The organism is Acinetobacter rudis (assembly GCF_031157835.1).
In the GTDB taxonomy this organism is placed as follows: domain Bacteria; phylum Pseudomonadota; class Gammaproteobacteria; order Pseudomonadales; family Moraxellaceae; genus Acinetobacter; species Acinetobacter rudis_A.
Genome location: NZ_JAVIDR010000001.1, coordinates 173,015 through 288,357 on the forward strand (window position 1 = coordinate 173,015; position 115,343 = coordinate 288,357).

Genomic DNA, 115,343 nt, shown 5'->3' on the forward strand with positions numbered 1-115,343 from the left:
GAACAGCTACAATGATGTTTCCTGCATCAATGTGGATGTCGCATGTAGGTCGACGAAATGGTTTTCTTTGCGGTGCACTCTTAGGGGTATTAGGGGGTATCATTGCTTCTATTGGTATTTTTTATAACTCCTTATATTTATTAGCATTCGGAACATTTTGTGTAGGAGCTTATCAGTCTTTTGCTCAATTTTATCGATTTGCAGCTAGTGAAGTTGCTGATGAAGGATTTCGATCCAAAGCAATCTCTTTTGTTATGGCGGGAGGTGTTGTAGCGGCATTAATTGGTCCTTCTCTAGCTCGTATAGGAGGCCCAATATTTAATAATCTTGAATATGTTGGATCCTTTTTAATTATTACAATTGTTTCGTTGCTTGCGATAGGTATCTTATCAAGCCTAAAAATCCCCGATCAGATTGAAGTAAAAACTAACTTTAGTGCAGGCAGACCATGGTATGAAATTGTAATACAGCCTACATATTTAGTTGCTTTGTTTGGTTCCGTTACAGGTTACGGCATCATGATTTTAGGTATGACAGCAACTCCAATTGCTATGCGTCATGCTCACCATGAATTAGGGACTATTACAACTGTTATTCAACTACATGTTTTGGGCATGTTTTTGCCCTCATTTCTTACAGGTAACTTGATTGCTCGTTTTGGAGTGTTAAAAATCATGTTTTCAGGGATACTATTATTTGTCTGCTATATCGCTTTTGCTTTATCAGGTTTGCAATTCCATTCATTTGCCATTTCCTTAATTCTACTGGGCGTAGGGTGGAATTTTCTATTTATTGGTAGTACTTCATTACTTACTGGCACTTATACCCAAGAAGAAAAGGCAAAGGCTCAGGCTATTAATGACATGACCGTTTTCATCGTTGGATTAATCTGTTCATTTAGTGCAGGTGCATTGCTGGATATGATTGGCTGGAAAACAATGAATATTGCTCTCTTCCCATGGCTATGCTTATCAACATTCTCACTGTTCTGGCTGAAATCTAAAACCCAAAAGAAAGAAATTCTCACCTAGTCTAAAATTTCTGAAAATATTTTTCAGATTGCTAATATGCAAGTTAAAAATCATCTTTTATAACAGGTTATATTTATAAATGAAAAAACTCAATTTCTTCCATCCTCTTATCTTAATCTTTTGTTTCAACCAAACTGCAATGGCAGCTGGGAAAATCGTAGAAGGCCAAGACTATATTGTTTTAGCTCATCAAGGGAAAACTGATTATCCATCTAAGATAGAAGTTCGAGAGTTCTTTTCTTATGGTTGCTCTCATTGTTTTGCTTTAGAAAAACAATTACAACCATGGTTAAAAAAGGGTCTACCAAAGCATGTCTATTTTATTCGCACACCTGCCGCAATGAATCCAACTTGGGAACAAAGTGCTCGTGGTTATTATACTGCGGAATCTTTAGGAATACGGCAAAAAACTCATATAGCGCTTTTCAATGAAATTCAACTTCAGCATAAGCCATTATTTGATCAAAAATCTCTAGCTAAATTTTATGTTCAATACGGAGCAAACTTGAATCAATTTAATCAATTATTTAATTCACCAGCCATATCTAAAAAAATTGAACAGTCAAACCAATTAGCAAAGCTATATCAATTAACAGGTGTACCTAGCATTGTTATAAATGGTAAATACTTAATTCAGGGATCTAAAGTGAATACGACTGAAATTATGGACTATCTTATTGAGAAAGAAAGGCAATAATATGCTGTATAAATAAATTGGTTTAAACATTAGACGAAGTGGTTTACTTTTTATAAACCACTTCGAGTAAATAATATTAAAGATTTAATAAGCCAGATGTAATAAAGCTCTAAAAACTCCAGCAATGAAAAATAAAATTAAAAAACCGAGTAAATACAATAGAAAAAACCATTTCAACTGAGAAAGTTTACTGTCTTTTTTCGTATATATCTCTTTCATTTTTAATGATACCCCTCATCACCAACACGTACTTTGTCTCTAAATACCCAATATGATAGACCTGTATAAACAAGAATAATCGGGATGAGAATTAGCGCTCCAATTAAGGCAAATAATTGACTACTTTCAGGAGCAGCAGCATCCCAAATACTTATTGATGGAGGAATGACATTTGGCCATAAGCTGATAATGAACCCTGTATAAGCTAAAAATACCAATGCGAGACTGTAAATAAATGGAGCAAGCTCATAACGTTTTTTGCAAGCACGTAATATTAGTCCCGTTAGCACAACAACCAAAACTGGAACAGGGCTAAAATAAAGCAGTTGGGGTTGGCTAAACCATCGAATTGCTATCTCTGGTTGAGTTAATGGTGTATAAATACTAACCGCCCCAAAAATCAAAAACAGAACAGAAATTAATTTTGGCATGAGACCATACATTTTAGCCTGTAGATCTAATTCCGTTTTAAAAATTAACCATCCACAACCTAGTGCCGCATAAAGAACAACAACACCTATGCCTGTAAAAATTGAAAAAGCTGTTAGCCAATCTAAACCACCTCCAGCATAAATATGATTTTCTACCTTAATACCTTGTATATACGCACCTAAAATGACACCTTGAAAAAAGCTTGCCAACACTGAACCATAAATGAAAGCTTTATCCCATAATTTCTTGGTTTTATTCGCCTTAAAGCGAAATTCGAACGCAACGCCACGGAAAATTAAAGCGATCAGCATTAAAATAATTGGCATATATAAAGCCGATAAAACTACAGAATACACAACTGGGAATGCAGCATAGAGTGCAGCTCCTCCTAAAACCATCCAAGTCTCATTGCCATCCCATACAGGTGCGACGGTGTTCATCATGACATCTCGTTCTTCTTTCGAGGTTATGAAAGGAAATAAAATTCCAATGCCTAAATCAAAACCATCTAAAACCACATAAACAAAAACACCAATGGCAATTATCACAATCCAAATTAAAGACAAATCAATCATTATGTTTATCTCCTCGCTGCTTATTCTCTATTCCTGTTTGCTCTATCGCATCATCTATACTACTTAATGGTCTTTTTGAAGCTTGCAGAACTGCAATATCAGTATGATCTTGATTAGAATAGATAAACTCAGGACCTTTATGCATGAGCTTCAACATGTAATAGATTCCGATGCCAAAAACGATAAAATAAACAAAGACAAAGAGAACAAGGGAGAGGCCAACCTGTTCAGCGGAAACAGGCGATAATGCATCTTTGGTTCGCAAAATCCCATAAACAACCCAAGGCTGTCTGCCAACTTCTGTGGTAAACCAACCTGCTAACAAAGCTATAAATCCAGTTGGTCCCATTAAAAGAGCAAATCGTTGTAATAACTTATGCTCATAAAGTTTTCCGCCTTTACGCAATATAAGCGTTGCGAGAGCAAGTAAAACCATCAATACACCTAATCCCACCATGATTCTGAAACTCCAAAAAATCACGAGTGAATTCGGGCGATCTTCAGGTGCGAACTCTTTTAGACCTTTAACTTGTCCATCTAGACTATGTGTCATGATCAAACTGCCAAGATTTGGAATTCCAATTGCATATTTTGTTCGCTCTTCCTGCATATCTGGTATTCCAAACAAATATAAAGGCATGCCCTCATCTATATTTGTTTCCCAATGTCCTTCAATTGCAGCTAATTTAGCAGGCTGATGATGCAAGGTATTCAGACCATGCATATCACCAATTAAAATTTGAGCAGGTGCAAGGAATAAAAGCATCCACAATGCCATTGAAAAAGACTTTTTCACCAAATCATCTCGTCGGCCTTTTAATAGGTGAAATGCTGCTACTGCTGCAACCAAAAGTGACGTAACAAGAAAGGCCGCTACAGCCATATGAAACAATCGATAAATAAATGAAGGATTAAAAACAATCGCTAACCAATCTTGTGGAATAATGATTCCATTCTCAATCGTAAAACCAGTAGGCGTCTGCATCCAACTATTTGAAGACAGAATCCAGAACATTGAAATACACGTTCCTATTGCAACCATTAACGTGGCAAAAAAATGTGCTCTTGGTCCAACTCTCCCCCAACCAAATAACATAATTCCAAGAAAACCAGCCTCTAAGAAAAATGCTGATAAAACTTCATAGGTTAATAATGGCCCCGTGATACTTCCTGCAATTCTAGAGAATTCACTCCAATTGGTCCCAAATTGGTAGCTCATCACCACGCCAGAGACGACCCCCATTCCAAAGGCCACTGCAAAGATTTTAATCCAAAACTTAAATAAATCTTTATAGACAGGATTTTGTGTACGTAGCCAGCGCCATTCGAGAACAGCTAAAAAACTAGCTAATCCAATTGAAATAGCAGGGAAAATGATATGAAAAGATACAGTAAATGCAAACTGAATACGCGCCAGTTCTAACGCAGTCAAACCTAAATTCATACTACCTCCCAGTGATAGATTGAACATTGGGAATACGGTAGAAATGCTATTTTAACTGGATAGACGAAACTGCCGAGCCAGATATTTTCCGCCTTGCACAAAGATAAATTGTAGACCTTAGATACTCTATCTACATTTTTAAATACGAACGAATACATTACACTGTTAATAAACAGTGAAAGCTGAATTTTCATGATTAAAACTCTTTAAAATATTGTGTAGTACAAACAGATCAACTATTTGTCATGACCAATCGTGTTCTAAAGAGTCAAAGGAGGTGCTCTGCCTTGTGGCTGCAAATACAGCTTCTGTAAACTAAAATAGACATGTTTGAAGAAAGACTGATAAAACTTTAGTTTCACCTGAATGCGATCTAAAACATGATCAACTCTCAAGTCAAATGGGAGTACTAAATCCCCATATACAGTGCAGTACTGACATTGATGATGGTGTTCATTGTGATCGTGAGAATGCTGAGGTACAAAATCTTGTAGCAGTTCAAGATAAACTGAATGCACATGTTTATGATTAGCTGCTGAAAGAAGATTATGAGTAATGGACATGCATACCGGAGCAATATGAAATTTTTCCGGTAAAAGAGGTTGTAAATATACTGCTATTTGCAAAAGTATTGCAGCAAATGCAATAAATAGTCCACTTCTCTTCAGCAATTTTTCTCTCGACTAGAATTGCACAACAAGGGGGAGATACAAAATAAAAAACATTAAGAAATTTACAGATAAATCCTTAGTTATTTACTCAGATTTTCATTATACAAATATATAATATATTCCCAGTTTTGAAAAGCAGTAATTCCTGTCAACTTCGCTATGTACTTTATCTAAAGATAAGTAAATTAAAATTGATAATCTACATTTATCTCTTCTAACCAACAACTTACATCATATTTTATTTTTAAAATTATATGTTTTAATATATTATAAAAATTCAATTTCTATTGAAGAGTATTTACGTGCTCGTCAAATTGGGAAGATTGCTAGGTTTAATAGCAATTTTATTACAGATTATAGTGTTTCTACAGCCTTTATTACCCGAAAAATACTCTGTTTTTCGGGTGTGTAATACTGTTGTCAATGCACTGTACTTAAAAGGTGCTCATACTACTCAACAATCTCCATTAACCAAACTAGGTTTGTATGAAGATCATGCTAATGGGATGAGACAAACTCATACGCATCATTTTATTAATTTACAAAATCACCATCAGCAGAATAAAGATTCACAGATTGATGACTATTGTCAATTTTGTTTAGTACATAGCTTTACTCTGCCTCTAGTTGATACAAAACATAGAACAGTATTGATTAGAATACGAACTCTACTTCTGCTATCTAAGACAACAATTTTTTATAAACCTGCCCTAAATGCTCTTGAATTTCTGATTCCTGAAAGCCGTGCTCCCCCTCCACCTGCTTAGCAGTTACACAATAAATTAGAAATGTATTGTTTCTGTGTTGTGTACTTGGTTCACCACATAATGACATAAGCTATATTAGAGTTAGCTTTGCAGACCAAGCACACAGCTCAATATCTACATCTCTAGTCACGATAACCCGAATAGGAGTGGATAATTATGAGGCTTAGTATAACCAAACTAGTTTTGTTCTCTCCAACACCTCCAATCAGTTTCGGAATATTTTAAAGAGTTATTACTATTTTCCGATATATCGATACGGAAGAGACCATAATGAATCTATTTAAAAATGATCATACTCAACCTGATCAAAATGAATTTATTAGCGGCTATTATCTGGATTTAGCACAGCAAATCGTCCAGATCCGACAGGAACTAAACATCTCCCAGACAGAACTGGCCGCTAAATTATGCATTTCAGCTCGCACATTAGAAAGTTGGGAAAGAGGTGTCCGGCATCCTTCAAGTTCGGCGCAGGCTTTAATCAAACTGTTTATAAAGTCACCTCAGTTTGTATTGGAAAATCTTGCTTAAAACAATTAGCTAGATTTGTGAATAGCTTTTATTAGCAACTTATAAATAGTTAAGAACTGGTACGAACCTGCAATGCAAAAAGGTAACCGCATCAGTTTGGAGAAATTTTCATGTTTATTGTGATCACATCTCAGAACCGGCGTCATATTACTCCCCATGCGGGAAAATGTCGGAAATTCTGGAAATATGAATTAAAAGATGGAGAAGTGACTGACAAACAACTTATCGAAGTTGAAAAGGAGCAATCCTTTTCCCAGTCTGGTGAAGTACTCGAAAAACTGCTACCTATGGATATATTCGTAACTACGGGAATGGGCGATCGATTACGAGAAAAACTCAGAAATATTGGTGTTCATGTTATGGTAACAGCAGAAATTGAACCAGAACAATTTATCTGCAGTTTAATTTCAACCAAATAAAAGTCTTGATAGAAGCTGTAATTTATCATGAACAAAATAAGAAAACCCTGCATCTGCAGGGTTTTCTTATTTCATTTATTATTGTGAAGTATAAGAACCATCAACAGTATATTGACTGCCGGTCACAAATGAAGCCTCATCAGATAATAGAAAAGCCACTACTTGCGCAACTTCTTCTGGTTTACCCAATCGACCCACTGGATGAAGTTTCACTAATTCTGATTCCTCAAATTCTCCAATTAATGGGGTTTGGATATAACCTGGGTGAACAGAATTTATGCGTATACCTTGATCAGCGTACTCCAATGATGCAGTCTTTGTCAGACCAGTCACACCATGCTTCGCTGCAACATATCCTGAAATATTCTTTGTCCCGACTAAACCTAAGATTGATGCGGTATTAACAATTGCTCCACCACCTGACTTAAGTAATGCTGGAATCTGATAATGCAGCCCATAGAAAACAGCATTCAAATTAATATCGATGACTCTACGCCAAGCGTCAATACTCAACTCAGCAATCGGATTGACTTCACCTAAAATACCCGCATTATTAAATGCTAAATGCAGAGCCCCAAAGCTTTCCACGGCAAACTCAACAGCTTGCTTCATTTCCTCAGAATGAGATGTATCTGTTTTATTCGCAACAGCATGACCGCCAGCAGCTATAATTTCAGCTACAACTTTCTCAGCCGCATCAAGATTAATATCTGAAACAACAACTTTTGCCCCTTGTTGAGCAAGAAGCAATGCTGTGCTTCGCCCAATACCCGAACCTGCACCTGTAACTAAAGCCACTTTATTATTAAAACGTGTTGACATCATAAACCTCTCTTTTTTATAAAATGAGCATGTGAGCCATACTCGTGCTTGAAACTTTTTAGACCCTATTTCTTCACTTGAATTGCAAATTGAACTACATGACATTTTCCGTTATGTAACTTGCCTTCATGACGTTCTTGTTCTCCCACATAAAAATGATAAAGATGATCATTTTTAAATACTGAAAGAAACGACATTGGATCGTACAAATAGTTAATATCTTTCGGACCACCGGTTTGATAATCGATCTGCTCTTTAGAATAAAGCTCTCCAATAAACCAGCCATTGTTTGTCAATGCTTGACGTATCCCAGTGAGAACATTGAATTGAGTATTTTCGTCAAAATGCCCATACACACACATCACATTTTGATAACACTCTCTTGGCCATTCGACATCATTGAGATCAATATTTCTAAGTGTGAAGTCAAAACCAGCTTGCTGGGCTTTTGCAGATAAGTGTTGCAAAGCAACTTTTGAGTAATCCCATATTTCTGCTGAAAATGAATCATTTTGCTGTTTCGCTTTATTAGCCAAATAAAGGATATTCCTCCCCTCACCCTCTGCTATAGCAAGAGTTTTTCCCAAAATTGGAATCTGATCTGCTATCTGTTGAATAAAATGATTGGGCGAAATGCCATACAGATCCTGTGTTTGCGAATAAAGATTATCCCAATGCTGATTCATATCTTTTCCCAATGATTGAAAAAATTAAGCTGTGAATTCTTTAAATGCTTCCAATGCATTAGCGGCATACATCAATGAAGGACCGCCCCCCATATAAACTGCAACACCAAGCACTTCCTCTAATTCTTGCAATGTCATTCCCATTTTGACTAGGGTTCTGACATGAAAACCGATACATCCATCACATCGTGCTGCAACACCAATCGCTAAGGCAATCAGTTCTTTTATTTTAGGATCAATAACACCATCTCGCATTGCAACTTGTGACAATTGATTAAAACTTTTCATTAAATCAGGAGAATCCTGCGCTAATGTTTTTAAACTGCCTGAAATATTTTGAGTTAATTCTTTGTACTTCATGATTTTCTCACTTGAATGTCCATAAACTTAAGTTAGACTTAAAATAGAAATCTAGTTATTTCTCTACTGGATAACCCTGCTCTAGCCATGCTTGGAATCCACCCTGAACAGATTTCACCTGAGTAAATCCCATATTCTGTAAAGTATCTGTAGCCAGAGCTGATCGACCACCCGTCCCACAAATCAAATAAATCGGCTGATCTTTAAGATGTTCTAGTGCTTGCAAGGTATCGCAATGATGGCTCGCCACAGGATGCTGGTGAATTCTCATTTCTAAAACACCACGAGGATAATTCACGGCTCGGTCTATCGCTGCCGCCTGAAATTCATCTGGTTCCCGAACATCAATCAAAATGGTTTTATGGTTTTTCATGGCTTCAAGTAAGTCTGCGACCGTCACTTCTTGAATTCGGTTTTTTGCCATTGAAATTAATTGTTCTGCTGTTTTCATTACTCTTTACCTCTTCCGATCTTTAGAAATCTGGTCTCTGATTAAATATTCATGTCTTTAAAATACAGTTTTTAAATTTGGCTCTAATCTCTTGCTTGTATTAAGTTATGATGACTGTAGAAATTAAATAAAATGCTACGCTTATGACAGTTATGGCAAAAACCTTTTGGATTTGACTATTCTTAACTAAAGGCATCAAACTTCGACCAATCAACATCCCAGCCATGCAAGCTAAAACGAAAGTCAGCGTGACCGAAACGGGGTATTGAAAACCATCTAAAATATGAGCTGAAATGCTGACACCACCTATCAGGAAAATAATCATCAACGAGGTCGCAACAATACTGCGCATATCAAGATCAGTTACTTTACTCAGTGCTGGAACAATCACGAATCCCCCACCTACCCCAAGCAAACCAGTCAATAAACCTGCCACGACACCAATGGCGCCGAGAGACAATGCAGTTTTCATGTTCCAAATCAGACGACCAGTTGTTTGGTTAACTTTACACAGCACACCTGTATGGTCATTCACTTTTTTAAAAAAAATCCGGTAAGCAACCACGAGCATGACTAAACTGAATGCCAAGGTAAGCCATACAGGAGAAATTATTCCTCCCAGATGCACACCATAACGTGCTGAAGGAATGCTAATCAGTGCAATCCAAAGTGCAGCCCGATAGCGTACTATCTTCTTAAATAAGCCTTCAAATGTTCCAACCAAGGCAGATAGAGTGACTGCAAGCAAGCCAACAGGTGCAGCTTGTGCGACCGTCCATCCTTGACTTGCCATCAGTGCGGGTACAGCCAGAATGCCGCCACCAGCACCGGTTAACCCAAGCAAACCACCGATGGCCAGTCCTTCAAGTATTAGCATCCACATCGCTACTGCCCCCTCTATTACCAAACCAATTAAACAAAATTTGTTGTTTAATCTTAAAATTTGCCTATTTGAAGTAATTCAGTGGAAGTTTTAAATAAGAAACACCATTCTCTTCGGGTTCAGGGAATTGTCCTGCTTTCATATTGATCTGTATCGAAGGTAAAATCAGTTTGGGCATACTTAAACCCGCATCGCGCTTATTACGCATTTCAACAAAATCATCTTTGGTCGTGCCATCGTGAATATGGATATTCTGATTTTTTTGAGTATGAATATCCGTTTCACACATATAGGTATCGCGCTTTTCTGGCAAATAATCATGGCAGAGAAATACACGTGTTTTCTCAGACAATTGATATAAGCTTTGTATTGAATCAAAAAGAATTGATGCGCTTCCCTTCGGGAAATCACAGCGTGCCGTACCATAATCTGGCATAAACAAAGTATCGCCCACAAACACGGCATCACCGATGACATAACTTAAGCAGGCTGGAGTATGTCCAGGAGTCGGGATGTTATATGCTTCGATTGAACCAATTAGAAATTGCTCATGATCATCAAACAAATAATCAAATAATTGTTGGGTATTCCACTGTTTGATATCCAAATGATAGATAGCAGCAAAGGTCTCTTGTACCGCAGCAATTCTCTGGCTCATGGCGATTTTTCCGCCTAATTGGGTTTTGAGATATTGTGCAGCAGTTAAATGATCGGCATGAACATGGGTTTCTAAGACCCACCCGACTGTTAAACCCTGCGCTTTGACATAGGTAATGATCTGATCGGCATGTGTGGTAGAAGTTGCGGCTGATGCAGCATCATAGTCCAGTACACTGTCAATAATTGCACATGACTTAGTGGCTGGATCACTCACCACATAACTGAACGTATTAGTATCTTCATGAAAAAAATCTTTTACAACAGGTGAATTTGACATGATTAAGCTCCTGTCCACTTACGGTGAAGCAAGACGCCTGCAAACATCGAGACAATAAAATACAGAACTTGATAATGCCCAAGACCAATCAAGGTAAAACTGGGTGCAGGACATATCCCAGCAAACCCCCAACCAATACCAAATAAAAGGCTGCCCGAGATCAGTTTAAAATCAATTTTATGATTGCTAGGTAATTCAATTGGTTCATTAAATACGGTTTTAGGTGCCTGACTGCGTACCACCTTTTGAAAAGGAATAATTGCAATCATAATCGCCCCAATCATTACAAAAGCTAGGCTTGCATCCCAATCACCAAACAAATCTAAGAAGTTTAGAACTTTTTCTTGATTAGACATCCCTGAAAGCATCAAACCTGTAGAAAATAAACCGCCGAAAATGAAAGCCAGAAAATTCTTCATTTAGAAAGCTCCTGTGACATGGCGAATCATGTAAACCGTAACAAATCCAGCGAACATAAAAATCATGGTGGCTAGGATCGAACGTTTAGATAAGCGGCTGATTCCACAAATGCCATGACCACTGGTACAGCCTGAACCTAGGCGTGTCCCAAAACCCACCAATAGCCCAGCAATGATCATCATCAACGGACTGGCATTCAATTCAATTTCTGGCTGAACAAATCGCCCATAAATGAAGGGTATAATGATCAAACCTGACATAAACCAAAGAGCAGGTGTCTTAAATATCGTTTGAGGGTTTAGAATTTGTGCAACTAATCCACTAATTCCGGCAATACGACCATGTACATATAGGTAGCCAACTACAGCTGCACCTAGCAATAATCCACCCATAAAGGAAATCAAATAGTCATACATACAATTCAAATCGCGCCAAACAATATACTTATTAATATTATATAATTAAATAATATACAAGTATTACTTTATTTTTTTGTATAATAATAAGATGATTTTTAGGATGCGTTTATGAATACCAATCAATTAAAAATGAAAATAGATCTTTCAAAAGTCGATCTTGTCACTGACTGCCTAAAGGTCTTATCGAATCCTGATCGTCTTAAAATTTTATGTGTCTTAGTCGATGGTGAACTGAATGTTCAACAAATTGAAAAAACCGCTCAAGTATACCAACCAACATTGTCCCAACAACTTACGATACTTAGAAAAAGTAAAATGGTATCGACACGCCGTGAAGGTAAACAAATTTTTTATCAATTTAGCGATATGCGAATATTACAAATCATGCAAACCTTATACGGCTTATATTGTATGAATGACATGGACTCGGACTAAAAATGTTAACTCCCTAAAAATATTTCACATTTGGAATAACAGACTCTTCTGCTCACTTTTCAAGCAAAAAAATTCTGTTACTTTTTTCAAATCAATTATCTAAAGACTGGTATAAGTTTGGCTCGGTGCTGTTCACTCAACCATTGTCTTTATTTTTGATTTGACTGGTAATGGTGAATTGATCATCCTTTTCAGGAATGCGCTTACCACTCTTTTCGACAACCTTGCCAATACTGAATTGCCCTAGAATGAGTAGTATAGTAATCCCCCTAAAAAGACGGATCTCCAAGTTAGCTTGGTTATTGGTTTTCCCTTGGTTATTATTGGTATTGTGAACGATAATATTGGTAAGCCTAATGTAGCAATATACACGATGAAAAAAACAAAATAAGAATAATAAAATGCTTAGAGGTTAACTAATTATTGTTTCATGCTGTTTGGAAATTGCACTACACCCCTGAATACTCCATGAGGTCATACACCGGCAATAAATTTTATTGATTAATCAATTCTAGCTAAATCTGTCTGTATTATGAATTATCAACACATAAAAAATTAATATGCAGACAACTGTCTTTTTCAGCCAAGTTACTTAAATACAAAACACCAAAAAATTTGCTTTTGAATGATTCAAAATGAGTATTTACTGACTATCAAGTTCCCGTTTAATAAAATTAAAACCTTACGACACATATTGTCGTAGTTTAAATAACACCCCATTCTTTCACTTATTTCCCTCAAGCATAATAAGCTCCATAAAGACATCCTTAAGGAATAAGTAATTTTGACTCCCCCAAACACAGTAGATGAATTGAATAAGCAAGCAGAAAATTTTTCAAGATACCTATCTCTCTTGTTTAAGCTAGGCACATTTTTAGGCGCACTTTGCTTCACACTCTATTGTCATAACTTGAATTATTTCCCAATGGGAGTAACCATCAGCGACAGCTTGCTTTTTATTATTTTTGCTGGAAGCTTTTGTTTAATCTATGGTTTCATGATCATGTGCTTATTGTCACTTGGTGTATGTGTTACTTATGTTTTGAAACCACTGTTTAAAATTATCCACAAATATTATAAACAGTATAAATTGAACAAAGGAGTCTTAGTGGTTTCTGATCCTATTGAGTTTGTTAAACCTGACATGATTCATATTCTGTTAGCCGCCTTAGGTGTCCTGTTTATTTATATCATGCATAAAACTGACTCTGATCCGACTGTTCTATTGAGCTTATTAGCAACTACATTTTTTCTTTCGGTTATATGGGCGGGTTATCATGATAATCGCTTGAAACAAAACAATATTACTCAAGAAGAGAATGCTCCCGCCATTACCCAACAACATGAAAATGCTAAAAAAAACAAATGGACATTATTGGTACTTATTTTGATTATCCCGCTACTTTTCAGTGGTGTATCAGGTAGAGTTTTGGATGCAGGAATGCGGTTTTCTAATCTAAATATTGGAATTTCATCGGTATTAGTTAAACCACCTTATGACAAAGCTATACCTGAAAAATATAAAGATCAGCATCCTCTATACACTGAAGAGGGATTCATAGCGTTTAAAGATATTGATGTAAAGCTATCAGGGATAGGGCAAAAAACTGTTATTCAATTTATGCCCCTAACTGCAACAAAGCCCCAAAACTTAGCAATCCCAAATGATAGAATTATCGTTCTTCCGCCAACACCGCAATAAGTATGATTCAATGGAGACACTAAGCCTCCATTGAAATTCTAATTCAAAGCTTGAACAGACCTCTGTAGACCTTGCTGAATATCCTGTACAAAATCCTCTCCATGATTAGATTTAGGTCGATTTTTTCCTTTCGAATTAGGCTGTATTTGTTCAAATTCAGAATTCTCACTCACATAAAATTCCTCCACCAAATCTAATCCCTCCTCAGCATTCACCTCAAACCGTGCATTGCCATAGCCTTGCCGTGCTACCTGATCCAAAGCAGCCTGATTAAAACCACACAATTTACTTTTCTGATCAATCTCCTTGGCAGTTTGAATCGCCTCTTGTAAATGAATGCCTTCACGTAAAGTCAGATCCACGTAATAGACTGGGATTCGATAGCTTTGTGTCGTAGACTTACCTCTAAGCATGAGTTGAAGCGGTAAACAGGACAACAAACCATTCGATGCCGCATGGTAATAACTTAAACGTGCAGCCAAAGTGCGGATACTGTTGTAGCCTGTGGTTCTAAAGATAAATGTACCGAGTTCATCACTGTCATCCAGATTGACATGCAAACGACCATAGGGCTTACATTGTCCACCCTGTGCCAATAGGCAGATATCAGGCGATGGACAGGGTAATTGTTCTACACCCTGTTGGGTAAGCCGTTGGCAGGTCTCACCATTACCCACACAGACAGGTCTACCCGTTTGTCGGTCAAATAAGCTGTACTCAGCACGTAAGTTCAGTTCAGGATCATTGAAGATCATGCGGACTGGTATGGTTCTGAGTTTTTGATTCGGTGCTTTGGTACGTAATTGTTCATCGAGTGGATGTTTGATCCAACCATCTTTTCCTTGAATTTGACTGGTAATGGTGAACTGGTCATCCTTTTCAGGCAGTCTCTTGCCATTCTTTTCGACCACTTTACCAATGCTGATTCGTCCGAGTATCGGTGGTGTAATGGCTAAACCTTTAATCATGGTGATTTCCTCTGTTCATGTTTGAATTAAAATAAAGTTTGCATAAAAAAATCCCATGCGCTGAGGCATGGGATGTTTATGTTGGTTTGATGTTTTAATGTTGAGTGGTTAAATGTTCTGCTTAGGCTAAACTTGTTTCAATCGTCATTGCTATAGATGTTGAAACGCCGTGAACCTATTTTGCTTTGTGGAAATTGATTCAGATATTCAGGGTGTTGTTTCAGTAAAGCCTTACTGTCTAAGATGATCGAGTCTTTGGACTTTTTCCACGTGACGGAGCCTGCTTTAAAGGTTGCCCGTTCAGCATCCTGCATCTTGGCTTGCAGCTGGTGCTTCAGCAGATCGAATTGCTCCTGATGCTTTTCAATATGATTGCGCGCTTGAATCAATTGTTCAAACTGTTGATTGGCTTGCATATCTTCGGATAAGTCTGTAGTACTGAGTGGCACATGTTCTGGATATAAAAGCTGTAAGGCTTTGGCTGCTGATTCACTGGCATCGGCTTCAGGTGGCATATCCTTTTCCACACATTCCCAGAAGTAACGCTCGGCATTGACGATATGTTGAATCACGGATTCAGAACGCGTCACTTTAAAAATGCGCATTTCATGCCCACAGATCAGCACACAAATATGTGCGGCTTGTTTTCCTGTGACTGCCAATTGGTGTTGCACTTGGCAAAGCACGTATAACGGCACACCATCTCGCCAAAGCTTGGCCCCATATTCCCCTGCGGTTTTGCATTCCAGAATTTGCACCTCTGCGTTGCCCACCACGGAATAGTCTAAGTTAGCCAACATGAAATGTTTGTCTGGATCAGGATGTTGCAGCACTGCATTCACACGTCGGACTTTATGCTGAGTGTGCATGCTGTAATATTCAGCAACCAAGGGTTCTAATTGCTTGCCCCAATACAGAGGTGCATGGCCTTCGCTTTCATCCTCAATATTTTGTTGAATCCGTCCTGTTTTGATCATCCATAGTTCTAGCATCGACATATAGGGATTAAGTCCACAAGCTGCTGCACAGTCACTACTTCCAATGCCCTTGCGTCTGACTTCTAACCATTCAGCTTGGGTCATATGTTTGGTTTCTGCTAAGCGTTTTGGCTGGATCAGTTTAGTGCGATGGACATGAATATTTGTTCTAGCTGGATTAGGTTGAATTAATGCTGAGTTCATAGAAATTTCCTCTGATTATTAAATTTTAGGCATAAAAAAAGCCACATCTGGAGATGTGGCAAAGAGGTATTTGGATTCAAGGAGATTTTCAGGATCGTATTGATCTCATGGGATCATCTTAGTTCCCAAACCTGAATCTAAACTTAAACAATCAATCGTAATGCTTGTTCGAGTCCACGTTGCTTAAGCCCTGCGCCTGCACCGAACCAAGCGGAATCAAGACGGTGATCCTGACTCATGGCACGACGTTCGTGATCCGCAAACTCAGTGATTGAGCACAGCAAACCATAAGCCGTGTCTTTAGCTGAGCTGAGTTCTGCCCCACGACCATGCCCATTAAACATGGTCATGACTTTGGACATGGCACGTCCATTCGGTTCAGTCTTGTTTTCAGCTTTCGTGGCTGAGTTGGCTTGTGTGGCGACATTACGATAGAACTGAATAATGCCTTCGTCCTGCTCAATTGGACTTAAGCTGGTATTGTTAAACACGGCATCAAAATACGCTACCGCTTCGGTTTGTGTCACTTTACGTTGACTGAGTTGCTTCATTTCATACATGTGTTCCTCCCACGCACGGACTGAAATCCCCAGTTGCTGTTTGATCTTCTGCGCATCAAACTTAGTGCTGTGTGGGACTTTGACCACACCTGCACTTGCGTTCTGACCTTTTAAGGCAATAGCTAGAGTGTTGTTACACACCACGCGGATTGAGGTGAATTGTGCAGTGGTTGCCAATGTACCATCGCAAGCAGTGGCTAAGAGAATATAGCCATTACTGACATCTTTACCCTTTAAAGCAGAAGTCTGCCCTGTTTTGGCTAAAGCCCAGAATTTCTTCCCTCCTTTCAGTACCCCAGCGGTTTCTAATTCAAAGCCCGATTGTTCAGTCAGGTCTTTGTAGAAATGTAGAATTTCTTTAGGTTGAACTTCCTGATAACGTTGACTCACTACCGATAATGGCGCATGGGTATCAGATCGATAAAGAACACGCTGTTCTTCATAAGGCATGATGATGCTTTGTCCACGTTCATTTTGAGCCATATAGCTGACATCTGAAGATTCAATTCGCCAATCCATGCCTGCCTGCTGTGCCCAGACTTCAATCGGTTGGTTTTGGCTGAGTTGGTTGCCTAAGCCATGCCAAGGGGTTTGACCGACATAAGCCATTTTTTCAATTTGATGTGCCATAGTTCTTTTTCCTATTCAATGTAAATTTTGGGTTTTGTAAGTTTTAACGTTTGTAGGGTTGTCTGTGATGCTTTTGTACAACTAAGCTCGATCTGCAAAGTGATGACCACATTCCAGACATTCATACAGAATTTGGGCTTGTGCGGTTTCTTTCAGCATAGGGTTCGGTTGCTGTTCTTGGACATAATTGAGAAAACATGCAGCACATCCGACTGCTCCGCCAATCACAGCACCGACCACATAGACCATCGGACGTTGCCCTTTGATCAGGCGTGCACCTGAAATACCCATTGCGGCATAGTTCACGATATATTGCATCAGGCTCTGCATCGGCGGTTTAAGCAGGGTTTGACCCAATGAAGGATTGGGATTGGATAGATGCGGTTCAGCGATTTCAATCTCATCGCTGGCACACATCGGACAATAAATTCGAGGCATATCGATAACTCCATAAAATTTCAGGCATAAAAAAAACCATGCCCTTAAAGGGCATGGTTTTTGATGAGCTTATCTTTGATTCAGCACTTAGAAACTGAGATACAGTTCAAGCTTCAGCATTAATTGAACTGATAACTTACACTACCTTTGGTAGTTTCTATATCCACTTGTACGACGTTAGAGAAACTACATTTATCCAGTCGAAATCGAGCTATTTGCCCCATCTGAAAATGTAGTGGGAAATTAAATCTTTTATCAGATCCCATATAGGTACATTGTCCGTTGTTCACAGTGACATTGGTCACTTCTATCGGTTCTGCTGTATTTGAACGGATCGTAATCACTGCAGGACGGTTCCATGTCCCATAAACCATTTCATTCAATTCGACCGAAAAAGTATCTGGTTCCAGCCCTGAACTGCATCCTTGTAAAGCCAATGCAGATAACGAGAGTAATGCGGTAAAGCCCAAAGTTTTCATTAAGTTGTTCATTCTGGATTGCTCCTAAATATTGTATTCAGATGTAGAGATATGAATGCTTTCCCTCAATTAGCGTTGAGGAGAGAATGCTCTTACATCGTGGTAATATGTATTTGAAATTTCTTTATTTTTAAAAAGTACTCAACAGCAGATTTGGTCACTGTCATCCATCCCCCAGATAATCAAATTTTTCAGGTTCTACAGGGACGACTTTCTTGGGATATTTCTGCAAGAGGGTTTCTGGGGAAAGATAATTTTCTAGACCAAATTTGAAATTCCATACAGGCGCATGTGAGACATCTTTAAATGGCATGGTTTTCAGTTGTTCTATTGCGTTATCAACAAAGTGCCATTCCAGTTCAACTGCTGATCTTTGCTTAAAGCTTAGTGGTTTGAATACAGGCGAAACATACATCACGTCTATAATATTGTTGCGACGCCGATCTAGATTGCCCGGTTTATTGAAATAGAAAAAGATGCCATTTGGGCTCAGTTGATTATTTTTGAAATTGAATACATACCCTAATTTGATTTGTCCAAAATATTCAGCGATTTGTTTGGCTAATTCAGGTTGAACTTTTATCAGTACTTCTGATTCCAGAAAAACTCTAGACCCAATATCTTGTCCATATCGAACCGTCATCTGTTCATGATCTGCATCATAAGTATAGGACGCATAAGAGGAGTTCAACCTAATACCTCGAACACTTCGGTTTAACGCTTGTTCCAGTAATGTCAGATCATAGTCCTTAACCTTGCTTTCCGCATTTTGCTTTTCCCGTTGCACTCGTGCTTCATAGTCCTGTGTTTTTTCAAATTCCTGCTTCGGCTCAATGTGAGGGGCTTTCATATAACGGATATGATTGATCGCCAAATTATTGCTATATTTGAAATATTCATCGTTGGTCAAATCAATCAACAAATAATTGTCTTGAGGATCATGATTTTGATTACCGATCACAAAAATTTGATCTGGACCTAGATTGAGCTGTGGGTGAATCAGATCATAATTTTCATAAAGTGAAGAATCTCCGATCCGCTCTATTTCCCAACTGGTTGGGTATCGAATTTTTTGATGTTCGGGAATATCCGAAAGTTCTAATTCTTGCAGACTTTGATCAGGGCTGATCTGCGCCTTCGGCACAATTACGGTTGGTTTTTCGGTGATATTCTGCAAAGCTTCACTGCTTTCTGTGGTTTGACCTTCTACAGCGGGATCACTTTTAGGCTGATCTTTACTGGAACAGGCATTCAGTCCCATCAATAAAATACATAAAGACAGACACTTTAATTTAGTTGTCATCGTGCATCATTCTCTTTCATTGTCCATAAGCACTTCTCAGCAATCGCCAAGCTGGACTTATGGTGATTTGATGTTCTTCTTGGAGTTCTGCCTTTTCTTCTGATGTGACTGTTCCGTAGAATGAGTAGATCTACAAATCAGCGATAAAATGATTCAGATGTGCAGGCCAACAAAGGAACAAGCGCCTTCATTGAGCGTTCCCCAAATGCTAAATTTTTAAAATATCGGTTTATCTGACGTCGACAACGCCATAGAGAGTACTGGGGTAAAAAAGAGAATGTGTATTTAAGAATGTAGTACGCATGGCGGACTCCTTGTGTGTATTAAAGAGCTCTACCAAATTACTGTCAAATAATGGTGGCAGAACGAGAGAGGGTTGACAGACTGACACACAAGAATCAGCACGCACAAGGCGTCCCTCCCTCGCCCTACCGCAACGGAGGAGGAACGAACGAGTTCGCCACCAAAAAATTACTCTTTTGATGTGCTTGTGTGTAAATGGTCTGTCAAAACCAACTGACAATGTAGGTCAGCAAGTCAAGGATAATTGGCAGGATTTAAAGTGTCAACGTTGTATTTTTACTGGAACAATCAATTGAGTGTTTTCGCTATGCTTCTGATTCAGAATGACTATTGAATAATCAACATCATCTAAACTTCAACTGAAGCTATAATTTCAACCTGAATTAAACAGCACACTCAATTATAATGGTGCTTAGTGTTATTAAAGGAATCTGTGCATGCAGCGATTGAAGTGTATTGGAGGCCCACTGTATGGGCTCGAATATTCACATTCGCAGGATAAGTTTAAATTCTTTGATAAACAAAAAGGCAAAGATACCCTTTATTACAAACAAGTCTTAGACTTTACCCCACCTCAGTCATTCTTCATTGCAGAATCAATTTCTCCTGATTTTGCTTATGCACTGGCATTACAACTGATGGGGCAAAAATCTCATTTATAGCTTTGAATTTTATCTCAATTTGTGATCATTCTACGTTCACTGATCTTTTGAGCAATCCATGCATTGACCTCATGTGCAATCCAACCGACTCGATTGCTGGTTAAATTGATCTGCTGAGGAAAACTGGCATCATAATACTTGGATTTAGGATCTAGCAGTGAATAAATGGTGGCACGACTCAATCCGGTGATTTCAACCAATTGCTTGATGTTTAAGATTTGGTTGATCTGAAATGTTTGTGAATTTAGCGCATTCATCTGATGAACTCCGATGTGGTATGAAGGCGTGCGTTCTGCACATATCATGTCCATCACCGTAAAAAAATAGGTACGCCTCGAAAGCCCACCGTATCCATTGGATTGGATACAGGAGACGCTCTATTTCGATTTACTTTAATGGGATTAGAATCACCATTTCTTGCCATTAAAGATTTTAAAGCCACGTGTTGCGATGCAAATCTTATTCATCTGCTCATTTACACTCGTCACCGTATCTGGCAAGTCACCAAGATCATCCAATGGGTTTTTAGGCTCAGGAAAGTTAAAAAGCCCATCTGGGTCAAATCCGAATGGATTGCCATTTGAGTGCTGTGTTTCTTCATCTGGAATTTGCAATAAAATACCCATGCCATAAGTGGCATCCTGCCACAGTCTTAATAGGTCAACTGAATAGTCAATATCATTGCAATAAAAGACTTTTTGAAAGGTCAGGTAGAATCTAATCACGTAACAGTTTCGGGTACTGTCACGAATTAAGTGATAATAGCTAAATATAACTTGTGCACGGAACCAAGGTAAGGATGTTAGCTTCTTTTCAAATACCCGAAATGATTGAATCACTTGATCGACTGATTGCAACAGTTCAGTACCCACTGGATAACTCAGATAGAATTTTAAATCAGGCGCATCTACACTCAATTTGCTGACTTCTGAATAAAGCTCACGCAAATGATCAACTCTCTTCTCGTATTGCTCATTACTTTGATGTAAAGCCTCATGAAAACCCGTCGTTGCAAATAACTGTTTCAGTTTATTTAATACATGCTCCGCCAGCCATTTTGCAGTATGTTTGGCAGTTGGATTAAAATAATGCTGACGTGAGTCGAATTGCTGTAAGACGGTAAAATAGGCGTTTCTGAATTGTGTCACCCAGAAGCTGCAATCTGAATCTCGATGATGAAACATTAGCTCATTCCACTCTCGAAAATACACCAGCAAAACTTGAGCCGTTTGTTCAATGATTTTCTGAATATGTTCATCATGAGTCATGGGCGGGATGGGTGAACCAAATCGCACTTGAGTAAAGAAGTTGTGTATATCTTGCTCTAAACGTGGTGCAGTCTGATGTTCAATGTGTGTAATGTCCATGGAAAGTCCTATGAAGTGAAATTTTTCATAGAACTGTCCACTCCATATTTTTTTACAGTTAATTGACGATTTGCTCATCCAATAAGTCATCTACATCTTGTTCAGACCAAATTCCTGCTTCTGCTGATATTGGGTGATTGATCTTATACTTACGCCCATGCTCGTGGTAAATTCCTTTAAAGAAAGTTCTTTTACCCAATGGCTTAATCAACATCCGCTGTAAATACTTTTCAGGCTGAGTCAGATAACTGGCTACATTCAAAGCATTCTGCATTTCTAAGGGCTGATTGCGATGGATCATGCCTATCCCCAATAAACCTCGATCAGCGTATTGTTTTTTCTTTTCAGGGGTATTGTTATTGAGTCCGTAACCTAAATCCTGAGTTATCTCATGCCACTTCTGAATCACTTCATTAGCTAAGTACCAGTCCTGACAACGCTCAGAACCGTTGTAGATCAGCATCAGATGCGCATGGTAGCCTTTTGTTGCACCCTGCTCTAATGCTAACCCATAACCTAATAAATGCTTAAAACAGCCATTCTTGTCTTTCAATAGATGACGAATTGATTCAATATGGTTATAGAAATCCTGCACCGTAATATTCGGCATAAGCTCTTTCAAATACCCCAAATCAACACGCACAACCAAAATCTTATAATGATCGTTAAGAATCCTCTGCACATATTCTAAAAAGCGGTCTTGATTCTCTTCCTCTTGCTGTTTAAACAAACGAATTTCAGCCAAGTGCTGTGACCTATGACTTCGTAATAGATTTCGAAGATTGGATATTTCTATAGATGATAACTGTGTCAGATATTCTTCAATCCCTAAATCACCTCGATGAGCTTCAACTAATTGCACCACGTCTTTAAACGTAGCAAGCAAAGTACAGTATTCAATACCCTCTTGGTCAAAAACCTGAAATGCAGGAATCAATACACAAAGGTGAGTAATAAAGTCTGTCTGGTTAAAACCATCATTTAGTTGGTAATCAACAAAGTTATTCACTGCGGTCATTACAGCAGCTTGATGAGAGAGATCGTATTGCAACATGTCGATATTCCTTAGTTATGTTTGATGCATAACTAAGGAGGAAGAGTTATTTATTATGTATACGTGATCTACTTTGTAGATATCTATGATCTGTATGAGTGAATAGATTTATAATTAGTTAATTAATAATATTATTTACCGACTTAGTCTGCAGGCTAAGGGTAACAAAACTGACCTGTATATAAGATAGTCTACTTTTCGCTCTCACTGCATTCATGCATTTTTACTCAAATATCCATTTACGAGAGTTAAGGCAGAAATTAGCTTTTATTGTTATTTTTAAGATTGAACAGCTCATACCGCTTCTGATCCTCTAAGCTTAAATTCAACTCTTTGCAGTTAAGCGCATACTCTACAGGATCAACTGATATTTGCTCAAACTCAAGCATATGAAAGGCATCTTGTTCTTTTTTCTGCTTTATCTCTTCAGCATCATAACGACAAAAATAAACTCGGTCACAGAGGTCCGAATTTTGTAATGGTAATACTGCATGATCAAAGTAAACTTTTGAATTCTCCAACTTGCGTACCTCTTTAATGAAAGGCTTCATTTCACTACGGAATAATGCTTGGCAAATGGCAAATAAGATTTTTGCTCTTGATTCTTCAACGAGCTGCTTTTTCAAAGACATTTGGGTTTTCTGGCTATTTCCTTTATTAGATTTAACATTTGTATTGACTTCAGGTAATTTAATTTTAGTTAAATACTGATCAAACCGTCCTATCAAAGACATTGGCATTGGCGAGCTTAGCCATATTTCTGCCTGGCCTAAATTGGAAATCATTAACTGAATAGAATAGTTGAGTAAAAAATCAATTCGTGCAACATTCGCTTGATCCGTATTCAATAATGATTTCCCCATACGAAAGCGGGGTATCACAAGTTGTATATACTGACCAAAATTCTCTTCAGATTTGCTCACAAAATTGAATTCCTCTCGAATCGCATTACCCAGTTTACTTTGAATAGTTTGATCAATAACTTCATCGAATACTTTGGCAAGTTCATACACAATACTATTGCAAGAAGATGATGCTTTTTTTGCTTGATCCAGTGCAGCCAGATATTGAATAAAATTAAATGCTTGTTCTACGATAGATGTATATTCATTGGGGAATTTCAAAAAGTAATAATGTCCAAATATCCGCTTTTCACCCCAAATGGCAGCTGAAAGATTTAAGCAATACACAGGAGCAACTGAATTAAGTAAATTATTGTTCAATGTTCCATCTAGTTTGGAGCGAAGAATTCCCATATCAAATAAGTCAGCAATTGCTCGTTGCAATGCATTACGGCTCATTCCAGTCCATTTAGATAATTCATACGTTCCAACATCAAAAACGATTCCATTAGCGTCACTAGACAGCACCATGTTCACTAAAACAAGCCACTGCTTATAATTGAGTTCCATCAACTCGTCAGCATTTTTTTGCTTATGGCTAATTTTGACATCAAACATTAAGCCAAATAAAATTTCCAAAAAATCATATCGTGGATAACTAGCGACAAGCTCAGAAGCAGTTTTTTTAAACCTTATTTTTTTTATACTTTGTTTAGCTGATTTATTCTCTTTTAACCCTACTGCGGGTTGATTGCCCTCTTTTGCTTTATCCAAAGCAATAATCAACTGATCAGATGGTTTCCAGCTCCATCGATAATCTACTTGTCTCGGTAGTAGTAGTACTTTATTCAACTTTATAACTTTTTCTTCTAGCTGCTCGCATAATCCTTTTTCAACCAATACATCTAATGATTTTTTTAATGTTAACCAATTCACCTTCACTTCTTTAGCCAAAGCTTTTAGGTCCGATATTGAAATTCTACGACCTCCATAACAGATCAATAATCTTAGAAAAATAATTCGATCAATCGGCGATAAAGTAATTTCCATATGCCTTAGCATAAGTATAGATATTGCCCTTAGTTCCCATTGTCTATTTAGCAATTTTTCGGAATTTTTCATAAAAACAACTATTATTGATTAATAACCATTATTTTAATTTAATATATAATGTTTATTAACATAAATAATTTAATATCGATTTAACCATCATTTTTATGATTTAAAATCGTTTAATTAGATATAACAATTGGAGCTAAAAATGGGACGCCCTCAAATTTACTTAAAAGATTGGTGTTTAGAAGACAGCCTACTTAAAGCTGAATTTCTGAAAAAGGAATCGGAAAATCCGAGAGGTCTTGTTGTTATAACATCCCATCAAGGCTACTTACCTAATATCAATATCTATCCTCATTTTCAGTCAGGCAATTTTGACATCGGAAGATTGAGTAATGGTTTATCAATCCAAGTCACTCCCAGCTGTTATGAAAAATTAAAAGCCAAATTCCGCACTTTTAAGAAAAATGACAACGACAAAAATAAAGTTAAAAAGCAGTATCATTTTGAGAAAGAACTATCAGCTCGAATTCAATATCTCAAAAATGAGAATGGCTGGGCAAAAGAAGAAATAGTCATTGAACATGTAATTAATGCATATACTAATTCCATGGCTTACAACAAATCTAAAGCAAAAGTAGATACAAAAATAATCAAACTTCAAGTTCTTAATGAAGAAATCAATAAAAATCTTTTAGAAATCCAACAGCTCAAAACTGAAGTTTTTGAATTAAAACAAAAACTTTTAAAAGAATCATCCGCAAAAGAACATTATGAAAATCTTTGCAAAGAACATGGTATTGATGGAGAAAACTTTCAACTCACAGAAAACTCTCCATCTTAACTAATCTCTTTGTTAATGATCTCTAGGAGTAGATCTGGGAGTTTCCTACATGGTTAATGATCATTTGAATTGAAGGCAAATTTCTTATGTAAAACATCCGTAACATTTTAAGCCTTAAGACCCAAATCATCGAATAGCTTGAATTGAAAAAGATTAAAGTAGCATAAGAAACAGCCTGTCATAGACAGGTTGTTTCTTTCATATTAAATTAGCGCATGGCATTTCACATAAAATGTTTTTTGTTAATTTCAGAAACATGAAATAGTCTAGAGTAATACAAAAAGTAGCAACCTAAAAATTTAGGTTAGGAGAGTTACTTTTTTCATAACATGGAGTTGTTGTGATGTTGCAAGACAGTTTAATTCAAGATTGTCGTGGAGAAATTATTCCTCAGGCACATAAAAATATCTCAATGGATTGGGATGAAATTAAGAATTGGTCTGATCAAGTCTATATGCCCTACAATGCACAACCTGTAGGTAAGGGACTATTGCCAAATTCAAGTATGCACTCTGTATCTGTGGCAGATATGATTGTGACTCGTTTTAAATATGGCATCCCCGTTTATCTTGATCAATGGAATCAAGATAAAGGTCATATTATTCTTCTGACTACTATAGAGGGGCATGGAAAACATGCAATTACTCCCAACAACTGGCAGACAACCAGCGTCGGTGAATCTTTTATTGTAGATTGTAGCCAAACAGATGATTATGCTGTGCACTTCGATCCACAGCATTTACAGTTGAATTTGACGATCCCACATGATGTCTTAGCCCGTCTGGTACTTGCAAATTTTGGACATGAAGCCCCTATTCACATGTGGCAGTTTAAAACTTTTTTCGGGGGAAGTGATTCAAGCTGGCTATCCTTGCTGAACTATCTAAGTAAAAGTATTTCGGAAATCCCATTAGCACAATTAAAAAAGAAAGCAGGTGAACATTTACAACAAATGATTGGTCTGCATATTCTCAATGAATGGTCAATTCGTGCAAATATAGATTTAAATCAAAAAATATGGATCACACCTAAATTTATCGAACGCGCCGAGCAATATATGCGTGAAAATTTACGTGATAGTCCTACGATTGCTGAAATTGCACAAGCGATTGGAATCAGTATTCGAAGCTTGTCCAGTGGTTTTAAAAAATATCGACAGTCTAGCCCAGCTCAAGTTATGCGAAATATGCGTATGACTTTAGTAAGACAAGAATTATTAGAAGCATCACCAGAACAGACAGTAACTGAAATTGCTTTGGCTTGTGGTTATCTCAATTTGGGTGATTTTGCACGTAACTATTATCAGATATACAATGAATTACCCTCACAGACATTAAAAAATAGATATTAATTATCAAATAATTGCCGTTTTTCGATAAAGCTTGCCTATTTGCGGTAGAACCGCTGAAACATTCCTTTTTAGACTAAAGATGTTGTCATATGACATCAATTAAGTAATAACTCAAATGGAATGGAGTGTTTCTTCATGAAACAGCAATTACAGCAAATTCTCGATCCTATCTTAGATCAGGTTGTTAACAGCATTCATCCTGTTGCAGGAGTTGTAGCAGGGGTTACAAATAGAGATGAAACCCTGTATTTAAATCATGCAGGTGAGCGGGATATTTCAACACATACGGCAATGACGGATGACAGTGTATTCGCAATTTTTTCAACAACGAAAGCAATTACAACGACTGTGGCTTTGCAACAATACGAAAAAGGACTACTTGATTTAGACGCCCCTGCTAAAGAGTATATTCCTGAAATCGGTCAACTTCAGGTTCTTCATGGCTTTGATACTCAAGGAAAACCAATTCTTCAAGCCCCGAAAATAGATGTAACTACTCGAATGCTGTTATTACATACAGCTGGTATGGGTTATGATTTTTTTAATCCTGAGTATCAGAAGCTAACTTCTGAACATGGTTATCCAAGTGTCATCACTTCATCAAAAGCATCTTTAAAAACGCCTTTATTGTTTGAACCAGGAACACAATGGGAATACGGTTCAAACATCGATTGGGCTGGATTAGTCACAGAAAAAGTTGGGGGCAAACGCCTTGGTCAACTCATGCAGGAACAAATTTTTAACCCTTTAGAAATGAATGACACTGCATTTACCTTAACATCCTCTATGCTTGAACGTCGTGCGAGTATGCACCATCGTCAAGCAGATGGCAGCCTAATTGCCGACCCTGATTTCATATTGCCACAAGAGCCAGAAGTACATATGGGTGGGCATGGTCTTTATTCTACTGTCTGTGATTATTTAAAATTTATTCGTCTTTGGCTAAATCGTGGCGAAGTCAACGGTCACCGTTTACTACAAGAAAGCACTCTTGAACTGGCTCTTAATAATGGCTTGGCAGATATTGCCATGAAAAATTTACCAGGCTCGATTCCTACTTTGTCCAATGACGTCAATATCTATCCTGAAGCTGAAAAAGGCTGGACACTTGGTTTTATGGTCAATGAACAAGTGACTGACTCAGGACGTCCAGCAGGTACTATCGGCTGGTGTGGTTTAGCAAATCTCTATTATTGGATTGATATCAAAAATAACATCGGCGGGTATTGGGCAACTCAGACACTCCCATTTGTTGATCCTACAGCCTATAACGGATTCCTTTCTTTTGAGAAAGCGGTCAATTCTCTAACCCATTAAAAATTCAAATTATTCCTAAGCCAAAATCTGGCTTAGGTCATCATGCTAATTGAATTTACTCAGTCAATAACATCATAATTTTGGTGTCCGACAAGGAACTGTTATGAAAAAAATACACACGTTGGCAACCGGCTTTCTTGGATTATTATTTCTACAAAATGTATATGCTGTCGATCTAGATGCTGGTGATTATGACTATGCACCTAGTGGTACAAATTTAGCTATGCTCTACTACCAACATGCTTCCAGAGATTCGCTTTATAATGGAAATAATCGAGTATCAGATAACGTTGAACTTAAATCCGATATTGGTATTGCACGTTATGTACACTATATGGATGTTGCTGGGCTTCACATCGCACCTCAAATTCTAGTGCCATTTGGACGTCTAGATGCTGGAAAAGATATCGCTTCTTTAGGAAGTAGCAGTGGTTTAGGCGATATTATTTTAGCAAATACTTTCTTTATTTATCATGATAAAGATACAAAATCGACATTTGGTATTACCCCCTATCTCTATTTGCCAACAGGAAAATATTCAAAATATGATGATTTGAATCTCGGTGAGAATAGAGTCAAACTAACTGTTCAAGGGGCTTATACAACCCAGCTTATAGATCGTCTAAACTGGGATATCGCTGGAGATTTTACAATTTATCGTAAGAATGATGATGTTATAAATGGAAGCTTAAAACAAGATTTAGGCTTTCAAGTTCAAACTAATGCCAGATATCGTTTAACTGATATTGCTGATTTGCGTGCTGGATTCTCATACAGTGATGCTGGAGATACAAAACAAGATGGTGTAACGACAGATTCAAATAAACAAACTAAATTTTGGATTGGTACTGGAATTTCACCCACAGCAACAACACAGGTTATTTTAAATTATGGTCGTGATCTCAAGGTGGAAAATGGTTTTAAAGAGGACAATCGTATCAACCTTAGACTTATGAAAGTATTTTAATATCAAAAATGATACTAGCTTTTTGCTAGTATCAACCATTCAATTTAACTTAAGTTTACCTGAAGTCTGAATTAAAAGAATCCAAAGGATTAAACTATTTTTTATTGTGTCTGTCAGTTTATTTTCAGCCCTTCTTATTAGAAACTCATTAGACTCCCCCACAATCTTTATCCAATAAAGTCTATTTCGGTATATTCCAATCCAAAATTTTATGTGGGTTTTTATGTGGGACAAAAGCATAGGTAAGAAAAAAGCCCTTGCGAAAACAAGGGCTTAATTCAAAATTTGGCGGAAGCGGTGAGATTCGAACTCACGGAGGACTCGCGCCCTCGTCGGTTTTCAAGACCGGTGCATTAAACCACTCTGCCACGCTTCCAATGGCGGCTATCATATAAATAAAAATTAATCTTGGCAAATGTTTTTTTAAATATTCTCACTCGACCGATCAAAATAAAATCAAAACACACATAATTGCTGTATTTTCAATCATTTCAAGAAAAATTCCCCAACATAAATCTGTAAATATACAAATTGGTTTGAATATCTACACCCGATTTGACATGATTCTTATTGTTTCATACACACTCAACCCATTCACATTTCTCTGTATAGATGCATATGATATGCTGAATGCACTTTTCGGATTGAAAGCCGAGTCATCTGTGTATTATCACTGTTATAAATGAATGTATTGGAGTATTTCACTTGAATCGCAAATTACTAACTGCTGAGGGCTATCAACGCTTGCAAGATGAGCTCAATGACTTGGTTAGGAAAGAACGTCCTGAAATTACTAAAATTGTCTCATGGGCGGCAAGCCTTGGTGATCGTTCAGAGAACGCTGATTATCATTACAATAAAAGAAAGCTACGTGAAATAGACCGAAGAATTAGATACTTAACCAAACTTTTTGAGGTAGCACACAAAGTAGAATATAGTCCTGAACAAGATGGCAAGGCCTATTTTGGTGCTTGGGTTGAACTTGAAAATGATGATGGTGAAACCATTAAGTTTCGTATTGTAGGTGACGAAGAAATTTATGGCCGAAACGACTATATTTCACTTAAGTCACCTATAGCAAAAGCCTGTTTGGGTAAATCTATAGATGATGAGATTCAAGTACAGACACCGAATGGTTTAAAAAACTGGTATATCATAAAAATAAGCTACATTAACTCTGATCATTAATTCAAATTTAACAGTTAAGTTTAAATTTTCATGATCATAAAATACACCACCAAGCCATTTAAGTTGTTTTTTTTCAGCTTAAAACAGCAAACCACATTGTTTAATTTTTATAAAAAATACTCAATCAAACAGTATTAATCATTTGATTAAATCCAAAATTTAACAAAAATATAAATTAAGACTAAATAATATATTATAAATACATATTTCCAATTAAAATTCAAATAGAAAAAAGAGGAGGTTTTTCCATCTTCAATAAGAGCTATCTTAGTATCAATTCTCATAATATATATTACAATTCAATCCTTTTATATTTCTTAAAAACATATAAGAGACTTTCTAAATTATTCATTTTTAAAAATGTCGGAATGGTCGGTCTTACGAGGCCTATTCAAATTTTAAAGTGATGAGCCCAAGTGTATTTGTAATTAATTCATTATATTTATCTTCCCTCTATTCCAAGCAATTTAGTCAGTTTTTTCTCTCCTTGATTTGCTCATTATTTCAATTTTACAAAAGAAAATATATTTGCATTATTTTCATATAATCAAAAATTAAATTCAAAAAAACAAAATAATAAGTAATATTTTACCGCTTTTTTCACATAAAATTGCAATTTATCAATTTGACAAAAATATCTTAGCTCATTATGATTTGCTCAATTTTTAACACCTGAGCTTATTTTCTCTTCCACCACCACCCTAGTTTGTCATTTTTATGGCGTTCATTACTTTCCCAATTAATTCTACAAACTCAACAATAGAGCTCATTTTTAGTTGAACTCGTTTTGATTATTTGGCAGACATTATTTTCAAGTAGCGGAGACGACATGCAAAGTAATTCTAAGTCTGGGTCGAGGCGTAGCCTTAACTCATTAGTGTCTTTTTATTCCTCAAAAATATTGCTAATTAGCACACTGTTTATTCCATTTCACAGTATTAGTGCATCTAAATCTAATCAACAATCAATGCCAAATAGCCAAAAGCTAACGGTTGTTGCTGTAGATAATCCAAGTGCTGTTTTTAGCAATGACCAATTCCAATATGGCTTTGGATACGATCTCGTAAAAACATATGCTCAAAATCTAAATGTTGAGCTTGATTTTAAGACTGTTCCAGATAATGCCACAGCATTGAAATTAGTCGCACAAGGTAAAGTCGACTTTGCTATGACAACAGCAAAGCAAACAATGGTTGAAGAAAAGAAGTTAACCGCTTTCTCAGTGGGTTGTGGTAATTTCAATGCATTAAGTAACAATGCACTCGATACAGATTTAAATTGGGTTTTTAAAAATGCTGAGGATCCAAAAACCTCACGAGCAAGCGGTTTTATTTGTGAAAGTAAAAATAATGGACGCTTGAATCAATTATCCTCATTTTATAATCGTAACATGGTAGATGAAAATGAGTGGGATCGCGTACAAGACAACCTAACTCAACGTATGCCTATCTATAAAGCCAACTTCAAGCAGTCAGCAAAGCGCTATGACATTGATTGGCATTTATTGGCAGCGATTGGTTACCAAGAGTCTTACTTAAAACCTGACTCTGTTTCACCTACAGGTGTTCGTGGCCTCATGATGCTCACCAGTGATACTGCGCAAGCAATGGGTGTAAATAACCGAACAGACCCAGCACAAAGCATTCAAGGTGGGGCTAAATATTTTGACATGATGTTAAAAAAATATGAAAAAATCCCACAGCCTGATCGTCATTGGTTTGCCCTTGCCGCCTATAACATGGGTCCTGGTGCATTAGATAGTATTCAAAACAAAGTTAAAAAGTCAGGGAAAAACCCCAATCAATGGCTTAATGTTTTTGATTATTTAAGAAACCACCAAAGCAGTAATTCACGTTATAAACAAACTGTGACTTATGTAACACGTATTAGAGCTTATTTGGAACATATTAAAACTACACCACAGTTGCTCAATATTTAAAGCTGGTCAAATAAACATTGTACTTTATGCGTGTTTATTTAATTTTTCGTTCTTTAAAACAAAGGCCCAATACGATATTGGGCCTTTGTTGATTCATTTAATGTCACTTAGAATTTTTTAAATCTAGACTAAGATGTATGTTCTAAAATTTGTTTAAACAATGATTTTTGCTCTTGACTCGGTTTGGCTGTTTGAAGAGCCATCAATTGAGACATATCACCTTGCACTTTAATTTTACCTGTCATGAATGCTTGCATTGCAGCAGCCATATCAAACTCTAGGAATACTTTACGTAAAGTCTCGGCATCCAAGTTTAAAGTTGTTTTCGCATTTGATGAAAGACCTTTAACAATTTTGCCTCCATCTAAAGCCAATTCTGTATCACCAGATTGATCTGATACCACAATATTAATGGCCAAATTTGCAAGTGCTGGAGCTAAGTTTAAATCACCAGCTGCTGAAGTTAGTTTTTCTACAGTTGCAAACCAATCATCCGTTAAAAATGCAGGCATAGTTTTTCCTCAGTGTTATCATTTGTTTCTGTGATCATTCACACCCAAAGTAGGATGGGCTATCAAAGTATGGTCCATGTTATAGCATGAAGTTTTCCATACCAGTTAAATTTTTTTGACGAAACAGTTCACGTTTTTGCCTATTGGCGCTTTTTGTAATAAAAAAAGCATCCAGTACAGACTGAATGCTTAAAATATATATTAAATTATTCTGCCATAAAACCTAAGTTAACAACATCTAAACGTTTTTTCATTTCTTCACTATCACACTTCAAATCAAACTCTCGCTGTTCGTCAAGTGCTTCAAAGTCAAATAAATCACGATCTGCTAACTGTGATGGCGAAACATTTTGCAAGGCACCGAAAATGCTATGTAGACGTTTTGGATATTGCTTATCCCACTCACGTAACATGTCATTTAACATTGCACGTTGTAAGTTTTCTTGAGAGCCACATAAATTACATGGAATAATCGGAAACTTACGTAAGTCCGCATATTTGATAATATCTTTTTCTTCAACATAAGCTAAAGGACGAATCAAAATATTCTTTTTATCAGTTGATAATAATTTAGGAGGCATTGCCTTTAAACTACCACCATGAAATAAGTTCAAGAAAAACGTTGCCAAAATATCATCACGGTGATGACCTAAAGCCACTTTAGTTGCACCAATTTCTTGTGCAAAACCATACAATGAGCCACGGCGTAATCGTGAACAAACTGCACAATAAGTTTTGCCTTCTGGTGTTAAACGCTTAGTAATACTGTAGGTATCTTTTTCTAAGATATAATATGGAATATTATTTTCTTCCATATAACGTGGTAACACATCTTCTGGGAAGCCGGGTTGCTTTTGGTCTAAATTTACTGCAACCACATCAAAATTGATTGGTGCAATACGTTTAAACTGCAAGAGAATATCCAGCAAGGTATAACTGTCCTTACCACCAGACACACATACCATTACTTTGTCGCCATCCTCAATCATTTTAAAATCACGGATAGCATGCCCAACTTGACGACGTAATTTCTTCAATAGGCGATAATAGGCTGAACTGGTTGGTAACTCTGGCTTAAAATTAAACCCTTGTTCGGACTCAACTGGCAAATACATAGACGATGATAACCCAAAAAAAATACCGCATAATTTTAGCCGATTCGGCTGGCCCACGCACCTAATGTTTTTTTATTTTTAAAAATTCATCAAGACATCACAATGTATTGCTTTAATAAAGTTTAGATTAACTTTTCTTGCCAAGTGTTAATTATTTGTTCGAAATGATCAGAGAATGGACTTTTCCACAGTTTTCCACAAATGCTGTGGATAAAATTGTGGATTCTTGAGGGCTTGACAATCAAATCTACCGATACACTGGGGGCTTTGTTTAAATTGATCACTTTTTAACCAATTAAAATTATCATTATTTTTCATGCGGTTACATATGTCAAGGCACATGGTTGAAAAAAAAAATTATATTTTTTTTGACTACTATGCCAACAATTTAGGCTTGCAATTTTCTATGCGACTTGATAAAAACATATGCGTATATCAGCAAAGCTCGCTACATTTATAACGCCATCAGGTGTACAACAGTTGAAAACCAATTACTAAAATGAATACCTTATTAAAGATTTTTAGCTTGACTTTCTTGGGTGTTAGTTATTTTTCTACCTCAACGTCTATTCACGCAGGTCAAATGTATGTTTACCAAGACAAAGATGGTGGAACTTTATTAACCAATCGCAGGGATCAATCTTTAAGAAGTATCAAAGTAACTTATTATCCAGATAGCAACATACATAATTATAGTAATTGGGGTACAAATGAAGCTGCTGTACTACCGAGTTACAGTAAAGGCCGTAATAGTTATGATCAGATTATTCAACGCGCTGCACAAACACACCGCGTATCTGCCGGCCTAATTAAAGCAGTCATGCACACTGAATCGGGCTTTAATCCTAGCGCACGCTCCCCTGTTGGTGCTCAAGGTCTCATGCAACTTATGCCTGCAACAGCAAAACGATTTAATGTAAGTAATGCTTATGATCCAGAACAAAATATTTTAGCGGGTACTAAATATTTAAGCATCTTACTTAACCGCTTTCAGGGTAACACCCATCTTGCTTTAGCTGCCTATAATGCTGGTGAAGGAAATGTAAACAAATACGGTGGTATTCCACCATTTAAAGAAACCCGAGATTATGTACAAAGAGTAACGAGCCGCTATCAAAATCTTTATTCTCAAGATAGCTTACAATCTAATATAACAACTCAATATATTTCAGATCGATCTACAGATACAGGAAGCACTAATCAGCTCTCCAATAATAATTACTCAGCTACCCCCATTCGTGCTGTAGCTGAAGGAAGTTTTTCTAACCAGGGACGTTCGTTTTCAACTACGAATGCGACTGCCACAGCAAAAATTTCCATAAGTCATTAATTTTTTCATATTTATTCATCTTAATGCTTGAGTTTTGCTTGATTTTTGTCAAGTGCAACTCAATATAGAGACGATATGGTTTATCCTTGATAAATCACCTTTATTTATTGTTTACAAGAGGATTTAACATCATGATGCGGATTGGTTTGTTTTTGCTTACCAACCTCGCTGTACTTGTTGTAGCTGGCATTATCCTATCTTTATTAGGAGTTGGAAGTTACCGCAGCGCTGGCGGTCTCAATTTAGGTAACCTGATGGTGATCTGTTTGGTATTTGGTATGGCGGGATCGTTGATTTCGTTATTTCTATCCAAATGGATGGCGCTGAAGACCACTGGGACTGAGCTTATTGATCCAAATGCACCACGTAGTCAGGCTGAAGTTTGGTTACTGCAAGAGGTTGCCCAACTTTCGCAAAGAGCTGGAATTAAAATGCCTGATGTAGGTATTTTCCCCTCTTACCAATCCAATGCCTTTGCAACAGGTTGGAATAAAAATGATGCGCTTGTATCCGTATCTAGTGGTTTATTAGAAAATATGAACCAAGATGAATTGCGTGCAGTACTTGCGCATGAAATTGGCCACGTTGCAAATGGCGATATGGTGACATTGTCATTAATTCAAGGTGTAGTGAACGCCTTCGTTATGTTCTTTGCACGTGTTGTTGGCGATTTCATTGACCGTAATGTGTTTGGCCGTGAAGATGGTGAAGCACCTGGACTTGCATTCTTTGCAATAACTATCGTACTTGATATTGTCTTTGGTATTTTAGCGTCAGCAATTGTTATGTGGTTCTCTCGTTATCGTGAGTTCCGTGCAGATGAAGCTGGTGCACGACTTGCTGGTAAAGATGCAATGATCAGTGCCTTACTTCGCCTACAAGCTGAATCAGAATTACCTGATCAAATGCCAAAAGAAATGAAAGCATTTGCTATTACAGAAGGCAAATCTGAAGGATTTAGCTTAGCAGCACTATTTCAAACTCATCCAACGATTGAACAACGTGTTGCTGCACTACAACAGCTTAACCTACATTAATTATATTCCCTAAATTTACATTTTCGCCCCAGTACATACTGGGGCGATTTTTTTAATTGTATTTTCTAACACTAAATAGGCAAAAACTGTGCTGCTATAAATAAGTAAACTAATACTCCTGTTGCATCACAAATAGAGGTGACCAAAGGTGCTGAAGCACTGGCTGGATCAAGTCCCATGCGATTTAATATAAATGGCAAACTCATACCGATCAAACAACCAATCAATACAATACCAAGCATACTTAAGGCTAATACCAGCGATACCATTTCATCTCCACGGAAATAACCCAACAGAGACACCGCAATGGCCATAGTACCCCCCAAACATAAGGCAACCAAAAGTTCACGACCAAGCAAATAAAACCAATCTTTAAACTGCACATCCCCAGTTGCCAATGCTCGAACCATTAATGTTGCTGATTGAGAACCTGCATTACCTCCACTTCCTACTAAGAGTGGTAAAAAGAAAACAAGTACAATATGTGCGGCAATAATATCCTCAAAATGAGCAATACCTATACCTGATAACAGACTGCCAAAAACGAGGAATACCAACCAAAATACACGCTTACGGTATAACAGCATAATGGGTGCAGATTTTAAACTAAATTTAGAGTCTGCATGTACAGCCCCTGATTTTAAAAAATCTTCTGTTGCTTCTTCACTGGCAACATCCATCGCATCATCATAAGTGACAATCCCTACCATTTCCCCACTTTCTGTAACGATGGGCAATGCCAGTAGATCATAACGGGCAATATTTTTAACGACTTTAACTTGATCATCTGTGACTTTTGCAGAAATAACGTCCTTAGTCATTATGTTTTCAATGCGTTGTTCTTCTTGCGCCAAAATTAACTCACGTAATGACACCACGCCAATTAATCTTCGAGTATCGTCTACGACATAGGACAAATAAATTGTTTCTGTATCAGGAGCTTCTAACCGAATTGCTCTGAATGCTTCTGCGACTGTCATTTCTGGTTTTAAGGTCGCATATTCGGAACTCATGATTGCCCCAGCAGTTCCCTCTGTATAAGCTGCCAGTTGTCGAATATCTTCACGTTCCGCCTGTGCTAAAGCTGGTAATAGCGCATTTTGATGTTGCTCATCCAAATGTTTATATAAATCTACACGTTTGTCTGAAGGCATTTCCCCAATAATTTCAGCCAAAGTAGATCGTGGTAAAGCATTTGCAAAACTAATCTGTTGTTCTGCTGTCAGATATGAAAATACATAAGCACGCTCTGGCAATGCCAGCAATAAGGTTAGACTATTATTCATTGGTAATTGTGCTAGCACATCAGCTAAGTCTGCCGCTTGAAAAGTTGCTACAGCTTCCAGTGCACGTTGCATATAACCATTTTGAATAGAGTCGTTCAATAAAAAAATAAAATTGTTATAACGCATAACACCTCCCTTATTGTTGACTCAATTGAACTCACAGCTTAGAACAAGGCACATTAAAGCCTTTAAAAAGAGATCTGTTCGAACAGCCGAAGTATTTTATTTTTTAACCGGTTCATTACTATTGTCTCATGATCTGATGCGATATTTAAATAACTAAAGTTATCGTAACTACCTTAAACCCTAAATTCATTCAGAAATTTAGGGTTAATCACCAAAAGTCATATTCAGTTTGGCAGTTTAGTTTTAAATAATGACCGAATAAGGACATACATAAAAGGAATAAAGATCAAAACTAGAACCGTAGCAAAAATTACCCCACCTAATACACTCACACCAATCTCTTGACGACTTGCAGAACCTGCACCTGTAGCAAAAACCAGAGGTACAACTCCTGCCCCAAAAGCAAGCGATGTCATAAGAATTGGGCGTAAACGTAATTGTGCCCCCTCTCTTGCGGCAGCTATAATCGTAGCTCCTTTCTCTTGAGCTAATGCAGCGAACTCCACAATTAAAATCGCATTTTTACAAGACAAACCAATGGTTGTGAGTAATGCAATTTGAAAATAAATATCGTTAGGAAACCCTGATACATAACTAAAGATTATATTGCCACCAATTCCCAATGGAATTGCAGCCATCACGGCGCTTGGAATACTCCAACTTTCATATAATGCTGCCAAGCAAAGAAATATAAATCCAATTGAAACCAAATACAGCCAAATAGCTTGACTACTCGACTTTTGTTCCTGATAGGATAAACCACTCCAAGCTACGCCTATACCTGGAGATTTCTGAACCATCTTCGCCACATCTTGCATAGCCTGACCCGTACTATAATTTGCAGCGGAGTTCGCTTCCATTTGAATCGCACTATACCCTTGGAAACGATTAACGACATCGGGGCCACCAGCCCAATTAATTGTGGCAAAATTACTGTAGGGGATCATTTGATTATTTTCATTACGTACTGACCAACGATATAAATCTTCAGGTTTACTTCGATATTCAGCATCACCTTGCATAATAACGCGCTTAACCTTTCCTCGATCGATAAAGTCATTAATATACGTTCCAGCCCAAGCAGCGGATAATGTGCTATTAATGGCTGTTTGATTCAGATTATTTGCAGCCACCAAGTTTTGATCAATTTGGATATTAAGTTTTGATTTATCTGGATTAGAACGTTTATCAAACTTATTAAATGATTGAAAATTTAATGCTTCCCCTTGTAGCTCGGTAAACTGTTTTTCTAAAAACTGACGTCCCTGCCCATTAATATCTTGTAGCCAAAACTCCAATGCATCTGAGTCACCTAGACCACTCACAGAAGACGGTAAACTCACAGTGATACGTGCATTAGGATTATTCTTAAAAAATTGATCAGCACGATCACGAATGGCTTGGGCTGTTTGATCTTTTGCCTGACGTTGATTCCAATTTTTTAAAGCAATAAAACCCGTTCCTAAATTTTGTCCTGTAGAGCTAAAATTTCGACCATAACGAATCATAGCCAACTCTACGTTTTGTTTCTCATTTTGTAAAAAATAACGGCGAATTTCTTCGCCAACTTCAATCCCTTTACTAATTGGGGCACCATCAACCAAGCGGAACTGCACGCTAATCATGCCTTGGTCTTCACTCGGAATAAAGCTCGTTGGTAACTGATGATAAATTAAGGCAAATACTGATAATAACCCAACAAAACATACCAATATGGTACGACGCAAGTGAATTGTTTTATCAACAAGTTTTAAATAAATATGCTTCAATTTTTCGAGTTGTTGATTGAAATAATTTGCCCATTTCGCAGGTTTAACATTTGGTTTTAAAATAATGGCACATAAAGCAGGTGTTAAAATCAAAGCGGCAAGTAAAGATAATGCCATCGCTGCAACTAATGTGACTGAGAACTGACGATAGATTACGCCTGTAGAACCTGTGAAAAACGCCATGGGAATAAACACAGCAGTTAAAACCAATGTAATCCCAATCAACGCCCCACCTAAATCTTGCATAGATTCAATTGAAGCTTGTTTAGCTGTTAATTTCTTTTCATGCATCAAACGCTCAACATTCTCTACAACGACAATAGCATCATCAACCAATAGGCCAATTGCCAATACCATTGCAAACAAAGTCAATGTATTAATGCTCATACCTAAAGCATAAAGAATGGCAAAGGTGCCCATGATTACAACGGGTACTGTAAGTGCGGGAATAAGTGTTGCACGCCAGCTTTGTAAAAAAATAAACATAACAACGATAACCAGCAATATGGCCTCGAATAATGTTTCCACCACCCCTTTTATTGATTCTTGCACAAAAGGTGTATTATCCCGTGGATAGACTATTTTATATCCTGCTGGTAATTGGGAAGATATATTCTTAATTACTTCTTTAATACGTGCAGATGTAGCTAAAGCATTTGCACCTGATGATAATGAAATCGCTAATCCTGCTGATGGATGACCATTAATCGTGTTAAAACTTTGATAATTTTCCGCACCAAGTTCAATGCGTGCCACATCTTTTAAATATACAATTCGACCGTCTGGGTGAGACTTCACAATGATCTTTTCAAATTCTGGTACAGTTTTAAGTTTCGAACCTGCTGTAACTTTTGCATTTAAATATTGCTGATCAACAGTTGGTAAATCCCCAATCCCTCCCGCAGCAACTTGTGTATTTTGTGCTTCAACTGCAGCACGAATATCACTGGGTATTAAGTTATATTGTTTAAGTGCATCAGCATTTAGCCAAATCCTCATCGCATATTGCGAACCGAAAACATCTACCTCTCCCACTCCCTCTATACGAGATAATTCAGCTTCAATATGTGTGCTCAGATAATCTGATAGTTCTATATTACTTACTTGACCACTTTCATCATATAAACCTAATACCATAAAGGTATCGCCTAAAGATTTATAAACATTCACTCCCTGACGTTTAACGTCATCAGGCAATCTGTTAATTGCACTATTAATACTATTTTGTACTTGGACTTGTGCAGTATCAGGGTTAGTTCCAGTATCGAAACTCATGCTAATTCGACTACGACCAGAAGAGTCACTACTCGAATTAAAATATAAAAGATGATCAATTCCTTTAATTTGTTGTTCTAATACTTGCGTAACACTCTGCTCAACAGTTTCAGCATCAGCCCCAGTATAGCTCGCAGATACAGTAATACGAGGAGGTGCAATATCAGGATAGCGCTCAACCGATAGATTAAATAATGCAAACAAACCTAAAGCAAGCACTATGATTGCTAACACACCTGCAAAAATAGGTCTATGAATAAAAAACTTAGAGAGCATTGGGAATTCTTTAAAATAAATTGTTATCAAGGACGAGTGGATTAGACTATCTTAGCAAGATTACTTTATGATGCTGTTAAATATATGGAGAAGTTCAGGTTTTTTTGTATAAAACCTGCTATCAACACAAACCATAAACGTTATAAATTACGATATAAAATATGAATGTGAAAATGTAATATTCACAAAGTAAGACATTATTCACAAACATAAGTTAAGTATTATTTGATTAAAAAGTTAGCGAATAATGAAAATGTTAAAAAAGACTCTACTAATAGCAGGTATATTCACAATGACTGGATGTAATGAACAAGACAATAACACCACACCATTAAGTGAAACGATCATTATTGCGCATCGTGGTGCAAGCGCTTTACGCCCAGAGCATACTTTAGCTGCTTATCAAAAAGCGATAGATGATGGTGCTGATTTTATAGAGCCTGATTTAGTTTCAACTAAAGATGGTGTATTAATTGCCAGACATGAAAATGAGATTAGCACAACCACCAATATTGCCACTTTGCCACAATTCGCTCAGCGTAAAACGAATAAAGTCATTGATAATGAAAACATGACAGGTTGGTTTACTGAAGACTTTAGTTTTGCTGAAATTAACCAATTAAAAGCAAGAGAGCGCATTCCTGATATTCGGCCAGAAAATGTCAAATACAATGACCAAGAAGATATTCCTAGCTTAGAACAAATCATCGAACTCGCAGAAAAGCATTATAAAAAAACAGGTAGAATTATCGGGCTATATATTGAAACCAAGCATCCAAGTTATTTTCAAAATATTAATTTAAACCTTGAAGATCCCCTATTAAAAACACTAGCCAAATACCAATATACCCGTGAAATCGCCCCTATCTATTTACAATCATTTGAGGTGAATAATCTCAAATACATGAAAGATCAGCTAAAGCTCCATAAATCGCTGAAAAATGCCTATATTATCCAGCTCTACGCAGAGAAACAAAGTCAACCTATGGATTATATTTTGTCTGGTGACAAGACAACTTATGCCGATATGGCAACTAAAGTCGGACTAAAAAATGTTGCCAGATATGCTGATGGAGTTGGTCCTAGCAAAGATTATATTGTGGAATACAAACCAAATGCGACCATCACTCGATTTGTCTATAATGCACATATTGCAGGTCTTAAAGTACATCCCTATACCTTTCGTCCAGAAAATAATTTTCTAGCAAAACAATTTCAATGCCGTGGTGACTTAAAACAGCGTTGCAAAACAGGTCTAAAACAAGAACTTGAATTATTCTTCAAAGCCGGCGTAGATGGTGTTTTTATTGATGATCCCTTCATTGGCCGTGAAGCATTAAACGAATATGATCCAGCAAAAACCAAGCTCAAGTAATATATCACCACGAATTCAAACGGCTATTCTCTAAGTGGTTACACATATAAAACAAATGCTCCAATACATTGGAGCATTTTACTCATTATGCAATATACATTGACTATCACTTTGCTGTAAATTAATAGCATCTTAAGTTTACTATGCTATCTACTCATATTAATTTAGCCCTCTTATTTTGAACACTATGAATGAAGATCCGATTTACAATAAAGGCGCTAGCCCTAAAAAAGGCTTGAAGCGTATCGTCTATGCAGCAGGCTACTCAATTTCAGGTTTTAAAGCTGCAATTCAACATGAAGCTGCTTTTAGGCAAATTCTATGTTTAAACCTCATCCTCATTCCCATCACCTTTTTTCTTGATGTATCAGCAGTTGAGCAAGCATTAATGATTGTAGTGTGTTTATTAGCTATTATCGTTGAGCTCTTTAACTCTGCAATTGAAGCAGTGGTCGATAGAGTATCTTTGGAGCGTCATCAACTCTCAAAAAATGCAAAGGATATGGGAAGTGCTGCTCAATTTGTTGCTATGACCATTATTGCTGCAACATGGTTAATTATTTTAGTCCGTTAGATTTACGCTATTTCCCCCTAGCTTCCTCTCATTTTCAAAAATAATCTCTACACAAGGTTGTTGTTCATACCTTCAACCTTGTGCTTTTTCTAGGTATTCTCAAATAACCTAATCTAAGACAATACAAATATCCAATAACACTTCAATTCGGCTGTTGACTGCCCATTCTTGTATTTTCAGTTTGCTCTAACAACCATTCTATAAACAGACGAATTTCCTCCCGTTGCTGAGTCTTTGCATGAGTCACAATATAATAAGCAAAACGTGCAGGCCAAGGTATATCTAATACTTGCACTAAACGCCCAGCTTTAATTTCGGTTTGTGCATATTCAAGAGGCACCAAAGCTAAACCCTGTCCAGCCTCGGCAGCGCGAATTAATAAGAAATCATCTTCAAAACATGACCCACGCTGTAGCTGTAAATTTGGTTCTACACCATGTGCAGACAACCATAAAGACCAATCACTACGATCAATATCATGTAACAATGGGAAGTTTAGACAATCTTCTACACAATTCAGTCTTTTCCCTGTTGCGAATAACTGTGGGCTTGCAACAGGAACCAAAACGGGTGTCATAAGAAGAATACTCTTTAAATGAGCATAATGACCAAGCCCATGGCGAATTGCAATATCAACACGGTCACGCCCCAGGTCGACCAATTGTGATGTTGCCTCAACGCGAATTTCAATCTCAGGATATCGTTGATTAAATGCTCCCAATCTAGGGACTAACCAAGATGCTGCAAAAGTAGCCATCGTAATAATCGTAATAATCGTAATAATCGTAATAATCGTAATAATTAGACAGCGTTGTTTGTTGGCAAACCAGTTATCGTGTTGATAGACAACTCGCGATACATTTAATTATACAACGGTATATTATGGCCTCAAGATATCATAGTGCATTCGCTTGCTCAGTATAATGCTTAGGATGCTTTTATAGATTCTTACTAAAGAAAATCACATCCATATTTAAAAAATTAGAAGCAAAGGTTTTAACAAATCCCAACTTATTCAAAAGGTTATGAGCAGGCTCATTTTGTTCTTCAGAAAAGGCTATTACTTTTTTAAATTCTCTACTTTTCATATCTTCCAGCAATCTTGTAGCAGCCTCAATAACATACCCTTGTCCCCGTTCGCTTTTAATTAATCTAAAACCCAATTCTGCTTCATCCACTCCATCTAAGGTACATATTTCAAAACCACAATAACCAATAATCTTATTGTTATTTTTCAAGATAATCGCTAATTTTCCAAACCCGTATCTTTCATAATGTCCTACAATTTCATAAAAACGATTCGTTGCATCTTCAACATTTAATGTTCCGTTGGGTGAAAAAGCCATAAAGTCTTTATCTTGGAATAGGCAGATGGCCTCATTTAGGTTTTCTTGAGCAAATGGTTTTAATAATAAGTTTTTCGTTTCAAATACAGTCATTTTTCAAATTACCTAAAATTAAAGCGCTCATGTGTATCACAAATACTGTTAATAATACTCAAGCCAATGGTCAGCATAAAGTGCAAATAAAAAGGCCACATTAAAAAATGTGGCCCTTTTTACAGTCGAAACAAAACGAGTAAGACTGTAGTAAATATCAAGTTAATTTAAATATAGTTTATATATTTTAACTACTTAAATATTCAATGGTTGGCTTACATCATGCCGCCCATACCACCCATACCACCCATATCAGGCATTGCTGGTTTTTCTTCTGGAATATCAGTGATCATACATTCAGTTGTCAACATTAAACCTGCAACAGATGCTGCGTGTTCAAGTGCAGAACGTGTTACTTTCGCTGGATCAAGAATACCCATTTCAAGCATATCGCCATATACGCCAGTTGCTGCGTTATAACCGTAGTTACCTTGACCTTGTTTAACAGCATTAATTACAACTGAAGGCTCATCACCTGCGTTTGCAACGATTTGACGAAGTGGAGCTTCAATCGCACGACGAAGAATATTTACCCCAGCTGTTTGATCATCATTTGCACCTGTTAGGCCGTCAATTGATTGTACAGCACGTACAAGAGCAACACCGCCACCAGCAACAACACCTTCTTCAACTGCTGCACGAGTTGCATGAAGTGCATCGTCAACACGATCTTTCTTCTCTTTCATTTCAACTTCAGTTGCAGCACCAATTTTGATAACAGCAACACCGCCAGCAAGTTTAGCAACACGTTCTTGAAGTTTTTCTTTGTCGTATTCAGAAGTTGATTCTTCAATTTGAGCACGGATTTGTTGAACACGCTCAGCGATCTGATTTGCATCACCAGCACCATCAACAATCACTGTATTTTCTTTAGATACAGTTACTTTATGCGCAGTACCAAGATCTTGCAAAGTTGCTTGCTCTAAAGACATACCAATTTCTTCAGAGATTACAGTTGCACCTGTTAAGATTGCGATATCTTGCAACATTGCTTTACGGCGGTCACCAAAACCAGGTGCTTTAACAGCACATACTTTAATAATACCGCGCATGTTGTTAACAACAAGTGTAGCCAAAGCTTCACCTTCAACATCTTCAGCAATAATTAATAATGGTTTGCCTGTTTTAGCCACAGCTTCAAGCGTAGTGATTAATTCACGGATATTACCAATTTTCTTGTCAACCAATAAAATGAACGGGTTTTCAAGTTCAGCAGTTAATGTATCTTGTTTGTTTGCGAAATATGGTGAAATATAACCACGATCAAACTGCATACCTTCAACAACGTCTAGTGCATCTTCGAAGCCAGAACCTTCTTCTACAGTGATTACACCTTCTTTACCCACTTTTTCCATTGCTTGAGCAATCAATTTACCTACAGTCTCATCAGAGTTTGCAGAAATTGATCCAACTTGCTCAATTGCTTTAGTATCAGATGCAGGTTTTGCAGTAGCTTTAATGCTTTCAACAACTGCTTTAACAGCAAGGTCGATACCGCGCTTAAGATCCATTGGGTTCATACCTGCAGTTACAGATTTGATCCCTTCATTTAGGATTGCTTGAGCCAATACAGTTGCAGTTGTTGTACCATCACCAGCGATGTCATTGGTTTTAGAAGAAACTTCACGTACCAATTGTGCGCCCATGTTTTCGAATTTGTCTGCAAGAGAAATTTCTTTTGCAACAGTTACGCCGTCTTTAGTAATGTGCGGAGCACCAAAAGAACGATCAATAACAACGTTACGGCCTTTAGGACCTAAAGTTACTTTTACTGCATCTGCAAGAACGTTTACGCCTGCAATCATTTTAGAACGTGCAGAATCACCAAATTTTACGTCTTTAGCTGACATGCTTTACTCCGAATATCTTAATTTTGATGTACTTAAATTTTTTTGAGAAGCTAGATTATTAAAATCTATTAACCTTCGAGTACAGCGAGGATGTCTGATTCTTTCATAATAAGTAATTCTTCAGCATTTACTTTTACTGTAGTACCAGCGTAAGTACCAAATAACACTTTGTCACCAACTTTAACGTCAAGCGCACGTACGCCTTGTTCAGTAATTTGACCATTCCCCACAGCGATCACTTCACCTTGAGCTGGTTTTTCAGCAGCTGAACCAGGCAATAAAATACCACCAGCAGTTTTAGTTTCTTCTTCAACACGACGGATAACTACGCGATCATGTAGTGGACGAATATTGCTCATAAATAACTCCATCAGACTTAGTCTATTTAGTGCTTTAATAATGGCTTCTTTTATCCAATGACCATTATCAAAATATTTTCATGACACAGTTGTGGGGGTTGAAAAGACAGCTTCAAGGGCTAATCAATTTTTTTTTGCATCTTTTGCACTTTTTTTACACACTTATTCTATTTGTATGAAAATCCATGTCTTAACCAATCGATGTCCGTAATATAAATTCCTGCTCTTGATCAGAAAAGTCATAATGCTCAACGGTAGCGTCTGGATAAATAACGTTAAAAGAATTAGTTAATTGTTTATAAAGACGATTTGAACAACCTGTACCAGCATGAACCTCATATACTCCATGCGTTAAGCCTAATTGGTAGTGCTGATTAAAATCATAAACTGCACTTAAATGGAAATGGCCATGTAATAAAACCTTAAGGCCATGATGTCCCCACTGCTTTATGGCTTGCTCAGCCAAAGCTGGGCAATCCGAACGATGGTGATGCTCATGTTCTGCTGTGTAAAATGGTTGATGACTAACCAAAGTCAATAGTTTATTCGCAGGTGCTTGTTGCAATTGCACTTCAACCTGCCCTATTTGTTGCTTTGAAATCACAGCCTTCGTATGAAAATAAGGCCGTACGGTATTCACGCCGACTAAATAGTAATGCTCTGTTTCTAGTTGTTGCTCTAAGTCACCAAAAAATAATTCATAATAATGAAATGGACGAAAGGCACGATTAAGCAAATGATAGAGTGGAATATCATGATTTCCAGGCACCACAAAATATGGAATACCCAATAATTGCAGAAACTGCTTACACTGATAAAACTCATGAAAACGTGCACGCTGAGTTAAATCGCCACTGATTACAATTACTTCAGGTTGATACTGCTGACAAAAGCGTTGTATAGCATCCAAACATTCTTGACGCTGAGTACCAAAATGTAAGTCAGATAAATGAAGCAGCATAGACCACCGTAGTTTACGAGCGTTTTTCAACACCACAGTTAAAAAGAAGAGTAGTAATACTTAACAGCGCGTATCACTAAAATAATATGTGAATTATTACATTATCATTTTAACAGGACTGATAATGCCGCTTACTTATACAGAAAAAAATCATAGTTATACAATTATTCTATCCAGACATTACGTTTTTTAACATGCAAGCAGGCCAGATCATAACTTTGCTACATTCGAATCATTTACCCATCAATAATGATATATATAAGCCAAGGGATTTTTACAACTTTCGTATACCCTATCTATATAATTTTTTGTGTCACAGTAGAATGAATGTATCCTATTATTTTTATTTAAGTAAATTTAACAAACAAAGGAGCGACATTCAGCATTAAGAATTAAACAAAGTTATCATAAAAATAAATAGTAAACATTTACCATAACATATAAACATTAGGTGGATTACTCTACAGGACGTTTATTAAACAAAATTAGGGTGTTTATTCGTCGTCAAGCCTTATTTTTTTTTAATATATATGCTTTAATAACGCCACTTTTTTTTCATACTTGAATCTAAACTTACTACCCTAAGTTTATGATTGTTATTTGTGCATAAACTGCACACCTTTAAGATAGGCCTCACCATGACTCAAGTGAACGCACCAGCATTCGTTCGTCATCCCAAACTCATTGCATGGGTTGAAGAAATTGCAAAATTAACGAAACCAGCAAAAATTGAATGGTGTGACGGTAGCCCAGAAGAATATCAACGTCTTATTGACTTGATGATCGCTAACGGCACCATGCAAGCACTCAATCAAGAAAAACACCCTGGTTCTTACTTAGCAAATTCTGACCCATCTGACGTTGCCCGCGTTGAAGGTCGTACTTTCATCTGTTCAGAACACAAAGAAGATGCCGGTGCAACCAATAACTGGGAAGCTCCAGCAGAAATGCGTGCTCGCCTCAACGGTTTATTTGATGGCGCAATGAAAGGTCGTACAATGTACGTTGTTCCTTTCTCTATGGGCCCACTCGGCAGCCACATTGCACAAATCGGTATCGAAATTACTGACTCACCTTACGTTGCAGTTAGCATGGCTAAAATGGCACGTATGGGCAAAGCTGTTTATGACGTATTAGGTACTGATGGCGAATTCGTTCCTTGCGTACACACCGTTGGCGCTCCGCTTGAACAAGGTGCTAAAGATGTTGCTTGGCCTTGCAACGCTGAAAAATACATCGTTCACTATCCAGAGACTCGTGAAATCTGGTCATTCGGTTCTGGTTACGGCGGTAATGCATTGTTAGGTAAAAAATGCTTAGCATTACGTATCGCATCTTCAATGGGTCGTGCACAAGGCTGGTTAGCAGAGCACATGCTCATTTTAGGTGTAACTAATCCTCAAGGTGAGAAGCACTATATTGCTGCAGCATTCCCTTCTGCATGTGGTAAAACAAACTTTGCAATGCTCATCCCACCAGCAGCTTATGCTGATGCAGGTTGGAAAATCGAAACTGTAGGTGACGATATTGCATGGATCAAACCAGGTGAAGATGGTCGTTTATACGCAATCAACCCTGAAGCTGGCTTCTTTGGTGTTGCTCCTGGTACAAACACAAAAACTAACCCGAACTGTATGGCGACTTTAGCTAAAGATGTAATCTTTACAAACGTTGCAGTAACAGACAATGGCGAAGTTTGGTGGGAAGGTCTTACAAAAGAAGCTCCTGCAAACCTAACAAACTGGAAAGGTCAGCCTCATACTGGTGCTGAAAAAGCAGCGCATCCTAATGCTCGCTTTACAGTAGCTGCTGGTCAATGCCCTTCTATTGATGCTGACTGGGAAAATCCAGCTGGTGTACCAATCTCTGCATTCATCTTTGGTGGTCGTCGCGCAGATACAGTACCTTTAGTATCAGAAGCATTTGACTGGGTAGATGGTGTTTATAAAGCAGCAACTATGGGTTCTGAAACAACTGCTGCTGCAGTTGGTCAACAAGGTATTGTACGCCGTGACCCATTCGCAATGCTTCCATTTACTGGCTACAACATGGCTGACTACTTTGACCATTGGTTACAAATGGGTGAAAAAGTAGGTGCTAAAGCTGAAGCAGCTGGCAACAAACTACCAAAAATCTTTAATGTAAACTGGTTCCGTCGTGATGCTGAAGGCAACTTCGTATGGCCTGGTTTTGGTCAAAACATGCGTGTTCTTGAGTGGATTATTGATCGTTGTGAAGGCCGCGCTAGCGCAGTTGAAACACCAATCGGTCTTGTTCCAACTTATGAACAACTCAATTGGACTGGCTTAGATTTTAGCAAAGAACAATTTGACACTGTAACTCGTCAAGACAAAGCACAGTGGATCAAAGAAATTGAAAGCCACACTGAGCTATTTAATAAGCTTGGTGAGCGCTTACCTGCAGCACTTAAAGCACGCCAAGCAGAATTACTTGCAGCAGTTCAAAACGCAGAATAATCTATTTGAACTCATGTAAGTCATTTAAAAGACCGCTTCGGCGGTCTTTTTTTACTCAATATACTCAGCAGTAAGCTAGTTTTGCTCTGTTTCACTACTCAAGCTTGCCAAATAATGATCCAAACGCGCAATTTCTACAGGACCAAATTGCAAGCCTAGTTTAGTCCGTCGCCATAGAATATCTTCGCTGTTTTTTGCCCATTCATAGGCAACCAAATAATCAACTTCTGCCGCATATAAATCAGGTGCCAGCATAGCACCCAACTCTATACTATTACTCGCACCATGTAGAATCTGCCAAATACGCGTACCGTAAGACAACGCCCAACGTTTGGCTAATTGAGGTGAAATTTGCGGTAATTGTTGACAAATTTGATAGACAAGATCTTCAACACCATTCCACTGTTCTGCACCTGGCAAGACTTGATGCTCAGTCCAACTAGGGCCCATTTGAGGGAAGAACTCCCCTAATTGAGTCAGTACTTGTTCCGATAATTTACGATAAGTCGTTAATTTACCGCCAAATACAGAAAATAAAGGTAATTGCCTGTCCTGATCAATTGATAATGTAATTTTATAATCACGTGTAATTGTTGAAGGCTGAAGGTGTGCATCATCAGCCAATGCACGAAGACCCGAAAAACTATGAATGACTTGATCAGCCTCATGTTGCTTTCTAAAATACCTATTACTTACATCAAGTAAGTAAAGTGTCTCATCTTTATGAATCTCAACATGATCAGGGTCAGCAAAATATTCTCGGTCAGTAGTACCAATGAGGGTATATTTATTCAGATAAGGAATAGCAAAAATTACACGTTGGTCAATATTTTGAAAAATAAAAGCATGATTTTCTGTGTATATTTGAGGCAATATGATATGACTTCCCTGAACCAACCGTAACGAATATGGGCTATTCTCCTTAATTTGGTCTTCAATGACTTTTGCCACCCACGGCCCAGCAGCATTGATTAACGCCTTACATTTAACTTCAACAATCTGTTTTTTATTATTTTCCAAACGTACCAACCAGTACCCTGCTTTGCGCTCCGCTGCAATACATTTTGTTGCTGTGAGGATATCTGCACCATTTTCTCGTGCTTGAACTGCATTCAATATCACCAATCGTGCATCATCTACACAACAATCCGCATATTCAAAACCTTGTACAATTTCAGCTTTCAGTGGATTAGTTTTAGGATCAAAACGAATAAACCTCGATTTAGCTAACGTCTTTCTTCTTGATAAATAATCATAACAAAATAAACCAATCCTAATCAGCCAAGCTGGTCTCAAATGCGGTTGGTGTGGTAAAACAAAGCGCATAGGATGCACAAGATGAGGCGCTTTCATGAGTAAAACCTCTCTCTCAGCTAAACTCTCATGAACCAGCCGAAATGCCCCCTGCTCTAAGTACCGTAACCCACCATGAATTAACTTACTACTGGATGAGGAAGTGTGTTGAGCCAAATCATCTTTTTCACACAATAAGACCCGCAGACCACGCCCAGAGGCATCAGTTGCAATCCCAACACCATTAATTCCACCACCAATTACAACAACATCATATTTTTCTACAACCCCATGTTCTTCAAGCATATCTTCATCGCTTCTTATCTAATTCATTTTACATTTTTTATTTTAAGACGCAGTGAAATGACATCATCCCACTTTAGTCACTTAAGCCCTTCATGATATTAATCATAAAAGCGAATAAAACTCAAACAAACAATCCAAGTGAAACGCTATCATTTTGTCTTGATTGCCCACAGAATAATCCCACTTTTTTAAGTGCTTAACATCGTTTATTTACGATTGCTATGGCATACTTTAACCAGCACTTTACAGGAACTTTCAATAATGAAAAATTTGGGTTTATTAAGCTTGAGCTTTATCACACTTGCGCTCGCAGCCTGCCAATCTGTACCACAACAATATAATGGTGCCACAGGTTATCAAGTCGAAACAAAGAACGCCGATAGTGCAATTTTAGCTTATACATTAGCAGGACGCGCAGACCGTAAACTTGATGAAAACAAGCTACAACGTGCTTGTCAAAAGGTACTTGCTAGCAATAAGACTTATAAACTACAAGTATTAAGTATTAATGAAATCCCAAACCCTGCTGTAAACTCTAAAAATGCACAAAGTATCCAACTTGGACACTCAAGAACATCGTTTAGCCTTTCTGAGACACCAAGTCTGAATAATGGGGAAAATTATGCGACACGCCAAGCACTTGACACACGTCCAAGTACATTACGTGTAGTACGCTATAGTTGTTCTTAAATATTACGACATACCGCGAATTGACCGATCAACTATCGGTCAATTTTTTACAGAGGACTTACGACTGTATTTTTTGTTGCGTAAAAACTAACATTTCTAAACTCTTGAGACTCATCCAGATCAGGCCAAGTTGTTGCACTTCGCTCATCTATTTTACAGTATTGAGGATGACTAAAATTTTTGACACGACTGTCTGCCACCCAGACATGTGGTGAAAACTTTAAAAACTCATCTAAGAAAAAGCGGTTTTCAAGATCATAAAGTACATCCGCCGCCAACAGCACATCGACTTGTTCTGCCTGATATAAATCTTCTAAGTATTCTAAATCCACTTGATTCAAGCGTGCATTTTCACGACAAGCCTGCAAACTTATTGGGTCAATATCACAACAAATCACGCGTTTTGCACCTGCAAGTTTCGCAGCAATCGCAACTACGCCCGATCCAGACCCAAAATCTAATACAACCTTATCTTTAACATGAATAGGTTCAGACAAAATCCATTGAGCCATAGCCAGTCCCGATGCCCAGCAAAAAATCCAGTACGGCGTATCCTGCCAAATTCGACAAACAACCTCATCATCTAGCCTCTCGGTAGGTAAAACAGGGGGAATTAACCACAACCGTATAGGTGTATCGGGTAACAGTTGTGCTTGTAATTCACAGCCTGGAATAATGGCTTGTAATGCATCAGATAAATGCTGAGGTACTGAACTTGATAAATCAGACATAAAATAATCCGTTTAGGCAAATAAACAACAAGCGTTTAAATCACTTTAAACGCTTGTAATTTTCAGTTTATTACAGTTAAAACGCAATTATGCCAAAGCTTTTTCAGCAGCTTCCACAGTTTGACGAATTAATGTTGTAATGGTCATAGGACCTACACCACCAGGTACAGGTGTATATGCCGATGCAATATCTTCAATTCCTTGTAATTGAATATCACCCACTCCACCACCATCACGTGGATGGAAGCCAGCATCAACAACTACAGCACCAGCCTTAATCCAATCTTTTTGAATAAGCTCTGCTTTACCAACTGCACCAACAATAATATCTGCCTGTTTCACTAAGTCAGCTAAATTCTGTGTACGAGAATGACAAATTGTCACTGTTGCATTGGCTTGCAACAACATCATTGCCATTGGTTTACCCAAAATAGCAGAGCGACCAACAACAACAGCATGTTTACCAGCAATATCAATATTATTTTCTTGTAATATTGTCATAATTCCTGCAGGAGTCGCAGAACCATAAGCCGCTTCACCCATCGCCATACGACCAAAACCTAAACAAGTCACCCCATCTACATCTTTATCTAATGCAATCGCATCGAAACAAGCACGTTCATCAATTTGAGCAGGAACAGGATGTTGAAGCAAAATACCGTGTACATCAGGGTTTGCATTAAGCTTTTCAATTTCAGCAAGCAATTCCGCAGTTGTCGTTGTTGCTGGTAATTCTACTTTTAATGAATCCATGCCCACACGTCGACAAGCATTACCTTTCATACGAACATAAGTTGCAGAAGCACCATCATCACCAACAAGGATGGTCGCTAAAATTGGGGTACGACCAGATTTGGTTTTTAAAACTTCAACTCGTTGTAATAAGTCAGCTTCAATTTTTTTCGCTAATGCACGACCATCTAAAAGCAACGCCACGGGACATCTCCAGCATAGATACCAAGTAATTTTGCAAATCATACATGATAATTACCGCTTTTTTTATTTAGATGTTGCTTTTCTGTCCATCTTCACTGAATTATCTATTGTTTTTTTTTCAAAGGTTGCTAATATGTGCATCACCAAGAGATGGCGGGGTGGCAGAGTGGTCATGCAGCGGACTGCAACTCCGTGTACGCCGGTTCGATTCCGACCTCCGCCTCCAATCTTGGTTTAACGCCCGGGTGGTGAAATAGGTAGACACAGGGGATTTAAAATCCCCCGCCCACAAAGCGTGCCGGTTCGAGTCCGGCCCCGGGCACCATTTTAATACTATTAAAATGGTGCACTAAAAGACCCAGCTTAGGCTGGTTTTTTTATGTCTAAAATTTGCTTTTGTAAAGCTTTGGCATCCCTGCCACTCATCAAATTTAAAATCTGATTACACTTAACCTATCTCATCCGTGTATAGGCAATTTATTTAAACTTTGAGTTCTTCTAATGTAGGTGTAAGACTCAGTTTTGCTGCTTGTTTTAAATCTACTTGATATTGCTTATTTTTGATGCTATCCACATATATCCATTGATTCTCTAGACTTTGCTGTGTAATACGCATCAACATATAACCACGTAAACTTAAATTACAATATTTTAAATCATCTACCAAAATACTAAATGCCTGCTGTAGTGCTTGAATACTCTCCCCCTGTAAAGCAAGATAACTCTCAATCCCTGGAGAAGAAACAGAACTTACAGCCAGCTCCACTGCAACTTCTTCTTGCTGCTGTGTTTTAATACGAGCAGACCAAGCATTATGCGTGTCACCTGCAAGTATTACTGCTTTTTTACTTAAAGATTTGAGACTCTGTAATACGCGCTCTCTTTCCGCTTCGTAGCCATCCCACGCATCTAAATTATATGGTGCTACCACGCTTACACGTGCTTTCTCAGCCTCAGTTAATGTTGGATCACCTTTTAATAGTCGAACTTTAATCTCAACCAAAGCCTGTACTTGTGCAAAGATTGCATTCAAATCAGATGGCTGTGCACTACCAGACATAACTTTTTCCAAAGAAATCAGCAATTCGACTGGTACCCACATTCTAGCCATTAATACTTGCTGAGCAATGACTTGCCATGTAGCTTTAGATGCGGCTAATCGCCCTTTTAACCAATCATATTGGGTCTCCCCAATCATCTTACGTGTCGGACGAGTTAAATCTTTCTGAAAGCGCATAAAATCAATTCCCTGCGCTGTAAAATAATCCTTATATTCAAGCTGCTGATCTCGATCCAAAATTCGCGTATCTAGCATTAACAAATTGACTAAATTTCCAAATTCAAATTGGCGGTAGATATTAAAATGAGAATTGTTAGTGCCTGGTCGAATTGGCATCCATTCAAAATAGGCTTGTAAAGCAGCTAATTTACGTGCAAGAAAATCCCCTTCATCCTCTTGATGATTTTCAGCACCTTCACGCCAAGCATCATTTGCTAATTCATGATCATCCCAAATCACTATAAATGGATGACGCTGATGAGCTTGTTGTAAATCTAAATCGGTTCGATACAACGCATAACGTTTACGATAATCATCTAATCGAATAATTTCTTTATTATTATCAGCTGGTAATACTCGGCCTAGTTTCACAGCATCTTCAGTTGCATAACCGTCAGCACCATATTCATAAATATAGTCTCCTAAATGGATCACTGCATCCACGTCTTGCTGTGCAATTTCTCTATAAACATAGAAATAGCCTGCTGGATAATTTGAACAAGAACATACTGCAAATTTTACTTCATTACATTCCTTTGCAAGTGTTTTCGTCATTCCCACTACGGAAGTTTGATCACCATAGCGAAAACGATAGAAATATCGCTGACCAGCCTGCAAATGATCTGCATCCACCTTGACACAAAAATCCTGTGCTTGATTCGTACGCACACGTCCACTATTTACAAGCTGCTTAAACTGTTGATCAAGTGAAACTTCCCAGACCACCTCCAGCTGCGCAGTCCGATCATCTGTAGTCAATCTAGTCCAAAGAATAACCCGATCCTGAAGCGGATCTCCGCTAGCTACTCCATGTTTAAATTGAGCGTTAATGGTTGAAGATTCATCATCGCTTCCACAGGCCGTTAATCCTACAGGTACTGACAACAAACCAAAGCTCGCGATTGTTTTTTGAATGAGCTCACGACGTGATAATTTTACAGACATCTAATTCGCCTAATGTGATTAAATTTTCAACCTATAATTTAGAATTCTATTATTAAACCCACATATCAAATTGATGAAACTATGATGAAAATAAATACAAAAATTAATTCATGCACAATATATAGCAATAAAATCCATTTTCTTTGTCTTTTTTGATTGAAAAGAGAGCAAACCAACAGTCTAGATATTGCGTCATTGAAAACACTGCTTTATCATTGCGCTCATGCCCGGGTGGTGAAATAGGTAGACACAGGGGATTTAAAATCCCCCGCCCACAAAGCGTGCCGGTTCGAGTCCGGCCCCGGGCACCATTTTAATTTTGTTAAAATGGTGTAATTAAAAAAACCAGCTTAAGCTGGTTTTTTTGTGTCTATTGCTTTTATCTTTGAACAGATTGCACTTGCATTGCTTGCCAAACTTTTAATGCATCTGCCGTAGCCTTAACATCATGCACACGTAACATACATGCACCTTGTTGCACACAAATTAAATGAGCCACAACAGAACTTACCACACGCTGATCCGCAGCAAGCTCACCAATCACCTCACCTAAAAAACGTTTGCGAGATAGTGCAGACATTACGGGATAACCCAATTGATGCAGTTGATCAAATTCATTTAATAACTGTAAATTTTGTTCTGTGTTTTTTGCAAAACCAAATCCAGGATCAACAATAATATGCTCAGCCTTTACACCAGCTGCCAAAGCCTCTGTAATGCGTAATTTGAGCTCTTGAATCACCTCTGCTGTGACATTCTCATAATGTGCAAGGCTATTCATTGTATCGGGCTCACCTCGCATATGCATTAGAATCACAGGAATATCCAGCTCAACAGCAGTTTCCAAAGCCCCTGCCCGTGTTAAACCTCTAACATCGTTCCAAATATGCGCTCCAGCAGCAACTGCTGCACGCATAACAGAGGGGGTAGAAGTATCAATAGAAATAACAACATCATGCTGAGCCAATGCCTCTACAACTGGGATTACTCGACGCATTTCCTCAATCTCACTAACCACAGCAGCACCAGGTCGTGTAGATTCTCCACCAATATCAATTACGGTTGCCCCATCAGACATCATTTGTAGAGCATGTGCTAACGCTTGCTCAGTTGCCAAATACTTACCACCATCACTAAATGAATCTGGTGTAACATTTAAAATCCCCATAATATGAGGTACTGATAAATCAAGCTCTAAGCGACCACATTGCAGTTGATGTTCAGTTAAAGGCATTAACCGCATAATAAATTCTCTTTAAATCAAAATTATGTTCATAAGTTTAGCAAGTACATCTAACAGTGGCTAAATTAATTTACTGCCAGATATGCAAAAAAAAAGAGCCCTAAACTTAGGACTCCTTTTCATCTCAATTCAATTAACTTGCTGGTAACGGTGGTGGAGTAGATGGACCTTCGCTAGCAACTAAGTCAGCCACTGGGTTCTCAGCAACATATACTTTAGGTGGGCGAGGTTCACGACCTTCCATAATGTCACGAATTTGCTCACGATCAATAGTTTCCCATTCCATCAAAGCTTTCACCATCACATGAGCGATCTCTTTGTTATTTTCCAAAAGATCCCACGCAACTTTATATTGCTCATCTAGAATGCGGCGTACCTCAGCATCAACTTGCTGTTGAGTAGCTTCAGAAATAGTACGGCTACCAATACTACCTAAGAATGATTGCTGCGAATCTTCTTCGTAAACCATCACACCTAGTTTTTCAGACATACCGTATTTCGTTACCATTGCACGCGCCATTTTCGTTGCACGTTCAAAGTCATTCGATGCGCCTGTAGATTGTTGATTAACAAAAATCTCTTCTGCAATACGACCACCAAATAAAATTGAAATTTCTTTCAACATTTTATCTTTATAGTGACTTGTTTGATCATGTTCTGGAAGCTGCCAAGTAACACCCAATGCCCAACCACGAGGCATAATAGTTACTTTATGCACAGGATCAGTACCAGGAAGTAATTCCGCAACAATAGCATGACCTGATTCATGATAAGCAGTTGCACGACGCTCTTCTTCACGGATAACCATAGACTTACGCTCTGGCCCCATGTAGATCTTGTCTTTTGCATCTTCAAAGTCATGCATATCAACAGTATTTTTATTACGACGAGCAGCAAACAAAGCAGCTTCATTCACCAAGTTAGCCAATTGTGCACCAGAAAAACCAGGTGTACCTCGTGCTAGCACCTGCACATCTACGCCAGTTACCGAAGGCAACTTCTTCAAATGCACATTTAATATCTGCTCACGACCTTTAATATCTGGCAAACCAACCATCACTTGACGATCGAAACGTCCTGGACGTAATAAAGCTTTATCTAGCACATCTGCACGGTTCGTAGCAGCAATAACGATAATACCTTCGTTACCCTCAAAACCATCCATCTCAACTAACATTTGGTTTAGTGTTTGTTCACGCTCATCATGACCACCGCCCGTACCTGAACCACGGTGACGACCAACAGCATCAATCTCATCAATAAAGATAATACATGGCGCATGACGTTTAGCTTGTTCGAACATATCTCGGACACGAGATGCACCAACACCAACAAACATTTCAACAAAGTCAGAACCTGAAATACTAAAGAAAGGAACTTTTGCCTCACCTGCAATAGCTTTTGCAAGTAAAGTTTTACCTGTACCAGGAGGACCCACCATTAAAACACCTTTAGGAATTGTTGCCCCTAAACGTTTAAATTTTGATGGATCTTTCAAAAAGTCAACAATTTCTACTACTTCTTGTTTTGCTTCATCACAACCAGCAACATCAGTAAATGTTACTTTAATTTGGTCTTCAGAAAGCATTTTCGCTTTTGACTTACCAAAGCTCATTGGGCCATTTTTGCCGCCTGCACCACCACCCATGTTACGCATAAAGAACATGAACAATAGAATAATCAACAATACAGGGAAGCTCGCAATAAGTAATTGCATCAACAAACCCTGACGTTGAGGAGCGGTACCTTCAACAACGACATTATTTTTCGTTAAATTCGGCATAAGCTGAGGGTCTTCAATCTGAGGACGCACACTCTCAAACTTTGACCCATTGGTTTTTTCACCGCTGATTTGCAAACCATCAATAGTCACTTGTTTGACTTGACCAGCATTCACCGCGGCAACGAATTGAGAATAATTCATTTCATCTGGTTTATTGCGGTCACTGATGTTGCTGAAAATTAAAATCAGCACACCGAGTATAATGAGCCACAACACGGCATTTTTGAAGAGATCGCTCAAAGCTTTATTCCCATATCAATCTAATTCTGATCATGCCGAATTTGGATGACCTTTAACAAAAAAGCAATTATCACGTTTCGCAATAAATCACAAAAACCTACAAAATGCACGTTATTGAGCCTTTTGGCAAGTATTGTTTATTGCGATAACTTTTTACGCCCCTGCCCTATTAAGAACACCTCTTTAGAGCGAGCCCGAGAAGCTGCAGGTTTGGCTGTTTTTAACACAGTAAAACTATCTACAACTTGTTTTCTAAATTCGTCAAAACCAACACCTTGGAATACTTTTACCACAAATTGCCCTTTAGGGTCTAACACCTTATTGGCAAAATCTAATGCAAGCTCACACAAATAAATTTGTCGGGGTTGATCAACGGCCTTATTACCTGATGTATTGGGGGCCATATCCGAAATTACAACGTCTACTCGACGCCCATTTAAGATTTTTAACAATTCTTCAAAGACAGCTTCTTCTCGAAAGTCACCTTGTAAGAAGGTTACGTCAGGTAATGCATCCATTTCTAAAATGTCAGATGCAATCACCAATCCCTTATCACCCACTAACTTTCCAGCGATCTGAGACCAACTCCCAGGCGCTGCACCAAGATCTACCACAGTCATACCTGGTTTAATAAGTTTATATTTTTCCTGTATTTCAAGTAATTTGTACGCAGCGCGAGCACGATAGCCCTCTTTCTGTGCTTTTTTTACAAAAGGATCATCTAGATGCTCTCGCATCCACGCACGACTACTCTTTGACAACTTTTGATTGGTGATGCGTGTAGCCATAACTCTCTATATTAACTAAAATGTACTCTTTTCCGATTGTACGTGAAAATATAATGCATTGCAGCATCGTTCTGTATTTGTCCACTATGCTTGAATGAATATCATCTGCTTTAACTTATTTAGTTTTTTTATAGCAATATAGCAGCGTTTAAAGTCTTGCTTTGTTATAATAGGTCGTTTTTCTTTTCAGGTTATTTTTTATGGCAGCTTTATCTATTCACGAACGTAAACGCTTACGCCAAATCGGACACGCACTAAACCCAGTAGTTATGATTGGTGGTCAAGGTTTAACTGAAGCTGTTATTGAAGAAACCAATCGCGCTTTAAACGACCACGAACTCATTAAAGTGAAAATTGCTGGCGAAGATCGTGAGGCACGCCAAGCAGCTATTGCAGAAATTAGTCAAGCAACAGAATCTGAAGTAGTTCAAACCATTGGTAAAATTGCTCTTTTGTACAAAAAAGCTAAATCGCAAAATGCGAAACTTTCCAACTTGGTTCGTCACGCTCATCTTTCAAAATAAAAAGCTGGTAACTATATTATGGCTAGCTATGAACTCGTTGCTTTTGATCGTACATTTCGCGCTGTCAGTATTGTTACTGCACTAGAACAACAAGCAAACAATGTTCTTAACCTCGGGTTTTGGTTGAATGATCCTGAACAACGAGTTGTTTGGCCACCACTTGTAACAGCCCATCCTCGCCAAGACTCTCTCTGGGAAAATACTTGTTTTGAAGTTTTCTTGGGTGTTCAAGGTCGCGACGAATATAGAGAAGTAAACTTATCTGCTTCTCAGGCTTGGCAAGCCTATCAGTTTGAGGAGTATCGTTTTCCAGAACAGTCTCCTCCACCTGTTGCATATGACATTGATCTATTAAGCCTGAATAAAACGCATTATGGTCTTAATGCTAAAATTGACCTCAGTGCATGGTTAAATGCTGAAAATATTCGTTGGGATGAACTATATGTAGGTTTAAGTGCAGTAATTGTTACCCAACAACAACTACATTACTTTGCAATGCAACACAGTGCTAAACAAGCTGATTTCCATAACAAACATGATTGGTTACACCAATTTTAAATCAAGCTTGGGTTTAAAAAACAAAGCCACCATTCAATGGTGGCTTTGTACGTTATACATATTAGTTTAGACTGGGACGATAAATATATTTATTGTTTTACTCTATTCCATGCTTCCAATCCATTCTCTTTTGACCGCCTTAAGGTTTCAGCTAAATGCTCTTTATGTTTGTTCGAAACTTGAGAAACGTCTTCTTTCAACTCATTAACTAACTTTGTTAACTCTTGCATTAAGCCATTCACCTCTTTTTTTGCAAAACTGCCTAACTCGGTCAACCCTTTCTGTGAATTTACTATTTGTAATTTAATTGAAGCCATACTCTGCATTAAGTCTTGCTTTAATTGACGCAATTGTTCAACCATACCTGTTGCAAGCTCAGATTCAACAACCGGGGTTGATTCCTGCGTTGCACTAAGAGGTTGATCGACCTGCTCAATAACTGCATCTGATTGTTTTTTTTGTACATCAGATTTTAAGGTTCGGGCAGCTACCGCTTTTTTTTCTTGTTCAGCCATTTTTCCACCTCTAGTTATAATAAAAATGAACGTTTAGCCTAACCGATTTCATGTTAAATAAAAGGATTCTAATCATAAATAAATATAGTTTTACACTTTGACTACACGCCAACATGATCACACTGCAAATCCATTGACATGACTTACTCAACATCTCTTTTAGCATTTACTTGGCAATTTATTCTTAATAAACAAGCATAAATAGCCATTACCTATTTCGTCGTTGAACAGAATATAATCTTGAAAAAGATATCTTTAATATTATTTGAACTAATACTTAAATCAGCATGGACTTTGTATACTTTAGTGCGTATAATGCGCTGTTAAGTTCAAGCGAGCAGACATAGGGAGGGTAGGTTTAAAACATAACCTTCCTTTTTTTTCGTCTACTCGCTTTTTTACAGCCTAAATTTGTGGTTTTAGTTCAGGAGCTTTGGTTTGAGCACCCCCGCCATTTTAGCCCTCGCAGATGGAACAATCTTTAAAGGTACATCCATCGGTGTTTCGGGTAGTACGACTGGTGAAGTCGTTTTTAATACAGCCATGACTGGCTATCAAGAAATTTTGACTGATCCAAGTTATGCACAACAGCTTGTCACGTTAACCTATCCACATATCGGCAACACGGGTTGCAATGAAGAAGATGTTGAGTCAGGTCGAATTCACAAAGTTTGGGCCAATGGCTTAATCATTCGTGATCTACCTTTATTACACAGCAACTTCCGTTCAACTCAATCTCTTTCTGACTATCTTACTCAGCATCAAGTTGTTGCAATTGCTGATATTGATACACGTAAATTAACACGTATCCTACGTGATAAAGGTGCTCAGAATGCGTGCATTCTTGCTGGTGATAATATTACTGAACAAGAAGCATTAGAAAAAGCACGTGCATTCGGTGGCCTAAATGGACTAGATCTTGCGAAAGTTTGCTGTGATCCTCAAGGTTTTGAATGGACTGAAGGCTCTTGGCAGCTTGGGCAAGGCTTTACTCAACCTGAATTAAAATTTCATGTTGTAGCATATGATTACGGTGTCAAAACCAACATCCTTCGTATGCTTGCAGATCGCGGATGTAAACTTACAGTTGTGCCTGCAGAAACCCCAGCGGCGAAAGTATTAGAACTTAATCCAGATGGTATTTTCCTTTCAAATGGTCCTGGCGATCCAGCTGCTTGTGACTATGCGATTGAAGCGGTTAAAACTATTGTCGACACCACAGATATTCCAGTATTTGGTATTTGCCTTGGTCATCAAATCTTAGCATTAGCTTCTGGTGCTAAAACAATCAAAATGAATCATGGTCACCATGGTGCAAACCATCCAGTACAAGATATCGAAGCGGGTACAGTGATGATTACATCTCAGAACCATGGTTTCGCTGTTGATGCAGATAGTTTACCAAACAACCTAAAAGCAACACATAAGTCATTGTTTGATAACACCTTACAAGGTATTCATCGCACTGATAAAGCTGCATTTAGTTTCCAAGGTCACCCTGAAGCAAGCCCAGGCCCTCATGACTGTGCGCCTTTATTTGATCATTTCATTGAGCTTATTGAAGCCTCTCAACACAATAAAGGAGCCAAATAATGCCTAAACGTACGGATATTAAAAGCATCCTTATTATTGGTGCTGGCCCAATTGTGATTGGACAAGCATGTGAGTTTGACTACTCAGGTGCTCAAGCATGTAAAGCGCTTCGCGAAGAAGGTTTTCGTGTAATTTTGGTGAACTCTAACCCAGCCACCATTATGACCGACCCAACAATGGCTGATGCAACTTATATCGAGCCAATTACTTGGCAAACTGTTGCACAAATCATTGAAAAAGAACGTCCAGATGCAATCCTCCCTACAATGGGTGGTCAAACTGCATTGAACTGTGCTTTAGCTTTAGATGAACATGGTATTTTAGAAAAATATAATGTTGAACTAATTGGTGCATCTAAAGAAGCAATTAACAAAGCAGAAGACCGTAAGCTTTTTGATGAAGCAATGCGTAAAATTGGTCTTGAATGCCCACGTGCCGCTGTTGCAGAAACAATGGAAGAAGCATTACAGATCCAAGCAGGCTTTGGCTTCCCTGTTATTATTCGCCCATCATTTACAATGGGTGGTTCAGGTGGTGGTATTGCTTATAACCGCGAAGAGTTCCTTGAAATCTGTGAACGTGGTTTTGACTTATCACCTACTCACCAACTACTCATTGATGAATCATTGATTGGTTGGAAAGAATATGAAATGGAAGTTGTTCGTGACAAAAACGACAACTGTATCATTGTCTGTTCAATTGAAAACTTTGACCCGATGGGTGTACACACTGGTGACTCAATCACTGTTGCTCCAGCACAAACCTTAACGGACAAAGAATACCAATTGATGCGTAATGCTTCTTTAGCAGTACTTCGTGAAATTGGTGTGGAAACAGGTGGTTCAAACGTACAGTTTGGTATTTGCCCAAATACTGGCCGTATGGTTGTGATTGAGATGAACCCACGTGTATCACGTTCATCTGCACTTGCATCAAAAGCTACAGGTTTCCCTATTGCTAAAGTTGCAGCAAAACTTGCTGTAGGTTATACCCTTGATGAGTTGAAAAATGATATTACTGGTGGTGTAACACCTGCTTCATTTGAACCATCAATTGACTATGTTGTTACTAAGATCCCTCGCTTTAACTTTGAGAAATTCCCACAAGCAGAAACTGTCCTCACAACACAGATGAAATCTGTAGGTGAAGTAATGGCCATTGGTCGTAACTTCCAAGAGTCAGTACAGAAAGCACTACGTGGTTTAGAAGTTGGTGTATGTGGTTTTGATGAACAACTTGATGCTCATGAAACTAAAGCTAAAGAGAAAATTTTAGTTGAACTTAAAGTTCCAGGCCCAGAGCGTATTTGGTATGTTGCAGATGCATTCCGCCATGGTATGAGCCTAGATGAAGTCTTTGAAGCAACTAAAATTGACCGTTGGTTCTTGATTCAAATTCAAGACATCATCAAAACTGAAGAGCAAATCAAAACTTTAGGTTTTGGTGATCTTACTGCTGAAAATATCCGTTCATTTAAACGCAAAGGTTTATCTGACTTACGCATTAGTAACTTGATGGGTATTTCACAAAAACAATTCCGCAAGCATCGTTGGAATTTAGGTGTTTATCCTGTTTATAAACGCGTAGATACTTGTGCAGCTGAATTTGAGTCAGATACAGCTTATATGTATTCGACTTATGATGACGAATGTGAATCTAATCCTTCAAGCAAAGATAAGATCATGGTCATTGGCGGCGGTCCAAACCGTATTGGTCAAGGGATCGAGTTTGACTATTGCTGTGTACATGCAGCTTTAGCAATGCGTGAAGATGGTTACGAAACAATCATGGTTAACTGTAACCCTGAAACTGTTTCTACAGACTATGACACTTCTGATCGTTTGTATTTTGAACCAATTACGCTTGAAGATGTGCTTGAAATTGTGCGCAATGAAAAGCCAAAAGGCATCATTGTTCAATATGGTGGCCAAACACCATTAAAATTAGCACGTGCGCTTGAAGAAGCTGGTGCACCAATTATTGGTACATCACCAGACGCTATTGACCGTGCAGAAGACCGTGAACGTTTCCAACAAATGATTCAACGTCTTAACCTACGTCAGCCAAACAACAGTATTGTGAAATCGGCTGATGAAGGTATACGTGAAGCAGAAAAAGTTGGCTTCCCTCTCGTTGTTCGCCCATCTTATGTATTAGGTGGTCGTGCAATGGAAATCGTGTATAACGAAGAAGAGCTAAAGCGTTACCTACGTGATGCGGTACAAGCTTCTAATGAAGCCCCTGTACTTCTTGACCGATTCTTAGATGACGCAATTGAAGTTGACGTTGACTGTGTTTCAGACGGTAAAGACGTTGTCATTGGCGGTATCATGCAACACATTGAACAAGCTGGTATTCACTCAGGTGACTCTGCATGTTCAATTCCACCATATTCATTGTCTGATGACATCCAAAATGAAATGCGTCGTCAAACTGTTGCGATGGCAAAAGAACTTGGTGTTGTTGGCTTAATGAACGTACAGTTTGCAGTGAAAGGCAATGATGTTTACATTCTTGAAGTAAACCCACGTGCATCACGTACTGTACCATTTGTTTCTAAATGTATTGGTGAGTCTTTGGCCAAAGTTGCAGCACGTTGTATGGCTGGACAATCTCTAGCTTCTCAAGGCTTTACAAAAGAAATCATTCCAGCACACTACTCTGTTAAAGAAGCAGTCTTCCCTTTCAACAAGTTCCCTGGTGTAGACCCTATCCTTGGACCTGAAATGAAATCTACAGGTGAAGTCATGGGTGTTGGTAAATCATTTGGCGAGGCTTTCTACAAAGCTGTACTCGGTTCAAATGATCGACTTCCTGGTAAACCGACAGAAGGTGAAGTGAAACATGCCTTTATCTCAGTACGTGACTCTGACAAACAACGTGTTGTTGGTGTAGCATCGCAACTTGTTGATTTAGGCTTTAAAGTTATCGCTACTGGCGGTACATATGATGTTATTCAAGCTGCTGGTATTGCTTGTGAGCGTGTAAACAAAGTTACAGAAGGCCGTCCAAATATTGTGGACCGCTTGAAAAATGGCGAAATTCACCTCATTATCAATACAACTGAAGGTAAACAAGCGCAACAGGATTCATGCTATATCCGCCGCTCAGCATTACAAGCCAAAGTGTATTACACGACTACGCTTAATGGTGCAGAAGCAGTTTGCCAAGCACTTGCAATTCAATTGCCAATGGATGTATATCGTTTGCAAGACTTACAAGTTGTAGGTTAATTCTCTACCGATCAATCCCGCCACTTGATCGGTGGCGGGATTTTTTATTTTTGAGTTATCAATTTTTCTTACTAACAGAGGGACAACATGCAACGTTATCCTATGACTCCCGAAGGCAAAGAAGCCCTAGAGAAAGAGTTACATCAATTAAAATCAGTAGACCGTCCACGTATTACCGCTGCAATCGCAGAGGCGCGTGAACATGGAGACCTCAAGGAAAATGCTGAGTATCATGCTGCTCGTGAACAGCAAGGCTTCTGTGAGGGACGCATTCAAGATATTGAAGGCAAATTAGGTGCAGCACAAGTTATCGATATTAAAGAACTTGAGCACAATGGTCGTGTTGTTTTTGGTGTAACAGTAACGATTGAAAACTTAGACACTGAAGAAAGAAAAACATATAAAATCGTTGGTGATGATGAGGCTGATTTTAAAATTAATAAAATTTCAGTCAATTCACCAATTGCTCGCGGTCTATTGGGTAAGCATGAAGGTGATGATGCTAAAATCGTAACCCCTCAAGGTGAAGTTGAATACGAAGTCGTTTCTGTAGAATATATTTAATCGGTTCCAATATACTTTTTTAAATAAGCCAGCCCGTTTGCTGGCTTTTTATATTTTAAACATGTCCCGTCCTGAAATAAATTAATCTTCGCTTTTCGCATATCTATTTTTTTATTCATACAAATCAATCTCAATCATACAATTATTACCAACAGTAATTTATTATCCATAGGAATTTAATAGGTTTTATATTAGACAAATACCAGTTATGATCTAGATAGATGGTCAGATTCAATCATCATCAAAAAGCATACCAACGGTTTATTTTTACGACTTGCAACAACAATAAGGAGAGACCCTAATGACTTACCAAAATATTCTCGTTCCTGTAGACGGCTCAGAAACAGCAATGACTGTGGTAAAACATGCAGCAGAATTAGCGAAAAAGTTTAACAGTAAAGTGACTGTTGTTCAGGTCATGACTTTAGATCCATATATTGCTTCAGAATATTTTGCTTATGGTCAATCAAATCAACTGATTGAACGTGCCCGTAACTTTATTAAGGAAAATATTGAAAAAGCACAACAGGCTTTTGCTGCAGAAGGCATTGAAGTTGAAACTCTTTTACTAGAAGGTGAAAATATTCATCAAACTATTTCAAAAGCAGTAGCTGATAATAATATTGATCTTGTTGTATTAAGTTCTCATGGTCGTACAGGAATCAAAAAACTTTTCTTAGGTAGTGTTGCTCAAAGCCTCATTACTGAATTAAATATTCCTGTGTTAGTTGTTAAAAACTAATCCGACTATATCTGCAAACGGCATTACAAATAATTAAGCCCTATACTATAGGGCTTAATTATATTTAAGATTTATATTTGCAAGCTAACTTTCATAGTGTATCAGTGTGATTAGGGCTGCCATAGAAAAGTTTTCATATTCACTCTTCCATTCACCACAGTTACACCCTCTTGCATTAGTTTTAAGCACTGAATATTCTCACCTTGGGTATTACATTTTTCCACACGAATCACCCCCTGACTATTCAGCACTCTATACCAAGGCAACTCGCTTTTAGCGTCTAGTCTAGACAAAACTCGACCAACTAAACGTGCATGTTTTGGCAACCCGGCAAGTTTAGCAATTTGCCCATAACTTGCCACCTTACCTTTAGGTACTAACTGTACTACTGCAAGAATTAAACATGCCAATTCATCGCCTTCTGTGCTCATATTTAATTAACGTCAATCTTTTCAAGCTACACAACTAAAAATTACCTGGTTGTTCTAGACGTTTTAACTCCTCTGCTTTATCAGGGCGGTGTAAAGTTGCTACACCATCTTCTGTTTTTTCATCCACAAAAGACTCTGGTTTATAAATCGTAATTGTTTCATTACCATGCTTATCTTCACCGACAATGTATTTATAGCCCTTACGATTAAGCTTATTACACATTCTCTGATACCAGCCTTTAAAACCGCTCTGGTTTTCATTTGGATTGTAATAGAAAGCATTCATTACGGCAGGCAAACCTAAACCACAAACCACCCCAGAAAGCAAAACGCTAATAAACGTATAACCAATTAAAATACTGCTGTACTGACGTAATTCTGGAATATTTGCAACCGCCAAAATTAAGGCAAGTGAAATACCACCACGCACACCTCCCCAAGATAAAATAACTAAACTACCGTTATAACTTTTTTGTCTAAAACTTGGGAAAAAAGCAAACGATAAAAAGTTTGCAGCAAAACGTGATAAATGTAATAAAACAAATGCAACAATACCACCAAAGATTAGGCTCGAATTTAAATCTAAAATGAATATTTCAAGACCAATTAAAGTGAACAGGAAGGAATTAATAATCCCCTCAACCGTGTGCCAAAAATGATTGACCTCCCTTACTTCACGCTCAGCAATAATTTCTCCCCACTTATTACCTACAATCAATCCCCCAATTACACAAGCAATCGGAGCAGAAGCATGAGCAAATAAAGCAACCAAATAGGAACCACATGCGAGTAATGCAGTCGTCAAAATAAGCGACTCCATTTCATGTTTACCCTTCAGTAATCTTAAAATACCCAAACCAAAAGCCCAACCAATTACCACTGCCACAACAATCTCATATAGCAGTGTTTGTAAGGTCGCAAGTAAACTAAAATGTTCACCTTCAAGCACATTCAGCAACGTCATAAAAATAGCAATACACATCGCATCATTAAATAATGATTCACCCTCAAGCTTAATCATTAAATGATGTGGTGCACGTACAGAGCTTAGTACGCCTTTGATGCCAATAGGATCCGTCGCAACCAAAGCAGAACCCAATAGAAAAAGAACTAAAATTGGAACAGGTTCACCAATCAAATATTGAAAGGCATATAAAAGACCACCGTAAAAGACTGCACACAAAACAAGTGCTATAGTTGCCAATATACCAATGGGCTTCCAAAAAGTTCTTAAGTCAGAAACTTTAAACTTAAGTGCTGAAGACGTTAAAATAAAGCAAATAACACCGTTCACCAAAAAATCATAAAAATCAATTTTACGTACAGCGTCTTCAATACTATGAATATTAATGGAAATAAATTGATTACCGTTAAGTAGGCTTGCCCCCCACTGCAACAAAAAGACTAAAATTGCAGAAACAATGGGTACACCAATTGCTTGAGGGAAACCTAAAATACGTTTATTAAATATAGTGGTCACGATAGATAACGCAAAAATTACCGTAAAAAACTGTAGTAGAAAATAATTACCCATGTGACTCCTATCCGCTATTTTTTATTCAAAATCTGCTTATCAACACATGTTGATGGACGTTACATTGTAGCTTGATAAAACCTGCAAAAAAATAAAAGTGTTCTTATCATTATTTTTTTTGACAAAATTTCAACCAAATCTTTAAATAATCTCTTCAATAGAGAAATTCAATTACATGTTCCATTTTTATATATTGCAAAACATCTCTATGCTCATGAATCTGCATATTTCACTTATTTTTTTACTTTAGTTTTTAAATGAATTGATTTTTCTTACTGACATAAAAAAAAATATTCCCGTACAATGTAGCGATTCAACAAAGCACAAGTATTAATCAATGTGCATCACACAGAAAGATTGGAATAGTTAATGAGTAATCTAGATTCACGTCCTATTATTTTGACTGGAGACCGTCCTACAGGACAGTTACACTTAGGCCACTTCGTAGGTTCACTTCGTTCACGTGTTGGTCTACAAGACTCTCATCATCAACACTTACTATTAGCTGATGCACAAGCATTTACTGATAATGCTGACAACTTTGAGAAAGTACGTCGTAACATCTTAGAAGTTGCAACAGATTATTTAGCAGTAGGTATTGATCCAACTAAGACAACTATTTGTGTGCAATCTAGTTTACCTGCACTCAATGAGCTCACCATGCTTTACCTCAACTTCGTTAGTGTGGCACGTCTAGAACGCAATCCAACAATCAAAGCTGAAATTCAATTACGTGGTTTTGAACGTGACATTCCTGCCGGTTTCTTATGTTATCCAATTGCTCAAGCGGCAGATATTACTGCATTTAAAGCAACTGTCATCCCTGTTGGTGAAGATCAAATTCCAATGATTGAGCAAACCAATGAAGTTGTACGTCGTGTTAACCGTCAAATTGGTCATGACTTACTTCCTGAGTGCAAAGCTTTACTTTCAAATATGAGCCGTTTACCTGGTTTTGATGGCAAAGCAAAAATGTCAAAATCTTTAGGCAATACTATTGTTCTTGATGCGACAGATAAAGACATTAAAAAAGCAGTAAACGCGATGTATACTGACCCGAATCATCTTCGTATTGAAGATCCTGGTCAGGTTGAAGGTAATATCGTATTTACTTATCTAGATGCATTTGATCCAAATAAAGAAGAAGTAGAAGAACTAAAAGCACATTATCGCCGTGGTGGTCTTGGTGATGGTACAGTTAAAAAACGCCTTGAAACAGTACTTAAAGAGCTTATTGGACCTATTCGTGAGCGCCGTATGGAACTTGCAAAAGACCCAGATTACATCATGGATATTTTACGTACGGGCACAAATACCTGTCGTGATATTACCCAACAAACTTTGGATGAAGTAAAAGCAGGTTTAGGTGTTTTCCATTTTTAATTAGATTTTTATATTAAATATCAATCTAGTTATTTATATCAGCCATATAAAGAAACGATGCTCTTTTGCGAAAACCTCATATAAATTAACGTGATATTACACTTAATTACGTGAATACCAATGAGTGAATCGCTAAAGTTAACTATTATTCTTACATGGCATGGATTCATACGACTCCATATCCTCCAACTTAACCGAAGCTGTGAAAGCAGATTCGTTGTTCTACGCAATGATCACCCCAATCATTGCGTATTTTTTTATCCAAATTTTAAGGTTGATATCATTTAACCTATTTCGTTATTACTAATACAAAAAGATATCCAAAATTAAACGCCATATGCATTGCTGCTCCTTATTTTACTGAACAGCATTCTTGAGCATACACAGAAGCCCTATTTCAACTCATCGCAAACATGGTACAAAGCCTTATTCATTACAAGGCATAAAATAAAAAAGAGTCATAAATTTAAAAACGAAAGCATTTTATTCATATTTATAGCAGCAATGACGAAGCCCTGCTTCGTCTAGATTTATTCGGTTTTAAAGTTCTATTTTATAATTTGAGCGATAAAACATAATAATAATTTTAATTTCTAATGATGAAGAATAGTAAAAATATAAAGGAGATAAATATGACCATAACAAATGAGACTGTAACAGCTGAGGCCAAAGTTAAAAAAATTTTTGATGCGCAACTCAACACCTCACTCATGCTAAGAAAGGGCAGCATCGAAAAACGAATTCAAAAATTAAAACAATTACAAAATGAATTAATTAATCGCAGAGAGGAGTTTTACAAAGCCTTTAAGACCGATTTTAACAAACCAAAGCTAGAAGTCGAATATACTGAAATTTTCACTGTTATTGATGAAATTAAGTATACAACCTCTCATCTCAAACAATGGACCACACCAACTCAGGTTTCCTCATCAATTACTGCAATTGGGACATCAAGCTATATCAAATTTGAGCCTAGAGGACGCTGTCTCATTTTAGGACCTTGGAACTACCCTTTAAATACGATTCTATGTCCCCTTGTTTCTGCAATAGCAGCAGGAAATACAGTCATTATAAAACCTTCGGAACATGTTCCAACTGTAAATAAGGTACTGATAGATTTAATTCATTCTGTCTTTGACAAAACCGAGGTTGCCGTTGTGCTTGGTGATGAATCGATTGCAAAAGAATTGTTATCATTACCCTTTAATCATGTTTATTTTACTGGCTCTCCGATTGTGGGCAAAAAAATCATGGCTGCAGCATCGCACCATCTCAGCTCAATCACACTAGAATTAGGAGGTAAATCACCCGTCATAGTAGATGAAAGTGCAGATATGGCCAATGTAGTCTCAACGATATGGTGGGGAAAACTCATTAATGCAGGCCAGTCTTGTGTTGCGCCAGATTACTGTTTTGTTCATCAAAGTGTTTATGACAAATTCTTACAAGAAAGTGTAAAGATAATTAAAAAACGATATGGCGATGATGCTGAAGCCCGACAAAAAAGTCATGATCTTGCACGTATTATTACAGACCAGCACTTTTCTAGAGTCAATAATTTAATCAAAGATGCAGTAGATCAAGGTGCTCAATTAATTATTGGTGGAGATAACCGAGCAGAAGATCGCTTTGTTGATACCACACTACTTGTGAATATTCCAACTGATGCAAAGATTCTACAAGAAGAAATTTTTGGTCCAGTGCTACCTGTCATTTCATATAACCATATTGAACAAGTCATTGAGTATATTAATCAAAGAGATAAACCATTGGCTTTATATGTATTTAGTACAAAACAGACTGTTATTGACAATATTATTCAAAATACAAGCTCTGGGAGCATCTGTGTGAATGAGTGCATGACTCAATACTCTAATAGCAATCTTCCATTTGGAGGTGTCAATAATTCAGGTATAGGCAATGCACACGGTTTCTTTGGTTTTAGAGCCTTTTCACATGAACGAGCAGTTTTAACAAGTAAAATAAAATTAGCTCAATCGTTTGTTGTGCCCCCTTATCACCCAGTAAAACTAAAAACAGCGCGATTACTTTCTAGTTCAGTGAATCGTTTAACATCATTCTATTCATAAAACATATTGCAATAGCAGCTTTTAATATTTATCTATTAAAGCTGCTATTTTGAATAAGCCACAAAAGTAAACAAAGTTCTTAGACTCACCATATACCCTCATCAAAATAAAATTAACCACTCATCTATCAATTAAAGAAATGAAATAATCCCAGTATGCTCATTAGTATGTAAAATATTTTTAAAAAAGATGTCTTTCTTTTTCTTGCCAGCAAAAACTATAGCTTATAAAATAAACTGCCCCATTCTCATATAAATTTAACTTGTTCAATTATCAAGTAATTATATTAAAAATCACGATATTTAACGTATCTAAAAAGGTAGTTTATATTTTATGTTATGGCAATTATTTATAGAGCCTGCCAACTTACTTTTTAGCATCAGTTTGTGTTTGATGTTATTTCTTGGAGTAACAGAAACCTTTTTGCTGCTACTCGGTTCAAGTAGCCAAGGTCTATTAGAACAATTTCTACCAGATCAACTTGGTCATCAACAAACTCAATTCCAAACTGTAGAAAACAGTTCAGCCTTTATTAGCCTATTAGAATGGCTCTATTTAGGTAAAATACCATTACTGATTTGGCTAATAATTTTCCTCACGGTTTATGCCTTAGTTGGCTATATCTGCCAATCCTTATTTTATCAATTTATTCATCACTACCTGTCCATATGGCTTGCAGCACCTGTAAGTTTTATTTTATGTATGCCACTGGTTCGTTTTAATGCAGCAATTATTTCAAAAATTTTACCTCAAGATCAAAGCTCAGCCATCCGTAGTGAAGAACTCATCGGAAGAACAGCAACAATCATACTAGGTGATGCAACACAAAACTCACCAGCACAAGCTAAAGTTAAAGATCAACACGGACTAACACATTATGTTTTAGTTGAACCTGAAATAGACACGATCTACAAACAAGGTCAACAAGTCGTTCTGAGTCAAAAAACAGCAATTGGGTTTAAAGCAACTACAGATTTAACTTAAAAGAGAAAAGAAATGTTTAATTCAACTTTTTATCAAATTATCACTATTGCTGGAATAATCTTAGCAGCGTTAATTTTTATTGGGATTATAATCGCACGTTTATACAAACGCTCGAGCAAAGAGGTTTCTTTCGTTCGAACAGGTTTAGGCGGTGAAAAAGTCATTTTAGATGGTGGTGCAATCGTACTACCCGTATTACATGAAGTTATTCCTGTAAATATGAATACATTACGTTTAGAAGTGAAACGTGCTGCTGATCAAGCACTGATTACTCGTGACCGTATGCGCGTTGATGTTATGGCTGAGTTTTATGTTCGTGTAAAGCCAACGGCTGAATCAATTGCAACTGCTGCACAAACTCTCGGTAAAAAAACAATGTCACCTCAAGAACTTAAAGATCTAGTTGAGGGCAAGTTTGTCGACTCTTTACGTGCTGTTGCTGCTGAAATGGCAATGGAAGAATTACATGAAAAACGAGTGGACTTTGTACAAAAAGTACAACAAGTTGTCTCTGAAGATTTATTCAAAAATGGCTTGGAACTTGAAACTGTCTCATTGACAGGTTTAGACCAAACCAGCTTTGAGTATTTTAATCCTCAAAACGCCTTTGATGCTGAAGGTCTCACTAAATTAACAGAAACTATCGAAGATCGTCGTAAAAAACGTAATGATATTGAACAAGATGCAGATTTAGCAATCAAAGCAAAGAATTTGGAAACAGAGCAAGCTCGCTTACAAATTTTACGCGAAGAAGAATATGCCAAGCTCCAACAAGAACGAGAAATCGCTATACGTCGAGCTGAACAATTAGCTGAAATTTCAAGTCAAGAAGCAGCAAAAAAACGTGAAGCTGAAGAAGCTCAAATTGCTGCAAATCGTGAAGTTGAATTGAAACGCATTGCATCAGCACGTGATGTTGAAAATGAAAATATTATTAAAGCACAGCAAATTCAGAAGGCACAGGTTGAACAAAAGAAAACCATTGAACTGGCTGAACAAGATCGTGCTATCGCAATTGCAGAAAAATCTCGTGCAGAATCCGAAGCTAAAGCACAAGCAGATTTAGCGCGTGCCCAAGCAGTAAAAGCTGAAGAAGAGGTACTTACAGTACGTGAAACCCAACGCGCAGAACGTGCCAAAGCTGTAGACTTGGTAGCAGCAAAACAAGAAGCTGAAAAAGATGCAATTGCGATTACTGTTGCAGCCGAAGCTGGGAAGAAAGCAGCAGTTGATGAAGCAGAAGCAATTCGTATTAGTGCTGAAGCTGATGCTGAAAAACAACGTCTTAAAGCTAAAGGTGAATCTGATGCAAAAATTTTACTTGCATTAGCACAAGAGAAACAATATCAGGTTGATGCCGAAGGTACACGTGCTGTCAATGAAGCAAATAATATCTTGTCAACAGAACAAGTAGAAATGCAAGTACGTCTAGCACTTATCAAATATTTACCTGAGATTATTCGTGAAAGTGTTAAGCCTATGGAAAACATTGATGATATTAAAATTCTTCAAGTAAATGGCTTAGGTGGAAATACAATGGTTACAGCGCAGAGTGAGAATGATTCTGGGCAAGTTGCATTGTCTGACCAAGTCGTAAATAGTGCGTTACGATACCGTTCTCAAGCTCCATTAATTGATAGCCTTATGAATGAACTTGGCATTCAAGGTGGTGACATTAATGGTTTAACTCAAAGTTTAAAAAAGAATATTGCACCATAAATCAGACTCCCCCCCTGCAGCTTTTTTCTCGTTGTAGGGGGCTGCCTCATGATTACAAAGCATGTAAAACTTTTCCAAAAATCACAAAAAATTGTTATTAAGCATTAAGTTACAACACAATAAAACTACGAAACATGACATAAAATACAATCTATAATAATATATATTTGTAGCAATATTTGAAAAAACCTTTGTTTTTTATAATATTACTTAAACGATTCACTGTAGCATCATGAAACAATCTAACTCAATTGCTATGCTCACTTTATTTATATTAAACAGGAAATAATATGAAAAAAACGTTACTTGTTCTATCACTCAGCGCACTTGCCTTAGCAGCATGTTCAAAAACAAAACAAAATACTGCAGATGCAAACAGCGTATCACAAACAGCTGAAGTAACTGCAAGTCAAGCAGCAACCGTTGAAACAGTTGCAAGTCAAGCACATGATGTAAATGCAACAAGTGAAACTCCAGCAACTTCACCTGTTGAAGGTAATGCCCAGTTGAGTTTAGATTGGAATGGCAACTACAAGGGTGTTTTACCTTGTGCAAGCTGTGAAGGTATTGAAACTAAACTTACTTTAAATAATGACAAAACTTATGAATTATCTGAAACTTACCTTGGTAAAGGTGATGGTAAACCGCAAGTAACCAAAGGTAAATTTAGCTTTAACAAAGCCGGTGACACTGTTGTACTTGATGCTGCTGCAGATAAACGTCAGTATTTTGTAGGTGAAAATCATATTGTTGCACTTGACCAAGAAGGCAAGAAAATTACAGGTGCACTTGCTAAAAATTACGAACTGCAAAAACAAAATCCGTAATTAAATTTAAGATATAAAAAAACCTGCAGTTCACACTGCAGGTTTTTTATTTACCAGTCTTTGCTTAGTGAGCAGAGAATTGGTTCATAGTGTTTTTAGCATCGTCATGAGCTTTCAATGCGTTATCACCAGAGAAGATTTCTTTGTGATCATCACCGATGTCAGAACCAGCCATTGCTTGGTGTTTAACACAAGCGATACTACCACGGATTTCTTTACGTTGTACGCCAGCAACATAAGCCAACATACCTTCAGTACCGAAGTAACCTTGCGCAAGTTCATGCGTAGAAAGTGCAGCAGTGTGATAAGTCGGTAGAGTAATCAAGTGATGGAATACACCCGCTTCACGAGAAGCATCAGCTTGGAATGTACGAACTTTTTCATCAGCATCAGCAGCTAACTCAGTGTTGTCGTAGTCAGCACTCATCAACTTAGCACGGTCGTATGCAGAAACATCTTTACCTTCTGCAACCCAACGGTCATACGCTTGTTGACGGAAGTTAAGAGTCCAGTTGAATGATGGGCTGTTGTTATAAACAAGCTTAGCATTTGGAACAACTTCTTTAACACGGTTAACCATGTGAGCAATTTCTTCTACGTTTGGAGTTGCAGTTTCGATCCAAAGTAAATCAGCACCATTTTGAAGGCTAGTTACGCAGTCAAGTACAACACGGTCAATTTGAGTGTTTTCACGGAACTGATATAGACCAGAAGCTAAACGTTTAGGACGGTGTAATTTACCATCACGTTTGATCAAGATTTCATCTTCTTGAGCGTCAGCAATGTCAACTTCAGTTGTGTCTAAGTAGCTGATATATTGAGATGCAATATCACCTGGCTCTTTCACTACTGGGATCTTTTGAGTTAAATCTGCGCCTTCAGAGTCAGTACGTGCAACGATAACACCATCATCAAGACCCATTTCTAAGAATGCATAACGTAATGCATGGATTTTAGCAATGAAATCTTCGTGTGGAACAGTTACTTTACCAGCTTGGTGACCACATTGTTTCGCATCAGAAACTTGGTTTTCAATTTGTAGCGCACAAGCACCAGCTTCGATCATTTTCTTAGCAAGTAAATAAGTCGCTTCTTCGTTACCGAAACCAGCATCGATATCTGCAATAATTGGCACAACATGAGTTTCAAAGTTGTCGATTTGCGCAGTAATTTCAGCAGCTTTAGCAGAATCACCAGCATCTTGAGCTTTTTTAAGTGCGCGGAATAAATCGTTTAATTCTTTAGCGTCAGCTTGACGTAGGAATGTATAGATTTCTTCGATTAATGCAGGAACAGAAGTTTTTTCGTGCATTGATTGGTCAGGAAGTGGACCGAATTCTGAACGAAGTGCAGCAACCATCCAACCAGAAAGGTAGATATAACGTTTATTTGTAGTGCCAAAATATTTTTTGTTGGCAATCATTTTTTGTTGAGCAATAAAACCGTGCCAGCATCCTAGAGACTGAGTGTATTTGCTTGAGTCAGCATCATATTCAGCCATATCACGACGCATAATTGCTGCAGTATATTTAGCAATATCTAAACCAGTTTTGAAACGGTTTTGTAGTTGCATACGTGCTGCATCTTCAGGACTGATGTCCGCCCAAGTACTTCCAAATTTCGCTTTTAATTCACGAATCGCATCAATCGCTGTTTGATATGTTGTCATGATATTTTCCTGTATTAATTTTAGGATTTCATCAGTCGAAGTACTAAACCTAGTGTATTAAATACTGTTTAGATTTAGACCACTCCATTGCTATGAACACAGCTTAGTTTGAGTGGCATAATTAATCCAATATTCTAGGCTAATTCTCATTATTTATTTAAAAAATATATAGATCAAAGTCGTAATATAATTATGATGACTTTTATAATTTATTGTTTTTTATTATTTTTATTTATAGCTACTCAAGGAATTTAGTTTAATTTCCAACCAATTCACTTTACTTTAATATTTTTATGCTCTGTTTACGCATATTAAAAACACGACTTTTGGATAATATAAATGGTCAAAATAATCTTTTTTATTTGATTAAAAAAAGAGCAAATAAATTAAATCCACAATCGGCTTCACTTTTTATAAAGCCTTCACACAAAAGGTTTTAGTTATGGCATAATGCTAAACGATTTCAAAAGTTTATTTCCGGTATTTATTTTATGAATCTAGAGCGGGTCGATCTCAACCTATTAATTTATCTAGACATACTTTTGCGTGAAAAAAACGTAACTCGTGCAGCTGAACAGTTAGGGGTAACCCAACCTGCTATGAGTAATATTTTGCGTCGTTTACGCAACCTATTTAACGACCCTCTTCTGATTCGATCTTCTGAAGGTATGACCCCAACAGAACGTGCTTTAGAATTACAACCACGTATTCGAGATGCACTTTCTGATCTTTCTATGATCTTAGAACCACGAACTGAGTTTAGACCTTATACCAGTAATCGTGTTTTTCGTATCATGACTTCTGATTACGCAGAAGCAACTTTAGTTCCTCGACTCATCAAAGCATTACGTTCTGAGGCACCGAATGTCGTACTCGATTTTCTCACCCCAAGTGATGTCTCATACCGTGATATGGAGCAAGGCAAAGTTGACCTCGCAATTAACCGCTTTAATGAAATACCACAAAGTTTCCACCAAGTTTTAGTATGGCGTGATAGTTTTTCTTGTCTACTAAATACCAAACACCCTGCTGCAAACAACTTAAACTTAAAAAGCTACTTAGATGCACAGCATATTTGGGTATCTAAAACAGGTATGGGCGTTGGTTTTGGTGTTAATCCAGAGAAACAAGCTGGTCTAGGCTGGATTGACCAAGCACTTGATCGTATCGGACAAAAACGTAAAATCTCAGTATTTACACGTCACTATCAAATGCCAGCTTTACTTGCAGCGAATGTCGATTTAATTGCCACTTTACCTTCACGTATTGCTCGCCTACAAGCACAAAGCCAAACTTTAAACATTAAAGATCCACCTTTTTATATCCCTGAGTTTGAACTCAAGATGGCTTGGTGCCCATTGCTTCACCATCACCCTGCTCATCGCTGGTTACGTCAACTGATTTTGTATGTTGCGCGACAAATTATTGAAGAGGAAAATAGAGAATATTTACTCAACAATAATAACTCACAGTTGCCAAATACATTTTTCTAAGCGACAGAATATGCTAAGATGCCAGTCCTAATTAAGCTTTAAGACTGGTGTCATCAAAGCGTATCTTGTTTGAAATTATAAATATAAATATGTTTAGCTTGATAAATACCTTATAGTTTCAGTCAAGATAACTATAGCGTGCTATACAAGTTATTTTGTAATTCATCACATACTATTTGATAGTTGCAACAACTTAGTTTAATTTTTATCTACTGCATTAAAATCTTTACAGATTTAAGCTTAAGCCATTTCAATATAGCGAATCCTTATAACTACAGGTGGGGTATGGATATTTTTCAAAGCATGATAATACTGATCATTTTAGTATCGTGCTCATTTTTTTTATCTCTATCTGAAATTGCGATCGCTGGCTCACGTAAAATTAAGTTAAGACTTCTCGCAGAGACAGATGAACGAGCAAATAAAGTTATATTATTACAAGAAAATTCAGCAGATTTTTTTGCATCTACTCAAATTGGCGTCAATGCTGTAGCAATTTTGGGTGGTATTGTAGGCGAATCCTCATTACGTCCTTATTTTTATCAACTAGTAAATGAGTTCTATCAAGGCAAATGGGCTGAAACTATTGGCTTTAGTTTATCATTCATAACAGTAACCACGCTTTTCATTTTATTTGCAGACTTAATGCCAAAACGTTTAGCAATGATTTTCCCAGAAAAGCTTTCTATTATGGTGGTTAACCCCATAAATATCTTTATTAAAATCTGTAAGCCTTTGGCTTGGATTATTAATATTATTGCCAACTCTATTTTTAGAATTTTTAAAGTCACCACCAAACGTGATGACAGCTTAACTTTTGATGATATTTCAGCAACAGTAAATGCTGGTGCCCAAGCAGGTGTATTACAAAAACAAGAACATCATTTCATTGAAAATGTATTTGAATTGGAGGAACGTAATGTACCTTCAAGTATGACTACACGAGAAAACGTTGTCTATTTTACCCTCAATGAATCTGAAGACAGTATTCGTTCAAAACTCGCCGAATTCCCATTTTCTAAGTTTTTAGTTTGTAATGAAACTATTGATCAAGTGATTGGCTATGTAGATGCTAAAGATATTTTGGTTCGTATTTTAAACAATCAAAAAATTAATCAGCTAAATGAATCCACTATTCGTAATGTATTAACTATTCCTGATACTTTAACCCTCTCAGAATCACTAGATCGTTTCCGTTCTAGCAAAGAAAAGTTTGCAGTAGTCATTAATGAATATGCCTTAGTGGTCGGCGTGATTACTTTATCTGACATTATGAGTACAGTCATGGGTGACTGGGGTACACCAATAGAAGAAGAGCAGCAAATTATTCAACGTGATCCAGATTCGTGGTTAATTGAGGGAAGTACACCTATTGAAGATCTAATGCATGCCCTTGCGATCGATAGCATGCCTGATAATGAAAATTATGAAACGCTTGCAGGCTTCATGATGTACCAACTACGTAAAATTCCACGCCCTGCAGATGTAGTGATTTATGGTGATTATAAGTTTGAAGTTGTAGATGTTGACAACTATAAAATTGATCAACTCTTAGTAACCCGTTTACTTAAACAAGCAAGTCTACTTCCAACGGAAGAAGAAAAAGATCATCTAAAAGATTAATTCAAAGTAGCTTTGACCCAAAATGATGATTTTTTAGAACAAGCAGTTAATTATTTAACTGCTTTTTTTATAAAAAGCACCGAATACATCCACTCTAACTCATTATATTTTAATAATTATTCACAATATAAATGTAATTAAACTTCACATTAAAAATATACTATGTAGTTTTTATAAATCAAGATTTATCATGAAGCCTTAAGGTGTTATTCATTATGATTGTTAAAGCAATCATATATTGACACTTAGCTACTTAATATCATTTTAAAAAGACAAAACAAAGGACTGTATTATGCTTGCTTTTGTAGGGATCGCAATGATCCTCTGCTTTATGTACCTTATTATGACGAAAAAATTAAATGCAGTAGTTGCTCTTATTTTTATACCAGTAGTTTTCGCCCTTATGGCTTATTTCCTCGGATTTTACTTTGATAGTTTAAGCCATATTGAAATGAGTGAACTTGGTGAAATGATGCTTAATGGCATTAAGAAATTAGCACCAACTGGCATTATGCTTTTATTCGCCATTTTATATTTTGCCATTATGATTGATACAGGATTATTCGACCCTTCTGTCAAATGGATCTTAAAAAAAGTAAAAGGTGATCCACTTCGAGTTACCTTAGGAACAGTATTTTTAACTTTAATCGTATCTCTAGATGGGGATGGCTCAACAACTTATATGATTTGTGTTGCAGCAATGCTTCCACTCTATCGTCGTTTGGGAATGAGCCCTCTTATCATGGCTGGTCTAATGATGATGGCCAGCGGTATTATGAATCTCACTCCTTGGGGTGGCCCAACAGCACGTGCAGCAAGTGCACTCAAAGTTGATCCAAGTGCAATTTTTGTACCTATGATTCTGCCAATGCTCGTTTCAATTATATGGCTATTTTTCGTTGCCTATATGTATGGTCGCTTCGAACGCAAACGTTTAGGTGTGATTGAACTTGATATTAGCCATGCAGATCATATTCAAATATCACAAGATCCAAGTGCCAATCGGGCTAATTTACGCTGGTTTAATGGTCTATTAACATTCATATTAATGGTAAGTTTGATCTTAGGTATATTGCCTTTACCCATTTTATTTATGCTAGCACTCTGTATTGCACTCATCGTAAATTATCGTGATCTAGAACTACAAAAAAGTTTAATTGCCAAGCATTCTGGTAGTGCCCTAGCCGTTGTAAGTATTATTTTTGCTGCTGGTATCTTTACCGGTATTTTATCAGGCACTGGCATGGTTACAGCAATGTCAGAACAACTTATAAATATTATTCCAAAGAGCATGGGGCCTTATTTAGCACCCATAACAGCAATCTTGAGTATGCCACTCACCTTCTTTATGTCTAATGATGCCTTTTACTATGGTGTATTACCCATTTTATCTGAAGCTGCAACTCAATATGGTATTACACCCGTTGAAATGGCACGTGCCTCTATTGTTGGGCAACCTGTGCATTTACTCTCGCCTTTGGTTCCGTCAACTTACTTGCTTTGCGGACTCGCTGCAATTGAATTTGCAGACCACCAAAAGTTTACTTTAAAGTGGGCAACGCTAACCTGTCTGGTCATGTTGTGTTCTGCACTCATCCTCGGTGTGTTTCCATTTTATTCAACACTTTAAAATTTGTATTAACAAACAGCAAAGGCCATAGATCACTATGGCCTTTGCTACATTTACAACAGAAAGTAAGATCTATTTTTCAAACAGTTCTTATGCATACATCTCGATTAAGCGATCAAGGGTTGCCTGATAATGAATATGGATATCATCATTTAATAACTTATATGCATTATCTAGCTGTACCATTGGCCAACCCTCTTTCCAAAATGGAAAAATGTTGTGTAAATCGTGAGTAACAATCGCATCTTCCATCTCAATAGCTTGAGCAATCTGAGCAAGTACTTGTGCGGTTTCAGCACCATCAATTGCAAGATAGTCGATACCTTTCGCACGCAAAATACGAACGCGATCTTTCTTATAACGAATTTTTTTTGCTTGGCTGCTGTTTAAGTGTAATGCTAAAACTACCGCTTCATTGAATTTGTTCTCAAAACTCTGATGCAGAGACAATAAACCCTTTTTAAACGCCTCTTGACGATCAGCTTTGCCTCCCTGACGAATAAGATTCTCTGCTTCACTGTTGAGTACATCATCTTTCATCGCTTGTAGGACATCTAAAATTTCAATATCACTTAAAGATGAGGGAGTTTGATCTTGCATGATCGACCTAATTGAAAATAAAAACATGATTGTCGCATAAAATGGACTGAAATACTGCGCTTAAGCAGATCAATTCAGCACACTTAATGATGCGTTGAATTGCAATGAACAAGACAACGCAATCTTACTACAGTGTGATTAAGCGGCTATGACTTCAACCACAATTTTACCCACATGGTCACCTTGATCCATGGCAATATGTGCTTGTTGAATTTCATTAAACTTAAATGTCTTAAAAATCATAGGCAAACACTTAGCTTGTTGCCAAAGTGGTAAAACATGTTCAATTAACCCTTGAGTAATTTCAGCTTTTTCAGCTGTATTACGCGCACGCATCGTTGAACCTGTAATAGTTAAACGTTTCATCATTATTTGGCCAAGTTTGACTTCTTTGGCTTTAGCACCACCTAAAAATGCGATATACACTAAACGTCCATCACGGCGCAGTAGATTTAAATTACGCTCTAGATAAGGTGCACCAACAATATCTAAAATAACATCAACGCCTGCATCTTCTGTTTGTTCACGTATTACCGTCTCAAAATCTGCACTATTGTAGTTGATTGCATGTGTTAGATGCTTAATCGCTGCTACTTTTTCATCAGAGCCTACTGTAGCAAAACTTTTTATTCCCAATGCCTGACAAAGCATTAAAGCTGTCGTACCAATACCACTACTACCACCATGTACTAATACTGTCTCGCCCGCTTTAGCTCGCCCCATTTGGAAAACATTGGCCCATACAGTAAAAAATGTTTCAGGGATTGCAGCAGCTTGTACATAACTTACCCCATCAGGTATAGGTAAAACTTGCGTTGCTGGTACAACACAATACTCTGCATAGCCACCACCATTGGTTAAGCCACAAACAGCATCCCTAAGTTTAAATTGTTTTACATCTTCCCCAATTGCAACGATTTCCCCTGCAACCTCCAAACCAGGCACCGGTGTTACCCCTTTAGGCATCGGATAAAGCCCCTGACGCTGTAAAATATCAGGACGATTCAAACCAAAAGCATGTACTTTAACCAAAACTTCGTTCGCAGCAGGTGTGGGTATTTGCGTATTTTCTATGGCTAATTTTTCTGGTCCACCCGCTTCAGTAATAATGACTTGTTGCATTTGGTTTGACATATGATTTCCCTAAATAATGTTTAATCACCATTTCAACACAAAGTTTGCTTAGAGAGAAGTAAAACACATCTTTAGCTTATGCTCATCAACTCAAGCCTATTACTTAAATTGAGCCAAAGCTAAGCTTTAATCGTATACTACTTGATATACCCATGAGTGCTGCCCTAAACGATATGAATACCATTACCGAATATAACCAAGATAATTTTCATGAATTTGAATATTATGCTGGTCTGGCAATTATTCGCTTTTATGCAGACTGGTGCGCACCATGCGTACAAAGCAAACCTGTTTTCCAACATTTAGCAGCACAATGCTCAAAACAGATTAAATTTGGCCAAGTTAATATTGATCAATCCCCAATTTTAACTTTACGTTATCAAGTATTTGGCTTACCCAGTATCTTGATTTTCGATCATGGAAAAATTATTAAACGTATGACTGGACTGCTAAGCTTAAAACAATACTCTACGCTTATTGATGAACTTCAACCAACAAACGTTGAGTCTGACTCAGACTAAAATATCTAAGCAGACAAAAGCCGACACAATGACTGCATCGGCTTTAATATTTTTGCTTAAATCTGACTAGAAACAATTCTAGTAATATTCAAATCACTATAGCTGTACCAACTCAACCAATTGAGCGACAACTTCATCCAAGCCATCAACAGTCACTGTATGATCAGGTGTCTGAGCGGCATTAGTGACTATTAAGATACCTGTTTCACGTAAAAGTGCTTGTTGATCTGCGGTTAAATCGCTACGAACTAAAGCAACCACGCCTTGCTGTAATAAGGCACTTTCCACGACCTCAGCTTGGGCCAAGACATTATTAGGAACATTAATAATTGCTGGTCTTTGACCTAAACGAGAAGCACGATCTTGAGCAGTTACAACTTTATGATGAGCCTGCCAATCTTCACTGTCTTTAATCATGCCTGCCGCAATGGTCACATTACTCAGACGATCAATAAAGATAAATGAACCTGTAGCACGACTTTCTAAATATCGATCAAAAACAACAGCCTTATCAAACTCAATTACAACCTCAGCAATTGCATTCAGTTCTAATTGTTCAACTTTACTCTGCTCAAGTGTGTTGACGTCTATACGGTAATTAATCTCAACCACTTTGGCTGGAACGGTCTGCGTTCCTAACTTAATATTATAAAGTTTGCCAATAGACAGAACTTGTTCATTCATCCACACCAATGTTGCACGTGCACGGCGTGAAATCAAAGGTTGCTCGCCCACTTTCACCAGCATATTGCCACGTGAAATATCAATCTCATCGTTGAGTGTTAAAGTAACGGCTTGGCCAGCAAATGCATGTGTAAGAGGGCCATCAAAAGTAACAATCTCTTTAACTGTAGAGCGTTTACCAGAAGGCAAAGCAACAATTTCATCACCCACTGCCACTTCACCCAAAGCCACAGTACCAGCAAAACCACGAAAATCTAAATTTGGGCGGTTGACATATTGCACAGGAAAACGGAATTCATGCTTATGAGCTTGACGACGTACATCAACCGTTTCGAGCATTTGCATGAGGGTTGCACCCTCGTACCATGGTGTATGTGTAGAGGCATGTACGACGTTATCACCATTGAGCGCTGAGATAGGTACAAATTGAATATTACTTGGTTTACGTTCCGCCAATTGCTCAACAAACTGGTGATACTCTGCTTGAATTTCATTAAAACGATCTTGCGAATAACCCACTAGATCCATTTTATTAATCGCAACAAAGATGTTTTGAATACCCAAAAGGCTTGCAATAAAACTATGACGGCGTGTTTGGGTTTGAACACCATAACGTGCATCAATCAGAATAATGGCTAAATCTGCTGTTGATGCACCTGTTGCCATATTACGTGTGTATTGTTCATGCCCTGGTGTATCGGCAATGATAAACTTGCGTTTCTCTGTTGAGAAGTAACGATACGCTACATCAATGGTAATGCCTTGTTCACGTTCAGCCTGTAAACCATCTACTAATAAAGCAAGGTCAGGAGCATCCCCTGTTGTACCCACCTTTTTACTGTCTTGAGTGACCGCTTGTAATTGATCTTCATAAATCAATTTTGAATCATACAATAAGCGTCCAATCAGTGTGCTTTTACCATCATCCACATTACCGCAAGTCAAAAAGCGTAATAAATCTTTTTGTTCATGTTGTTTTAAATAAGTCAAAATATCTTGACCGATAAGATCCGATTGATGAGACATTGCTCAAACTCCAAAAATACTGAAATAGAAAAATGAAAATGACGTTGCTTAGAAATAACCTTCCTGTTTTTTCTTTTCCATCGAGCCAGCTTCATCATGATCAATCATACGACCTTGCCGTTCAGAGCTAGTCGCTAACAGCATTTCTTGAATAATTTCTGGTAAGTTTTCAGCTTCGGACTGCACTGCCCCTGTTAATGGGTAACAACCTAAAGTACGAAAACGTACTGACTTGATTGCTGGAACTTCACCTTCTTTTAACGGCATACGTTCATCATCTACCATAATCAATGTGCCATTACGTTCAACTACAGGACGAGGTGCAGCAAAATACAGCGGTACAATCGGAATCTGTTCTAAATAGATATATTGCCAAATATCAAGCTCAGTCCAGTTTGAAAGTGGAAATACACGAATACTTTCACCTTGATTTACTTTACCGTTATACAAATTCCAAAGTTCTGGTCGCTGGTTTTTAGGATCCCAACGATGTTTGCTATCACGGAACGAATAAACACGCTCTTTAGCACGTGATTTTTCTTCATCACGGCGAGCACCACCAAAAGCAGCATCAAAACCATATTTATCTAAGGCCTGTTTTAAACCTTGAGTTTTCATAATATCGGTATATTTAGAGCTACCGTGATCAAATGGATTAATACCAGCATCTCGGCCTTCTTGGTTTTGATGCACAATTAAATCAAAACCATGTGTTTTCGCCATGTGATCACGAAAGGTGATCATTTCTTTAAATTTCCATCCAGTATCAACATGAAGTAATGGAAATGGCAATTTTGCAGGATAAAATGCCTTCAATGCTAGATGAAGCATAACCGCTGAATCTTTACCGATCGAATACAACATAACTGGATTTTCAAATTCAGCAGCAACTTCACGAATAATATGAATACTCTCAGCTTCTAACTGTTTTAAGTGAGTAAATCTTTCCTGATCAATAGACATCGGCAGCACCAAACAATACGCTCTAAACAACGTAGATAATAAAATTTGTTTTTATTATAGAGAGTTAGTCCGTCTGGCAATTGCTTGTTTTAAGATATGAATATTACTTTTGATCATATGATCGAGATTGCGAGTAAAGTGCTAATACATTATTAAATATCGACCTGCGGCATTTATTCCAACTGTTGATAGATAACTTAGTAATGTGAAAGTTAATACAATGCCCTGTTATTTATAAGAAATTACATACTCTTTCAGTTAAAAAATCGATAAATAAGCGAACACGTTTAGGCAAATGTTCTTGCTGATAATAAACAATATGAATTTTTTGTTCATGCATTTCTAGATATTCCTCAAACAACGCAACGAGCTTATTTTGCTGGATGTCTTGTTTAACTAAAAAGGCAGATAAGCAAGCAATTCCCAAGCCCTGCAATGCCAACTGCCGTACAGTTTCCCCATTTGAGGCTTTGAGATGAGCCTTACATTGTAAACGCTCTCCATCAATATAAAGAGGCCATTCATTCAACTTTGCGACCTTACTAAATCCGATATGGCTATGCGCTAGGATTTCTTCAGGCGTATTCGGATGACCATATTGTTGTAAATAATCTGGGCTCGCGACCAAATATAAACGACTAGTACAGAGCAATTTAGCATGCAAACTTGAATCATTCAGTTCGCCAAATCGAATTGCAATATCCGTTTTATGCTCAAGTAAATCAATCACTTGATCATTGGTATTTAATTCAATCTCAATATTTGGATATAACTGGGTAAACTCTGTTAACAGAGGGGTGATCACATGCAGGACAAAAGGTGTTGCCGAATCTATACGAATCAAACCCGCGGTATCACGATCAGACTTGAGCAAGGCATCTTCTGCATCATTGAGATCATGAACAATTTTGCGTGCACGTTGTAAAAATAACTGCCCTTCTTGAGTCAATTTAATTTTTCTTGTGGTTCGCTCAAGCAGTGTAACTTGCAATTTACTTTCTAAACGCTGTAAAGAACGACTCACACCTGAGGTGGTAAGTGCTAATTGTTCAGCTGCTGCCACAATTGAACCACTGTCAACAATACTGATAAATGCGACCAGCTCATCAAGAGTTGATTTCACTGTTACTCCCTCAATAATGAATTCTTGATTTTTAATCAACAATATTTTGATTATTTCCCTATTTTTAAGCAAGCTAAATCATAAGAAAATAAACGCAACTTCATATTACAGAGTAAATAACATGTCACGTATTGTTCCTCAATTTGGTCTAGGTACTTTTCGTCTTTCTGGCCAACCATTAATTGACTCAATTAAAACAGCATTAGAGTTAGGATATCGTGCAGTAGATACTGCGCAAATATATGGTAATGAGGCTGAAGTTGGACAAGCCATCTCAGAAAGTAAGGTTAATCGAGATGAATTATTTTTAACGACTAAAATTTGGACTGAGAATCTAACTGCAGATAAAATGATTCCGAGCCTCAAGCAAAGTCTGCAAAAACTACGTACCGATGCTGTTGATCTCACGCTAATTCATTGGCCTGCACCGCAGCTTGGCATTAGTGTATCTGAAATGATGCAAAATCTATTAGAAGCAAAACAACAAGGTTTAACCCATCATATTGGTATCTCTAACTTTAATATTGATTTAACACAGCAAGCTATTGATGCTATTGGTCTTGAACATATTGCCACCAATCAAATTGAACTGAGTCCCTATTTACAAAACCAAAAATTGGTCGATTTTCTCAATAGCCAACATATTGATGTAACTTCATATATGACCCTCGCCTATGGCAAAGTCCTACAAGATCCTATCTTGAAACAAATCGCAGAACAGCACCAAGCCAGTACTGCACAGGTTGCCTTAGCTTGGGCGCTACAATTGGGATATAGCGTGATTCCATCTTCAACCAAAGCACCACACTTGCTACAAAACCTACAAGCGCAACAAATTAAACTGAGTGCAGAAGATATGTCTCTTATTGCAGGGCTTGAACGTCAAAGTCGTGAAGTGAATCCAGCTGAGCTTGCGCCAGTTTGGGATTTTTAAGGTCTATTATTGACATGATCAAAATCAATCCACCATTATTGGCATTGGCAATTGGTGCCTTTGCCATTGGCACTACTGAATTTTCTCCAATGGGTTTTCTGCCCCAGATTGCACAAAGTTTAGATATTTCTATAGCAACTGCTGGGATGCTCATTAGTGCTTATGCACTGGGTGTTATGCTGGCTGCACCTTTTATGACATTATTATTGGGGCATCTGCCACGTAGAAAAACACTTGTGCTACTCATGGCAATATTTACGATTGGTAATATACTGGCCGCAATTGCACCGACTTATTGGGGTCTCATGGGTGCCCGTGTCATTACCAGTCTAAATCATGGTGCATTTTTCGGTATTGGTTCGGTCGTAGCAACCTGTGTAGTACCCAAAGAGCAACAAAGTAGTGCCGTAGCCGCAATGTTTATGGGACTAACTCTTGCCAACATTGGAGGTGTACCGCTCGCTACTTGGGTAGGACAAAATATTGGTTGGCGCACATCATTTATGGCAATTGCTTTGCTTGGTCTAGTAACAATGTTTGCCCTTTACAAAGCTATTCCTTTAGATTTAGTTGGACAACGACCACATGTCAAAGATGAACTTAAAGTTCTTATCCGCCCAACTGTGATTATCGCTTTACTCACCACTGTTTTTAGTGCTGGTGCAATGTTTAGCCTTTATACCTATATAGCACCCAGTCTACAAAATCTGACCCATGCAAGCCCAATGTTCATCACATATATGCTTGTGGTCATTGGTATTGGTTTTTCCGTAGGTAACCATTTAGGTGGAAAATTTGCTGACCAATCTTTGTATAAAACACTCATTGGTTTTCTTCTCTTATTAATAGTGACCATGTTAGTGTTCCCAATACTTGCACAAACAGCACTAGGGGCAAGCATTGCATTATTCATTTGGGGAGTTGCAGCGTTTGCCATTGTTCCACCAATACAAATTGCAGTGATGTCCGTTGCCTATGAAGCACCTGGTCTTGCAGCATCGGTTAATATTGGTGCTTTTAACTTGGGTAATGCTTTAGGTGCTGCGGCAGGTAGTGCTGTTCTCAGCTTAGGGATGGGCTATGCAGAAATTTCTATTTTAGGTGCAATACTTGCTGCCCTGAGTTTAGCTTTGGTCGGATATCAAATGAAAGTGACTGAACGCTCAGCTGAAGTATTAAAAAGCTAGTACTGCTCACCTAAACACACTATACAAGAAAGGGTTTCAAGGCAATTGAGACCCTTTCTTTTTACTGTACTAACTCCGTGTTATTTTGATTAACCGCTTTAACCTTTTAAAAAATTAATAAACTGTTTATAAAAAACAAAGCAGAACCGAAAGATAATTTTAATTGCTTAATGGCACTACAAATAAAAAAAGCTGCTCAATTGAGCAGCTTTTTCAAAAACTATTTATTGGAGAATTAAACTTCTTTACGACGCATATGTGGGAATAAAATCACATCACGAATACTTGCAGCATCAGCAAAAAGCATTACCAAACGGTCAATACCAATCCCTTGACCCGCTGTAGGAGGTAAACCATATTCAAGTGCTTCAATGAAATCAGCATCATAATGCATTGCTTCATCATCACCTGCGTCTTTTTCAGCAACTTGAGCTTGGAAACGTTCAGCTTGGTCAATTGGGTCATTTAATTCTGAGAAACCATTTGCCAATTCACGACCACCAATAAAGAACTCAAAGCGGTCAGTGATATGCGGATTATCATCATTACGACGTGCCAACGGAGATGTTTCAGCTGGGTACTCAGTAATAAATGTTGGTTGGCGTAGCTCAGTTTCAACTGTTTCTTCAAATACGATTGTTTGTAGCTTACCTAGGCCGAAACCTGGTTTAATTTCCTGTTTTAATTCTTCTTTTGCAAATTTTGCTAAGAACTCACGGTCCGCAACATTTTCAGCTGTGAAGCTTGGATTATGTTCCAAGATCGCATCAAACATTGAAATTTTCTTAAATGGACCTTTGAAGCTAAACACTTCACCTTGATAAGGTACATCAGTGCTACCTAAAATATCGATAGCCAGTTTTTCCAACATATTCTCAGTCAAAGCCATGAGATCTTTATAATCTGCATAAGCTTGATAGAACTCAATCATGGTAAATTCTGGGTTATGACGTGTAGAAACACCTTCGTTACGGAAGTTACGGTTAATTTCAAATACGCGTTCGAAACCACCAACAACCAAACGTTTTAAATAAAGCTCTGGTGCAATACGTAAATATAGAGACATATCCAAAGCATTATGATGCGTTTCAAATGGACGTGCAGACGCACCACCAGGAATCACATGCATCATTGGAGTTTCAACTTCCATAAAACGCTCATTGGTCAAGTATTCACGAATACCTGCAACCACTTTAGCGCGAATTTCAAATGCTTTACGTGTGTCTTCGTTAACGATTAAATCTAAATAACGTTTACGATATTTAACTTCAGTATCATTTAAACCATGAAACTTGTCTGGGAGTGGGCGTAAAGATTTAGTTAAAAGTTCAAATTCTTCAATATGAACATAAAGATCACCTTTACCCGAACGACCGATATAACCTTGTACTGCAATAATATCACCAAGGTCTAGCGCTTTAATTGTAGCTAACACCTCTGGATCTAAAGCTTTACGGTCAACATAAAGTTGAATACGGCCAGTCATATCTTGAATAACAATAAACGAACCACGGTTCAACATCACGCGACCAGCAACAGCAACATGAACATGTTCAGCTGCTTCAATCTGAGCTTTGTCTTGATCTGCAAATTGATCTTGTAAATCTTGAGCGTAATCTTTACGTTTAAAAGTGTTTGGCCAAGGGCTTACACCCTTCTCAGCAGCAGTCTCTTTGATCTGTTTAAGCTTGGCATGACGCTGTGCGATTAAATCGTTTTCGGAAATAGTGGGTTCAGAAGTCGATTGAACGTTTTGTTGCGTCATGTCTGCCTCGATAAGATAAAAAAGTAAGTTGCGTAGCATAGCAGATTAACACAATAATGCGTACAACTTTAGTGGCTTTATCAATACAACCGTATGATTAAAATCAAAAACTTATTCAATACTAAGATAAAAAAAATAGTTTTTGCCTTATTTATTACCCTTATTACTCATCAAATTTCGGCTCAATCGATAATGGCTCAAACCGAAATACTCACGTTAACAACCAAAATTGAATCCACTAATATTCAAACCCAAAACTATTTGTGGCTATTTGAACTTCAAGCCACCCCCTCTACAAAAACAGTTTCAACTCATTTGACCAATCCACATCCAAAATTAAACCAGTTAAATAATCGAGCAATTGAATTAGCCAAAGAAGTCAGTTTCGAACAATTAGAACAGCGCTATCGCACTCAAAAAATACAGTCTAATGATGTTGTACCTCCAGCACCTCTCACAGCTCAGAATCGTTTTAGCTTAAAAGTTAAATTCATTCCCTACATTAGGTACAAATATCAGCCTACAAAAACTTGGAACATAAATTTTGTACGAGAAATTTGTCAACTCGATCCCACACAAGCACAATATCAGCACATCTATGATACTAAAACTCGTAAGTTTCATATTGAATTACAGTTTAATGTCTCTAAAACCGGTCAAATTAACACATACAAAATTCTCAATGCCCCACATCATGGAGAAAACTTTTTAGGACTCGATAAGTTAGTTAATCAATATGAATTTTATAGTGTAAATCTAGATGGACATCCCGTGAATTTTGTTACTGTACAACCCTTTGATTTTAACTGCTCGTCTTTACCCGAAGTGCAAAAATATGAGAACAAATACATATAACGTTAACCTACAGCGCATTACAATCCTATGAAAATGCGCTGAATTAGCCCAATCACCCTATATTTTGACCTATTCAGCCATTCAGCTTTTGCTAACAACAGTTAAACTCCAGTTTTTCTTTACATTTGTATAAGAACTGCGTAACAATTTCATTGCATATGTACATCAACAAGTCATAGCAATATCATGCGGTAAAAGGTATATATCCGACGAGGAAAAATGATCCTCTTTAGGTTTTGGAGAAATAGATGAAAAAGTATCAGTGCATCGTTTGTGGATGGATCTATGATGAAGCTGAAGGTTGGCCTGCAGATGGCATTACAGCAGGAACAAAATGGGAAGATATTCCAGATGATTGGACTTGCCCAGACTGTGGTGTTTCTAAAGTAGATTTTGAAATGATCGAAATCTGATCCTCTATAAGACCATGATCACATGGTCTTTTTTTATGTACACTTCGCTTAAATCATCATGGAGAACAGCATGCATCCCATCGTCATCATTGGTTCTGGTATGGCAGGTTACACCCTTGCTCGTGAATTTCGTAAACTCAATCCAGATCAAGCGCTAATCATGATCAGTGCAGATGATGCAGCGAACTACGCAAAACCAACATTATCAAATGCACTCGCAGCCAACAAACATCCTGATCAAATTGCATTAGCAGATGCGCAGAAAATGAGCCAACAACTCAATATGCAAATCATGACGCATACGACGGTTACTCAGATTGATGCTGCTAATCACCAAATTCAGTTGATTAAAGATGGCCAACAATCAAATCTAGACTATGCAAAACTTGTGTTAGCTTTAGGTGCCAGCCCAATTCGTTTAGCCTTTGCGGGTATAAATCAAGATGAAGTTCCTGTGGTTAACTCACTGCATGACTATAGAGAGTTTCGTCAACGTATTGAACAAAGTCAAAATAAAAATATCGTAATCTTAGGTGCAGGATTAATTGGCTGTGAATTTGCCAATGACTTACAACATACAGGTCATCAAGTGGACATCGTTGACCTTGCTCCACATGCGCTTGGACGTTTAATGCCAAGTCATGTTGCTGAAGCATTTCAAGAAAAACTTGAACAAACTGGCATTCGCTTTCACTTTAAAACCACTGTTGAAAAAATGAATAAAGTAGAAAATGGCTATCAAGTCCATTTGTCTAATGGCCAGATACTTCAATCTGACCTTGTTCTCTCAGCAATTGGACTACAACCGAATACTCAATTGGCACAAAATGCACAAATTAAATGTAATCGCGGTATTCTGACTAATCCAATGCTTGAAACCAATCAACAAGATATTTATGCACTTGGTGACTGTGTTGAGGTTGCAGATTTGGTTCTGCCTTATGTCATGCCACTCATGCAACAAGCACGTGCATTGGCTAAAACACTGAACCATCAAAATACTGCTATTCACTATCCAGCTATGCCTGTCGCAGTGAAAACACCTGCTGCCCCACTTACTGTACTCCCTGCCCCACTCAATATTGAATTAGATTGGCAAACTGAATCTTTTGAAGATGGTATGCTCTCTAAAGCAATTGATACTGCTGGTACACTCAGAGCCTTTGTATTGTTGGGTGCTACAGCAGCAAAACAACGTTTGGCATTAACCAAATTAGTGCCCGATTTAGTACCCGTTGCTGAATGATCAAACTCAGGGCATGTTGAGTTTCAATATGCCCGAATTGTAGGACTTATATCATGAACAGTACATTACGTTTTGATGTGTCACCCTATACGCCTTACATGCAAGAAGCTAAAGTAGACTTGGGAAATGGTGTACAGCTCCATGTTGAGATTGGTGGTAAAGCTGAAGATCCCGCAATCGTTCTTATTATGGGTCTAGGCGCTCAACTTTTATTTTGGCCTAACTTCTTTTGCAAACTACTTATTGATCGAGGCTTCCGCGTAATTCGTTTTGATAATCGTGATATTGGTCTTTCAACTAAAATTTCCCACTCCCATAAGCCACGTATTCGCTTACAACAAATGGGACGATTTGCACTTGGCCTTAAAAACCACGGCGCACCCTACAATTTGCATGATATGGCCAATGATGTCGTGCTATTAATTGATCGGTTAAATTTAGAACGCCCTCACTTAATTGGAGCTTCTATGGGGGGAATGATCGCGCAAATTGTTGCAGCTCAGCATCCAGACAAAATTAGTAAATTAGGCATTCTATTTAGTAGTAATAACCAAACAATGTTGCCTCCTCCTTTTCCGAAGCAACTCGCTTCCTTATTGGCAAAGCCAAAATCACGTGATGAAAATGTTATTATTAATCACTCGTTGAAGGTTTTTCAGACGATTGGGTCACCAGGTTATATTCATCAAATTGATACATTACAAACTTCGCGTAAGCTTTACCAACGAAGTTATTATCCAACGGGTGTACTTCAACAGTTTTTAGCAATATTATGTACTGGTTCTTTATTACATTTGGACAAGAAAATCAGTACTGCCACATTGGTAGTGCATGGCTCTCGCGACCGCTTACTGCCACCGAGTCACGGTAAGGCGATTGCTAAAGCAATTTCGGGTGCTAAGTTTACGTTAATTGAGGGAATGGGACACGATATCCCACCGCACTTTATCCCTAAACTTAGCAGTTTATTTGCGGATCACTTTCAATCTTAGACTAGGATATTATGGCTGCATTACCCTCTCTTAGACAGCTGTCATACTTGGTGACATTGTCTGAAACCTTACATTTCACCCAAGCTGCACGTCGATCTTTTGTTACCCAATCGACTTTGTCTGGCGGCATCATGGAACTCGAACGTTTACTTGGTGGTGTACTTGTTGAACGCGACCGACAAAATGTACGTTTAACTCCGTTAGGAGAACAGGTTGTCGCTCGAGCCCGTGTATTATTGGCAGATGCTCAAGATTTAATGCGTCTAAGTCGTGAAATGAGTGAACCACTCACAGGTGATTTACATTTAGGTATTATTCCTACTATTGCGCCATTTGTTTTATCTCGCTTACTTGAAGAAGTGCATACTCATCTGCCTAAAATTCAACTTCATCTACATGAAGCTCAAAGTGAAAAAATTATTGAACGCTTAGAGCATGGTCATTTAGACATGGTATTTTTGGCATTGCCTTTTGATACCCGAGGTCTAAAAGTTGCAGAGGTTGCAAAAGAAAGTCTTCATCTCGTTTGTAATGTTGATGATACTGAGTCTGCAAATGCAACAAGCTTAAATGATTTGAATTTAGCGCATTTAATGTTACTTGAAGAAGGACATTGTTTACGCGATCACGCACTCAGCGCCTGTCCAATCGATGAACGTAAAAGTGAACATCATCTAAAAGCCAGCTCATTGCCAACGTTAGTTGAAATGGTCAATGCCAATCTTGGTTTTACTCTCATGCCACAGATTGCGACTCGTGCTTCAATGCTAACAAACAATGAACATCTATTAGTCAAATCAATTAGTGATGCACCTTCTCGTTCTTTAGCACTTGTTACACGTAAGAGCACGCCCTTACATAATGAGTTTGAGGTGTTATTGGAAATCCTTCAAAAAATCTGTAAAGAAATCTGCTAATTTTTATAGCAGACTAAAAAGCCTCAACAATGACATTGTTGAGGCTTTTAATTTAATGCAATACACGAAAAGTGTGATTTTAACTTTTTCGTGATAATAAAAACTGAGCAATTGCGCTAAGCTCTTTAGCATCATCACCCCAATAAGTTAAAGTTTCCATCGCCTGTTGATGCAATTGTTGTAAATATTGCTGTGCTTGCGGCAAACCAAGTAATGCAGGATATGTAGACTTTTCTACCTGCTCATCTTTTCCTGCTGTTTTACCTAACATTTCAGTATCAGCAGTGACATCTAAAATATCATCTTGTACCTGAAAGGCGAGACCAATTGCTTGTCCAAACTGTCTTAATCGTGGCAAGGCTTCATCTGAAAAGGGATAAATGGTTACAGCTGCCATCATAATTGCAGCCTGAATTAATGCACCTGTTTTATTGCGATGAATTTCTTCAAGATGAGCCTGATCAACTTTTTTAGACTCAGCCTGTAAATCAAGCACTTGCCCACAGACCATTTTTGAACTTGCTGTAGCCAATATTTGCATTTGCTTTAATACGATTGATGCGTCAACAGTCGTATGGGCACCATCAAATAAACGACTACCTAAGACCTCAAATGCCATAGATTGTAAGATATCACCTGCCAGTAGAGCACTATCCTCACCAAATGCAACATGACACGTAGGTTGTCCACGGCGCAATTGATCATCATCCATACAAGGTAGATCATCATGCACCAATGAATAACAATGGATCAATTCTACTGCAACGGCTGCACGACGTACTGCTGCGTAATTCGGGTTATTGGCAAACAAATGAGATGTTGCATAACTCAGTGCAGGACGTACGCGTTTTCCACCCAACATCACAGCGTGGTACACCGCAGACTTTAAGGGTTCAGGAATTGAAAATGCGGCAAGCGTTGTTTGTAAATCCGCTTGAATCTGTTGCTGTGCTTGATCAAGCACTTCTGCATTAAGCTTAAGAGGGGTCGTCACATTAGCCTCGAATTTTTACTATGCCGAACATTGAATTGAAGCTCAATCCGTACACGGTCAAGGAGATTTTCAAGTTAAATCACTTTAATCATGACAATTCATGACAGCTGCGAGTGTATACCAAAAGCATTCACATTATCGAATAATTTAGTACAAGCGCATTGAAATAATTGATTTTAATTTAAGAATATTAAATACAATGCAAAAAGCAGGTCGTTAATGACCTGCTTTTTTAAAATTACAACTGAGAGAAATAAATATAAAAACACTCAATTAAAAACAATCAGCAGGAATACGCACCCAACCTTCCATGAGTACTCGTGCACTTCGGCTCATAATGGCCTTTTTCACTTGCCATTGCCCCGCTTCAAGTTGTGCTTCGGCACCTACTCGTAATGTACCTGATGGATGACCAAAACGTACAGCCTGTTTTTCACCACCACCAGCTGCAAGATTTACCAAAGTACCCGGAATTGCTGCTGCTGCACCAATTGCAACTGCGGCTGTACCCATCATCGCATGATGTAGTTTACCCATTGATAATGCACGAACTAATACATCAATATTTTGTTGCTCAATCTGTTTGCCACTCGATGCAGTATATGTTTTAGGTGCTGCAACAAAAGCGACTTTAGGGGTATGTTGGCGTTTTTCAGCTTCTGCTACATCCTGAATTAATCCCATTTTTAATGCACCATATGCACGGATTTTTTCAAACCGTGCCAAAGCAACTGGATCTGAATTAATATCATCTTGTAATTCAGTACCCGTGTAACCCAAGGCTTCAGCTTGAATAAAAATAGTGGGAATACCAGCATTTATTAGTGTCGCTTGAAAAGTTCCAACTTCAGGTACTTCTAAAGTATCAACCAATTGTCCTGTAGGGAACATTGCTCCCCCATCTTCACCTTCATCGGCAGGATCAAGAAACTCAATTTGAACTTCTGCAGCAGGGAATGTAACACCATCAAGTTCGAAATCACCTGTTTCCTGCACTTCACCACCTGTAATAGGTACATGGGCAATAATTGTTTTACCAATATTAACCTGCCAAATACGTACCGTACAAAAACCGTTTTCAGGGATGCGATCCGCAGCCACTAATCCTTGACTAATTGCAAATGATCCCACAGCAGCAGTTAGATTGCCGCAGTTACCACTCCAATCTACAAATGCCTTATCAATTGAAACTTGACCAAACAAATAATCAACATCATGATCAGCACGAGTACTTTTACTCAACAACACAGTCTTACTCGTACTAGATGTTGCTCCCCCCATACCATCTATTTGTTTACCATATGGATCAGGGCTTCCAATTACACGCAATAACACCTGATCACGTGCTGCACCTGCCTGCTGCGCAGCTAAAGGCAAATCCTCAACTTTAAAAAAAACCCCTTTACTTGTGCCCCCACGCATATAAGTGGCTGGTATTTTTATTTGCGCTGCATAACTCATGATCTAACATTCCTTTATATTGTTGTGATGTATAAAACGACGTTGTCGACTGTATCATATCCTTTTTTTTCATCAATCTTGAAGCACATGACTTAAGTATTAAAAATATTTGCTTATGGCAAAATAAATTCATTAATAAAATTAAAATATAAGTAAAGTTCTTTTCAGTGTTGTGATCGCTTAATCTAGGTTTATCACTAGGCTTACTGTGACCAATCTATTACAATCTGCCATTATTTCTCCATAATGAGCGAAGATAAGTGAGCGAAACATCAGGACAATTAAAAAGGGGACTTAAAAACCGTCACGTACAATTAATCGCCATGGGTGGTGCTGTAGGTACAGGTTTATTTTTAGGTTCAGGACAATTAATAGAACAAGCTGGACCTTCAGTCATTTTAGGTTATGCCATTGGCGGTCTTATTGTTTTTCTCATCATGCGACATTTAGGTGAAATGATTGTACATGAGCCTGTTGCAGGTTCTTTCAGTCATTTTGCCAATAAATATTGGGGCAGCTTTCCTGGCATGCTTGCAGGCTGGAACTACTGGATTTTATTTATTCTAGTCGCCATGACAGAGCTAACAGCCGTTGCCAAGTTTATTAGCTACTGGTGGCCCGATATTCCTGCTTGGAGCAGTAGCTTATTCTTTTTTATCTGTATCACTTTAATTAACTTTGCCAATGTAAAAGTTTATGGTGAATCAGAATTTTGGCTCTCTTTAATTAAAGTTGTTTCAATTATTGCAATGATTTTATTTGGGCTTTATTTAATTTTAGTCCCTGGTGTAAGTAGCACAGCAAGTTTTAGTCATTTATGGAGTCACGGTGGCTTTTTCCCTAATGGCTATGAATCTTTATTTTGGATGATGGCGTTTTTAATGTTTGCCTTTGGTGGTATGGAACTCATTGGCATGACAGCTGCAGAAGTTGAAGATCCTGAAAAAAATATTCCTAAAGCAATCAACCAAGTTGTTTGGCGTATTTTGGTATTTTACATAGGCTCAATCACTATCATTCTCTCACTTATTCCTTGGAATAGTTTAGAACTAGGAACACTAGATAAAAGTCCATTTGTTTATATTTTTAATCAACTGGGGATTAACTGGGCTGCAAACCTACTTAACTTTATTATTTTGACTGCTGCACTCTCTGTTTATAACAGTGCGATGTATGTCACTAGCCGTATGTTGTTTGGTCTTGCACAACAAGGAAATGCACCTAAAGCTTTTGGTAAATTAAATAAACACGGTACACCTACAACAGCTGTTATCTTTTCATCTGTACTTATTTTTGGTTGTGTCTTACTTAACTACGTAGTTCCTGAAGAAGCATTAAGTCACTTAATTTACGTTACGGTAGCAGCATTGGTATTGAACTGGGCAATGATCAGTATCACGCATTGGATCTTTATACGTAAACAAAAACAGTTAGGTATTCCATCTAAATTTAAAGCGATTGCCTCTCCATTTAGTAATATTGTTGTATTGATCTTTATTGCAACAGTACTCGGTATTATGTGGAAAGTTGGCTTTAAAGAATCTGTCATCATGATTCCTATCTGGATCATCTTAATGTGGATTCTCTTTAAAGCATTAAAACCAAAGAATCAATCCACTTCTTAAAACTACATCGGGCAGTAGATCTACTGCCCGATGCTGCCTATACACAAACATGTACAGGCAAAATGCGAGTTGAAGCATTTCCCTTTTATTTTTAAATCAATGGACGACAACCTTGAGCACAACAGATTCAGGACTAAAAAGAGGTCTTAAAAATCGACATATACAGCTCATTGCCATGGGCGGTGCAATTGGTACTGGACTTTTTCTAGGCTCTGCACATGTCATTCAATCTGCTGGCCCTGCAACGATTTTAGGCTATGCCATTTGCGGATTTATTGCTTATCTCATCATGCGTCAACTTGGCGATATGATTGTACATGAGCCAGTCGCAGGATCTCTTAGTTATTTCTCCAACAAATACTGGGGACCTTTTGCAGGATTCTTGGCTGGTTGGAACTATTGGATTCTATACGTACTCGTCGCCATGACTGAGCTCACAGCAATTGCAACCTTTATTCAATACTGGTGGCCTGATCTTCCCGCTTGGATCATTGTGTTGGTATTTTTCTGTATCGTCACTTTTATTAATTTAGCCAATGTACGTTTTTATGGTGAATCAGAGTTTTGGTTAGCCATTATTAAGGTCTTTGCTGTTATTTCAATGATCTTATTTGGTCTATATTTATTAATTTCTGCTGGACCTGAATCAACCGCAAGCATTAGTAATCTTTGGACTCATGGCGGCTTTTTTCCTCATGGCTTTAGTGGTATGTTTTTTATGCTCGCTTTCATGCTGTTCGCCTTTGGTGGAATTGAACTTATTGGTATGACTGCTGCTGAAGCAGAAAACCCAAGTAAGAATATTCCTACTGCAATTAACCAAGTTGTTTGGCGTATTTTAGTATTTTATATTGCCTCTCTTACCATCATTTTATCGCTTGTACCTTGGAACCAACTACAATTAGGTAGCTTAGATCAAAGCCCCTTCGTGATGATCTTTAGTCAACTTGGAATTGGTTGGGCTGCACATCTACTTAATTTTATTATCTTAACTGCAGCCATTTCAGTCTATAACAGTGGCATGTATGGTAATAGTCGTATGCTTTATGGCTTAGCGACTCAAGGTAATGCCCCTAAAATTTTTGCAAAAGTGAATGCTCAAGGTGTGCCAACTCCAGCTGTCATTTTTTCTTCAATCCTGATTTTTGGATGTGTAATTTTAAACTACTTTGTACCTGAACAAGCTTTAAAAAATCTGATGTATGTTGCAGTAACAGGTTTAGTTCTTAACTGGGCATTGATTGCATTAACTCATCTCAACTTTATGAAACAGTTAAAAGCAGAGAATATTACTCGTCGTTACCCTGCACTTTGGGCACCCTTGAGTAATATTTTGGTTCTGATCTTTATTGCCATTATTTTATTTATTATGTGGCAAGAAGGATTAAAACTTTCAGTTATTCTCATTCCTGTTTGGATAACAATTGTTTATGTTTTATTCCGTTTACTCAAAAACAAGAAAAATTAAGTTAAATTAAAATTTTAAAAGTTATTGTTAAGCAATAACTTTTTTTTTGCTTCAATTTCCGTTAAATTAGCGTCATTGTGCGCCCTTAGCTTAACTGGATAGAGCAGTTGCCTCCTAAGCGACCGACGTGGGTTCGAGTCCCGCAGGGCGCAATAAGATATTATGTATACATACAATAATGTACGCTACGACCGTCATTTTTCAGTGAGTTATTTAGAAAAATAAATGTGTATGTCTGACCAAGTCTAAACGAATACATTTAAATTAATTGAGGATAATGTAACTGCTTAACCTTTACTTTTAACTTTGGTTATTATGGAAGAATTACCCGCCAATCTAGATTAAAAATATTTAACTTGGTGAGTAGTTAGATGGTCTTAGTTATAAGGTTCAATAGATGTATCCCATATTAAAGTCTTAGTTATAAGGTTCAATAGATGTATCCCATATTAAAGTCTTCTCTATTTCATTCCATTGCTTTGAATCAATTACAAGATTGTCTAAATCATCATAGATTGAGTAAAAACTCCAATAAATATCATGTGTAATTAATCTTATATAAAATAGTGCCTTCTGAACCGATTCAATATCATTTGATTTTATACCCTCTGTCAACATACATGCATAATAGCCAAAATTTGTCAGGCTTTTTAACATGTCTTCACTATACTGTTGATAATCTAAGTCAAGGGTCCAGTCGTTATTATCTAACCTTTTTCCTGAAAAATTTTGAATAATTACATTAATACCATCTATTGTATCCGCTAAATTTTTTGCCAAATCTTCTGTAATAATATTCATCTACCTTTTGCAGCCTTTGTTTTACTCACGTTAATGACACCATTTGGACATGATCATTTTAAAGTTTCAATACAGTTTTTAGATTATCTTCAGATATTTTCCAATTTGATATACCTTCTATTCTATCGGATAGATATAGATAAAATTTAGACATAGATGATTCATCGAAATAATATATTGGGAAATACTCGCCAAAAGCATCATAGATTTTCTTAAATTCGATATCATTTTTCAAATTATTCACATCATTTGTAATAAAAATAAAACTCTCCGTAATATAAAATGATTTCGGAGCATCTAATCTGAAAATATATTCTCTAGGATTTGTCATCTCCTCTGGGATAATAGTATAAATATCTATTTTTTTCACATTGCCCACTGGTCTTTCATAGTTTTTGATAAGAGCTGAAACACATCTATAATCTAAAGAATGTTTAGCAGCACTTTTCCATTGATTAATATAGTCAGACTGACTCCAGCTATTTAAATTAAGCTCAAATGTTTCATAAACATCATCTAAGAATATCATCCCCTTTTGACTCGTTTCTGTGGTCTTAATTTTCATCAAATTTTTCATTATTACATTACCTTTTAACAATATTTAAACCACATCTAGACCTTTAAATAATCTATGATCCACTCAAACCATTAAGAAACTTATAAAAAACCTGCAATGAACTGAACCTCATAAGCTGTGTCCAACTTATGAGGTTCAGTTCAATTCATTAAGATCTAAGGCCTATTTACATTAAAGTAGACTACTCTTTACTTTTTTGTTCCCATTGATTTAAAAAAGTTTTCATTTGTTCAATAATTTGTGGAAAACGTTCTATCCTAATAAAGCTACTACTCACTAGACCTGAAATATTAAGCCCTCTATCGAAATAATCCATTTCGAAATTACACACTTCATAATCATCCATCAGTAAAGTTTCACCCTCGGCAATTACATCATTACTGTATCAACATACTACCCTATCCTGTGATTCTAATACCTATCATTATCAAATAGATTTTATAATCTCCATTTTTCAAATTGATTAGCAATGAATTCATAAGCATCTCTTTCTATTTTTGATGAAAATAAAAGTTCAGGCTTATTTCTTTCCGTGTAATAAACATGCCACTCTTCTTTTTGTTTTAAGACACTAATACATTCAGAATTTCTGATTCGATCTAAAGAGTAACTACTTTGATGAATTCCCATCTGTATTAATAAGCTCATTTCTATTCATTGTCATGCACTTAACTCTAAAATTAACACACTATATCTTATGCAGAACCCAGTCACTTAATAGGCATTCATTACTCAGACCACCCATCAATCAATCACCCAACATCAACTGCATGCCCATCATTCAAGCGCTTTCACAATAGCACCATGTTTCGCCTGACACTCATTGTATTTAATTACTGTTTCAAGTGACGATAAAATTAAAACACTACCTTGCCCCGATTCCAATCGTTGTAGATCGGGATATGGGATGCGTTGATTAGCTGGTATTTTTCAATATGACTCTCTGAATGTAATAGCAGATCAGTTTTACATAATACTAAATAGTTTTTTTAGCCATTGATTTAAATGTTGCAAAAACTCATTAAATGCTTCTTCAACTGAGATAGGAATAACTTTACTGTAAGCTAAATCAACTTGAGCGTTATGTATATTTACCAGCCAAGTCAAATCTTCATCGTTGATATGCCAAGAAATTAACACAATATTTTTTATATACTCATCCAAATCTACATTAGTAAGTTTGATATTTTTTTCTATATATTCTTTTAGAATATTTATAGAAATCAGTGATTCATCGTATACATCTAGATAAGACCATATTAATTTATTGAAATAATCTTCAACCTCAGCTTTAGATCCTAAAAAACAAATATCCAGAGCGAGTTCATCTTCACTATCTTCCAGTATTTTTTTATTTGCCCAAACTTGAATTTCTTCAGGAGTGATCAATCCTGTTTTTAACTTTAATTTAAGGCAAAACTTAATATCATCACTCATTGAAATTAATTAGCTTTACTAAAATCAACATAGTATATCTTATGCAAAATCCAGTCACTAGACTGTGATTTCATCATTAAACCCTTAACTTCAATCGTGGTTAGAACTCCAGCTAAAGTAAATTATCTGATAGTCCAAATAAGCTAATCCTAACGCTGAAAGCACCAAAAACAAAAACCAGATTTAATATTTACTGCTACCACAATTTATTTAGAAGACAATTATTTAGCAAATCTCATCCCACAAAATATTATGAGAATTAATAAAATAAGATAAGAATTCTTCCCTATAAAAGTATCTTTCAGTCCATTTGCAAGGATAATGTACTTATAAATAAGCCAGTAAGCCATAACAAATAATATAAAGAAAAATAATAATTTTAATGCCTTAGTAAGAGATTGCTTCAGATTTCTGTTCGATGGTTCACCAACTAAAATCTCTATAAGTACACTACTAATAAAATATCCTGATATTAAATAAACTAAAAATTCAGGTATTACACCAAAGATAAGATGACCAGTAGTGGTATTTGTATACACGATATAACCCACACTGTATAAAGTTACTAAACTTAGGATAAGGATAATCCATCTAGATTTTTCACTCATTCTCAATCTTCTGCTCACAAAGAAATTGTTTATATTTTAGGTAAAACTTTAGAATTGAAATAAATAACCCGATTAAACAATATCCTATAAAAACTCCAAAAGTGATTAATGGCTTATTCAAAAAATAGTTTGAAATCACCACTGCAAAAGTGATTACCCCTATAAATTCAAAAAATGAAAAATCTTTTATTTTAGAGTTAAGTATTTTTCTCATTTGAGTACAACGCCTAAAGCTAAATCATAATAAATAAGGTAAATCCAACATATTATAATGTCAGAATAAATACACCTATAAAGTCATTAGAGATTGTTCAACAATAGCTTTCTGACAATAACTTTTACTGTTAACCCCTCATAAACCAATACAAAAATAATAATCATTATCAATAATAAAATCAAATTTTATAAATGATTAATATTTAAAAATTCCTAAAATTAACAGGATAAAACTTATCTAAATAAAGTTAATTTTCTTCTAATCCATCAAGTAAGTTATACCTAAGGCCCAACACCTAAATCAATTGTGTGTCTTTCTATACTTCTGACACTACCCTATCTACTATGACCAGCTCATCAAGTGCCTGAACTGATATTTAGGTGTTTAACCATGGTCTCGCAGAGCGCAAGAACCCTAAATTTCATGGTGGTAGATTTTCCAATGAAATTGAATAAATTCAACTTTAAATCTTAGAACAAAAAGTCGGTGGACTTTGATATTAGCCAATGCATCTCTACATAAAATGCAATACCACTTAATTTAATCAGGGCAATGCAAAAAATCATATGCAGTATTCCCCAAAACCAAGCCGTTGAAAAAATGCTAGTAGATTTTTAAGCTATAGCCGCATAAAATTGTCTCTGTTTGAGTCCTTATGATGATTAACCTTTCACACCGTTTTCATCATCCAAATGACATCAGTCAACTCACATTTAAGCCTTTTCTGATTCAAGCCTTGGATCACACTTCTATTTTAATTCCTTATGTTCATTTTAAGCATAAGAAAAGCTAGGTACCCGCATGGAAATCAAAGTCAACTTTCTCGATAACCTTCGACTTGAAGCCAAGTTCGATGACTTTACAGTGATTGCTGACCAGCCTATTCGCTACAAAGGTGATGGTTCTGCACCAGGTCCATTCGATTATTTCCTTGCATCATCTGCAATGTGTGCGGCCTATTTTGTTAAAGTTTATTGTGCTGCACGTGACATCCCTACCGATAACATTCGTTTATCACAAAATAATATTGTTGATCCTGAAAACCGTTATAAACAGATTTTTAAAATCCAGGTTGAACTTCCAGCAGATATTTCAGAAAAAGATCGTCAAGGAATTTTAAGATCAATTGATCGTTGTACTGTAAAAAAGGTTGTACAAACAGGTCCCGAATTCGTAATTGAAGAAGTTGAAAGTATTGATGCAGATGCACAAGCATTGCTCATGCCTAATTTAGCATCTGAAAATAATACATTTATTGCAGGTAAAGACTTACCTTTAGAACAAACCATTGCCAATATGTCTTCAATTTTGGCTGGCTTGGGAATGAAAATCGAAATTGCATCTTGGCGCAATATCGTGCCAAACGTTTGGTCTTTACATATTCGTGATGCACAGTCACCAATGTGTTTTACCAATGGTAAAGGTGCAACCAAAGAAAGTGCTTTAGCCTCTGCTCTCGGTGAGTTTATTGAACGACTTAACTGTAACTTTTTCTATAATGACCAATTCTGGGGTGAAGAAATTGCTCATGCTGATTTTGTACATTACCCAGAAGAAAAATGGTTTAAACCAGGCCCTGATGATGCACTACCCAACGAAATTTTGGATGATTATTGCTTAGAAATATATAATCCTGACGATGAACTATTAGGCTCTCACTTATACGATACCAACTCTGGCAATACTGCACGTGGTATTTGCTCTTTACCTTTTATTCGCCAATCTGATAAAGAGCTCGTCTACTTCCCTTCTAACTTAATTGAAAACTTATATCTAAGTAATGGTATGAGTGCGGGTAATACACTCGCTGAAGCACAAGTACAGTGTCTATCTGAAATCTTTGAGCGTGCTGTAAAACGCGAAATTATTGAAGGTGAAATTACGCTTCCAGATGTTCCTCAAGAGGTCTTAGCTAAGTACCCAAGTATTCAAGCAGGGATTGAAGCACTAGAGCAACAGGGTTTCCCTGTACTAGTTAAAGATGCTTCACTCGGTGGCCAATATCCTGTTATGTGTGTCACCCTCATGAATCCACGTACTGGCGGTGTATTTGCCTCTTTTGGCGCGCATCCAAATTTTCAGGTTGCATTAGAACGTAGTCTTACCGAATTATTACAAGGTCGTAGTTTCGAAGGTCTTAATGACTTGCCACAACCAACTTTCAGCACCAATGCGGTTACTGAACCGAACAACTACGTTGAACACTTTATTGATTCAAGTGGTGTTGTCTCTTGGCATTTCTTTAGTGCCAAATCAGACTATGATTTTGTGGAGTGGGACTTTACCAATCAAGGCCAAAATAGCAACGTTGAGGAAGCTGCTGCACTCTTTGCAATTTTGGAAGAGATGGGTAAAGAAGTCTACATGGCAGTATATCAACACTTAGGTGCTACAGCTTGTCGTATCCTCGTTCCTGATTATTCTGAAGTCTACTTAATTGAAGACCTTATTTGGGACAATACTAATAAGGCTTTGAATTTCCGCGAAGATATTTTAAATCTGCATCGTCTTGATCATGACCAACTTGAGGCTTTAGTTGAACGCCTTGAAGAATGTGAGTTAGATGACTATACCGAAATTAAAACGCTTATTGGTATAGAGTTTGATGACAATACTGAGTGGGGTCAACTCACGATTTTAGAATTAAAATTGCTTATCTATCTCGCTCTACAACAGTTAGAAGAAGCAAAAGATCTAGTCGAAGCATTTTTACAATACAACACCAACACAGTAGAACGAGGTCTATTTTACCAGTGCCTCAATGTTGTTCTTGAGGTGGTAATTGATGACGAATTAGAACTTGATGATTATGCTCATAATTTCCGTCGCATGTTTGGCGATGAACGTATGGATGCTGCAGTTGCTTCAGTTCAAGGCCAAATCCGTTTCCACGGTTTAACACCAACCAGCATGAAATTGGAAGGTCTTGATCGTCATTTACGTCTGATTGAAAGCTATAAAAAGCTCCATGCCGCACGTGCAAAAATAGGTCGTTTAAATATCGCGCCCTAATTCATTCTCTATTTCAAATAAAACGGCTGAGTAAAAACTCAGCCGTTTTGCTTTATTTAATCCAAGATCAGTAATTAACAACGACCTTTTTTCTCTTGTCCAGGTGGGCAGAAATAACCGCGGCCACGGTGATCATCACGATTATCATAATCACCACGGCGTTCATAACGATCATATCTGCGTTGATCATACTTACGTTGTTCATAATTTCCACGGTGATCATGTCGATCATAATTTCCACGGTGTTCGTATCGATCTGAGTAATCGTAACCATCTGGATATACAGCACATGCAGTTAATACGCTAAAAGGCAAAAGGGCCATAGCAATTAAAATTTTTTTCATCATATTATCCTATGCCTAGATTTACTCTTCATTATAGGCAGTTAAAACACCATGTCATGGTTTATTGTGCTCCTATGACAAGAAAGCATCACGCTCTCCATAAGTGTGATTAATCCCACACAAAATCTTCTTAATTCGAGCAATAAAGCTTTACCCTTTTTTTTGAATTGGTTATGTTGTGTTATTGCTTCAACATTGTTTCTACTCAACCATGACTTCACTTTCGGTATTACGTAAACAGCTTCGTATCCAACGTCGTCAACTCAATCGTTTCCAACAACGCCAAGCAGAACAACGCTGTCTACAACATTTAAGAACACTACCTGAGTTTCAATCGGCCCAACGTATTGGTTTATATTTACATGCTTTTGGTGAGGTATCGACAAAAGCCATAATCTGGACATGTTTAAAACAAGGAAAAAAAGTCTATTTACCAGTCATTTGCAATATGAACCAACAACTACGTTGGGTAAAAATTAGTGCGGGGCAATATCGTCAGCAACGTTTTAGCCGTCATCACTTAGGCATGCAACAACCCATGAGCAACCAGTCTTGGCCAGTTTCACATCTAGACCTGTTAATTATGCCACTATTGGCATGTGATTCTCAGGGAATGCGATTAGGAATGGGCGGTGGTTTCTATGATCGCACTTTAGCACAAGCTGCGTATCAGCCCTTTCGACTAGGTTTAGCACATGAGTTTCAATACTTAAATCAACAACTCCCTGTTCGTGTTTGGGACCAAGCCCTGAACGCATTAATTACTCCCAAAGCTCTACGTCGTTTTAAGATAAATTAACTCTTTCTAGTCGCTTCTATCGTTTTAATAGTTAAAACAACAATATTTTATAAAATAAATTTGGTCATGCCCTTGTAATTTTATAAATACACATCACTATTAAAAAATGGCAACACAGTTGTTACTCATTTGGAGTGCCCATGTCTGAAATCAATATGAATGAAAAAGTCTTGGAATCAGAAATTCCGAGCATCTTACCTCTCTTAGCTCTGCGTGATGTTGTGGTTTATCCACATATGCAAATCGCGCTATTCGTTGGTCGTGAAAAATCGATTAATGCAGTCAATGTGGCCCGTAACAGTGACAATTTGGTATTTGTTGTTGCTCAAAAAGATTCTCTTACTGAGGAAATTGATCACGATAATTTATACCAATACGGTACTGTCGCTAAAATTGTACAAGTGGTAAATCATGAAAATGATGAAAACTGTATTAAAGTTTTAATCGAAGGCCTATATCGTGCCAAATTGGAAAAAATCATCGACAGTGATGAATATCTAACTGCTGAACACAGTTTGAGTCCAATTTTGGTCAACACTGACGAAAGCACCCAACAAACTCAATTGCAAGAATTACGTAGCCTATTTGCTCAATATGCTGAAGCAAAACTACGAAATTCACGTGAGTTGATTACTGCTGCCAACAAAATTGAAGACCTACTTCAATTACTGTTCTTTGTGGCAACACGTGTGCCGTTAAACATCGATATCAAACAAAAATTCTTAGAACACAATGAGTTTGAAGCACATCTGCAAGAGTTGATGAGCTATTTATTGCAACAGTCTGAAGAACAACAGATTGAACAAAATTTGCATGAGTCTGTAAAACGTCAAATGGAAAAGAATCAACGCGAATACTTTCTAAATGAAAAAATGAAAGTTATTCAACGTGAACTTTCTGATATGAATGGCGGCGCTGAAGATGATGTTGCTGAAATAGAAAAACGTCTTGCAGAAGCAGATTTACCCGAACACGTGCGTAAAAAAGCTGAAGCTGAATTCCGTAAGCTAAAAGCAATGCAACCGGTATCAAGCGAAGCGGCTGTAGTGCGTAACTACATTGAAGTTATTCTTGATACACCTTGGAATAAAGCAAGTAAAGTCAGTATTAACCTCAATAAAGCACAAGATATTCTTGATGCAGACCATTATGGTCTAGATGAAGTTAAACAACGTATCGTTGAATATCTAGCAGTTCAATCACGTGTGAAAAAATTACGTGGTCCAATTTTATGTTTAGTCGGCCCTCCTGGGGTGGGTAAAACATCGCTAGGTGAGTCAATTGCAAAAGCGACTGGACGTGAATTTGTTCGCATGGCCTTAGGTGGTGTACGTGACGAAGCTGAGATTCGTGGTCATCGTCGTACCTATATTGGTGCAATGCCTGGTAAAATTGTACAGTCATTAACCAAATCTGGTGTGAAAAACCCGCTATTCTTGCTTGATGAAATCGACAAGATGGCACAGGACTACCGTGGTGACCCTGCTTCTGCTTTACTTGAAGTACTTGATCCTTCGCAAAATAGTAAATTCAATGATCACTATTTAGATTTAGATTTAGATTTGTCTGAAGTTATGTTTATTTGTACTGCCAATAGTATGAATATTCCAGAAGCATTGTTAGACCGTATGGAAGTCATTCGTCTACCTGGCTATACCGAAGATGAAAAAGTAAAAATTGCTGACCGCTATTTAGTCCCTAAGGCTATTAAAAACAATGGTCTGCGTGCTAAAGAACTGACGATTCATGAAGAAGCGATCCGAGATATCGTCCGCCGCTATACACGTGAAGCAGGTGTACGTAGTCTCGAACGTGAAGTTTCAAGTATTGCCCGTAAAGTTGTTAAAGAAGCTGTAAGTAAAAAAGCGAAAAACCTACAAGTAGAGGTAGATGCTAACAATCTTCCTGATTACTTAGGTGTACACAAGTTTGACTATGGTGTTGCTGAAGAAGAAGCACAAATTGGCCGTGTAAATGGTTTAGCTTGGACTTCTGTAGGTGGTGAGCTGTTAACCATTGAAGTTGCAACAATGAAAGGCAAAGGCACGTTCATTACCACAGGCTCTTTGGGCGATGTAATGCAAGAATCCATTAAAGCGGCTATGACGGTTGTTCGTACACGTGCAGATGCACTGGGTATTGAAACTGAACGTTTTGCTGAAACAGATGTGCATGTTCACTTACCAGAGGGTGCAACACCTAAAGATGGTCCTTCTGCTGGGCTTGCACTGACTACCGCTTTAGTGTCTGCTTTCACAGGCATTGCAATTCGACCAGATATTGCGATGACAGGTGAAACCAGCTTAAGTGGTCGTGCAATGCGCATTGGTGGTTTAAAAGAGAAGTTACTTGCTGCGCATCGTGGTGGGATTAAACTGGTCTTTATTCCACAAGAAAATGTTCGAGATCTTGTTGAAATTCCTGACAATGTCAAAGAAGGTCTTGAAATTAAAGCAGTGAAAAGTATTGATGAAATCCTCAAACTCGCTTTAGTGGAACAACCTAAACCGTTAGTTAAAGCACCAATTGTGAAGTCTGAAAGTACAGTTAAAGCTGCTCGACACTAAACTTGTAAAATTTTTCATTTAAAAAAAGAGGAGTTCGCTCCTCTTTTTTTACTTGTAATTATTAAAAACATCCCCATGTTAGCAATAAGCTTATTAGAATTTATCTTTTGTTTAGCGATGATACGAGTCTCCAGACGAATCATCGCATTTTCTCGCAGTTTTAAATCCCCCTTTAAAACTGCGTTTTTTTATGTCCATCATTTGATTTAATCAAGGTTATAATGGCACTCTGTTTTTAGTGCTTGAATGATATGAAAATTCGAATTTTAACCATTGGTCAAAAAATGCCAAATTGGGTAACCACTGGTGTTGAAGATTATCTCAAACGTATTCAACCTTTTGTACAAACTCAATTTGTCGAAATACCAATGGCAAAACGGGGAAAGAATGACTCTGAGGCTGATATTTTAAAATATCGTCAAATCGAAGGTGATGCCATTTTAGCTGCACTTAAACCAAGCGAGGTGTTAATTGCGTTAGAAGTGGGCGGCCGAGAAATGAGTACTGAACGTTTAGCAACAACAATGAAAGACTGGATGCTGGATGGACATGATATCGTTTTAGCCATAGGCGGTCCTGATGGTCATAGTGAAAGTGTTCGTCAAAAAGCAGCATGGCATTGGTCATTATCAAAACTCACCTTACCCCACCCACTGGTACGCGTTATGCTTATTGAACAACTTTATCGTGCAATGAGCATCAATCATAATCATCCCTACCATCGAGCAGGGTAATATAACAAACGTTGCATTTTCAGTCCGCTCTGTTGAGCACTGAAGGCTTCTCACTTCATCATTATTTTTGCAAGATAGTCAGTATCTTGTATAACTCATTAGGCTCAATATGCAATTACATACCCTTCCAGGCTTATTTATATCGCATGGTTCACCTATGCTTGCGCTTAACCCTGAACAAGTTGGGCCTGCTTTAGCACGTTTGAGTCTAAATTTACCTCGCCCTCAAGCTATTATTGTCATGTCAGCACATTGGGAAAGTGATGCACTTGAAATTAGTCATGCCATTCGCCCTGAAACTTGGCATGATTTTAGAGGGTTCCCTGCTGAACTTTATCAGATCCGTTACCCAGCACCTGGTGACCCTCAACTGGCTGAGCGGATTATCCAGACCTTAGCCGAAGCAAACATCACTGCACATGCAAATAGTACACGACCACGTGACCATGGGGTCTGGATGCCTTTGCTGCATATGTATCCTGATGCAGACATCCCTGTGGTTGAAATTTCTCTACCGCGCCACTTTTCTGCACAACAGCTTTATCAACTTGGACAATGCTTGGCTCAATTCCGTCAACAACAAATTTTGATCATTGGCTCAGGCAGTATCACACATAATCTTGCAGAGCTGACTTGGGACAGTGAAAGCCCTACGCCAACGTGGGCGGCACAATTTAGCCAAACAATTGTGAGTGCGCTAAAAAATGCAGACTACGACAAAGTACTGCATTGGCAATCACTGCCTCATATCAAGCGAAACCATCCTAGCCTAGAACATTTGGCTCCACTATTTTTTAGTATGGGGACAGGTCCTCGTTTTAGCCTAGTTCATAGTAGTTTTAGTATGGGTGCTTTAGGTATGGATATTTATCGTTTTGACTA

The 115,343-nt window shown here is 37.6% G+C and carries 105 protein-coding genes and 5 tRNA genes (2 of these 110 running past the window's edge); 53 read left to right on the forward strand and 57 right to left on the reverse strand.

What is annotated here, in order from left to right:
* Both RFH42_RS00790 and RFH42_RS00795 read left to right on the forward strand, forming a co-directional pair.
* On the forward strand, positions 1–1,031 hold the 3' portion of the coding sequence (locus tag RFH42_RS00790) for an MFS transporter (protein WP_308973626.1). Its footprint begins 163 nt before the window's first position; only the last 1,031 of its 1,194 coding nucleotides appear in the window; its start codon lies off the left edge, out of view; it ends in the stop codon at positions 1,029–1,031.
* Positions 1,032–1,110: 79 nt separating this feature from the next.
* Positions 1,111–1,728 (forward strand): thiol:disulfide interchange protein DsbA/DsbL, encoded by a 618-nt coding sequence (locus RFH42_RS00795; protein WP_308973627.1) that lies wholly within the window; start codon positions 1,111–1,113, stop codon positions 1,726–1,728.
* A gap of 221 nt (positions 1,729–1,949) precedes the next feature.
* On the opposite strand, the gene cydB is transcribed toward RFH42_RS00795, so the two are convergent.
* The 3 genes from cydB to RFH42_RS00810 all read right to left on the reverse strand — a co-directional run bounded on the left by cydB (position 1,950) and on the right by RFH42_RS00810 (position 5,069).
* Positions 1,950–2,954 (reverse strand): cytochrome d ubiquinol oxidase subunit II, encoded by a 1,005-nt coding sequence (cydB, locus tag RFH42_RS00800; protein WP_308973628.1) that lies wholly within the window; start codon positions 2,952–2,954, stop codon positions 1,950–1,952.
* Positions 2,947–4,398, reverse strand: a complete 1,452-nt coding sequence (locus RFH42_RS00805) for a cytochrome ubiquinol oxidase subunit I (RefSeq protein ID WP_308973629.1) — start codon at positions 4,396–4,398, stop codon at positions 2,947–2,949. The genes cydB and RFH42_RS00805 overlap by 8 nt, the downstream gene beginning before the upstream one ends.
* Positions 4,399–4,658: 260 nt before the next feature.
* A complete protein-coding gene (locus RFH42_RS00810; RefSeq protein ID WP_308973630.1) occupies positions 4,659–5,069 on the reverse strand; it encodes a DUF2946 domain-containing protein in 411 nt (136 codons plus the stop codon).
* A gap of 302 nt (positions 5,070–5,371) precedes the next feature.
* On the opposite strand from RFH42_RS00810, the gene RFH42_RS00815 reads away from it, so the two are divergent.
* From RFH42_RS00815 to RFH42_RS00825, 3 genes are all read left to right on the forward strand, one after another.
* Complete coding sequence (locus RFH42_RS00815; RefSeq protein WP_308973631.1) at positions 5,372–5,836, forward strand: hypothetical protein; 465 nt, start codon at positions 5,372–5,374, stop codon at positions 5,834–5,836.
* A 270-nt stretch (positions 5,837–6,106) separates the two neighbouring features.
* Complete coding sequence (locus RFH42_RS00820) at positions 6,107–6,367, forward strand: helix-turn-helix domain-containing protein (RefSeq protein ID WP_308973632.1); 261 nt, start codon at positions 6,107–6,109, stop codon at positions 6,365–6,367.
* A 110-nt stretch (positions 6,368–6,477) separates the two neighbouring features.
* The gene (locus RFH42_RS00825) at positions 6,478–6,786 is read left to right on the forward strand and encodes a NifB/NifX family molybdenum-iron cluster-binding protein (RefSeq protein ID WP_308973633.1); all 309 of its coding nucleotides are present in this window, start codon (positions 6,478–6,480) and stop codon (positions 6,784–6,786) included.
* 78 nt (positions 6,787–6,864) lie between these two features.
* Here RFH42_RS00825 and RFH42_RS00830 read toward each other — a convergent pair whose 3' ends face one another.
* From RFH42_RS00830 to RFH42_RS00865, 8 genes are all read right to left on the reverse strand, one after another.
* Positions 6,865–7,611, reverse strand: a complete 747-nt coding sequence (locus RFH42_RS00830) for an SDR family NAD(P)-dependent oxidoreductase (protein WP_308973634.1) — start codon at positions 7,609–7,611, stop codon at positions 6,865–6,867.
* A 62-nt stretch (positions 7,612–7,673) separates the two neighbouring features.
* Positions 7,674–8,294 (reverse strand): methyltransferase domain-containing protein, encoded by a 621-nt coding sequence (locus RFH42_RS00835; RefSeq protein ID WP_308973635.1) that lies wholly within the window; start codon positions 8,292–8,294, stop codon positions 7,674–7,676.
* Between the two features lie 24 nt (positions 8,295–8,318).
* Entirely contained in the window at positions 8,319–8,654 is a 336-nt protein-coding gene (locus tag RFH42_RS00840; protein WP_067671848.1) for a carboxymuconolactone decarboxylase family protein, read from the reverse strand.
* A gap of 55 nt (positions 8,655–8,709) precedes the next feature.
* The gene (locus RFH42_RS00845; RefSeq protein ID WP_004859470.1) at positions 8,710–9,105 is read right to left on the reverse strand and encodes a rhodanese-like domain-containing protein; all 396 of its coding nucleotides are present in this window, start codon (positions 9,103–9,105) and stop codon (positions 8,710–8,712) included.
* A 100-nt stretch (positions 9,106–9,205) separates the two neighbouring features.
* Positions 9,206–9,988: a sulfite exporter TauE/SafE family protein gene (locus RFH42_RS00850; RefSeq protein WP_017395158.1), complete on the reverse strand. Its 783-nt coding sequence runs from the start codon at positions 9,986–9,988 to the stop codon at positions 9,206–9,208.
* A 64-nt stretch (positions 9,989–10,052) separates the two neighbouring features.
* Entirely contained in the window at positions 10,053–10,925 is an 873-nt protein-coding gene (locus tag RFH42_RS00855; RefSeq protein ID WP_308973636.1) for an MBL fold metallo-hydrolase, read from the reverse strand.
* A 2-nt stretch (positions 10,926–10,927) separates the two neighbouring features.
* The gene (locus tag RFH42_RS00860) at positions 10,928–11,344 is read right to left on the reverse strand and encodes a DUF6691 family protein (RefSeq protein WP_308973637.1); all 417 of its coding nucleotides are present in this window, start codon (positions 11,342–11,344) and stop codon (positions 10,928–10,930) included.
* Entirely contained in the window at positions 11,345–11,761 is a 417-nt protein-coding gene (locus tag RFH42_RS00865) for a YeeE/YedE family protein (protein ID WP_308973638.1), read from the reverse strand.
* A gap of 111 nt (positions 11,762–11,872) precedes the next feature.
* On the opposite strand from RFH42_RS00865, the gene RFH42_RS00870 reads away from it, so the two are divergent.
* A complete protein-coding gene (locus tag RFH42_RS00870; RefSeq protein WP_308973639.1) occupies positions 11,873–12,199 on the forward strand; it encodes a metalloregulator ArsR/SmtB family transcription factor in 327 nt (108 codons plus the stop codon).
* Between the two features lie 784 nt (positions 12,200–12,983).
* A complete protein-coding gene (locus tag RFH42_RS00875; RefSeq protein ID WP_308973640.1) occupies positions 12,984–13,901 on the forward strand; it encodes a hypothetical protein in 918 nt (305 codons plus the stop codon).
* 38 nt (positions 13,902–13,939) lie between these two features.
* Here RFH42_RS00875 and RFH42_RS00880 read toward each other — a convergent pair whose 3' ends face one another.
* From RFH42_RS00880 to RFH42_RS00905, 6 genes are all read right to left on the reverse strand, one after another.
* Positions 13,940–14,869 carry a recombination directionality factor gene (locus RFH42_RS00880; protein WP_308973641.1) on the reverse strand — a complete coding sequence of 310 codons (930 nt, stop codon included), beginning with the start codon at positions 14,867–14,869 and terminating at the stop codon, positions 13,940–13,942.
* 137 nt (positions 14,870–15,006) lie between these two features.
* A complete protein-coding gene (locus tag RFH42_RS00885; protein ID WP_308973642.1) occupies positions 15,007–16,050 on the reverse strand; it encodes a YqaJ viral recombinase family nuclease in 1,044 nt (347 codons plus the stop codon).
* Positions 16,051–16,193: 143 nt separating this feature from the next.
* Positions 16,194–17,240, reverse strand: coding sequence for a DUF932 domain-containing protein (locus RFH42_RS00890; RefSeq protein WP_308973643.1), 1,047 nt, complete (start codon positions 17,238–17,240; stop codon positions 16,194–16,196).
* Between the two features lie 81 nt (positions 17,241–17,321).
* Positions 17,322–17,558 (reverse strand): hypothetical protein, encoded by a 237-nt coding sequence (locus RFH42_RS00895; protein WP_308973644.1) that lies wholly within the window; start codon positions 17,556–17,558, stop codon positions 17,322–17,324.
* 239 nt (positions 17,559–17,797) lie between these two features.
* On the reverse strand, positions 17,798–18,169 hold the full coding sequence (locus RFH42_RS00900) for a hypothetical protein (protein WP_308973645.1): 372 nt from the start codon (positions 18,167–18,169) through the stop codon (positions 17,798–17,800).
* Positions 18,170–18,320: 151 nt separating this feature from the next.
* Positions 18,321–19,460, reverse strand: a complete 1,140-nt coding sequence (locus RFH42_RS00905; protein ID WP_308973646.1) for a hypothetical protein — start codon at positions 19,458–19,460, stop codon at positions 18,321–18,323.
* 740 nt (positions 19,461–20,200) lie between these two features.
* Here RFH42_RS00905 and RFH42_RS00910 point away from each other — a divergent pair.
* Positions 20,201–20,425 carry a hypothetical protein gene (locus RFH42_RS00910; protein ID WP_308973647.1) on the forward strand — a complete coding sequence of 75 codons (225 nt, stop codon included), beginning with the start codon at positions 20,201–20,203 and terminating at the stop codon, positions 20,423–20,425.
* Between the two features lie 14 nt (positions 20,426–20,439).
* Here the strand turns inward: RFH42_RS00910 and RFH42_RS00915 are convergent, their stop codons facing one another.
* The 4 genes from RFH42_RS00915 to RFH42_RS00930 form a co-directional block, all read right to left on the reverse strand.
* Positions 20,440–20,682, reverse strand: coding sequence for a helix-turn-helix transcriptional regulator (locus RFH42_RS00915; protein ID WP_120374432.1), 243 nt, complete (start codon positions 20,680–20,682; stop codon positions 20,440–20,442).
* A 150-nt stretch (positions 20,683–20,832) separates the two neighbouring features.
* Entirely contained in the window at positions 20,833–21,792 is a 960-nt protein-coding gene (locus RFH42_RS00920) for a hypothetical protein (protein WP_308973648.1), read from the reverse strand.
* A 58-nt stretch (positions 21,793–21,850) separates the two neighbouring features.
* Positions 21,851–22,846: a YagK/YfjJ domain-containing protein gene (locus RFH42_RS00925; RefSeq protein ID WP_308973649.1), complete on the reverse strand. Its 996-nt coding sequence runs from the start codon at positions 22,844–22,846 to the stop codon at positions 21,851–21,853.
* Positions 22,847–23,106: 260 nt separating this feature from the next.
* Entirely contained in the window at positions 23,107–24,810 is a 1,704-nt protein-coding gene (locus RFH42_RS00930) for a hypothetical protein (RefSeq protein ID WP_308973650.1), read from the reverse strand.
* Positions 24,811–24,949: 139 nt separating this feature from the next.
* Here RFH42_RS00930 and RFH42_RS00935 point away from each other — a divergent pair, with 139 nt between their 5' ends.
* The 4 genes from RFH42_RS00935 to RFH42_RS00950 all read left to right on the forward strand — a co-directional run bounded on the left by RFH42_RS00935 (position 24,950) and on the right by RFH42_RS00950 (position 29,223).
* Entirely contained in the window at positions 24,950–25,588 is a 639-nt protein-coding gene (locus RFH42_RS00935; protein WP_120374429.1) for a hypothetical protein, read from the forward strand.
* A gap of 343 nt (positions 25,589–25,931) precedes the next feature.
* Positions 25,932–26,939 (forward strand): helix-turn-helix domain-containing protein, encoded by a 1,008-nt coding sequence (locus tag RFH42_RS00940; RefSeq protein WP_120374428.1) that lies wholly within the window; start codon positions 25,932–25,934, stop codon positions 26,937–26,939.
* A 135-nt stretch (positions 26,940–27,074) separates the two neighbouring features.
* On the forward strand, positions 27,075–28,256 hold the full coding sequence (locus RFH42_RS00945) for a serine hydrolase domain-containing protein (RefSeq protein WP_120374427.1): 1,182 nt from the start codon (positions 27,075–27,077) through the stop codon (positions 28,254–28,256).
* A gap of 103 nt (positions 28,257–28,359) precedes the next feature.
* Positions 28,360–29,223, forward strand: a complete 864-nt coding sequence (locus RFH42_RS00950; protein WP_308973651.1) for a transporter — start codon at positions 28,360–28,362, stop codon at positions 29,221–29,223.
* 286 nt (positions 29,224–29,509) lie between these two features.
* Here RFH42_RS00950 and RFH42_RS00955 read toward each other — a convergent pair.
* Positions 29,510–29,599: transfer RNA gene (locus tag RFH42_RS00955), tRNA-Ser, on the reverse strand.
* Positions 29,600–29,928: 329 nt separating this feature from the next.
* Between RFH42_RS00955 and greB the strand changes: the two genes are divergently transcribed.
* Together greB and RFH42_RS00965 are read left to right on the forward strand one after the other, a co-directional pair.
* Positions 29,929–30,411 (forward strand): transcription elongation factor GreB, encoded by a 483-nt coding sequence (gene greB, locus RFH42_RS00960; RefSeq protein ID WP_308973652.1) that lies wholly within the window; start codon positions 29,929–29,931, stop codon positions 30,409–30,411.
* An 829-nt stretch (positions 30,412–31,240) separates the two neighbouring features.
* Positions 31,241–32,350: a transglycosylase SLT domain-containing protein gene (locus tag RFH42_RS00965; RefSeq protein WP_308973653.1), complete on the forward strand. Its 1,110-nt coding sequence runs from the start codon at positions 31,241–31,243 to the stop codon at positions 32,348–32,350.
* Positions 32,351–32,478: 128 nt separating this feature from the next.
* On the opposite strand, the gene RFH42_RS00970 is transcribed toward RFH42_RS00965, so the two are convergent.
* Complete coding sequence (locus RFH42_RS00970; RefSeq protein ID WP_308973654.1) at positions 32,479–32,862, reverse strand: SCP2 sterol-binding domain-containing protein; 384 nt, start codon at positions 32,860–32,862, stop codon at positions 32,479–32,481.
* Positions 32,863–33,068: 206 nt separating this feature from the next.
* Entirely contained in the window at positions 33,069–33,977 is a 909-nt protein-coding gene (gene ttcA, locus RFH42_RS00975) for a tRNA 2-thiocytidine(32) synthetase TtcA (RefSeq protein ID WP_308973655.1), read from the reverse strand.
* A gap of 499 nt (positions 33,978–34,476) precedes the next feature.
* On the opposite strand from ttcA, the gene RFH42_RS00980 reads away from it, so the two are divergent.
* Together RFH42_RS00980 and htpX are read left to right on the forward strand one after the other, a co-directional pair.
* Positions 34,477–35,307 carry a lytic transglycosylase domain-containing protein gene (locus RFH42_RS00980; RefSeq protein WP_308973656.1) on the forward strand — a complete coding sequence of 277 codons (831 nt, stop codon included), beginning with the start codon at positions 34,477–34,479 and terminating at the stop codon, positions 35,305–35,307.
* A 131-nt stretch (positions 35,308–35,438) separates the two neighbouring features.
* A complete protein-coding gene (gene htpX, locus RFH42_RS00985) occupies positions 35,439–36,344 on the forward strand; it encodes a protease HtpX (RefSeq protein ID WP_308973657.1) in 906 nt (301 codons plus the stop codon).
* Between the two features lie 71 nt (positions 36,345–36,415).
* Here htpX and mgtE read toward each other — a convergent pair whose 3' ends face one another.
* The gene (gene mgtE / locus RFH42_RS00990) at positions 36,416–37,756 is read right to left on the reverse strand and encodes a magnesium transporter (RefSeq protein WP_308973658.1); all 1,341 of its coding nucleotides are present in this window, start codon (positions 37,754–37,756) and stop codon (positions 36,416–36,418) included.
* A 224-nt stretch (positions 37,757–37,980) separates the two neighbouring features.
* Positions 37,981–41,076, reverse strand: a complete 3,096-nt coding sequence (locus tag RFH42_RS00995; protein WP_308973659.1) for a multidrug efflux RND transporter permease subunit — start codon at positions 41,074–41,076, stop codon at positions 37,981–37,983.
* Positions 41,077–41,329: 253 nt separating this feature from the next.
* Between RFH42_RS00995 and RFH42_RS01000 the strand changes: the two genes are divergently transcribed.
* The gene (locus RFH42_RS01000; protein ID WP_308973836.1) at positions 41,330–42,451 is read left to right on the forward strand and encodes a glycerophosphodiester phosphodiesterase; all 1,122 of its coding nucleotides are present in this window, start codon (positions 41,330–41,332) and stop codon (positions 42,449–42,451) included.
* A 187-nt stretch (positions 42,452–42,638) separates the two neighbouring features.
* Entirely contained in the window at positions 42,639–43,025 is a 387-nt protein-coding gene (locus RFH42_RS01005; RefSeq protein ID WP_308973660.1) for a diacylglycerol kinase, read from the forward strand.
* A gap of 142 nt (positions 43,026–43,167) precedes the next feature.
* On the opposite strand, the gene RFH42_RS01010 is transcribed toward RFH42_RS01005, so the two are convergent.
* The 5 genes from RFH42_RS01010 to RFH42_RS01030 all read right to left on the reverse strand — a co-directional run bounded on the left by RFH42_RS01010 (position 43,168) and on the right by RFH42_RS01030 (position 47,634).
* Positions 43,168–43,827 (reverse strand): LysR substrate-binding domain-containing protein, encoded by a 660-nt coding sequence (locus tag RFH42_RS01010; RefSeq protein ID WP_308973837.1) that lies wholly within the window; start codon positions 43,825–43,827, stop codon positions 43,168–43,170.
* Between the two features lie 136 nt (positions 43,828–43,963).
* Positions 43,964–44,464: a GNAT family N-acetyltransferase gene (locus RFH42_RS01015; RefSeq protein WP_308973661.1), complete on the reverse strand. Its 501-nt coding sequence runs from the start codon at positions 44,462–44,464 to the stop codon at positions 43,964–43,966.
* Between the two features lie 215 nt (positions 44,465–44,679).
* Positions 44,680–46,314 (reverse strand): chaperonin GroEL, encoded by a 1,635-nt coding sequence (groL, locus tag RFH42_RS01020; protein ID WP_308973662.1) that lies wholly within the window; start codon positions 46,312–46,314, stop codon positions 44,680–44,682.
* 68 nt (positions 46,315–46,382) lie between these two features.
* A complete protein-coding gene (locus RFH42_RS01025; RefSeq protein ID WP_016655344.1) occupies positions 46,383–46,673 on the reverse strand; it encodes a co-chaperone GroES in 291 nt (96 codons plus the stop codon).
* 190 nt (positions 46,674–46,863) lie between these two features.
* The gene (locus tag RFH42_RS01030) at positions 46,864–47,634 is read right to left on the reverse strand and encodes a metallophosphoesterase family protein (protein WP_308973664.1); all 771 of its coding nucleotides are present in this window, start codon (positions 47,632–47,634) and stop codon (positions 46,864–46,866) included.
* 638 nt (positions 47,635–48,272) lie between these two features.
* On the opposite strand from RFH42_RS01030, the gene RFH42_RS01035 reads away from it, so the two are divergent.
* Positions 48,273–50,111, forward strand: a complete 1,839-nt coding sequence (locus tag RFH42_RS01035; RefSeq protein ID WP_308973665.1) for a phosphoenolpyruvate carboxykinase (GTP) — start codon at positions 48,273–48,275, stop codon at positions 50,109–50,111.
* 75 nt (positions 50,112–50,186) lie between these two features.
* On the opposite strand, the gene glpD is transcribed toward RFH42_RS01035, so the two are convergent.
* Positions 50,187–51,710, reverse strand: coding sequence for a glycerol-3-phosphate dehydrogenase (glpD, locus tag RFH42_RS01040; RefSeq protein WP_308973666.1), 1,524 nt, complete (start codon positions 51,708–51,710; stop codon positions 50,187–50,189).
* A 261-nt stretch (positions 51,711–51,971) separates the two neighbouring features.
* Here glpD and RFH42_RS01045 point away from each other — a divergent pair, with 261 nt between their 5' ends.
* On the forward strand, positions 51,972–52,400 hold the full coding sequence (locus RFH42_RS01045) for a hypothetical protein (protein ID WP_374990721.1): 429 nt from the start codon (positions 51,972–51,974) through the stop codon (positions 52,398–52,400).
* 47 nt (positions 52,401–52,447) lie between these two features.
* On the opposite strand, the gene RFH42_RS01050 is transcribed toward RFH42_RS01045, so the two are convergent.
* Complete coding sequence (locus RFH42_RS01050; protein WP_308973667.1) at positions 52,448–53,131, reverse strand: class I SAM-dependent methyltransferase; 684 nt, start codon at positions 53,129–53,131, stop codon at positions 52,448–52,450.
* A gap of 87 nt (positions 53,132–53,218) precedes the next feature.
* Positions 53,219–54,067 (reverse strand): bifunctional methylenetetrahydrofolate dehydrogenase/methenyltetrahydrofolate cyclohydrolase FolD, encoded by an 849-nt coding sequence (folD, locus tag RFH42_RS01055; RefSeq protein WP_308973668.1) that lies wholly within the window; start codon positions 54,065–54,067, stop codon positions 53,219–53,221.
* A gap of 152 nt (positions 54,068–54,219) precedes the next feature.
* Here folD and RFH42_RS01060 point away from each other — a divergent pair.
* Together RFH42_RS01060 and RFH42_RS01065 are read left to right on the forward strand one after the other, a co-directional pair.
* Positions 54,220–54,293, forward strand: a tRNA-Cys gene (locus tag RFH42_RS01060).
* 13 nt (positions 54,294–54,306) lie between these two features.
* Positions 54,307–54,392, forward strand: a tRNA-Leu gene (locus tag RFH42_RS01065).
* A 156-nt stretch (positions 54,393–54,548) separates the two neighbouring features.
* On the opposite strand, the gene RFH42_RS01070 is transcribed toward RFH42_RS01065, so the two are convergent.
* Positions 54,549–56,291 carry an alkaline phosphatase D family protein gene (locus tag RFH42_RS01070; RefSeq protein WP_308973669.1) on the reverse strand — a complete coding sequence of 581 codons (1,743 nt, stop codon included), beginning with the start codon at positions 56,289–56,291 and terminating at the stop codon, positions 54,549–54,551.
* Between the two features lie 225 nt (positions 56,292–56,516).
* On the opposite strand from RFH42_RS01070, the gene RFH42_RS01075 reads away from it, so the two are divergent.
* Positions 56,517–56,602, forward strand: a tRNA-Leu gene (locus RFH42_RS01075).
* Between the two features lie 68 nt (positions 56,603–56,670).
* Here RFH42_RS01075 and folP read toward each other — a convergent pair.
* The 3 genes from folP to rlmE form a co-directional block, all read right to left on the reverse strand.
* Complete coding sequence (gene folP, locus RFH42_RS01080; RefSeq protein ID WP_308973670.1) at positions 56,671–57,534, reverse strand: dihydropteroate synthase; 864 nt, start codon at positions 57,532–57,534, stop codon at positions 56,671–56,673.
* A 133-nt stretch (positions 57,535–57,667) separates the two neighbouring features.
* Entirely contained in the window at positions 57,668–59,557 is a 1,890-nt protein-coding gene (gene ftsH / locus RFH42_RS01085; RefSeq protein WP_308973671.1) for an ATP-dependent zinc metalloprotease FtsH, read from the reverse strand.
* Between the two features lie 137 nt (positions 59,558–59,694).
* Positions 59,695–60,345, reverse strand: a complete 651-nt coding sequence (gene rlmE, locus RFH42_RS01090; RefSeq protein ID WP_016655334.1) for a 23S rRNA (uridine(2552)-2'-O)-methyltransferase RlmE — start codon at positions 60,343–60,345, stop codon at positions 59,695–59,697.
* A gap of 200 nt (positions 60,346–60,545) precedes the next feature.
* Here rlmE and yhbY point away from each other — a divergent pair, with 200 nt between their 5' ends.
* Positions 60,546–60,869, forward strand: a complete 324-nt coding sequence (yhbY, locus tag RFH42_RS01095; protein ID WP_308973672.1) for a ribosome assembly RNA-binding protein YhbY — start codon at positions 60,546–60,548, stop codon at positions 60,867–60,869.
* Positions 60,870–60,887: 18 nt separating this feature from the next.
* The gene (locus tag RFH42_RS01100) at positions 60,888–61,427 is read left to right on the forward strand and encodes a hypothetical protein (RefSeq protein WP_308973673.1); all 540 of its coding nucleotides are present in this window, start codon (positions 60,888–60,890) and stop codon (positions 61,425–61,427) included.
* Between the two features lie 89 nt (positions 61,428–61,516).
* Here the strand turns inward: RFH42_RS01100 and RFH42_RS01105 are convergent, their stop codons facing one another.
* The gene (locus RFH42_RS01105; RefSeq protein WP_308973674.1) at positions 61,517–61,942 is read right to left on the reverse strand and encodes a hypothetical protein; all 426 of its coding nucleotides are present in this window, start codon (positions 61,940–61,942) and stop codon (positions 61,517–61,519) included.
* 438 nt (positions 61,943–62,380) lie between these two features.
* Here RFH42_RS01105 and carA point away from each other — a divergent pair, with 438 nt between their 5' ends.
* The 4 genes from carA to RFH42_RS01125 all read left to right on the forward strand — a co-directional run bounded on the left by carA (position 62,381) and on the right by RFH42_RS01125 (position 68,074).
* Positions 62,381–63,535 (forward strand): glutamine-hydrolyzing carbamoyl-phosphate synthase small subunit, encoded by a 1,155-nt coding sequence (gene carA, locus RFH42_RS01110; protein ID WP_308973675.1) that lies wholly within the window; start codon positions 62,381–62,383, stop codon positions 63,533–63,535.
* Positions 63,535–66,768 (forward strand): carbamoyl-phosphate synthase large subunit, encoded by a 3,234-nt coding sequence (carB, locus tag RFH42_RS01115; RefSeq protein ID WP_308973676.1) that lies wholly within the window; start codon positions 63,535–63,537, stop codon positions 66,766–66,768. Before carA ends, carB begins: the two co-directional genes overlap by 1 nt.
* An 87-nt stretch (positions 66,769–66,855) precedes the next feature.
* On the forward strand, positions 66,856–67,332 hold the full coding sequence (greA, locus tag RFH42_RS01120; RefSeq protein ID WP_308973677.1) for a transcription elongation factor GreA: 477 nt from the start codon (positions 66,856–66,858) through the stop codon (positions 67,330–67,332).
* Between the two features lie 301 nt (positions 67,333–67,633).
* Positions 67,634–68,074 (forward strand): universal stress protein, encoded by a 441-nt coding sequence (locus RFH42_RS01125; RefSeq protein ID WP_308973678.1) that lies wholly within the window; start codon positions 67,634–67,636, stop codon positions 68,072–68,074.
* A gap of 110 nt (positions 68,075–68,184) precedes the next feature.
* Here RFH42_RS01125 and RFH42_RS01130 read toward each other — a convergent pair whose 3' ends face one another.
* Positions 68,185–68,505, reverse strand: coding sequence for an MGMT family protein (locus RFH42_RS01130; protein ID WP_308973679.1), 321 nt, complete (start codon positions 68,503–68,505; stop codon positions 68,185–68,187).
* A gap of 34 nt (positions 68,506–68,539) precedes the next feature.
* Positions 68,540–70,039: a cation:proton antiporter gene (locus tag RFH42_RS01135; protein ID WP_308973680.1), complete on the reverse strand. Its 1,500-nt coding sequence runs from the start codon at positions 70,037–70,039 to the stop codon at positions 68,540–68,542.
* Between the two features lie 369 nt (positions 70,040–70,408).
* Between RFH42_RS01135 and trpS the strand changes: the two genes are divergently transcribed.
* From trpS to RFH42_RS01160, 5 genes are all read left to right on the forward strand, one after another.
* Positions 70,409–71,422: a tryptophan--tRNA ligase gene (trpS, locus tag RFH42_RS01140; RefSeq protein ID WP_308973681.1), complete on the forward strand. Its 1,014-nt coding sequence runs from the start codon at positions 70,409–70,411 to the stop codon at positions 71,420–71,422.
* Between the two features lie 632 nt (positions 71,423–72,054).
* Complete coding sequence (locus RFH42_RS01145; RefSeq protein ID WP_308973682.1) at positions 72,055–73,512, forward strand: aldehyde dehydrogenase family protein; 1,458 nt, start codon at positions 72,055–72,057, stop codon at positions 73,510–73,512.
* A gap of 333 nt (positions 73,513–73,845) precedes the next feature.
* Positions 73,846–74,496 (forward strand): YqiJ family protein, encoded by a 651-nt coding sequence (locus RFH42_RS01150; RefSeq protein WP_308973683.1) that lies wholly within the window; start codon positions 73,846–73,848, stop codon positions 74,494–74,496.
* A 12-nt stretch (positions 74,497–74,508) separates the two neighbouring features.
* Positions 74,509–76,215, forward strand: a complete 1,707-nt coding sequence (locus RFH42_RS01155; RefSeq protein ID WP_308973684.1) for a flotillin family protein — start codon at positions 74,509–74,511, stop codon at positions 76,213–76,215.
* A 290-nt stretch (positions 76,216–76,505) separates the two neighbouring features.
* Positions 76,506–77,042, forward strand: coding sequence for a copper resistance protein NlpE (locus RFH42_RS01160; protein WP_308973685.1), 537 nt, complete (start codon positions 76,506–76,508; stop codon positions 77,040–77,042).
* Positions 77,043–77,106: 64 nt separating this feature from the next.
* Here RFH42_RS01160 and RFH42_RS01165 read toward each other — a convergent pair whose 3' ends face one another.
* Complete coding sequence (locus RFH42_RS01165; RefSeq protein WP_308973686.1) at positions 77,107–78,711, reverse strand: isocitrate lyase; 1,605 nt, start codon at positions 78,709–78,711, stop codon at positions 77,107–77,109.
* A gap of 491 nt (positions 78,712–79,202) precedes the next feature.
* On the opposite strand from RFH42_RS01165, the gene RFH42_RS01170 reads away from it, so the two are divergent.
* The 3 genes from RFH42_RS01170 to RFH42_RS01180 all read left to right on the forward strand — a co-directional run bounded on the left by RFH42_RS01170 (position 79,203) and on the right by RFH42_RS01180 (position 83,457).
* Entirely contained in the window at positions 79,203–80,204 is a 1,002-nt protein-coding gene (locus RFH42_RS01170) for a LysR family transcriptional regulator (protein WP_016655319.1), read from the forward strand.
* Between the two features lie 285 nt (positions 80,205–80,489).
* A complete protein-coding gene (locus tag RFH42_RS01175) occupies positions 80,490–81,827 on the forward strand; it encodes a hemolysin family protein (protein ID WP_308973687.1) in 1,338 nt (445 codons plus the stop codon).
* 292 nt (positions 81,828–82,119) lie between these two features.
* A complete protein-coding gene (locus RFH42_RS01180; protein WP_308973688.1) occupies positions 82,120–83,457 on the forward strand; it encodes a CitMHS family transporter in 1,338 nt (445 codons plus the stop codon).
* A 90-nt stretch (positions 83,458–83,547) separates the two neighbouring features.
* On the opposite strand, the gene RFH42_RS01185 is transcribed toward RFH42_RS01180, so the two are convergent.
* Positions 83,548–84,057: a hypothetical protein gene (locus tag RFH42_RS01185; RefSeq protein WP_308973689.1), complete on the reverse strand. Its 510-nt coding sequence runs from the start codon at positions 84,055–84,057 to the stop codon at positions 83,548–83,550.
* A 138-nt stretch (positions 84,058–84,195) separates the two neighbouring features.
* Entirely contained in the window at positions 84,196–85,191 is a 996-nt protein-coding gene (locus RFH42_RS01190; RefSeq protein WP_308973690.1) for an NAD(P)H-quinone oxidoreductase, read from the reverse strand.
* 173 nt (positions 85,192–85,364) lie between these two features.
* On the opposite strand from RFH42_RS01190, the gene RFH42_RS01195 reads away from it, so the two are divergent.
* Positions 85,365–85,712, forward strand: a complete 348-nt coding sequence (locus tag RFH42_RS01195) for a thioredoxin family protein (protein ID WP_308973839.1) — start codon at positions 85,365–85,367, stop codon at positions 85,710–85,712.
* A 96-nt stretch (positions 85,713–85,808) separates the two neighbouring features.
* On the opposite strand, the gene cysN is transcribed toward RFH42_RS01195, so the two are convergent.
* The 3 genes from cysN to RFH42_RS01210 form a co-directional block, all read right to left on the reverse strand.
* Positions 85,809–87,422, reverse strand: a complete 1,614-nt coding sequence (gene cysN, locus RFH42_RS01200) for a sulfate adenylyltransferase subunit CysN (protein ID WP_308973692.1) — start codon at positions 87,420–87,422, stop codon at positions 85,809–85,811.
* A gap of 48 nt (positions 87,423–87,470) precedes the next feature.
* Positions 87,471–88,385, reverse strand: coding sequence for a sulfate adenylyltransferase subunit CysD (cysD, locus tag RFH42_RS01205; protein ID WP_374990799.1), 915 nt, complete (start codon positions 88,383–88,385; stop codon positions 87,471–87,473).
* Between the two features lie 232 nt (positions 88,386–88,617).
* A complete protein-coding gene (locus tag RFH42_RS01210; protein ID WP_308973694.1) occupies positions 88,618–89,508 on the reverse strand; it encodes a LysR family transcriptional regulator in 891 nt (296 codons plus the stop codon).
* Between the two features lie 121 nt (positions 89,509–89,629).
* Between RFH42_RS01210 and dkgB the strand changes: the two genes are divergently transcribed.
* Together dkgB and RFH42_RS01220 are read left to right on the forward strand one after the other, a co-directional pair.
* Positions 89,630–90,442 (forward strand): 2,5-didehydrogluconate reductase DkgB, encoded by an 813-nt coding sequence (gene dkgB, locus RFH42_RS01215; RefSeq protein ID WP_308973695.1) that lies wholly within the window; start codon positions 89,630–89,632, stop codon positions 90,440–90,442.
* 17 nt (positions 90,443–90,459) lie between these two features.
* Complete coding sequence (locus RFH42_RS01220; protein ID WP_308973841.1) at positions 90,460–91,629, forward strand: MFS transporter; 1,170 nt, start codon at positions 90,460–90,462, stop codon at positions 91,627–91,629.
* 235 nt (positions 91,630–91,864) lie between these two features.
* Here RFH42_RS01220 and lysS read toward each other — a convergent pair whose 3' ends face one another.
* Entirely contained in the window at positions 91,865–93,394 is a 1,530-nt protein-coding gene (gene lysS / locus RFH42_RS01225; RefSeq protein WP_308973696.1) for a lysine--tRNA ligase, read from the reverse strand.
* A 192-nt stretch (positions 93,395–93,586) separates the two neighbouring features.
* Here lysS and RFH42_RS01230 point away from each other — a divergent pair, with 192 nt between their 5' ends.
* The 5 genes from RFH42_RS01230 to oxyR all read left to right on the forward strand — a co-directional run bounded on the left by RFH42_RS01230 (position 93,587) and on the right by oxyR (position 97,817).
* On the forward strand, positions 93,587–94,249 hold the full coding sequence (locus RFH42_RS01230) for a hypothetical protein (protein ID WP_308973697.1): 663 nt from the start codon (positions 93,587–93,589) through the stop codon (positions 94,247–94,249).
* A gap of 248 nt (positions 94,250–94,497) precedes the next feature.
* Entirely contained in the window at positions 94,498–94,662 is a 165-nt protein-coding gene (rubA, locus tag RFH42_RS01235; protein WP_016655306.1) for a rubredoxin RubA, read from the forward strand.
* Positions 94,663–94,732: 70 nt separating this feature from the next.
* The gene (locus RFH42_RS01240) at positions 94,733–95,908 is read left to right on the forward strand and encodes an NAD(P)/FAD-dependent oxidoreductase (RefSeq protein ID WP_308973698.1); all 1,176 of its coding nucleotides are present in this window, start codon (positions 94,733–94,735) and stop codon (positions 95,906–95,908) included.
* Positions 95,909–95,961: 53 nt separating this feature from the next.
* Positions 95,962–96,900 carry an alpha/beta fold hydrolase gene (locus tag RFH42_RS01245; RefSeq protein ID WP_308973699.1) on the forward strand — a complete coding sequence of 313 codons (939 nt, stop codon included), beginning with the start codon at positions 95,962–95,964 and terminating at the stop codon, positions 96,898–96,900.
* A gap of 11 nt (positions 96,901–96,911) precedes the next feature.
* Positions 96,912–97,817: a LysR family transcriptional regulator OxyR gene (gene oxyR, locus RFH42_RS01250; RefSeq protein ID WP_308973700.1), complete on the forward strand. Its 906-nt coding sequence runs from the start codon at positions 96,912–96,914 to the stop codon at positions 97,815–97,817.
* 79 nt (positions 97,818–97,896) lie between these two features.
* Here the strand turns inward: oxyR and RFH42_RS01255 are convergent, their stop codons facing one another.
* Positions 97,897–98,811, reverse strand: a complete 915-nt coding sequence (locus tag RFH42_RS01255; protein WP_308973701.1) for a polyprenyl synthetase family protein — start codon at positions 98,809–98,811, stop codon at positions 97,897–97,899.
* A gap of 273 nt (positions 98,812–99,084) precedes the next feature.
* Positions 99,085–100,272 (reverse strand): 2-methylaconitate cis-trans isomerase PrpF, encoded by a 1,188-nt coding sequence (gene prpF / locus RFH42_RS01260; protein WP_308973702.1) that lies wholly within the window; start codon positions 100,270–100,272, stop codon positions 99,085–99,087.
* Positions 100,273–100,532: 260 nt separating this feature from the next.
* On the opposite strand from prpF, the gene RFH42_RS01265 reads away from it, so the two are divergent.
* The 3 genes from RFH42_RS01265 to RFH42_RS01275 all read left to right on the forward strand — a co-directional run bounded on the left by RFH42_RS01265 (position 100,533) and on the right by RFH42_RS01275 (position 103,517).
* A complete protein-coding gene (locus tag RFH42_RS01265) occupies positions 100,533–101,897 on the forward strand; it encodes an amino acid permease (RefSeq protein WP_308973703.1) in 1,365 nt (454 codons plus the stop codon).
* Between the two features lie 112 nt (positions 101,898–102,009).
* Complete coding sequence (locus tag RFH42_RS01270; protein WP_308973704.1) at positions 102,010–103,365, forward strand: amino acid permease; 1,356 nt, start codon at positions 102,010–102,012, stop codon at positions 103,363–103,365.
* Between the two features lie 79 nt (positions 103,366–103,444).
* A tRNA-Arg gene (locus RFH42_RS01275) sits at positions 103,445–103,517 on the forward strand.
* Positions 103,518–103,782: 265 nt separating this feature from the next.
* Here RFH42_RS01275 and RFH42_RS01280 read toward each other — a convergent pair.
* The 6 genes from RFH42_RS01280 to RFH42_RS01305 form a co-directional block, all read right to left on the reverse strand.
* Positions 103,783–104,166, reverse strand: a complete 384-nt coding sequence (locus RFH42_RS01280; RefSeq protein ID WP_308973705.1) for a hypothetical protein — start codon at positions 104,164–104,166, stop codon at positions 103,783–103,785.
* Positions 104,167–104,224: 58 nt separating this feature from the next.
* The gene (locus RFH42_RS01285) at positions 104,225–104,743 is read right to left on the reverse strand and encodes a hypothetical protein (protein WP_308973706.1); all 519 of its coding nucleotides are present in this window, start codon (positions 104,741–104,743) and stop codon (positions 104,225–104,227) included.
* A gap of 181 nt (positions 104,744–104,924) precedes the next feature.
* On the reverse strand, positions 104,925–105,089 hold the full coding sequence (locus tag RFH42_RS01290; protein ID WP_308973707.1) for a hypothetical protein: 165 nt from the start codon (positions 105,087–105,089) through the stop codon (positions 104,925–104,927).
* A 92-nt stretch (positions 105,090–105,181) separates the two neighbouring features.
* Positions 105,182–105,391: a hypothetical protein gene (locus RFH42_RS01295; RefSeq protein ID WP_308973708.1), complete on the reverse strand. Its 210-nt coding sequence runs from the start codon at positions 105,389–105,391 to the stop codon at positions 105,182–105,184.
* 318 nt (positions 105,392–105,709) lie between these two features.
* Positions 105,710–106,180, reverse strand: a complete 471-nt coding sequence (locus RFH42_RS01300; protein ID WP_308973709.1) for a hypothetical protein — start codon at positions 106,178–106,180, stop codon at positions 105,710–105,712.
* A gap of 221 nt (positions 106,181–106,401) precedes the next feature.
* Entirely contained in the window at positions 106,402–106,788 is a 387-nt protein-coding gene (locus RFH42_RS01305; protein ID WP_308973710.1) for a hypothetical protein, read from the reverse strand.
* A 1,018-nt stretch (positions 106,789–107,806) separates the two neighbouring features.
* On the opposite strand from RFH42_RS01305, the gene RFH42_RS01310 reads away from it, so the two are divergent.
* A complete protein-coding gene (locus tag RFH42_RS01310; protein WP_308973711.1) occupies positions 107,807–110,017 on the forward strand; it encodes an OsmC domain/YcaO domain-containing protein in 2,211 nt (736 codons plus the stop codon).
* A 74-nt stretch (positions 110,018–110,091) separates the two neighbouring features.
* Here RFH42_RS01310 and RFH42_RS01315 read toward each other — a convergent pair whose 3' ends face one another.
* Entirely contained in the window at positions 110,092–110,361 is a 270-nt protein-coding gene (locus RFH42_RS01315) for a hypothetical protein (protein WP_308973712.1), read from the reverse strand.
* Positions 110,362–110,572: 211 nt separating this feature from the next.
* On the opposite strand from RFH42_RS01315, the gene RFH42_RS01320 reads away from it, so the two are divergent.
* From RFH42_RS01320 to RFH42_RS01335, 4 genes are all read left to right on the forward strand, one after another.
* Complete coding sequence (locus RFH42_RS01320) at positions 110,573–111,160, forward strand: 5-formyltetrahydrofolate cyclo-ligase (RefSeq protein ID WP_308973842.1); 588 nt, start codon at positions 110,573–110,575, stop codon at positions 111,158–111,160.
* A 140-nt stretch (positions 111,161–111,300) separates the two neighbouring features.
* Entirely contained in the window at positions 111,301–113,727 is a 2,427-nt protein-coding gene (lon, locus tag RFH42_RS01325; protein WP_308973713.1) for an endopeptidase La, read from the forward strand.
* 251 nt (positions 113,728–113,978) lie between these two features.
* A complete protein-coding gene (rlmH, locus tag RFH42_RS01330) occupies positions 113,979–114,461 on the forward strand; it encodes a 23S rRNA (pseudouridine(1915)-N(3))-methyltransferase RlmH (protein WP_308973714.1) in 483 nt (160 codons plus the stop codon).
* A 109-nt stretch (positions 114,462–114,570) separates the two neighbouring features.
* Positions 114,571–115,343 carry the 5' portion of a DODA-type extradiol aromatic ring-opening family dioxygenase gene (locus tag RFH42_RS01335; protein ID WP_308973715.1) on the forward strand. It continues 1 nt past the right edge of the window, so 773 of the gene's 774 nt are visible here — the first part of the coding sequence; it begins with the start codon at positions 114,571–114,573; the stop codon is cut by the window's right edge — 2 of its three bases fall inside, at positions 115,342–115,343.

Bases quoted from the DNA above. Each gene is read 5' to 3' on its own strand.
- RFH42_RS00795 (WP_308973627.1), top strand. From the start codon at position 1,111: ATGAAAAAACTCAATTTCTTCCATCCTCTTATCTTAATCTTTTGTTTC.
- cydB (WP_308973628.1), bottom strand. From the start codon at position 2,954: ATGATTGATTTGTCTTTAATTTGGATTGTGATAATTGCCATTGGTGTT.
- RFH42_RS00805 (WP_308973629.1), bottom strand. From the start codon at position 4,398: ATGAATTTAGGTTTGACTGCGTTAGAACTGGCGCGTATTCAGTTTGCA.
- RFH42_RS00820 (WP_308973632.1), top strand. From the start codon at position 6,107: ATGAATCTATTTAAAAATGATCATACTCAACCTGATCAAAATGAATTT.
- RFH42_RS00825 (WP_308973633.1), top strand. From the start codon at position 6,478: ATGTTTATTGTGATCACATCTCAGAACCGGCGTCATATTACTCCCCAT.
- RFH42_RS00830 (WP_308973634.1), bottom strand. From the start codon at position 7,611: ATGATGTCAACACGTTTTAATAATAAAGTGGCTTTAGTTACAGGTGCA.
- RFH42_RS00835 (WP_308973635.1), bottom strand. From the start codon at position 8,294: ATGAATCAGCATTGGGATAATCTTTATTCGCAAACACAGGATCTGTAT.
- RFH42_RS00840 (WP_067671848.1), bottom strand. From the start codon at position 8,654: ATGAAGTACAAAGAATTAACTCAAAATATTTCAGGCAGTTTAAAAACA.
- RFH42_RS00845 (WP_004859470.1), bottom strand. From the start codon at position 9,105: ATGAAAACAGCAGAACAATTAATTTCAATGGCAAAAAACCGAATTCAA.
- RFH42_RS00850 (WP_017395158.1), bottom strand. From the start codon at position 9,988: ATGTGGATGCTAATACTTGAAGGACTGGCCATCGGTGGTTTGCTTGGG.
- RFH42_RS00855 (WP_308973636.1), bottom strand. From the start codon at position 10,925: ATGTCAAATTCACCTGTTGTAAAAGATTTTTTTCATGAAGATACTAAT.
- RFH42_RS00860 (WP_308973637.1), bottom strand. From the start codon at position 11,344: ATGAAGAATTTTCTGGCTTTCATTTTCGGCGGTTTATTTTCTACAGGT.
- RFH42_RS00865 (WP_308973638.1), bottom strand. From the start codon at position 11,761: ATGTATGACTATTTGATTTCCTTTATGGGTGGATTATTGCTAGGTGCA.
- RFH42_RS00870 (WP_308973639.1), top strand. From the start codon at position 11,873: ATGAATACCAATCAATTAAAAATGAAAATAGATCTTTCAAAAGTCGAT.
- RFH42_RS00880 (WP_308973641.1), bottom strand. From the start codon at position 14,869: ATGATTAAAGGTTTAGCCATTACACCACCGATACTCGGACGAATCAGC.
- RFH42_RS00885 (WP_308973642.1), bottom strand. From the start codon at position 16,050: ATGAACTCAGCATTAATTCAACCTAATCCAGCTAGAACAAATATTCAT.
- RFH42_RS00890 (WP_308973643.1), bottom strand. From the start codon at position 17,240: ATGGCACATCAAATTGAAAAAATGGCTTATGTCGGTCAAACCCCTTGG.
- RFH42_RS00895 (WP_308973644.1), bottom strand. From the start codon at position 17,558: ATGCAATATATCGTGAACTATGCCGCAATGGGTATTTCAGGTGCACGC.
- RFH42_RS00900 (WP_308973645.1), bottom strand. From the start codon at position 18,169: ATGAACAACTTAATGAAAACTTTGGGCTTTACCGCATTACTCTCGTTA.
- RFH42_RS00905 (WP_308973646.1), bottom strand. From the start codon at position 19,460: ATGACAACTAAATTAAAGTGTCTGTCTTTATGTATTTTATTGATGGGA.
- RFH42_RS00910 (WP_308973647.1), top strand. From the start codon at position 20,201: ATGCAGCGATTGAAGTGTATTGGAGGCCCACTGTATGGGCTCGAATAT.
- RFH42_RS00915 (WP_120374432.1), bottom strand. From the start codon at position 20,682: ATGAATGCGCTAAATTCACAAACATTTCAGATCAACCAAATCTTAAAC.
- RFH42_RS00920 (WP_308973648.1), bottom strand. From the start codon at position 21,792: ATGGACATTACACACATTGAACATCAGACTGCACCACGTTTAGAGCAA.
- RFH42_RS00925 (WP_308973649.1), bottom strand. From the start codon at position 22,846: ATGTTGCAATACGATCTCTCTCATCAAGCTGCTGTAATGACCGCAGTG.
- RFH42_RS00930 (WP_308973650.1), bottom strand. From the start codon at position 24,810: ATGAAAAATTCCGAAAAATTGCTAAATAGACAATGGGAACTAAGGGCA.
- RFH42_RS00935 (WP_120374429.1), top strand. From the start codon at position 24,950: ATGGGACGCCCTCAAATTTACTTAAAAGATTGGTGTTTAGAAGACAGC.
- RFH42_RS00940 (WP_120374428.1), top strand. From the start codon at position 25,932: ATGTTGCAAGACAGTTTAATTCAAGATTGTCGTGGAGAAATTATTCCT.
- RFH42_RS00945 (WP_120374427.1), top strand. From the start codon at position 27,075: ATGAAACAGCAATTACAGCAAATTCTCGATCCTATCTTAGATCAGGTT.
- RFH42_RS00950 (WP_308973651.1), top strand. From the start codon at position 28,360: ATGAAAAAAATACACACGTTGGCAACCGGCTTTCTTGGATTATTATTT.
- RFH42_RS00965 (WP_308973653.1), top strand. From the start codon at position 31,241: ATGCAAAGTAATTCTAAGTCTGGGTCGAGGCGTAGCCTTAACTCATTA.
- RFH42_RS00970 (WP_308973654.1), bottom strand. From the start codon at position 32,862: ATGCCTGCATTTTTAACGGATGATTGGTTTGCAACTGTAGAAAAACTA.
- ttcA (WP_308973655.1), bottom strand. From the start codon at position 33,977: ATGTATTTGCCAGTTGAGTCCGAACAAGGGTTTAATTTTAAGCCAGAG.
- RFH42_RS00980 (WP_308973656.1), top strand. From the start codon at position 34,477: ATGAATACCTTATTAAAGATTTTTAGCTTGACTTTCTTGGGTGTTAGT.
- htpX (WP_308973657.1), top strand. From the start codon at position 35,439: ATGATGCGGATTGGTTTGTTTTTGCTTACCAACCTCGCTGTACTTGTT.
- mgtE (WP_308973658.1), bottom strand. From the start codon at position 37,756: ATGCGTTATAACAATTTTATTTTTTTATTGAACGACTCTATTCAAAAT.
- RFH42_RS00995 (WP_308973659.1), bottom strand. From the start codon at position 41,076: ATGCTCTCTAAGTTTTTTATTCATAGACCTATTTTTGCAGGTGTGTTA.
- RFH42_RS01000 (WP_308973836.1), top strand. From the start codon at position 41,330: ATGTTAAAAAAGACTCTACTAATAGCAGGTATATTCACAATGACTGGA.
- RFH42_RS01005 (WP_308973660.1), top strand. From the start codon at position 42,639: ATGAATGAAGATCCGATTTACAATAAAGGCGCTAGCCCTAAAAAAGGC.
- RFH42_RS01015 (WP_308973661.1), bottom strand. From the start codon at position 44,464: ATGACTGTATTTGAAACGAAAAACTTATTATTAAAACCATTTGCTCAA.
- groL (WP_308973662.1), bottom strand. From the start codon at position 46,314: ATGTCAGCTAAAGACGTAAAATTTGGTGATTCTGCACGTTCTAAAATG.
- RFH42_RS01025 (WP_016655344.1), bottom strand. From the start codon at position 46,673: ATGAGCAATATTCGTCCACTACATGATCGCGTAGTTATCCGTCGTGTT.
- RFH42_RS01030 (WP_308973664.1), bottom strand. From the start codon at position 47,634: ATGCTGCTTCATTTATCTGACTTACATTTTGGTACTCAGCGTCAAGAA.
- RFH42_RS01035 (WP_308973665.1), top strand. From the start codon at position 48,273: ATGACTCAAGTGAACGCACCAGCATTCGTTCGTCATCCCAAACTCATT.
- glpD (WP_308973666.1), bottom strand. From the start codon at position 51,710: ATGCTTGAAGAACATGGGGTTGTAGAAAAATATGATGTTGTTGTAATT.
- RFH42_RS01045 (WP_374990721.1), top strand. From the start codon at position 51,972: ATGAAAAATTTGGGTTTATTAAGCTTGAGCTTTATCACACTTGCGCTC.
- RFH42_RS01050 (WP_308973667.1), bottom strand. From the start codon at position 53,131: ATGTCTGATTTATCAAGTTCAGTACCTCAGCATTTATCTGATGCATTA.
- RFH42_RS01070 (WP_308973669.1), bottom strand. From the start codon at position 56,291: ATGTCTGTAAAATTATCACGTCGTGAGCTCATTCAAAAAACAATCGCG.
- folP (WP_308973670.1), bottom strand. From the start codon at position 57,534: ATGCGGTTAATGCCTTTAACTGAACATCAACTGCAATGTGGTCGCTTA.
- rlmE (WP_016655334.1), bottom strand. From the start codon at position 60,345: ATGGCTACACGCATCACCAATCAAAAGTTGTCAAAGAGTAGTCGTGCG.
- yhbY (WP_308973672.1), top strand. From the start codon at position 60,546: ATGGCAGCTTTATCTATTCACGAACGTAAACGCTTACGCCAAATCGGA.
- RFH42_RS01100 (WP_308973673.1), top strand. From the start codon at position 60,888: ATGGCTAGCTATGAACTCGTTGCTTTTGATCGTACATTTCGCGCTGTC.
- RFH42_RS01105 (WP_308973674.1), bottom strand. From the start codon at position 61,942: ATGGCTGAACAAGAAAAAAAAGCGGTAGCTGCCCGAACCTTAAAATCT.
- carB (WP_308973676.1), top strand. From the start codon at position 63,535: ATGCCTAAACGTACGGATATTAAAAGCATCCTTATTATTGGTGCTGGC.
- greA (WP_308973677.1), top strand. From the start codon at position 66,856: ATGCAACGTTATCCTATGACTCCCGAAGGCAAAGAAGCCCTAGAGAAA.
- RFH42_RS01125 (WP_308973678.1), top strand. From the start codon at position 67,634: ATGACTTACCAAAATATTCTCGTTCCTGTAGACGGCTCAGAAACAGCA.
- RFH42_RS01130 (WP_308973679.1), bottom strand. From the start codon at position 68,505: ATGAGCACAGAAGGCGATGAATTGGCATGTTTAATTCTTGCAGTAGTA.
- RFH42_RS01135 (WP_308973680.1), bottom strand. From the start codon at position 70,039: ATGGGTAATTATTTTCTACTACAGTTTTTTACGGTAATTTTTGCGTTA.
- trpS (WP_308973681.1), top strand. From the start codon at position 70,409: ATGAGTAATCTAGATTCACGTCCTATTATTTTGACTGGAGACCGTCCT.
- RFH42_RS01145 (WP_308973682.1), top strand. From the start codon at position 72,055: ATGACCATAACAAATGAGACTGTAACAGCTGAGGCCAAAGTTAAAAAA.
- RFH42_RS01150 (WP_308973683.1), top strand. From the start codon at position 73,846: ATGTTATGGCAATTATTTATAGAGCCTGCCAACTTACTTTTTAGCATC.
- RFH42_RS01155 (WP_308973684.1), top strand. From the start codon at position 74,509: ATGTTTAATTCAACTTTTTATCAAATTATCACTATTGCTGGAATAATC.
- RFH42_RS01160 (WP_308973685.1), top strand. From the start codon at position 76,506: ATGAAAAAAACGTTACTTGTTCTATCACTCAGCGCACTTGCCTTAGCA.
- RFH42_RS01165 (WP_308973686.1), bottom strand. From the start codon at position 78,711: ATGACAACATATCAAACAGCGATTGATGCGATTCGTGAATTAAAAGCG.
- RFH42_RS01170 (WP_016655319.1), top strand. From the start codon at position 79,203: ATGAATCTAGAGCGGGTCGATCTCAACCTATTAATTTATCTAGACATA.
- RFH42_RS01175 (WP_308973687.1), top strand. From the start codon at position 80,490: ATGGATATTTTTCAAAGCATGATAATACTGATCATTTTAGTATCGTGC.
- RFH42_RS01180 (WP_308973688.1), top strand. From the start codon at position 82,120: ATGCTTGCTTTTGTAGGGATCGCAATGATCCTCTGCTTTATGTACCTT.
- RFH42_RS01185 (WP_308973689.1), bottom strand. From the start codon at position 84,057: ATGCAAGATCAAACTCCCTCATCTTTAAGTGATATTGAAATTTTAGAT.
- RFH42_RS01190 (WP_308973690.1), bottom strand. From the start codon at position 85,191: ATGTCAAACCAAATGCAACAAGTCATTATTACTGAAGCGGGTGGACCA.
- RFH42_RS01195 (WP_308973839.1), top strand. From the start codon at position 85,365: ATGAATACCATTACCGAATATAACCAAGATAATTTTCATGAATTTGAA.
- cysN (WP_308973692.1), bottom strand. From the start codon at position 87,422: ATGTCTCATCAATCGGATCTTATCGGTCAAGATATTTTGACTTATTTA.
- cysD (WP_374990799.1), bottom strand. From the start codon at position 88,385: ATGTCTATTGATCAGGAAAGATTTACTCACTTAAAACAGTTAGAAGCT.
- dkgB (WP_308973695.1), top strand. From the start codon at position 89,630: ATGTCACGTATTGTTCCTCAATTTGGTCTAGGTACTTTTCGTCTTTCT.
- lysS (WP_308973696.1), bottom strand. From the start codon at position 93,394: ATGACGCAACAAAACGTTCAATCGACTTCTGAACCCACTATTTCCGAA.
- RFH42_RS01230 (WP_308973697.1), top strand. From the start codon at position 93,587: ATGGCTCAAACCGAAATACTCACGTTAACAACCAAAATTGAATCCACT.
- rubA (WP_016655306.1), top strand. From the start codon at position 94,498: ATGAAAAAGTATCAGTGCATCGTTTGTGGATGGATCTATGATGAAGCT.
- RFH42_RS01240 (WP_308973698.1), top strand. From the start codon at position 94,733: ATGCATCCCATCGTCATCATTGGTTCTGGTATGGCAGGTTACACCCTT.
- RFH42_RS01245 (WP_308973699.1), top strand. From the start codon at position 95,962: ATGAACAGTACATTACGTTTTGATGTGTCACCCTATACGCCTTACATG.
- oxyR (WP_308973700.1), top strand. From the start codon at position 96,912: ATGGCTGCATTACCCTCTCTTAGACAGCTGTCATACTTGGTGACATTG.
- prpF (WP_308973702.1), bottom strand. From the start codon at position 100,272: ATGAGTTATGCAGCGCAAATAAAAATACCAGCCACTTATATGCGTGGG.
- RFH42_RS01280 (WP_308973705.1), bottom strand. From the start codon at position 104,166: ATGAATATTATTACAGAAGATTTGGCAAAAAATTTAGCGGATACAATA.
- RFH42_RS01285 (WP_308973706.1), bottom strand. From the start codon at position 104,743: ATGAAAAATTTGATGAAAATTAAGACCACAGAAACGAGTCAAAAGGGG.
- RFH42_RS01290 (WP_308973707.1), bottom strand. From the start codon at position 105,089: ATGGATGATTATGAAGTGTGTAATTTCGAAATGGATTATTTCGATAGA.
- RFH42_RS01295 (WP_308973708.1), bottom strand. From the start codon at position 105,391: ATGAGCTTATTAATACAGATGGGAATTCATCAAAGTAGTTACTCTTTA.
- RFH42_RS01300 (WP_308973709.1), bottom strand. From the start codon at position 106,180: ATGAGTGATGATATTAAGTTTTGCCTTAAATTAAAGTTAAAAACAGGA.
- RFH42_RS01305 (WP_308973710.1), bottom strand. From the start codon at position 106,788: ATGAGTGAAAAATCTAGATGGATTATCCTTATCCTAAGTTTAGTAACT.
- RFH42_RS01310 (WP_308973711.1), top strand. From the start codon at position 107,807: ATGGAAATCAAAGTCAACTTTCTCGATAACCTTCGACTTGAAGCCAAG.
- RFH42_RS01315 (WP_308973712.1), bottom strand. From the start codon at position 110,361: ATGAAAAAAATTTTAATTGCTATGGCCCTTTTGCCTTTTAGCGTATTA.
- RFH42_RS01320 (WP_308973842.1), top strand. From the start codon at position 110,573: ATGACTTCACTTTCGGTATTACGTAAACAGCTTCGTATCCAACGTCGT.
- lon (WP_308973713.1), top strand. From the start codon at position 111,301: ATGTCTGAAATCAATATGAATGAAAAAGTCTTGGAATCAGAAATTCCG.
- rlmH (WP_308973714.1), top strand. From the start codon at position 113,979: ATGAAAATTCGAATTTTAACCATTGGTCAAAAAATGCCAAATTGGGTA.